General features: G+C 73.9%; 101 protein-coding genes, 2 tRNA genes and 4 pseudogenes (1 of these 107 running past the window's edge). 62 read left to right on the top strand and 45 right to left on the bottom strand.

Features of this window, described 5'->3' with window-relative positions; genetic code table 11:
• From fdxA to SM577_RS13500, 7 genes are all read left to right on the top strand, one after another.
• On the top strand, window positions 1–175 hold the 3' portion of the coding sequence (gene fdxA, locus SM577_RS13530) for a ferredoxin (RefSeq protein WP_088992046.1). It extends 152 nt beyond the left edge of the window; the window shows 175 of its 327 coding nt (coding positions 153–327); its start codon lies beyond the left edge, outside the window; the stop codon is at window positions 173–175.
• Window positions 172–1,278, top strand: coding sequence for a succinyldiaminopimelate transaminase (gene dapC / locus SM577_RS13525; protein ID WP_474587073.1), 1,107 nt, complete (start codon window positions 172–174; stop codon window positions 1,276–1,278). The genes fdxA and dapC overlap by 4 nt, the downstream gene beginning before the upstream one ends.
• A 130-nt stretch (window positions 1,279–1,408) precedes the next feature.
• Window positions 1,409–1,705 (top strand): hypothetical protein, encoded by a 297-nt coding sequence (locus SM577_RS13520; protein ID WP_474587007.1) that lies wholly within the window; start codon window positions 1,409–1,411, stop codon window positions 1,703–1,705.
• 554 nt (window positions 1,706–2,259) lie between these two features.
• Entirely contained in the window at window positions 2,260–3,648 is a 1,389-nt protein-coding gene (locus tag SM577_RS13515; protein WP_474587006.1) for an ATP-grasp domain-containing protein, read from the top strand.
• 31 nt (window positions 3,649–3,679) lie between these two features.
• Window positions 3,680–5,011, top strand: a complete 1,332-nt coding sequence (locus tag SM577_RS13510; RefSeq protein ID WP_474587005.1) for an MFS transporter — start codon at window positions 3,680–3,682, stop codon at window positions 5,009–5,011.
• Between the two features lie 122 nt (window positions 5,012–5,133).
• Window positions 5,134–6,306 carry an ATP-grasp domain-containing protein gene (locus tag SM577_RS13505; RefSeq protein WP_474587004.1) on the top strand — a complete coding sequence of 391 codons (1,173 nt, stop codon included), beginning with the start codon at window positions 5,134–5,136 and terminating at the stop codon, window positions 6,304–6,306.
• Between the two features lie 162 nt (window positions 6,307–6,468).
• Window positions 6,469–7,734: an ATP-grasp domain-containing protein gene (locus SM577_RS13500; RefSeq protein WP_474587003.1), complete on the top strand. Its 1,266-nt coding sequence runs from the start codon at window positions 6,469–6,471 to the stop codon at window positions 7,732–7,734.
• A 68-nt stretch (window positions 7,735–7,802) separates the two neighbouring features.
• Here the strand turns inward: SM577_RS13500 and SM577_RS13495 are convergent, their stop codons facing one another.
• Window positions 7,803–8,792 (bottom strand): helix-turn-helix transcriptional regulator, encoded by a 990-nt coding sequence (locus tag SM577_RS13495; protein ID WP_474587002.1) that lies wholly within the window; start codon window positions 8,790–8,792, stop codon window positions 7,803–7,805.
• A gap of 442 nt (window positions 8,793–9,234) precedes the next feature.
• On the opposite strand from SM577_RS13495, the pseudogene SM577_RS13490 reads away from it, so the two are divergent.
• From SM577_RS13490 to SM577_RS13480, 3 genes and pseudogenes are all read left to right on the top strand, one after another.
• A pseudogene (locus SM577_RS13490) lies at window positions 9,235–10,041 on the top strand (prephenate dehydrogenase); the annotation flags it as partial.
• 273 nt (window positions 10,042–10,314) lie between these two features.
• Window positions 10,315–10,953: an SIMPL domain-containing protein gene (locus SM577_RS13485; RefSeq protein WP_474587072.1), complete on the top strand. Its 639-nt coding sequence runs from the start codon at window positions 10,315–10,317 to the stop codon at window positions 10,951–10,953.
• Window positions 10,953–11,600 (top strand): nucleoside/nucleotide kinase family protein, encoded by a 648-nt coding sequence (locus SM577_RS13480; protein ID WP_302919364.1) that lies wholly within the window; start codon window positions 10,953–10,955, stop codon window positions 11,598–11,600. Before SM577_RS13485 ends, SM577_RS13480 begins: the two co-directional genes overlap by 1 nt.
• Here SM577_RS13480 and SM577_RS13475 read toward each other — a convergent pair.
• Both SM577_RS13475 and SM577_RS13470 read right to left on the bottom strand, forming a co-directional pair.
• A complete protein-coding gene (locus tag SM577_RS13475; protein ID WP_474587001.1) occupies window positions 11,577–14,255 on the bottom strand; it encodes a hypothetical protein in 2,679 nt (892 codons plus the stop codon). The two genes, SM577_RS13480 and SM577_RS13475, sit on opposite strands and share 24 nt — an antisense overlap.
• Window positions 14,256–14,324: 69 nt before the next feature.
• Window positions 14,325–14,882 carry a sugar O-acetyltransferase gene (locus tag SM577_RS13470; protein ID WP_474587000.1) on the bottom strand — a complete coding sequence of 186 codons (558 nt, stop codon included), beginning with the start codon at window positions 14,880–14,882 and terminating at the stop codon, window positions 14,325–14,327.
• Between the two features lie 139 nt (window positions 14,883–15,021).
• Here SM577_RS13470 and SM577_RS13465 point away from each other — a divergent pair, with 139 nt between their 5' ends.
• On the top strand, window positions 15,022–18,366 hold the full coding sequence (locus tag SM577_RS13465) for a S8 family serine peptidase (protein WP_302919361.1): 3,345 nt from the start codon (window positions 15,022–15,024) through the stop codon (window positions 18,364–18,366).
• A gap of 51 nt (window positions 18,367–18,417) precedes the next feature.
• Here SM577_RS13465 and dapD read toward each other — a convergent pair whose 3' ends face one another.
• Window positions 18,418–19,377 carry a 2,3,4,5-tetrahydropyridine-2,6-dicarboxylate N-succinyltransferase gene (gene dapD, locus SM577_RS13460; RefSeq protein WP_302919360.1) on the bottom strand — a complete coding sequence of 320 codons (960 nt, stop codon included), beginning with the start codon at window positions 19,375–19,377 and terminating at the stop codon, window positions 18,418–18,420.
• An 80-nt stretch (window positions 19,378–19,457) separates the two neighbouring features.
• Between dapD and dapE the strand changes: the two genes are divergently transcribed.
• Window positions 19,458–20,531, top strand: a complete 1,074-nt coding sequence (gene dapE, locus SM577_RS13455) for a succinyl-diaminopimelate desuccinylase (RefSeq protein WP_474586999.1) — start codon at window positions 19,458–19,460, stop codon at window positions 20,529–20,531.
• A 103-nt stretch (window positions 20,532–20,634) separates the two neighbouring features.
• Here dapE and SM577_RS13450 read toward each other — a convergent pair whose 3' ends face one another.
• Window positions 20,635–20,802, bottom strand: a complete 168-nt coding sequence (locus SM577_RS13450; protein ID WP_302919358.1) for a hypothetical protein — start codon at window positions 20,800–20,802, stop codon at window positions 20,635–20,637.
• Window positions 20,803–20,956: 154 nt separating this feature from the next.
• On the opposite strand from SM577_RS13450, the pseudogene SM577_RS13445 reads away from it, so the two are divergent.
• The 10 genes and pseudogenes from SM577_RS13445 to nudC form a co-directional block, all read left to right on the top strand.
• Window positions 20,957–21,790: pseudogene (locus tag SM577_RS13445) on the top strand (LOG family protein); the annotation flags it as partial.
• Between the two features lie 194 nt (window positions 21,791–21,984).
• A complete protein-coding gene (locus SM577_RS13440) occupies window positions 21,985–22,530 on the top strand; it encodes an LOG family protein (protein ID WP_474586998.1) in 546 nt (181 codons plus the stop codon).
• Window positions 22,531–22,844: 314 nt separating this feature from the next.
• A complete protein-coding gene (locus SM577_RS13435) occupies window positions 22,845–26,363 on the top strand; it encodes an ATP-dependent helicase (protein ID WP_474586997.1) in 3,519 nt (1,172 codons plus the stop codon).
• A 35-nt stretch (window positions 26,364–26,398) separates the two neighbouring features.
• Window positions 26,399–29,776: an ATP-dependent helicase gene (locus SM577_RS13430; RefSeq protein WP_474586996.1), complete on the top strand. Its 3,378-nt coding sequence runs from the start codon at window positions 26,399–26,401 to the stop codon at window positions 29,774–29,776.
• A 204-nt stretch (window positions 29,777–29,980) separates the two neighbouring features.
• Window positions 29,981–30,184: a cold-shock protein gene (locus SM577_RS13425; protein WP_007072850.1), complete on the top strand. Its 204-nt coding sequence runs from the start codon at window positions 29,981–29,983 to the stop codon at window positions 30,182–30,184.
• Between the two features lie 199 nt (window positions 30,185–30,383).
• Complete coding sequence (locus SM577_RS13420) at window positions 30,384–31,688, top strand: DEAD/DEAH box helicase (RefSeq protein ID WP_474586995.1); 1,305 nt, start codon at window positions 30,384–30,386, stop codon at window positions 31,686–31,688.
• 181 nt (window positions 31,689–31,869) lie between these two features.
• The gene (locus SM577_RS13415) at window positions 31,870–32,085 is read left to right on the top strand and encodes a hypothetical protein (RefSeq protein WP_302919353.1); all 216 of its coding nucleotides are present in this window, start codon (window positions 31,870–31,872) and stop codon (window positions 32,083–32,085) included.
• A 189-nt stretch (window positions 32,086–32,274) separates the two neighbouring features.
• A complete protein-coding gene (locus SM577_RS13410; protein ID WP_474579539.1) occupies window positions 32,275–33,585 on the top strand; it encodes a M16 family metallopeptidase in 1,311 nt (436 codons plus the stop codon).
• Window positions 33,586–33,699: 114 nt separating this feature from the next.
• Complete coding sequence (locus SM577_RS13405; RefSeq protein WP_474586994.1) at window positions 33,700–35,043, top strand: M16 family metallopeptidase; 1,344 nt, start codon at window positions 33,700–33,702, stop codon at window positions 35,041–35,043.
• A gap of 76 nt (window positions 35,044–35,119) precedes the next feature.
• Window positions 35,120–36,076, top strand: coding sequence for an NAD(+) diphosphatase (gene nudC / locus SM577_RS13400; RefSeq protein WP_302919350.1), 957 nt, complete (start codon window positions 35,120–35,122; stop codon window positions 36,074–36,076).
• 130 nt (window positions 36,077–36,206) lie between these two features.
• On the opposite strand, the gene SM577_RS13395 is transcribed toward nudC, so the two are convergent.
• From SM577_RS13395 to SM577_RS13385, 3 genes are all read right to left on the bottom strand, one after another.
• Window positions 36,207–36,476 (bottom strand): hypothetical protein, encoded by a 270-nt coding sequence (locus tag SM577_RS13395; protein WP_474586993.1) that lies wholly within the window; start codon window positions 36,474–36,476, stop codon window positions 36,207–36,209.
• Between the two features lie 216 nt (window positions 36,477–36,692).
• Window positions 36,693–36,929: a DUF397 domain-containing protein gene (locus tag SM577_RS13390; RefSeq protein WP_302919348.1), complete on the bottom strand. Its 237-nt coding sequence runs from the start codon at window positions 36,927–36,929 to the stop codon at window positions 36,693–36,695.
• Between the two features lie 73 nt (window positions 36,930–37,002).
• Complete coding sequence (locus tag SM577_RS13385) at window positions 37,003–37,980, bottom strand: helix-turn-helix domain-containing protein (RefSeq protein ID WP_302919683.1); 978 nt, start codon at window positions 37,978–37,980, stop codon at window positions 37,003–37,005.
• A gap of 45 nt (window positions 37,981–38,025) precedes the next feature.
• Between SM577_RS13385 and SM577_RS13380 the strand changes: the two genes are divergently transcribed.
• Window positions 38,026–39,510: an MFS transporter gene (locus SM577_RS13380; protein WP_474579541.1), complete on the top strand. Its 1,485-nt coding sequence runs from the start codon at window positions 38,026–38,028 to the stop codon at window positions 39,508–39,510.
• 62 nt (window positions 39,511–39,572) lie between these two features.
• Here the strand turns inward: SM577_RS13380 and SM577_RS13375 are convergent, their stop codons facing one another.
• Window positions 39,573–39,815 carry a mycoredoxin gene (locus SM577_RS13375; protein WP_302919346.1) on the bottom strand — a complete coding sequence of 81 codons (243 nt, stop codon included), beginning with the start codon at window positions 39,813–39,815 and terminating at the stop codon, window positions 39,573–39,575.
• 90 nt (window positions 39,816–39,905) lie between these two features.
• Between SM577_RS13375 and SM577_RS13370 the strand changes: the two are divergent.
• The 3 genes and pseudogenes from SM577_RS13370 to SM577_RS13360 all read left to right on the top strand — a co-directional run bounded on the left by SM577_RS13370 (window position 39,906) and on the right by SM577_RS13360 (window position 42,949).
• A pseudogene (locus SM577_RS13370) lies at window positions 39,906–42,069 on the top strand (ATP-dependent DNA helicase UvrD2).
• A gap of 124 nt (window positions 42,070–42,193) precedes the next feature.
• Window positions 42,194–42,451, top strand: a complete 258-nt coding sequence (locus SM577_RS13365) for a hypothetical protein (protein WP_302919344.1) — start codon at window positions 42,194–42,196, stop codon at window positions 42,449–42,451.
• A 132-nt stretch (window positions 42,452–42,583) separates the two neighbouring features.
• Complete coding sequence (locus tag SM577_RS13360) at window positions 42,584–42,949, top strand: WhiB family transcriptional regulator (RefSeq protein ID WP_088992065.1); 366 nt, start codon at window positions 42,584–42,586, stop codon at window positions 42,947–42,949.
• 306 nt (window positions 42,950–43,255) lie between these two features.
• Here SM577_RS13360 and SM577_RS13355 read toward each other — a convergent pair whose 3' ends face one another.
• The 3 genes from SM577_RS13355 to SM577_RS13345 all read right to left on the bottom strand — a co-directional run bounded on the left by SM577_RS13355 (window position 43,256) and on the right by SM577_RS13345 (window position 46,090).
• Window positions 43,256–44,602, bottom strand: coding sequence for an ABC1 kinase family protein (locus tag SM577_RS13355; RefSeq protein ID WP_302919343.1), 1,347 nt, complete (start codon window positions 44,600–44,602; stop codon window positions 43,256–43,258).
• Between the two features lie 56 nt (window positions 44,603–44,658).
• Window positions 44,659–45,729, bottom strand: a complete 1,071-nt coding sequence (locus SM577_RS13350; RefSeq protein ID WP_302919342.1) for a hypothetical protein — start codon at window positions 45,727–45,729, stop codon at window positions 44,659–44,661.
• 193 nt (window positions 45,730–45,922) lie between these two features.
• Window positions 45,923–46,090, bottom strand: a complete 168-nt coding sequence (locus SM577_RS13345) for a DUF5679 domain-containing protein (RefSeq protein ID WP_165945332.1) — start codon at window positions 46,088–46,090, stop codon at window positions 45,923–45,925.
• Between the two features lie 511 nt (window positions 46,091–46,601).
• Between SM577_RS13345 and SM577_RS13340 the strand changes: the two genes are divergently transcribed.
• Together SM577_RS13340 and SM577_RS13335 are read left to right on the top strand one after the other, a co-directional pair.
• The gene (locus SM577_RS13340; protein WP_088992068.1) at window positions 46,602–47,132 is read left to right on the top strand and encodes a M48 metallopeptidase family protein; all 531 of its coding nucleotides are present in this window, start codon (window positions 46,602–46,604) and stop codon (window positions 47,130–47,132) included.
• A gap of 439 nt (window positions 47,133–47,571) precedes the next feature.
• Window positions 47,572–48,177 carry a hypothetical protein gene (locus tag SM577_RS13335; protein WP_474586992.1) on the top strand — a complete coding sequence of 202 codons (606 nt, stop codon included), beginning with the start codon at window positions 47,572–47,574 and terminating at the stop codon, window positions 48,175–48,177.
• Between the two features lie 228 nt (window positions 48,178–48,405).
• Here SM577_RS13335 and SM577_RS13330 read toward each other — a convergent pair whose 3' ends face one another.
• Window positions 48,406–49,704 (bottom strand): zinc-dependent metalloprotease, encoded by a 1,299-nt coding sequence (locus SM577_RS13330; protein WP_302919339.1) that lies wholly within the window; start codon window positions 49,702–49,704, stop codon window positions 48,406–48,408.
• A 113-nt stretch (window positions 49,705–49,817) separates the two neighbouring features.
• Between SM577_RS13330 and SM577_RS13325 the strand changes: the two genes are divergently transcribed.
• From SM577_RS13325 to SM577_RS13290, 8 genes are all read left to right on the top strand, one after another.
• Window positions 49,818–50,831, top strand: coding sequence for a YlbL family protein (locus tag SM577_RS13325; RefSeq protein ID WP_302919338.1), 1,014 nt, complete (start codon window positions 49,818–49,820; stop codon window positions 50,829–50,831).
• A 202-nt stretch (window positions 50,832–51,033) separates the two neighbouring features.
• Complete coding sequence (locus SM577_RS13320) at window positions 51,034–54,033, top strand: UPF0182 family membrane protein (protein WP_302919337.1); 3,000 nt, start codon at window positions 51,034–51,036, stop codon at window positions 54,031–54,033.
• 174 nt (window positions 54,034–54,207) lie between these two features.
• Complete coding sequence (locus SM577_RS13315; protein WP_302919336.1) at window positions 54,208–54,717, top strand: RNA polymerase sigma factor; 510 nt, start codon at window positions 54,208–54,210, stop codon at window positions 54,715–54,717.
• Complete coding sequence (locus tag SM577_RS13310) at window positions 54,707–55,630, top strand: hypothetical protein (protein ID WP_474586991.1); 924 nt, start codon at window positions 54,707–54,709, stop codon at window positions 55,628–55,630. Before SM577_RS13315 ends, SM577_RS13310 begins: the two co-directional genes overlap by 11 nt.
• Window positions 55,631–55,685: 55 nt before the next feature.
• Window positions 55,686–55,759 (top strand) — tRNA-Met (locus SM577_RS13305).
• A 196-nt stretch (window positions 55,760–55,955) separates the two neighbouring features.
• Entirely contained in the window at window positions 55,956–56,921 is a 966-nt protein-coding gene (locus SM577_RS13300; RefSeq protein ID WP_474586990.1) for a LysR family transcriptional regulator, read from the top strand.
• 137 nt (window positions 56,922–57,058) lie between these two features.
• Window positions 57,059–57,132 (top strand) — tRNA-Met (locus SM577_RS13295).
• Window positions 57,133–57,254: 122 nt separating this feature from the next.
• Window positions 57,255–57,503: a hypothetical protein gene (locus tag SM577_RS13290; RefSeq protein WP_474586989.1), complete on the top strand. Its 249-nt coding sequence runs from the start codon at window positions 57,255–57,257 to the stop codon at window positions 57,501–57,503.
• Window positions 57,504–57,609: 106 nt separating this feature from the next.
• Here the strand turns inward: SM577_RS13290 and SM577_RS13285 are convergent, their stop codons facing one another.
• A complete protein-coding gene (locus SM577_RS13285) occupies window positions 57,610–58,929 on the bottom strand; it encodes an ABC transporter substrate-binding protein (RefSeq protein ID WP_474586988.1) in 1,320 nt (439 codons plus the stop codon).
• Between the two features lie 164 nt (window positions 58,930–59,093).
• Between SM577_RS13285 and SM577_RS13280 the strand changes: the two genes are divergently transcribed.
• On the top strand, window positions 59,094–59,927 hold the full coding sequence (locus tag SM577_RS13280; RefSeq protein ID WP_302919331.1) for a phosphoribosylaminoimidazolesuccinocarboxamide synthase: 834 nt from the start codon (window positions 59,094–59,096) through the stop codon (window positions 59,925–59,927).
• Between the two features lie 55 nt (window positions 59,928–59,982).
• Here the strand turns inward: SM577_RS13280 and SM577_RS13275 are convergent, their stop codons facing one another.
• Window positions 59,983–60,879 (bottom strand): hypothetical protein, encoded by an 897-nt coding sequence (locus SM577_RS13275; RefSeq protein WP_474579549.1) that lies wholly within the window; start codon window positions 60,877–60,879, stop codon window positions 59,983–59,985.
• Between the two features lie 16 nt (window positions 60,880–60,895).
• A complete protein-coding gene (locus SM577_RS13270) occupies window positions 60,896–61,189 on the bottom strand; it encodes a hypothetical protein (protein ID WP_302919329.1) in 294 nt (97 codons plus the stop codon).
• A gap of 103 nt (window positions 61,190–61,292) precedes the next feature.
• Here SM577_RS13270 and SM577_RS13265 point away from each other — a divergent pair, with 103 nt between their 5' ends.
• Complete coding sequence (locus SM577_RS13265) at window positions 61,293–61,742, top strand: hypothetical protein (protein ID WP_302919328.1); 450 nt, start codon at window positions 61,293–61,295, stop codon at window positions 61,740–61,742.
• 65 nt (window positions 61,743–61,807) lie between these two features.
• Here the strand turns inward: SM577_RS13265 and SM577_RS13260 are convergent, their stop codons facing one another.
• The 3 genes from SM577_RS13260 to glpK all read right to left on the bottom strand — a co-directional run bounded on the left by SM577_RS13260 (window position 61,808) and on the right by glpK (window position 64,292).
• Window positions 61,808–62,257: a YbaB/EbfC family nucleoid-associated protein gene (locus SM577_RS13260; protein WP_302919327.1), complete on the bottom strand. Its 450-nt coding sequence runs from the start codon at window positions 62,255–62,257 to the stop codon at window positions 61,808–61,810.
• 97 nt (window positions 62,258–62,354) lie between these two features.
• Entirely contained in the window at window positions 62,355–62,777 is a 423-nt protein-coding gene (locus tag SM577_RS13255) for a DUF3592 domain-containing protein (RefSeq protein WP_302919326.1), read from the bottom strand.
• Between the two features lie 30 nt (window positions 62,778–62,807).
• The gene (glpK, locus tag SM577_RS13250) at window positions 62,808–64,292 is read right to left on the bottom strand and encodes a glycerol kinase GlpK (RefSeq protein WP_474586987.1); all 1,485 of its coding nucleotides are present in this window, start codon (window positions 64,290–64,292) and stop codon (window positions 62,808–62,810) included.
• Window positions 64,293–64,381: 89 nt separating this feature from the next.
• Between glpK and SM577_RS13245 the strand changes: the two genes are divergently transcribed.
• Window positions 64,382–65,320 carry a ribose-phosphate diphosphokinase gene (locus tag SM577_RS13245; RefSeq protein ID WP_302919324.1) on the top strand — a complete coding sequence of 313 codons (939 nt, stop codon included), beginning with the start codon at window positions 64,382–64,384 and terminating at the stop codon, window positions 65,318–65,320.
• 127 nt (window positions 65,321–65,447) lie between these two features.
• Here SM577_RS13245 and SM577_RS13240 read toward each other — a convergent pair whose 3' ends face one another.
• Window positions 65,448–65,915: an ATP-binding protein gene (locus SM577_RS13240; RefSeq protein WP_302919682.1), complete on the bottom strand. Its 468-nt coding sequence runs from the start codon at window positions 65,913–65,915 to the stop codon at window positions 65,448–65,450.
• 121 nt (window positions 65,916–66,036) lie between these two features.
• On the opposite strand from SM577_RS13240, the gene macS reads away from it, so the two are divergent.
• Complete coding sequence (gene macS, locus SM577_RS13235) at window positions 66,037–67,164, top strand: MacS family sensor histidine kinase (protein WP_474586986.1); 1,128 nt, start codon at window positions 66,037–66,039, stop codon at window positions 67,162–67,164.
• Window positions 67,165–67,198: 34 nt separating this feature from the next.
• Window positions 67,199–67,861 carry a response regulator gene (locus SM577_RS13230; protein WP_302919681.1) on the top strand — a complete coding sequence of 221 codons (663 nt, stop codon included), beginning with the start codon at window positions 67,199–67,201 and terminating at the stop codon, window positions 67,859–67,861.
• Between the two features lies 1 nt (window position 67,862).
• Here the strand turns inward: SM577_RS13230 and SM577_RS13225 are convergent, their stop codons facing one another.
• The 3 genes from SM577_RS13225 to SM577_RS13215 all read right to left on the bottom strand — a co-directional run bounded on the left by SM577_RS13225 (window position 67,863) and on the right by SM577_RS13215 (window position 70,358).
• Entirely contained in the window at window positions 67,863–68,435 is a 573-nt protein-coding gene (locus SM577_RS13225; protein WP_302919322.1) for a DUF5709 domain-containing protein, read from the bottom strand.
• A 139-nt stretch (window positions 68,436–68,574) separates the two neighbouring features.
• A complete protein-coding gene (locus SM577_RS13220; protein ID WP_302919321.1) occupies window positions 68,575–69,300 on the bottom strand; it encodes an ATP-binding protein in 726 nt (241 codons plus the stop codon).
• A gap of 59 nt (window positions 69,301–69,359) precedes the next feature.
• Window positions 69,360–70,358, bottom strand: a complete 999-nt coding sequence (locus tag SM577_RS13215) for an SDR family oxidoreductase (RefSeq protein WP_302919320.1) — start codon at window positions 70,356–70,358, stop codon at window positions 69,360–69,362.
• Window positions 70,359–70,574: 216 nt separating this feature from the next.
• On the opposite strand from SM577_RS13215, the gene SM577_RS13210 reads away from it, so the two are divergent.
• Window positions 70,575–71,777, top strand: a complete 1,203-nt coding sequence (locus SM577_RS13210) for a glycosyltransferase (protein WP_302919319.1) — start codon at window positions 70,575–70,577, stop codon at window positions 71,775–71,777.
• Here SM577_RS13210 and SM577_RS13205 read toward each other — a convergent pair.
• The 4 genes and pseudogenes from SM577_RS13205 to aroA form a co-directional block, all read right to left on the bottom strand.
• Window positions 71,732–72,663 (bottom strand): annotated as a pseudogene (locus tag SM577_RS13205) (hypothetical protein). The gene SM577_RS13210 and the pseudogene SM577_RS13205 sit on opposite strands and share 46 nt — an antisense overlap.
• Before the next feature lie 59 nt (window positions 72,664–72,722).
• Window positions 72,723–73,541, bottom strand: coding sequence for a histidinol-phosphatase (hisN, locus tag SM577_RS13200; RefSeq protein WP_474586985.1), 819 nt, complete (start codon window positions 73,539–73,541; stop codon window positions 72,723–72,725).
• Between the two features lie 25 nt (window positions 73,542–73,566).
• Complete coding sequence (gene rsgA / locus SM577_RS13195) at window positions 73,567–74,550, bottom strand: ribosome small subunit-dependent GTPase A (RefSeq protein ID WP_474579553.1); 984 nt, start codon at window positions 74,548–74,550, stop codon at window positions 73,567–73,569.
• 120 nt (window positions 74,551–74,670) lie between these two features.
• Complete coding sequence (gene aroA / locus SM577_RS13190; protein WP_302919316.1) at window positions 74,671–75,972, bottom strand: 3-phosphoshikimate 1-carboxyvinyltransferase; 1,302 nt, start codon at window positions 75,970–75,972, stop codon at window positions 74,671–74,673.
• 102 nt (window positions 75,973–76,074) lie between these two features.
• Here aroA and SM577_RS13185 point away from each other — a divergent pair, with 102 nt between their 5' ends.
• The 5 genes from SM577_RS13185 to rsrA all read left to right on the top strand — a co-directional run bounded on the left by SM577_RS13185 (window position 76,075) and on the right by rsrA (window position 79,529).
• Entirely contained in the window at window positions 76,075–76,785 is a 711-nt protein-coding gene (locus tag SM577_RS13185) for an SOS response-associated peptidase (protein ID WP_302919315.1), read from the top strand.
• A gap of 236 nt (window positions 76,786–77,021) precedes the next feature.
• Complete coding sequence (locus tag SM577_RS13180; protein WP_088992097.1) at window positions 77,022–77,414, top strand: WhiB family transcriptional regulator; 393 nt, start codon at window positions 77,022–77,024, stop codon at window positions 77,412–77,414.
• A 154-nt stretch (window positions 77,415–77,568) separates the two neighbouring features.
• Complete coding sequence (locus SM577_RS13175) at window positions 77,569–78,183, top strand: alpha/beta hydrolase family protein (RefSeq protein WP_474587071.1); 615 nt, start codon at window positions 77,569–77,571, stop codon at window positions 78,181–78,183.
• Between the two features lie 235 nt (window positions 78,184–78,418).
• Entirely contained in the window at window positions 78,419–79,240 is an 822-nt protein-coding gene (locus tag SM577_RS13170) for a sigma-70 family RNA polymerase sigma factor (RefSeq protein WP_302919314.1), read from the top strand.
• 1 nt (window position 79,241) lies between these two features.
• A complete protein-coding gene (rsrA, locus tag SM577_RS13165; RefSeq protein ID WP_088992100.1) occupies window positions 79,242–79,529 on the top strand; it encodes a mycothiol system anti-sigma-R factor in 288 nt (95 codons plus the stop codon).
• A gap of 110 nt (window positions 79,530–79,639) precedes the next feature.
• Here the strand turns inward: rsrA and SM577_RS13160 are convergent, their stop codons facing one another.
• On the bottom strand, window positions 79,640–79,714 hold the full coding sequence (locus SM577_RS13160) for a 50S ribosomal protein bL37 (protein WP_373292824.1): 75 nt from the start codon (window positions 79,712–79,714) through the stop codon (window positions 79,640–79,642).
• A 252-nt stretch (window positions 79,715–79,966) separates the two neighbouring features.
• Here SM577_RS13160 and SM577_RS13155 point away from each other — a divergent pair, with 252 nt between their 5' ends.
• Complete coding sequence (locus SM577_RS13155) at window positions 79,967–80,182, top strand: biotin/lipoyl-binding carrier protein (protein WP_088992101.1); 216 nt, start codon at window positions 79,967–79,969, stop codon at window positions 80,180–80,182.
• On the top strand, window positions 80,179–80,691 hold the full coding sequence (locus tag SM577_RS13150) for a GNAT family N-acetyltransferase (protein ID WP_302919312.1): 513 nt from the start codon (window positions 80,179–80,181) through the stop codon (window positions 80,689–80,691). Before SM577_RS13155 ends, SM577_RS13150 begins: the two co-directional genes overlap by 4 nt.
• 43 nt (window positions 80,692–80,734) lie before the next feature.
• Here the strand turns inward: SM577_RS13150 and SM577_RS13145 are convergent, their stop codons facing one another.
• Window positions 80,735–81,316 carry a TetR/AcrR family transcriptional regulator gene (locus SM577_RS13145; RefSeq protein ID WP_474586984.1) on the bottom strand — a complete coding sequence of 194 codons (582 nt, stop codon included), beginning with the start codon at window positions 81,314–81,316 and terminating at the stop codon, window positions 80,735–80,737.
• Window positions 81,317–81,427: 111 nt separating this feature from the next.
• Here SM577_RS13145 and SM577_RS13140 point away from each other — a divergent pair, with 111 nt between their 5' ends.
• On the top strand, window positions 81,428–83,020 hold the full coding sequence (locus tag SM577_RS13140; RefSeq protein ID WP_474586983.1) for an MDR family MFS transporter: 1,593 nt from the start codon (window positions 81,428–81,430) through the stop codon (window positions 83,018–83,020).
• A 37-nt stretch (window positions 83,021–83,057) separates the two neighbouring features.
• On the opposite strand, the gene SM577_RS13135 is transcribed toward SM577_RS13140, so the two are convergent.
• Window positions 83,058–84,890 carry a tetratricopeptide repeat protein gene (locus SM577_RS13135; RefSeq protein WP_474579555.1) on the bottom strand — a complete coding sequence of 611 codons (1,833 nt, stop codon included), beginning with the start codon at window positions 84,888–84,890 and terminating at the stop codon, window positions 83,058–83,060.
• Window positions 84,891–85,078: 188 nt separating this feature from the next.
• Between SM577_RS13135 and SM577_RS13130 the strand changes: the two genes are divergently transcribed.
• Both SM577_RS13130 and SM577_RS13125 read left to right on the top strand, forming a co-directional pair.
• Complete coding sequence (locus tag SM577_RS13130; protein WP_474587070.1) at window positions 85,079–86,110, top strand: SIS domain-containing protein; 1,032 nt, start codon at window positions 85,079–85,081, stop codon at window positions 86,108–86,110.
• 25 nt (window positions 86,111–86,135) lie between these two features.
• Entirely contained in the window at window positions 86,136–87,728 is a 1,593-nt protein-coding gene (locus tag SM577_RS13125; RefSeq protein ID WP_474586982.1) for a sensor histidine kinase, read from the top strand.
• A 96-nt stretch (window positions 87,729–87,824) separates the two neighbouring features.
• Here the strand turns inward: SM577_RS13125 and SM577_RS13120 are convergent, their stop codons facing one another.
• Complete coding sequence (locus tag SM577_RS13120; protein WP_474587069.1) at window positions 87,825–89,357, bottom strand: glycosyltransferase family 39 protein; 1,533 nt, start codon at window positions 89,355–89,357, stop codon at window positions 87,825–87,827.
• A 465-nt stretch (window positions 89,358–89,822) separates the two neighbouring features.
• Between SM577_RS13120 and SM577_RS13115 the strand changes: the two genes are divergently transcribed.
• The 4 genes from SM577_RS13115 (at window position 89,823) to SM577_RS13100 (ending at window position 93,307) form a co-directional block, all read left to right on the top strand.
• Window positions 89,823–91,535, top strand: coding sequence for a nitrite/sulfite reductase (locus SM577_RS13115; RefSeq protein ID WP_302919307.1), 1,713 nt, complete (start codon window positions 89,823–89,825; stop codon window positions 91,533–91,535).
• A 76-nt stretch (window positions 91,536–91,611) separates the two neighbouring features.
• Window positions 91,612–91,773, top strand: coding sequence for a hypothetical protein (locus tag SM577_RS13110; protein WP_302919306.1), 162 nt, complete (start codon window positions 91,612–91,614; stop codon window positions 91,771–91,773).
• Complete coding sequence (locus SM577_RS13105) at window positions 91,770–92,531, top strand: phosphoadenylyl-sulfate reductase (protein ID WP_302919305.1); 762 nt, start codon at window positions 91,770–91,772, stop codon at window positions 92,529–92,531. Before SM577_RS13110 ends, SM577_RS13105 begins: the two co-directional genes overlap by 4 nt.
• Window positions 92,513–93,307: a sirohydrochlorin chelatase gene (locus SM577_RS13100; RefSeq protein WP_474586981.1), complete on the top strand. Its 795-nt coding sequence runs from the start codon at window positions 92,513–92,515 to the stop codon at window positions 93,305–93,307. Before SM577_RS13105 ends, SM577_RS13100 begins: the two co-directional genes overlap by 19 nt.
• A 133-nt stretch (window positions 93,308–93,440) precedes the next feature.
• On the opposite strand, the gene SM577_RS13095 is transcribed toward SM577_RS13100, so the two are convergent.
• Together SM577_RS13095 and SM577_RS13090 are read right to left on the bottom strand one after the other, a co-directional pair.
• Window positions 93,441–93,698: a WhiB family transcriptional regulator gene (locus SM577_RS13095; RefSeq protein WP_007072794.1), complete on the bottom strand. Its 258-nt coding sequence runs from the start codon at window positions 93,696–93,698 to the stop codon at window positions 93,441–93,443.
• 445 nt (window positions 93,699–94,143) lie between these two features.
• The gene (locus SM577_RS13090; RefSeq protein ID WP_302919303.1) at window positions 94,144–95,094 is read right to left on the bottom strand and encodes a diacylglycerol/lipid kinase family protein; all 951 of its coding nucleotides are present in this window, start codon (window positions 95,092–95,094) and stop codon (window positions 94,144–94,146) included.
• Between SM577_RS13090 and SM577_RS13085 the strand changes: the two genes are divergently transcribed.
• Window positions 95,093–95,545 (top strand): hypothetical protein, encoded by a 453-nt coding sequence (locus SM577_RS13085; RefSeq protein ID WP_474579557.1) that lies wholly within the window; start codon window positions 95,093–95,095, stop codon window positions 95,543–95,545. The two genes, SM577_RS13090 and SM577_RS13085, sit on opposite strands and share 2 nt — an antisense overlap.
• Here the strand turns inward: SM577_RS13085 and SM577_RS13080 are convergent.
• The 3 genes from SM577_RS13080 to sodN form a co-directional block, all read right to left on the bottom strand.
• Window positions 95,539–95,946: an ATP-binding protein gene (locus SM577_RS13080; protein WP_302919301.1), complete on the bottom strand. Its 408-nt coding sequence runs from the start codon at window positions 95,944–95,946 to the stop codon at window positions 95,539–95,541. The two genes, SM577_RS13085 and SM577_RS13080, sit on opposite strands and share 7 nt — an antisense overlap.
• A gap of 31 nt (window positions 95,947–95,977) precedes the next feature.
• Window positions 95,978–96,430, bottom strand: coding sequence for a GNAT family N-acetyltransferase (locus SM577_RS13075; RefSeq protein ID WP_302919677.1), 453 nt, complete (start codon window positions 96,428–96,430; stop codon window positions 95,978–95,980).
• Window positions 96,431–96,492: 62 nt separating this feature from the next.
• Window positions 96,493–96,897 carry a superoxide dismutase, Ni gene (gene sodN / locus SM577_RS13070; RefSeq protein WP_076472083.1) on the bottom strand — a complete coding sequence of 135 codons (405 nt, stop codon included), beginning with the start codon at window positions 96,895–96,897 and terminating at the stop codon, window positions 96,493–96,495.
• Between the two features lie 69 nt (window positions 96,898–96,966).
• On the opposite strand from sodN, the gene SM577_RS13065 reads away from it, so the two are divergent.
• From SM577_RS13065 to SM577_RS13055, 3 genes are all read left to right on the top strand, one after another.
• Window positions 96,967–97,332: a S26 family signal peptidase gene (locus tag SM577_RS13065; RefSeq protein ID WP_474579558.1), complete on the top strand. Its 366-nt coding sequence runs from the start codon at window positions 96,967–96,969 to the stop codon at window positions 97,330–97,332.
• A 140-nt stretch (window positions 97,333–97,472) separates the two neighbouring features.
• The gene (locus SM577_RS13060; protein ID WP_474586980.1) at window positions 97,473–98,651 is read left to right on the top strand and encodes an NAD(P)-dependent malic enzyme; all 1,179 of its coding nucleotides are present in this window, start codon (window positions 97,473–97,475) and stop codon (window positions 98,649–98,651) included.
• A 79-nt stretch (window positions 98,652–98,730) separates the two neighbouring features.
• Window positions 98,731–99,693, top strand: coding sequence for a zinc-binding dehydrogenase (locus SM577_RS13055; protein WP_474586979.1), 963 nt, complete (start codon window positions 98,731–98,733; stop codon window positions 99,691–99,693).
• 21 nt (window positions 99,694–99,714) lie between these two features.
• Here the strand turns inward: SM577_RS13055 and SM577_RS13050 are convergent, their stop codons facing one another.
• From SM577_RS13050 to SM577_RS13040, 3 genes are all read right to left on the bottom strand, one after another.
• Window positions 99,715–100,683, bottom strand: a complete 969-nt coding sequence (locus tag SM577_RS13050; RefSeq protein ID WP_474586978.1) for an alpha/beta hydrolase family protein — start codon at window positions 100,681–100,683, stop codon at window positions 99,715–99,717.
• Window positions 100,684–100,906: 223 nt separating this feature from the next.
• Window positions 100,907–101,464, bottom strand: a complete 558-nt coding sequence (locus SM577_RS13045) for a nucleotidyltransferase domain-containing protein (RefSeq protein WP_474586977.1) — start codon at window positions 101,462–101,464, stop codon at window positions 100,907–100,909.
• 222 nt (window positions 101,465–101,686) lie between these two features.
• A complete protein-coding gene (locus tag SM577_RS13040; RefSeq protein ID WP_474586976.1) occupies window positions 101,687–102,574 on the bottom strand; it encodes an alpha/beta hydrolase family protein in 888 nt (295 codons plus the stop codon).
• Between the two features lie 157 nt (window positions 102,575–102,731).
• Here SM577_RS13040 and SM577_RS13035 point away from each other — a divergent pair, with 157 nt between their 5' ends.
• Window positions 102,732–102,902 carry a hypothetical protein gene (locus SM577_RS13035; protein ID WP_302919294.1) on the top strand — a complete coding sequence of 57 codons (171 nt, stop codon included), beginning with the start codon at window positions 102,732–102,734 and terminating at the stop codon, window positions 102,900–102,902.
• A 56-nt stretch (window positions 102,903–102,958) separates the two neighbouring features.
• On the top strand, window positions 102,959–103,495 hold the full coding sequence (locus tag SM577_RS13030; RefSeq protein ID WP_474586975.1) for a hypothetical protein: 537 nt from the start codon (window positions 102,959–102,961) through the stop codon (window positions 103,493–103,495).
• 29 nt (window positions 103,496–103,524) lie between these two features.
• Here the strand turns inward: SM577_RS13030 and SM577_RS13025 are convergent, their stop codons facing one another.
• The 6 genes from SM577_RS13025 to SM577_RS13000 form a co-directional block, all read right to left on the bottom strand.
• Window positions 103,525–104,643, bottom strand: a complete 1,119-nt coding sequence (locus SM577_RS13025; RefSeq protein ID WP_302919292.1) for an acetate/propionate family kinase — start codon at window positions 104,641–104,643, stop codon at window positions 103,525–103,527.
• A 67-nt stretch (window positions 104,644–104,710) separates the two neighbouring features.
• A complete protein-coding gene (gene pta, locus SM577_RS13020) occupies window positions 104,711–106,777 on the bottom strand; it encodes a phosphate acetyltransferase (RefSeq protein WP_474579564.1) in 2,067 nt (688 codons plus the stop codon).
• Window positions 106,778–106,942: 165 nt separating this feature from the next.
• Window positions 106,943–107,122 (bottom strand): DUF6104 family protein, encoded by a 180-nt coding sequence (locus SM577_RS13015; RefSeq protein WP_088992124.1) that lies wholly within the window; start codon window positions 107,120–107,122, stop codon window positions 106,943–106,945.
• A 116-nt stretch (window positions 107,123–107,238) separates the two neighbouring features.
• The gene (locus SM577_RS13010; protein WP_302919290.1) at window positions 107,239–110,973 is read right to left on the bottom strand and encodes a multifunctional oxoglutarate decarboxylase/oxoglutarate dehydrogenase thiamine pyrophosphate-binding subunit/dihydrolipoyllysine-residue succinyltransferase subunit; all 3,735 of its coding nucleotides are present in this window, start codon (window positions 110,971–110,973) and stop codon (window positions 107,239–107,241) included.
• A 309-nt stretch (window positions 110,974–111,282) separates the two neighbouring features.
• Window positions 111,283–112,095 (bottom strand): ABC transporter permease, encoded by an 813-nt coding sequence (locus tag SM577_RS13005; protein WP_302919289.1) that lies wholly within the window; start codon window positions 112,093–112,095, stop codon window positions 111,283–111,285.
• Window positions 112,092–113,024: an ABC transporter ATP-binding protein gene (locus tag SM577_RS13000; RefSeq protein WP_302919288.1), complete on the bottom strand. Its 933-nt coding sequence runs from the start codon at window positions 113,022–113,024 to the stop codon at window positions 112,092–112,094. The genes SM577_RS13005 and SM577_RS13000 overlap by 4 nt, the downstream gene beginning before the upstream one ends.
• Window positions 113,025–113,145: the final 121 nt, after the last annotated feature.

Below are 113,145 nucleotides of genomic sequence, written 5' to 3'. Positions count from 1 at the left end.
GGTCGAGGCGATCTTCTACGAGGACGACGTGCCGGAGCAGTGGAAGGACTACACCGCTGCCAACTACGAGTTCTTCGAGGACCTGGGCTCGCCCGGCGGCGCCTCGAAGATCGGCAAGGTGGAGAAGGACGCGACCTTCGTCGCCGCCCAGCCGCCGCGCGGAGAGGGCCACTGAACGCGTTCTCGGCCGTTTCGCACCAGCTGCCCACGTTTCCCTGGGATCTGTTGGACAAGGCCAGCGAACGTGCCGCCAGTCATCCGGACGGGCTGATCAATCTCTCGGTCGGCACTCCGGTCGACCCCGTGCCGGCGGTGATCCAGCAGGCGCTCGCGGAGGCGTCCGACGCGCCAGGCTATCCGCTGACCGCCGGCACGGGGCAGCTCCGTGCTGCTATCGCATCCTGGGTGCGTCGGACGTGCGGCGCGGCCTCGGACGGGCTAGCCGTGCTGCCGACCATCGGCTCCAAGGAACTGGTTGCCTGGTTGCCGACCCTGCTCGGGCTAGGCCCTGACGACATCGTGGTGGTGCCCCCGATCAGTTATCCGACGTACTCGGTCGGGGTGCGCCTGGCTGGCGCGACGGAGGTCCGGACAGACTCCCTCACCTCCGTCGGCCCCATGTCGCGCGTACGTCTCGTTTGGGTCAACTCGCCGGGAAACCCGACCGGCCGGGTGCTGCCCGCCGCTCACCTCCGCAAGGTGGTCGACTGGGCCCGTGAGCGGGGTGCCGTGGTGGCCAGCGACGAGTGCTACCTGCCGTTCGGGTGGGACGCCGACCCGGTTTCGGTGCTCGCACCGGAGGTCTGCGGATCGTCCTACGACGGGGTCTTGGCGGTGCAGTCGCTGTCCAAACGCTCCAACCTGGCCGGCTACCGAGCCGGCTTCGTCGCAGGTGATCCGCGGCTGGTCGCCGAGCTTCTAAAGGTGCGCAAACACGCCGGCATGATCGTGCCGGCCCCGGTTCAGGCGGCGATGGTGGCCGCCCTGACCGACGACGATCACGGGGTCGTCCAACGTGCTCGCTATTTGGCGCGCCGCGAGGTGCTATACGCCGCGCTGATCGAGGCCGGGTTTGAGATCGAACACTCCGAGGCGGGGCTCTATCTGTGGGCAACCCGCCAGGAGGACTGCTGGCGAACGGTCGACTGGCTCGCCGACCGGGGAATACTCGTGGCTCCCGGCAGTTTTTACGGCCCGGCCGGACGAGAGTACGTACGAGTGGCCCTCACCGAAACAGACGAACGGGTTTCCGCCGTCGTCGATCGACTCCGCAGCTGACGGCTGCGGCGGTTCCGCAGCCTCCTTTCCCGGTTTCGACGCGGCAGGTTTAGGCTGTGGCATAAACAGTCCCATGCCAGTTCCGTGTCTGCTGTTGTGCGGTAGATGACCGGCCCGGATGCTCGGCCCCATGTATCTCGTTCATGCTGAACTCCGCCGATTGGCAGACGTCGAGTTGCCCGAGCACGCCGCCCGGCTGATTGCCGGCTGTCGCCGTCCAAGCGAGGCGGTCGAGCACGTGGTGCTGCACCCGGGCGCCGGGGAAATCCAGCTTGTGGGCCTGTTCCTCCTCGCGTCCTCGATCGAGGAGGCCGAACGTACGGCGGCGGCGGTGTGTCTGCGAGCCCTGGACACGCTCCCCGAGTTCTGCGGCTTCACCCTCCGGCGGTGCGACACGAGGCTAGCTCCATACTTCTATGATCAATGACCTCCCAAGGTCGTCGCCCGTGATGGACGGGATAGGTCAAGTCAGGATTAGGCCAGCGCAACCCTCTCGCCTTCACGGTAAGTCGCAGTTACGGTGTTTGCTGTCAGCGGCCGGAGGGTTCTGAAAACCTCGCAGGGTCGTTTTCAAAGTCGTTCCGCCGGGCGAGGGAGCGATACCATCTGCTGTAGACGGGGTAAAGTGCATGGCTAAATTCCGCAATTCAACGATTGCCTTTTTTGCTTTTCTCGCGCTGGGCTTGTCAGTGCCGCCTGCGCTGGGCACTCCGCCCGCGCCGGTTGCTGCCGTCTTGGCCGGAGAGCCGAGTGCGCCGATGTCTACCGACGATGTGACCTGGGGGCACTGAGCGCCTTCCGGAAGTCGCGGTCAACGGGTGTTGGCTTTCGTGACAGCGGTGCGTCGTCGTAGCGGCGAACGGTGGCCGGTCCAGCGATCGGCCGGAAACCGGAAATCCGCAAGCTGGGCGACGGTTAGCTGACAATCTACGTCGGCCCTTTTCGTCCCGATTCATGCGTCCAGGAACGGACACAGAGGAAGTGGAAGTGACACGTCCAGGAGTGGTCGCCCGAAAAGGCGGCGTAGACCGGCCCCGTGTTCTGGTCCTCGGCGACAGGGCGGAGGCGCTCAGCAAGGCGGCGGAGTGCGGTCTGGAGGTCGTCTACGTCCAGAAGCCCCAGGCGTACGACCCACTCGCCGCACGATACTGCGCACAGGTCCATCTCCTTGATTATCAGGACATCCCGCTGGTCACTGCCCTCGCGGAGGCGCTGCACCGCGAGGCGCCCTTCACCCGCGTGATCGCTCATGCTGAAGCGGCGCTTGTGGTGGGCGGTCACCTCACCACCCGGCTCGGATTGCCTGGCAACAACACCGAGGTGGTGCGGACACTGCACGACAAGGCAGCGCTGCGAGCTCTGCTCAACTCTGCCGGCATCGGCCCGGTGGCTGCAGAGGCCGGGTCCACACGTGAGGCCCTGCGGCGGTTTGTCCGACGGCACGGCGCGGCGGTGGTAAAACCCAGGACAGGCTCCGGGAGCCTAGGTGTGCGAAAGGTCCGCACGGTGGATGACGTGGACGCGACTTGGGCGTGGATGGCGTCGTTCGGTCTCACGGATTTCTTGATGGAGGAACTGCTGCGCGGCACGGAGGTGAGCGTCGAGACGTTCTCTGTGGCCGGCCGACACACCGCCGTGACCATTACCGGCAAGGACACCGGCGACGGGGTGATCGAGCTCGGCCATGTCGTGCCGGCAATCCTAACCCCGGCGGAGGCCGACGCTGTGGTGGCCTTCGTCGGTCGGGTGCTCGACGCGGTGGGGCTGGTGGACGGTTTGGCGCACACCGAGGTCATGCTCACACCCGACGGCCCGCGTCTCATCGAGTCGCACGACCGGCGCGGCGGTGGTCGGATCAACGAACTCGTCAAGCTGGTGTTTGGCGTCGACCTGGACACCTGGGCCTACGAGCTGGCGCTTCCGAATCCCCCGGCGCCACGGGTCGGTCCCGGTAAGGGTGCCGCAGCGGTGAGATTCCTGCGGACGGAACCGGGAACCGTGGCGCGCGTGGAGGGTGTCGACGAGGCGGCAGCCCTCGACGGCGTGGTCGAGGTCCGGGTGAGCGCGAAGCCTGGGGACGTGGTCAGGCAGCCGCACTGGTCCGAGGACCGGTGCGGCTACGTGCTGGTGTACGACAAGGACAGCGCGTCCGCCGTGGAGCTGAGCCGGCGGGCCGCAGCTGCCGTCCGCATCCACACTGTGCCGTTGGCGGAAGAACGGGTCGTGACCCTCCACGAACTTCTTGCCGAAGTGGGCGAGGTCCTTGATCCGTTTTTGGATCCGGTCGGGCGGCAAACCGGCGCCACCACCCGCCGTAAACCGGGCCAGGGCCGTGACCCGGTGGCGGTTGACCAGCCGCCACTGACGTGAGGAAGCGACACATCGACAAGTGCGGGGAGTCATGCGCGGGCGAGTAGCGGATCTCATCCGTACGCAGCTGCCGCCACCGGGCGCGGCACGCGTTCTTGTATTCAGTGGCTTCACCGGTGCGGTGGGCACCGGCCTGTTCCTGGCCGGCAGCATGCTGTTCTTCATCCGTGGCGTGGGACTGACCCCCTTCCAGGTGGCGGTCGGTCTGTCGGTGGCTGGCGTGGCCGGCATGATCACCGCCTTGCCGTTCGGAGCCGTCGCTGACCGGATCGGGCCGCGTCGAGCGATGGTGACTCTTCACCTCTGGCGGGCGCTGGCCTACAGCCTCTACGGCGTGGTGGACAGCTTCCCCTCGTTCCTGGTGCTTGTCTGCGCCACGGCGATGGCGGACAAGGCCAGCCCCGCGATCAATCAGGCAATGGTGGGCGAGCTGTTCGACAAGCAGGAACGCCTGCGGACGATGGGCTTCCTGCGAGCGGTCCAGAACGTCGGTCTCTCGGTCGGCTCTCTCCTGGCCGCTGTCGCGCTGTCGTCGGACACCCGATCCGCCTACGTGATGCTCGCCCTTGCCAACGGGGCGTCATACGTCATCATGGCGGTGCTGATCTGGCGGCTCGGTGACTCCAAGCTGGCGACAACACCACGAGTGGCGCCCTCCGTGTTGGAACTTGCCGCGTACGCGGAGCCATCGCGTGCCACTGTCGTTGACAGAAACCGGCGGCATCCGCTGCGGGAGTGGCCGTTCCTCGTTTTGAGCGGCTCCAACGGAGTGCTGGCCCTGCACGACACCGTGCTCTTCGTCGGTCTGCCACTCTGGATTTCCCAGTACACGTCGGCGCCGCTCGCGCTGGTCAGCGTGGTGCTGGTCATTAACACGGCCGTGACGGCGCTAAGTCAGGTGTGGTGGACCACGTTGGCGAACACCACCGCGAAAGCGATCCGGGGCATGGCCGGCGCCGGTGCGGTGCTCGCTGCGGCAAGCATCGCTATCGGTTTCGCGGGAAAGGCGGCGGTGGTAATCGCCTGCGTGCTAATTGTCGTCGGCTCGGTGCTCCTCACCGCCGGTGAGAATCTACATGCCGCCGCGGCCTGGGAAGTTTCCTTCGCCCTCTCGCCAAAGGAGTCACGGGCCAGACACCTGGCGGTGTTCAACCTCGGGCACTCGGTCCGGGATCTGATCGGCCCGGCCCTGGTCACCGCGCTGATCACGGCGATGGGCTCTTGGGGCTGGGCCGGGCTAGCTGCGATTTTCGTAGTAGCCGGGCTGTCCGCCAGACGGGCGGCGGTCCAAGTCGGACGCCGCCGCACGAAAACGCACGAAGCAGAGGCGGCAGCCGCCGCGGAACTGGTCGCAGCGCGATGAATGAGCAACCGGGGGCTCCCGTGGAAAGGTTGGATGTGTCGGGTCAACATCTGCTGGTCATCGGAAGCGGTGGCGATTTGCCCCAACGGGCGCGGAGCGTCTGTCCGGATCTGCGAACCAGCGTGATCTGCCGGCAGGAGGCCGTTCCCCTGTTGCGCAGCCCGGAACGGATCGAACGGCTCGTGGTCCTTCCCCGGGAGGCTCCTGTTGACGAGTGGACCGCCGCGGCGGAGTACGTGCACCGGATCGTCCCGGTGGACCGGGTCGTGAATTACAGCGACCGGGACACCGACAAGACCGTCGCTATCGGCAGAACTCTCGGACTTCCCACGCCATCCGAGTCCACGTACCACTGCATGTCGGACAAGATCGCCATGCGGGAACGGCTCGCGGCGGCCGGCGTCGATGACACTCCTGCTTCCCTGGTCGACAGCCCGGAGGACATTCTCGCGTTCGCGGCTCGGGCCGGCTTCCCGTTGATTTGCAAGCCCGTCACCGGGGTTGGTAGTCGAGGCATTACCCGCATAGTCAACGCCGACGGGGTACTGGCGGCGCTTGACCGGGCCCGTGCGTCGACAGGGGTGCTCGACTGCACGGCGATCATGGTCGAGCAGTACCACGCCGGTGTCGAGTACAGCGTCGAGGCCATCAGCGAGAAGGGGGTCCACCTCGTCGCCTGCGTCACCCGGAAGTATTCGGACCCGGCGCACTTTGTGGAGGTCGGTCACGTCCTGCCAGCGGCGTTAGACGATGAGACGGCAAAACGGATCGAAGTCCTTGTGTTGGCGGCCCTGGACGCTCTCGGCGTCACCGACGGCGTGACACACACTGAGGTGATCGTCACCAGCGACCAAGTGCGGGTCGTGGAGACCCACCTGCGACCCGCTGGCGACCAGATCCCGTACCTGCTGGCTCACGTGGCAGGGGTTGATCTGATCGACGCGCTCGCCCGGCAGAGCCTCGGGATGCCGTGCCTGCGCCTAGTCGCTGACCGGCTCGCTGTGGCCGCTGCCGCCAGCCGCTGTGCCGCCATCTGGTACGCCTGCCCAGAGGCCACCGGCGAGGTTCAGTCGGTTGACGGAGTGGAGGCCGCCCGGGCCCTGCCTGGTGTCCAGGAGGTTTCAGTGCTGATCGGTCCCGGCCAGTGGCTCGACCGTCCGAGTGCCTCGTCGTCGAGGGCGGCCTACGCCTGGACGGTCGGCCTGACAGCGGAGGAAGCCGTCCAGCGCGCGCGGTACGCCGTAGAGCAGTTGCGGTTCACCGTGTCTGCCTCCGGGCTGCGGCGTAACGAGTAGTTGTGAGCACCGCGGTTGCGGATCCCGCCACAGGCCCGAGTGGAGTAGCCCCTCTGGTCGGGTCCTCTGCCACTTCCAACGGCGACGGGTCGGGCAGCCCGCCCGCACAGCCCCGTCTCCTGCAATCACAGCGTTTTCCGCTCACCGAAAGGAGCGTAGCAAGTGCACGTCCTGCTCATAACCCCGGCGCGTAAATTGCATTCGTCAAGTCTGCTCGATGTGCCTTACGTCAACAGCCTCTCGGTTATCACCGAACCTGGTTATCGGTACGCCTATCCACCGGGGACCGACGTGCGGGTGGTGTCCGACGTTCGCGACCTTGAGCAGGTCCGGCTCGCCACCATGAGCATCCTCCGGCACCGCCGAATCGACCGGATTCTTGCTCCCTACGAACTTAGTGTTCCTGTCGCCGGATACCTGCGGGACAGGTTCGGGATTCCCGGCGACTCGTTCGCGACTGCGATCGCTTTCACCAACAAGTACGTCATGAAGTCCCGGTTCACGACGGCGCAGATTCCGACGGCGCGTTACGACGTGGCGCACGACCTGCGGGAAGTGCCGCAGAAGGCCGAGGAGATCGGATGGCCGGTGGTCGTCAAGCCGGTCTTCGGCGGTGGCGCTCTGGACGTCTTTATTTTTTCGGACCCGGCCGAGTTCGACAGCTTCCGCCATTCCAGCGCTGCGGAAATGCTCAAGAATTTCACCGACGCGCTCATCGTGGAGGAGTTCGTTGACATTCTTGCTGAATACCACTGCGATGGCGTCGTCCATGACGGCCAGGTCAACTTCGTCGCGGCCTCCAAGTATTTCGTGCCGATGTTGGGCAGCCAGGACCAGTTCACCGGATCCTATTTCCTGCCTCCCACTGAGCCGGACCGGGACCACCTGCTACGCATCCACGACGACGTGGTGCGGGCTCTGGGCATGCGATCGGGCGTGACCCACCTGGAAATCTTCAAGACAGCGACCGGATTTCTGGTAGGTGAGATCGCCTGCCGGCCGGGTGGGGCCGGCATCGCCGAGGCGTTGCGACTTCAATTCGGCGTGGACATCTGGAAGGAGTTCGCCGAGCTCGCCATAGGTCGGAAGCCTGTCCTGCGGCCGCAGCCGCGGCGGCGCACCGACATCGTGGCCAACTGCGACCTTCCGGTGCGACCCGGCCGGATTACCCGCTTGACCTCGCCCGAGGAACTCCTCTCGTTCCCCTCGATGATTAAGGTGGACATGTTGCTCGGCGAGGGTGATCTCATAACGGAACGCCTCGACTCCTCGGTCGCGACCGGTAGGGTTTACTTCTGCGCAGAGAGCGAACAGCAAATCAGAGCCCAGGTGCAGCGACTGTCCGACGCCTACGTCCTAGAGGTCGACACGGACCGCGGCGAGGCGCGGTTGCCTGATGCGCTTCGACGCATGACACCAAGTCTTTGACCGGCGCGACCGGGATGGAGCAGAGCCAACCGTGCCTCCTCTCCCGGTCGCCCCGGAAGATCGTATGTTCACTGGTCGGCGGGGAGCCAACCTCTCTGCACGGCGCGGACGCCCGCTTGAAAGCGGCTCCGGGCTCCCAGGGTCGCCATCAGTTCAGCCGCCATCCGCCGGGCCGTGCGGGCCGAGATCCCGAACCTCTTGGCGATCGCCTCGTCCGTCAGGCCGGCCGCTAGAAGACGCAACATCTCCATCTGCTGTAGTGGCAGACCTTCGGGCTTGGGTGACGGTGCGGAGCCCAGCGAAGTCGCCGTGGACCAGGTGGTCTCGAAGAGAGCGCATAAGGCGGCCACCGTGCCCTCGCCGGTCAGGATCATAGCGCCCATCCGGGCATCTGCTATGTGGACGGGGAGTACCGCCTTTCGGCCATCGAAGATGATCATGCGTACGGGTAGAGAGACGGCGGTGCGGACGGCTGCGCCACGCTCCTGGAGCCATGTGACGTGATTCAGGGTGGGTTTGTGATTGCGTACGCTGGCCAGATAGATGGTCCGTATCCGCACGCCTCGGTTCAAGAGTTCTTCATTCGGTCTCCGGCTGGCTTCCAGGTCGGCTGCTGGATGGGCGCCACCGGGCGCGAAGGTCATGACCTCGGACTCGACCTTGCTGGCGAGTTGGCTGAGTCGCGACCGGATCGCCTCTGGTCCCATCAGTCTTTCGTCGCCTGGGACGTGCGGTCGGACGCCGGAGTATTCGGCGATGAGTTGGGCTGCGGCGGCCCGGGAAGCCTCGATGCGCAACCGTTGCGCCGCAAGGTTCGCGTTCTGACGGGCCAGCAGCATCTCCATGGCCATCTCCGGCCCGAGAACTCGAAAGCCGCTCTCCTCGTGTTGGGATGGGTGAACGATGGAGAGTTCGCTCAGCTGATCCAAGCTGTCTCGCACCGCATCTTCGGACATGGCCAACCTGACAGCTAGCTGCGGGACACCTTCGAGTGGATACGCCAGCATGGCCCGGTAGACCACTTCCGCCGTAGTGCCCAGCCCCAAGGTCTCCAGCACCTTTCCTCCTCCGTTCATCAGCAGTCGACGTGCGATGGATGCGGACTGGAGAGCATAGCTTCGATCAATCCGTTGAGGGGTCCCGCGGACAGCGAGGAAATCGGTCCAGGCGGTAGTCCCCGGAGCGATCCGCAGGCAGACGGTCCCTTTCGTGCCCGCTGCGTGGCTGGGTGCTGGTTATTCGAACGGGGGTGGTCCGTTCCAGGCCCCCAGCCCTGCGCGGTCACGAATGACGTTCCCACCGCGGCGACAGGGAGGTGGGTGACGGGTGGGGGGCGACTCGTTTCGATGCGAGCTCTGCCCGGACCGCCGGTGCCGGCAGACAGGTGTCCGCACTCTGGTACCTGTCCAGTCTGACCGAAGAGAAGGCCTGAGAGGCGGTAGTGTCGGCGGCGAGCGACGTTCGGGGGCGCGATACATCGATTGAACATCGAGGTAATTGATGTTGGGTGAGGGCGGGAGCCGTGCCCGGGCGGCAGTGATCGGCATGGGGCTGATCGGTGGTTCCATCCTTCTGGCCCTGCAACGAGCCGGGGTGGACGTCTGTGGGTGGGACCCGGACAGCGGGACCCGTGACTACGCCAGCCAGCGGGAGTTGGTTTTCGCGGAGAGCCTGACGGATGCGGTCCGGGGTCGCGACGTGGTTTTCCTCTGTGCGCCCCTTCCCAGCTTGCCTGACACGCTGGTGGAGGTGATGAAAGTCGCGACGCCCGACTGCATCATTACGGACGTCGGTAGCGTGAAGTCGCCCTTGGCATCGTTCGCGAAAGAGAACGGGCTGGGAGAACGGTTCGTACCGGGGCACCCGATGGCTGGCAGCGAACGGGCCGGTTTGCCGGCTGCGATGCCCAGCCTGCTCAACGGCGCAGCTTGGGTGCTGTGCCCCACGCCCGACGGAGGGCTCGGTCGGTTCCGTGCTCTGGCCACACTGATCCTCGATGTGTTCAACGCGAGGATCGTACCGATGTCCCCGGCGATGCATGACTCCGTGGTCGCGCTGGCGTCGCACATTCCGCATTTACTGGCCCAGTCCTTGGCCGGTGCGGCGGCCCGATCATCGATCCGCGATGCGGTAATCGGCCTTGCGGCCGGAAGCTTCAGGGATGGCACCCGAGTGGCAAGCGGGCCGAGCGGTCGGACCGCTGCCATGCTGATGTACAACCGCTATTTCGTGCTGCGGCAAATGGAATCCGTTGGCACTTTCCTCGGCGACATAACAAGGGCCTTGCGAAACGGCGACACAGTAGCCGCCGCAAACTACTTTAACCAAAGCCAGGGTCTGCGCGAAGCCTTGGTAAGCCGGCCGTTGACGACCTTCACCAAACGATTCCTGCTCTCCGAACCGGGTGATGAGGAACTGCGCTTCCTGCTGGACCTGGGTGCCCGGGGTGGTTACCTGACCCGCTGCACGACGGGCCGCGACGAGGTGACCTACACGGTACACTGCCCCGATCCGGCCACATCGTTGGTCGACCTGAACGGCTCGATCCCGGCCAGTGTGGCCCGGCCAGAGAATGAGGGCATGGTGGACGGGCCGGTGGTGGCGGTACGTGGCGAGGCGTACCGGGAGGTGCCGCCGGAGATCGCCCGGTTCGCGGTGACCGCGCGGGCCCGCGACCGCGACCGCGAGGCCACCCTGGCCCGGCTGGCCGAGCGGGCCGCCGCGATCCGGGTGCTGCTCGACGGGTACGGCCCGACCATCGAGCGCCGGGAGACCGGCGAGCTGCGGGTGCGGCCGGAGACCCGGCGCGCCACCGAGCGGGTGGTGGCCTGGCACGGCAGCGTGACCACCACCGTGACGCTCAGCGACTTCACCGCGCTGGGCGATCTTATGCTCCGCCTGGCCGACCAGGACCAGGTCGAGGTGGCGGGGCCCTGGTGGTCGCTGCGCCCGGACAGCCCGGTGCACCGGGAGGCCCGGCACGCCGCGATCGCCGACGCGCTGCTGCGCGCCCGCGAGTACGCCGAGGCGCTCGGCGCCCGGGTGACCGCCCTGATCGAGCTGGCCGACGCCGGCGCGACCGAGCGGCCGATGTTCGCCCGGGCCGCGTACCAGGAGGCCGCGGGCGGCCCGCCGGAGCTGGAACTCGACCCGCAGCCGCAGCCCGTCCAGGCGACCGTGCAGGCACGGTTCGCGATCAGCGAGCCGGTACTGGGCTGATGCCGGCGGCCCGGGTGCTCCCCGTCGACGAGCTGGTGGCGCGGGCGCGAGCCCTCGCCGAGGCCGGTCCGCGGCAGCTGCTCGGCATCGCCGGCGCGCCCGGCGCGGGCAAGTCGACGCTGGCCGAGCGGATCGTCGCGGCGGTCGGCCCGGCCGCCCGGCTGGTGCCGATGGACGGCTTCCACCTCGCCCAGTCCGAGCTGCACCGGCTGGGCCGGGCCGACCGCAAGGGCGCGGTGGACACCTTCGACGCGAACGGCTACGTCTCGCTGCTGCGCCGGTTGCGCCGGCTGGAGCCGACCTCGGTGTGGGCGCCGGCGTTCCGCCGCGACCTGGAGGAGCCGATCGCCGGTGCGATCGAGGTGCCGCCGGAGGTGCGGCTGGTGGTCACCGAGGGCAACTACCTGCTGCTGCCCGACTTCCCCTGGGAGGAGGTGCGGGCGCTGCTGCACGAGGCGTGGTTCCTCGACCTGGACGCCGAGCTGCGGCTGCGCCGGCTGACCGCCCGGCACGTGGCGTACGGGCGGTCGCCGGAGCAGGCCCGGGCCTGGGCGATGGGCAGCGACGAGGCCAACGCCAGCCTGGTGGTCGGCACCGCCGACCGGGCCGACCTGGTGGTCCGGCTAGCCGAACCCCCGCCGGGGTGACGGCACCGCCCGCCGCAGCAGCCAGGCCACCCGGGACCGTTCCCGGTGGAACTCGGACGACTCCGGGTAGCCGCTGTGGTTGCGGATCGGCGGGTCGGCCACCTCGCCGGCACTCGGGTGCAGCGCCTCCGGGTCGCGGACGGCCACGTCGCGTTCCCCGGCGGTGACCGGCCAGCCGAGCGGGTCGGTGTCCCGCCAGAAGTTCGTCCAGCCGGTGCCCCCGCCCGGCCGGCGCAGCGCCTCGGCCAGCGCCGGCAACCGCTCCGGCCCGAAGTACGCCGGGAAGACCCGCCCGTAGAGCCGGGTGAGCTGGCAGCCGTAGGAGAAGAACCAGATCCGCCGTCGCCACCGGGCCGGCAACTGGAGGATCACCGCCGCGCAGAGCACGGTGCCCTGGCTGTGTCCGGAGAGGATGATCCCGTCCATCCGGCGGGGATCGTGCGGGGTCAGCGCCAGCAGCCCGGCGGTGCGGGTCTGCAGTTCCGGCACGGCCCGCTCGGCGTAGCTCGGCGGGGCCAGCGGGTGCGCGGCGCGGGGCCAGAAGGTGCCCACGTCCCAGATCACGCCGACCGTACGGCGCACCGTGTCGTTGCGATAGACCAGCAGGCCGATGGTGGCGACCAGCGCCGGCAGCCAGCCGAGCAGGGCGTCGCCCGCGTCGGCCACCGCCCGGACCACCGCCGCGCCGCCGGTCGCGGTCACCGGGTGCGGCGGGGACCGGGTGAGCACGGCGGCGCAGCCGAGCGTGACCAGCACCGTGGCGGCGACGGCGTACCCACCGACCAGCCGCAGGCCGTGCTCGCCGACGAGGCGGTGCAGCGCCCGGAAGGCGCTGACGTCCCGGCCGCGGCGCAGGTCGTGGTCGGAGAGCGCGTGCCCGGTCGGCGCCAGCGCGGCGTACTCCTGGCGGCGCAGCCGGTGGAAGAGCAGGCCGGCCACGGCCACCGTGCCGGCCAGGGCCAGCAGCGCGACGGCGAAGGCCAGCCCGGCCCACATCACCGGCACCGGCGGCACCACGGTGGGCGGGGCACCGGACGGGGCGGTGTCGAGCCGGTCGGTGACCCAGTAGAGCAGCCCGCCGCTGTAGGAGACGCAGAGCACCCAGCCGAAGCCGGCGATCACCGCCGGTGCGCGACCGCCCCAGGCCAGGTCGGTGTGCGCCGCCAGCGGCTGGGTGTCCGCGGCGGACCGGGTCCGGGGCAGCAGCAGGCCGGTGCCGGCCAGCCCGATCGCCACCAGGGCGACCAGCCAGATCTCCAGCCGCCGCGGGGCGGCCGGCAGGCCGGGCAGCCATCCGGAGATCCAGCCGGTGCCGAGGGCGAGCAGCAGGCCGGCGGCGAGCGGCACCGCCAGCGCCCGCCGGCCGGACCGGGACACCGCGCCGATGGCGATCAGCAGCAGCAGTTGGCCGGTGCCCAGCCAGGTGATGATCCAGTCGAAGCCGGGCAGCGAGCGGTCGGCGCCGCAGCCGGGTCCGGCGGCGTCCCGGGCGCAGCCGGCCGGTGGGCGCAGCGCGGCCAGCGGGGTGCCGGCGGGGCCGTCCGGCAGCAGCAGGAGCAGTACGGTGCCGGCCAGCCCGAGCCCGGTGAGCGCGATCAGGCCGCCGCTCAGCCGGCCCAGCGGGGTGTGTCCCGCGCGCCGGGTCAGCCACGGCCGGCCGAGCACCACCACGGTGGCGAGCAGCACCGCGGCGAGGCAGGCGACCGTCGCCCAGCCGAGCGCGGCGCGCGGCCCGCGCGGCGGGTCCAGGGCGAGCACCGCGCCGAGCGGCACGGCGGCCGCGACGGCGGCGCCGGTGCACAGGTGCAGCAGGCCGGCCCGGCGCAGCTGGCCCTCGCCGGACCAGAAGGTGGGGTCCTGCAACGGGTTCACCGGCCGGGTCGGGGGCGGCTCCGGCGGGGGCGCCGCCGTCTCCGGCTGCGGCACGGCGGGCGCTCCGTCGGCCGGTCCGTCCGCCGGCGCCTCGGCGGGCGTCCGGCCGGTCACCGGGGCGGTCGGGGCGGCCGGCATCTCCGCCTCGTACTGGTAGGTCCGCCAGGCCACCAGGCCCAGCACGGTGAGCAGGCCGAGCGGTACGAGCAGGCCGACGGCGAGCGACCGGGCGCCCTCGCGCCACCAGCCGTGGGCGAGGAACTCCCACGGGCCGGGGACCCGGGCCAGGCACTCCCGGTCGACGCACTGCCAGCCGATCAGGTCGACGCCCACGCCGGACAGGGTGAGCATCAGGGTGCCGGTCATGCTGAGGCAGAAGAGCCGGATCAGCCAGGCGGTGAGGCCGGCGCGGCTGCGCCAGCGCTCGGTGTCCGGGTCGGCCGGGATCTCCGGCCGGGCGTGCAGCGCGACGTTGGCCAGGGTGAACGGGAGCAGCAGCGTCCACAGGGCCCGCTCGACGTCGCGCGCGGTCCGCGCGCCCGAGGTCAACTGCCCCCAGCTGTACGCCTCGACGACCACCGGGTCGTCCGGGCCGGTGGCCGAGGAGCGGTAGAAACCGGTGACCGGGCCACCGGCGACCAGCCACGGCCGGGGCGGTTCGGCGCCCGCCTCGCCGCGCAGGCCGAGGGTCTGGTGCGGCGGGGTGTTGGACACCCCGTGCACGCGCAGTTCGAGGACGCGACCGACCATCCCCGCCTCCCGGGTGACGACGTCACCACCCACAGTGCCTGGTTCCGGGGCGGTCCGCCATCCACCGAGGGGCTGTTTGTGCAGGTAGAGACCTTGATCGCGTCAGTCGAGCTGGCGTACCGGGCGGGCTGGGTTACCGACCGCGACGACGTTGGGCGGCAGGTCGCGGGTCACCACCGCGCCGGCGCCGACCACCGTGTTCTCCCCGACGGTGACCCCGGCGAGCACGATCGCGCCGCCGCCGAGCCAGACGTTGTCGCCGATGGTGATCGGCTTGGCCGACTCCCACTTCGCCCGCCGGGGCTCCGGCTCCACCGGGTGGGTCGGGGTGAGCAGTTGCACGTTCGGTCCGACCTGGACGTCGGCGCCCACCGTGATCGGCGCGACGTCGAGGAAGACCGCGTGGTAGTTGACGAAGGTGCGCGGCCCGAGCCGGATCTGCCAGCCGTAGTCGCAGTAGAACGGTGGCCGGACCCAGGCCCCCTCGCCCACCTCGCCGAGCAGTTCGCGCAGCGCGGCGAGGCGGAGTTTCGGGTCGGCGGCGGGGCTGGTGTTGAAGCGCTCCATCAGGCGGGCGGCCCGGTCGAGGTCGGCGGCGATGGCCGGGTCGTCGGCGATGTACGGCTCGCCGGCGAGCATGCGTTCCCTCATGGACGTCACCCGCCGATCATGCCCGCCCGCCCGGTCGACGTGTTGGCAAGTCCGTCATCTTTCCGACTTCACTATGCATACCCGGTATGTAATTCTGACGGTTGTCAATGTATCTCTCAGTGGCTGAACGCTTCACGAGGAGGATCCGTTGCACCGAATCAGAAAACTGGCCGGCCTCGGCCTCGCGCTCGGTCTGGTGCTGGGCACCCCGGGCCTGGCCGTGGCGCAGACCCCGACCGCTCCCACCACGGCCGGTCCGGACGCCGCCGCCCGGCCGGGTGCGCCGACCGCCGGGCGGTCCGCCACCGTCACCCTGCTCACCGGCGACCGGGTCACCGTCACCGCGACCGGCTCCGCCAGCGTACGGCCGGGCCCGGGGCGTGACGGCGTCCGCTTCCTCACCGGTCGGGAGCGGGGGCACCTATCCGTCGTGCCGCACGACGCCCTGCCGCTGATCCGGGCCGGCCGGGTCGACCGGCGGCTCTTCGACGTCACCGAACTGGTCGCGGCCGGCTACGACGACGCCCGGCGCGGCGACCTGCCGGTGCTGATCGCCGGTGCCACGGGGACCGCCCGACGGGCCGCCGCGCCCGCCGGCGTGACGGTCACCCGCGACCTGCCCGCCATCGGCGGGGTCGCGGCCCGGGCGGCCAAGCAGCGCACCGGGGAACTCTGGGCGGCGCTCACCGGCGCCGGCGCCCGGGTCGACACGGCGGGGGGTGTCGACCGGGTCTGGCTGGACGGCCGGCGGCGGATCACGCTGGAGCACAGCGTCCCGCAGATCGGCGCCCCGGCCGCCCATCAGGCCGGCTTCACCGGCCGGGGCGTACGGGTCGCCGTGCTGGACACCGGCGTCGACGCCGGGCACCCGGACCTGGCCGGCCGGGTGGCCGAGGCGCGCAACTTCACCGAGGAGGCGGAGCCGGGCGACGTGATCGGGCACGGCACCCACGTCGCCTCGATCATCGCCGGCGGCGGCGCCGCCTCCGGCGGACGCTACCGGGGCGTGGCGCCGGACGCGACGCTGCTCTCCGGCAAGGTCTGCGAGACGGACTGGTGCACCGACTCGGCGATCCTGGCCGGCATGCAGTGGGCCGCCGTCGAGCAGCGGGCCGACGTGATCAACATGAGCCTCACCGGCGGTGACACCCCAGAGGTCGACCCGCTGGAGGCGGCGGTGCAGGCGCTGACCGCGCAGACCGGCGCGCTCTTCGTGGTCTCCGCCGGCAACGACGGCGGGTTCGCCCCGGTGGGCTCGCCGGGCACCGCCGACGCCGCCCTCGCCGTCGGCGCGGTCGACCGGGACGACGCACTCGCCCCCTTCTCCAGCCGTGGCCCCCGGGTCGGTGACGACGCCCTCAAGCCGGACCTCACCGCGCCGGGCGTGGCGATCGTCGCGGCCCGTGCCGCGGACGGGGTGATCGGTGACCCGGCGGGGGAGGGGTACGTCTCGCTCTCCGGCACCTCGATGGCCGCCCCGCACGTCGCGGGCGCGGCGGCGCTGCTCGCCCAGCGGCACGGCGACTGGACCGCCGGTCAGCTCAAGGCGACCCTGATGGCCGCGGCGAAGCCGCACCCGGAGCAGACCGCCTACGAGCAGGGCGCCGGCCGGGTCGACGTGGCGCGGGCGATCGACCAGCGGGTGACCAGCGAGCCGGCGAGCGTCTCGTTCGGCCGGGCGCTCTGGCCGCACGCCGATGACACCCCGATCAGCCGGGAGGTGACCTGGCGGAACGCCGGCCCGGGCGAGCTCACCCTGGACCTCACCGTCGAGGCCACCGGTCCGGCGGGCGCGCCCGCGCCGGCCGGCATGTTCACCCTGAGCGCGAACCGGGTCACCGTGCCGGCCGGCGGCACGGCCACCGCCACGGTCACCGCCGACACCCGGCCCGACGGCCCGGACGGCCACTACACCGGCCGGATCGTCGCCCGCGCCGGCGACACCGTCGCGATCACCCCGCTGGCCGTGAACCGGGAGGTGGAGAGCTACACCCTCACCGTCCGGCACCTGGGTCGCGACGGCGCGCCCACCGGCCAGCACAGCACCACCCTGGCCGGGCTGGACGGCTTCGTCACCCATGACCTGTACGACCCGGACGGCACCGCCGAGCTGCGGGTGCCCAAGGGGCGGTACGGCCTGTCCAGCTACCTGTTCGTGGTGGACGGCGACCAGGTGACCGAGTCGGCCCTGCTGGCCCGGCCCGAGCTGGTGCTCGACCGGGACACCACGATCACCGTCGACCTGCGACGGGCGAAGCCGGTGCGCACCACCGTGCCGCGCCGGGACGCCACCCCGGCGCTGGTCGACGTCGGGGCGAACTGGACCGCCACCGACGGCAGCTCCTACAGCTTCGGCCTGCTGGGCTTCGACTTCGCCGGGATGGCCAGCGGACAGGTCGGCCCGGCCGGCTCGGCCGAGCGCTTCGTCGGCACGGTGAGCAGCCAGTGGGCCGACCGCGAGGCGGCCAGCAGCCCGTACCTCTACGCGCTCAGCGAGGGGTTCCCCGGCCGGATGCCGACCGGCTTCGACCGGCACTACCGGGCCCGCGACCTGGCCACCGTCACCCAGCGGTTCCGCGGCGGCTACCCGGGGCTGGACGCGGAACGGATGGTCTACCCGCACCTGGAGCCGGACGTCGGCGGCTGGGCGGTGGTGCTGCCGACGGCGGTGCCGGGGCAGCGGGTCGAGCACTACAACACCCGAGGCGTGCGCTGGTCGTCGGAGCTGCTGTTCGGGGTGCGGACCGACGACGGCTGGCTCGAACCCCGGGCCGCGCTGGCGTCCGAGCCGCGGGCCCACCGGGCCGGCCGGCACCTGCGGGAGAGCTGGAACAGCGCGCCGTACGGCCCGTCCTTCCCGGCGCCGCGCTGGCCCGGGCAGGGGGTCACCCGGCAGGGTGACGTGATCGTGCTGGACGTGCCGCTGCACAGCGACGCCGAGGGGCACGCCGGCGGGTCGGTCGCCGACGCCGCCCGGACCGCGCTCTACCGCGACGGGGTGCTGGTCGGGGAGAACGCCGAACCGGGCTACGGCGAGTTCGAGGTGCCGCCGGGCGCCGCCGCCTACCGGCTGGAGACGCTGTCCCGGCGCGGCTTCACCGACCTCAGCACCGAGGTGGCCACCGCCTGGACGTTCCGATCCCGGCACGTGGCCGGCGACGACTTCGCCCGGCTGCCGGCGATGGCGATCCGGTTCGCGCCGCGGCTGGACGCCGGCAACGCCGCCCCGGCCGGCCGGCAGTTCGTGATCCCGGTCCAGGTGCGGCGGCAGCCCGGCGCGCCGGGTGGACGGGTCGCCGCGCTGACCGTCGAGGTCTCCTACGACGGTGGGGCGACCTGGCAGCGGGCCCGGGTCCGGCCGGCCGGTGACGGCTGGACGGCCGGCGTGCGGCACCCGGCCGGTGCCGGTCACGTGTCGCTGCGGGCCACCGCCCGGGACACCGCCGGCAACACGGTGACCACCCGGATCATCCAGGCGTACCGGCTGCGCTGAGGCGTACCGCCTCCGGGTCCGCGGCGCACCGCGGACCCGGAGGTGCGGCCGTCAGTCGTTGGCGTGCAGCGCCGCGTTCAGCTCGATGCCCCGGCCGGTACGCGGCCGGGCCTCCAGCGCGCCGGTGACCGAGTTGCGCCAGAAGAGCAGGCCGTCCACGCCGGAGAGTTCGCGGGCCTTGACCACCCGGCCGTCCGGCAGGGTGATCTTGGAGGCGGCGGTGATGTAGCAGCCGGCCTCGACCACGCAGTCGTCGCCGAGCGAGATGCCGACGCCGGCGTTGGCGCCGATCAGGCTCCGCTCGCCGATGCGCACCTTCTCGGTGCCGCCGCCGGAGAGCGTGCCCATGATCGAGGCGCCGCCGCCGATGTCCGAGCCGTCACCGACCAGCACGCCCTGCACGATCCGCCCCTCGACCATGGAGGTGCCGAGCGTGCCGGCGTTGAAGTTCACGAAGCCCTCGTGCATCACGGTGGTGCCGGAGGCCAGGTGGGCGCCGAGCCGGACCCGGTCGGCGTCGGCGATCCGCACGCCGGAGGGGACCACGTAGTCGGTCATCCGGGGGAACTTGTCCACCCCGTGGACGACCAGGTGGCGGCCGGCGGCCCGCTCGATCACCCGCAGCTCGTCCACCCGCTCCGGCGGGCACGGCCCGGCCGAGGTCCAGGCCACGTTGGCCAGCTTGCCGAAGATGCCGTCCAGGTTGACCTCGTTGGGCCGGACCAGGCGGTGGGAGAGCAGGTGCAGCCGGAGGTACGCGTCGGCGGCGTCCTTGATCGGGTCGTCCAGCGAGCCGATCACGGTGGTCACCTCGACCGTACGCAGACCGGGCAGTGCCCGCTCGCCGAGCGCGCCGGGCGGCAGGTCGAGCACGTCGGCCTCGTCCTCGCCGGGCACCAGCGGCAACTCGCCGAGACCCAGCTTGCCGGTCGGGTACCAGGTGTCGAGCACCTGGTCGTCGGCGGTGACGGTGGCCAGGCCGATGCCCCAGGCGGAAACTGCGGACGTCACTGATTCACCTTTCGTTCGCGGCTGCGGGGCTCGGAAGCTCACTCCTCGCGCTCACGTGAACTGACGGTACCGTGCGAACCATGGAGAACCCGCTGACCCCCGAGGTCCTCGCCGATCCGGTGGCGCTGACCCGCGCCCTCGTCGACATCGAGTCCGTCTCCCTGAACGAGAAGGCGATCGCCGACTGCGTCGAGGAGGTGTTGCGGGGGGTGGCCCACCTGACCACCTTCCGGTACGGCAACACCGTGATGGCGCGTACCGACCTCGGGCGGAGCCAGCGGGTGGTGCTCGCCGGGCACCTGGACACCGTGCCGCTGAACAACAACTTCCCGTCCACCATGCGGGGCGACCTGATGTACGGCTGCGGCACCTCGGACATGAAGTCCGGCGTCGCGTTCGCGCTGCACCTGGCGGTGACCCTGCCCGACCCCCGCTACGACGTGACGTACCTCTTCTACGAGGCCGAGGAGATCGAGTCGAAGTACAACGGGCTGGAGCTGGTCGGCGCGGCGCATCCGGAGTGGCTGGTGGCCGACTTCGCGGTGCTGCTGGAACCGACCTACGGCATCGTCGAGGCCGGCTGCCAGGGCACCATGCGGGCGATCGTCACCACGCACGGCGAGCGCGCCCACGCGGCCCGGTCCTGGCACGGGGTGAACGCCATCCACGGTGCCGGCGAGGTGCTGCGCCGGCTGACCACGTACGAGGCGCGCCGGGTGACCATCGACGGCTGCGACTACCGCGAGGGGCTCAACGCCGTGCGGATCAACGGCGGGGTGGCCGGCAACGTCGTCCCCGACCGCTGCGAGATCGAGATCAACTACCGGTACGCCCCGGACCGCGACCCGGCGGCCGCCGAGGCGCACCTGCGGGAGGTCTTCGCCGGCTTCGACCTGGCGGTGACGGACGCGGCGGCCGGCGCGCCGCCCGGGCTGGACGCGCCACCGGCGCAGGAGTTCCTGGCCGCGGTCGGCGCCCCGCCGATCGGGAAGCTGGGCTGGACCGACGTGGCCCGGTTCGCGGCCATGGGCATTCCGGCGCTGAACTTCGGCCCCGGCGACCCCAACCTGGCCCACCACCGGGACGAGCACGTCGAGATCAGCAAGATCCGCGACGGCGCGGCCACCCTGCACCGCTGGCTGGCCTCCGCGTAGGTGTCCCTCGCATGACCAGGAGGTTCGCGTCGACCGGGTCTGCCCCGGTGACGCGAACCTCCTGGTCGAGAACGGGCCCCGGCGGGCGGGCGCCGGTGGGCGGTCAGAGCGGCAGGGACGTGTCCGGGGTGGCGCGGACGTCCGTGGGGTCGCCGGCCGGGTCGGCGGCGACGGGCTCCATCTGTCGGGCGCGGCGGCGCTCGGCCACCACGTCGCGGATCCGCCGCTGCATCTGCCGGCGGATCCGGATCATCTCGCTGTTGCTGATCACGCTGACTCCTCCCCCGAAGGCGCGCGCCGGGGCATACCCGGTATGTGAATAGTAAGACGTACGAGCGAGCGAATTAGTTGCCCAAGATCGCGGAATTTTTCCGGCCTCGTCGCCCCGCGCACCCGGCCGGTACGACTCCACTACGGTTGCTCCCATGAGTCAGAGCAACGGGCGGGAGGCCGGCCGCGCACCCGGGCGGGAGCGGCACCGGGGCGCGGTCACGCTGCGCCGGCAGGCGATCCCCACCAGCACCGCCGACCAGCGCCTGCTCGACTCGCGGGCCCGCAGCGACTGGAAGACCAAGGACGCCTGGCGGGCGCTGCGGATCCTCTCCGAGTTCGTCGAGGGCTTCGACACCCTGGCCGACCTGCCCCCGGCGGTGAGCGTCTTCGGCTCCGCCCGCAGCCGGCCGGAGAGCCCGGAGTGCCAGCTGGCCGAGGCGCTGGGCGCCGCCCTGGCCCGGGCCGGCTACGCGGTGATCACCGGTGGCGGCCCGGGGGTGATGGAGGCGGCCAACCGGGGTGCCAGCGAGGCGGGCGGCCTCTCCGTCGGGCTCGGCATCGAGCTGCCGTTCGAGCAGGGCCTCAACGACTGGGTCGACCTGGCCATCGACTTCCGTTACTTCTTCGCCCGCAAGACCATGTTCGTCAAGTACGCCCAGGCGTTCGTGGTGCTGCCCGGCGGTTTCGGCACCATGGACGAGCTGTTCGAGGCGCTGACCCTGGTGCAGACCGGCAAGGTCACCCGGTTCCCGGTGGTACTGATGGGCGCGGACTACTGGAGCGGGCTGCTCGACTGGCTGCGCGACACGATGGCCGCCGACGGCAAGATCGGGCCGACCGACCTGGAGCTGATCTGCGTGACCGACGACGTCAACGCGGCGGTCCGGCACATCGTGGAGGCCGAGGCCACCCTCTCCGCGGAGCAGGAGGCGGTCCGCGAGGAGGCCGTCGCCCGGACCGCGGCCGACCAGCAGGCGGCGGGGGAGGCGACCAGCGGTGACCGGGCGGCCGGTGGTCCGTCGGCCGGCGGTCGGCCGGCGGGCGGAGCGGTGGAGCCGGTCGGCGGCGGGGCCACCGGCGAGCGCCCCGGCCGGATCACCGGTGCCGGTGGCGACCGCTCGGGCGAGCGGCCGGCCGGTCCGGCCCGCCCGGCGGGTGACGGGGAAGGGGCGGGCTGACCGTGGCCGCGATCTGCGTGTTCTGCGCGTCCTCCCGCACCCTCGACCGGCGCTGGCTGGATCTCGCGGCCGAGACCGGCGCGGAGATTGCCCGGCGGGGGCACACCCTGGTCAGCGGCGGCGGGTGCGTCGGCATGATGGGCGCGGTGGCCGACGGCGCGCGGGCGGCCGGCGGCCCCACCGTCGGGGTCATCCCGCAGGCGCTGGTCGACCTGGAGGTCGCCGACCTGTCCTCCGACGAGCTGCTGGTCACCGACTCGATGGCCAGCCGGAAGAACCTCATGATCGAGAAGTCGGACGCCTTCCTCACCCTGCCCGGCGGTCTCGGCACGCTCGACGAACTCTTCGAGGTCTGGACCACCGCCACCCTGGCCCTGCACGCCAAGCCGATGGTGCTGGTCGACACGGACGGCTTCTACCGGCCGCTGCTCGACTGGCTGGCCACACTCGCCGACGCCACCTTCCTCAAGCCCGCCGGCCTCGGCCTGCTCACCGTGGTCGACACCGTGCCCGCCGCCCTCGACGCCATCGAGTCCCGGCTCATCTGACGCACCATGCCCGCCATTCCCGGCCGGGCCCGGGCACGCGGCGCCAGGCCTGGGCACGCGGCGCCGGGCCCGGGCACGCGGGGTCCGGGCCGAGCGGGAGCGGGTGTGCCGAGCGAAGGGCCAGCAGCAGGGGGGCGGCGGCCGTGGCGGCCGGTCACCCCGTCCGTGACGCGTCGTCGGGAACCGGCGGACGTGCGGCCGCGGGGGCCGTCGCCGCTCGCCCGCTGGTCGCCGGCTCACCGGACGGGTGGGCGCTGCCGGGACGGGTGGAGTGTCGGGGAGGGGGTGTCGTACCGGCGTGGTGGGATGGGCGGATGCAGGCGTACCGGTTGGTGCGTCGGCCGGACCGGCCGACCGAGGAGCTCGGGTCGACCGGGCGGCCGACCGAGGAGCTCGTGCCGCGGCGCGACGACCCGGTGCAGGCGGAGGTCATCGGGCACACCGACGGGCCGATGCTGGTGCTCGGCGGCCCCGGCACCGGCAAGACCAGCACCCTGGTCGAGGCGGTCGCCGCCCGGGTGGCCGAGGGCGTCGATCCGGAACGCATCCTGGTGCTCACCTTCGGCCGGCGGGGCGCCACCGACCTGCGCCACCGGATCGAGGCCCGGGTCGCCCGGGGCGGGCCCCGGGTGCTCCGCGAGCCGCTGGTGCGCACCTTCCCGGCGTACGCCTTCGGCCTGCTCCGCCGGGCCGCGGCCGAGCGGGGCGAGCCGTCGCCCCGGCTGCTCACCGGCCCGGAACAGGATCTCATCATCCGTGAGCTGCTGGACGTGGTCGGCGAGGAGCCGGACGACGACCCGGTCGGCTGGCCGGAGGACCTGCGCCCGGCGCTGCGCACCCGGGCCTTCGCCGCCCAACTGCGCGACCTGCTGATGCGGGCCGCCGAGCGCGGGGTCGGGCCGGTCGAGCTGGCCCGGCTCGGCGAGAAGCTCGGCCGGGCCGACTGGCCGGCCGCCGCCCGCTTCCTGCGCGAGTACGTCGCGGTGCTCGCGCTGCGCGACGTCAGCAACCGCGGTTCCATCGCCTACGACCCGGCCGAGCTGGTCCGGGCCGCCACCGGGATGCTGCTCGACGACGAGGAGCTGCTCGCCGCCGAGCGGCGCCGGCTGGCCCACGTCTACGTCGACGAGCTGGCCGACACCGACCCGGCCCAGCTCGACCTGCTGGCGGCGGTGGCCGGGGGCGGCAAGCCGCTGGTCGCCTTCGCCGACCCGGACTCCTCCACGTACGCCTTCCGGGGCGCCGACCCGGCCGGGGTGACCACCTTCCCGCACCGGTTCCGCACCGCCTCCGGGGCGCCCGCCGCGCAGGTGGTGCTCACCACCTCCTACCGGGCCGGGCCCCGGCTGCTGTCCGCGTCCGCCCGGCTGGCCCGGCGGTTGCGCGGCCCGGCGGCGCACCGCCGGCTGCGCCCGCTGCCCGACGCGGCGCCCGGGTCGGTCGAGGTGCACACCTTCCGCTCGGCGACCAGCGAGGCGGCCTGGCTGGCCCACGCGTTGCGGGCGGCGCACCTGCTCGACGGCGTCCCCTGGTCGGAGATGGCGGTGCTGGTGCGCTCCACCGCACGGCAGTTGCCCTCGCTGCAACGGGCGCTGCACGCCGCCGGGGTGCCGACCGTGGTGCACGGCGAGGACCTGCCGCTGCACCTGCAACCGGCGGTGGCGCCGCTGCTGCTCCTGCTGCGCTGCGCGCTGGAGCCGGAGCGGCTCGACGAGGAGGCCGCGGTCGCGCTGCTGCACTCGCCGCTGGGCGGCGCCGACCCGCTGGCCGAGCGGCGGCTGCGACAGGGGCTGCGGGCGCTCGCGCTGGCCGCCGGTGACCGCCGCCCGTCCGGTGAGCTGATCGTCGAGGCGCTGCGCGACCCGGCCGAGCTGGCCGGGATCGAGCGCCGCTGGGCGGAACCGGCGCAGACCGTGGCCGGGCTGCTCGCCGTCGCCCGGGAGGCGGCCGCCCGGCCGGGAGCGACCGCCGAGGAGGTGCTCTGGGCGGTCTGGCGGGCCAGCGGGCTGGCCGAGCTCTGGTCGTCGGCGATCGGCCGGGGCGCGGCGGCGCCCGGCGAGGGCGACGTGGCGCGGCGGCGCCGGGCCGAGGCGGCCGACCGCGACCTGGACGCGGTGATGGTCCTCTTCGACGCCGCCGCGCGATTCACCGACCGGCTGCCCGGCGCGCGGACCGAGGTCTTCCTCGACCACGTGCTCGGCCAGGACCTGCCCGCCGACACCCTGGCGCCGACCGCCGACCGGGGCGAGGCCGTCCGGCTGCTCACCGCGCACGCGGCGAAGGGGCTGGAGTGGGACCTGGTCGCGGTGGCCGGGGTGCAGGAGGGGGTCTGGCCCGACCTGCGGCTGCGCGGCAGCCTGCTCGGCTCGGAACGGCTGGTCGACGTGCTCGCCGGCCGGGCGGGCGGGGGCAGCGTGGCCACCCTGGTCGGGCAGACCTCGGCGTTGCTCGACGAGGAACGCCGGCTGTTCCACGTCGCGGTCACCCGGGCCCGGCGCCGGTTGCTGGTCAGCGCGGTGGCCTCGGCCGCCGTCGGCGGCGACGACCACGAGGAGCAGCCGAGCCGTTTCCTCTACGAGCTCGGCCCCACCGACCCGCCCACCGGCGGCGACCCGCCGGACGGGCCCCCGCCGACGCCCGACCGCGGCGGTCCGGACGACGCGCCCGCGCCGGCCGGCGACGGCGCAGGCGGTGACCCGGCCGGGCCGGGCGACAGCGGGAACGGCGCGGGGCACCCGCGGCCGGGCGGTGTGGCCGGTGCGGAGCCGGACCCCGGCCGGTCGGCCGGCGAGGCCGACGAGGGCCGGCCGGGCAGCCTGCCGGTGAGCCGGCCGCCCCGGGCGCTGACCCTGCCGGCGCTGGTGGCGGAGCTGCGGACCGCGGTCAGCGACCCGGATCTGCCGTACGCCCGCCGGCGCGCCGCCGCGGCCGAGCTGGCGAGGTTGGCCGCCGCCGGGGTGTCCGGCGCGCACCCGGACGACTGGTGGGGGCTGCGCCCGCTCTCCGACGACCGCCCGCTGGTGGACGACGGGGAACCGGTCCGGGTCACCCCGTCGGCGATGGAGAGCGCCCTGCGGTGCAGCCTGCGCTGGCTGCTGGAACGGCACGGCGGCAGCGGCCCGGCCAGCGCCGCGCAGGGGGTGGGCAACCTGGTGCACGCCGCCGCCATGCTGGCCGAGGACGCCAGCGCCGACCGGGGCGCGTTGCTCGACTACGTGGCCGCCCGGTTCGACGCGATCGAGCTGGCCGCCCGCTGGATGGCCGGGCCGGAACGGGCCCGGGCCGAGGCGATGGTGGACAAGCTGCTGCGCTGGCTGGCCGCCAACCCGCGCCGGCTGCTCGCCATCGAGCACGAGTTCGCGGTCCGCCTCGACGACCCGCAGCGTCCGGTCCAGCTCACCGGCCGGGTCGACCGGCTGGAGGTGGACGCGGACGGCCGGCTGGTGGTGGTCGACCTGAAGACCGGCAAGTCCACCGCGGTGACCGCCGCCGACCTGGCCGAGCACCCGCAGTTGGGCGCGTACCAGGCGGCGGTGGAGGCGGGGGCGTTCGCCGAGTTCGGCGACGAGCCCGGCGGGGCGGCCCTGGTGCAGCTCGGCACCGGGGCGAAGGACGCGAAGGAGCAGAGCCAGCCGCCGGCCGGGGAGGGTCCGGAGGCGGGCTGGGCGACCGCGCTGGTCCGGCGTACCGCCGATACGATGGCCGCCGCCACCTTCGCCGCGGTCGCCAACTCCAAGTGCCGGGTCTGCCCGGTGCGGACGAGCTGCCCGGTCTCCGGGCAGGGGCGCCAGGTGGTCGAACCGCCCACCGTCCGTCCCTCCGAGAACCCGTGAGCGCGAGGAGTGAGCTTGCGAGCTGAGGTGGCACCGTGACCCAGCCGACGCTCTTCGGCACCGCGACCCCGGCGCCCCGGGTGGCCGACGCCGGCCCCCGGTACACCCCGGTGGAGCTGGCGAAGCTGCTGCGGCTGCCGGCCCCGACCCGGGAGCAGGCGGCCATCATCGCCGCCCCGGTGGAGCCGCTGCTGGTGGTCGCGGGCGCCGGGTCGGGCAAGACCGAGACGATGGCGGCCCGGGTGGTCTGGCTGGTGGCCAACGCGTACGTGCGGCCGGAGCAGGTGCTCGGGCTCACCTTCACCCGCAAGGCGGCCGGCGAGCTGGCGCACCGGGTGCGTACCCGGCTGGACCAGCTGGTGCGCCGGCTCGGCCGGCAGCGGCGGGACCCGCTCGACGACCCGCTGGCCGGGGAGCCGACCGTCTCCACCTACCACTCGTACGCCGGCCGGATCGTCACCGAGCACGGCCTGCGGGCCGGCTACGAGCCGTCCACCCGGCTGCTCACCGAGGCGTCCCGCTGGCAGTTGGTCGACCTGCTGGTGCGCAACTACGACGGCGACATGTCCGAGGTGGACCGGATGCCGAGCACCATCACCGACGCGGTGCTGGCGCTCGCCGGCGAGCTGGACGAGCACCTGGTCGACCCGGACGACCTGGCCGCCTGGACCGGGCGCTTCTTCGCCGAGGTGCAGGCCCGCCCCGGCCGGGTCTACGCCGACGTGCGCAAGGCGCTCGCCCTCCAGCAGACCCGGCTGAAGCTGCTCCCGCTGGTGCGCGCGTACGCCCGGCGCAAGGAGGACTTCGAGGCGATGGACTTCGCCGACCAGCTGGCCCGGGCGGCCCGGGTGGCGCGCGACCACCCCGGCGTCGGCGAGATCGAGCGGGACCGCTTCCGGGTGGTGCTGCTCGACGAGTACCAGGACACCAGCCATGCCCAGGTGGTGCTGCTCAACGCGCTCTTCGGCGGCGGGCACCCGGTGACCGCGGTCGGTGACCCGTGCCAGTCCATCTACGGCTGGCGCGGCGCCTCCGCCGGCACCCTGGACCGCTTCCCGACCGAGTTCGCCCGTGCCGACGGCACCCCGGCCGAGGTGCTCAGCCTCACCACCAGCTGGCGCAACCGCCCGGAGATCCTCGGGGTGGCCAACGCGCTGGCCACCCCGCTGCGGGCCGCCGGCGCCCGGGTGCCGGAGCTGCACGCGGCGCTGAGCGTCAAGGACCCGGTGCCGCACCGCAGCGCCCGCGGCGCCGCCGGCGGCACCGTGCACTGCGCGCTGCTGCCGACGTACGCCGACGAGGCGGAGTGGATCGCCGACAGCGTGCTCAACGCGTGGCGCGGCGCGGCCGGCGCAGCCGGCGCGCTGCCCGAGCACATCCCGGTGCCGCTGCGCCCGACGACGGCGGTGCTGGTCCGGCTGCGCAGCCAGATCCCGGCGATCGAATCGGCGCTGCGCGCCCGTGGCCTGCCGGTCGAGGTGGTCGGGCTCGGTGGCCTGCTGGACACCCCCGAGGTGCGGGACGTGGTCTGCACCCTGCGGGTGCTGGCCGATCCGACCGACGGGGCGGCCCTGCTGCGGCTGCTCACCGGGGCCCGCTGGCGGATCGGGCCGCGGGACCTGGTGGCGCTGCACCGCCGGGCGCGGGCCATCGCCGCGGCCCGCCGGCAACTGGCCGACGACGGTACGCCGGAGATCACCCCGGACGCGCTGGACGAGGCGACCCTGGTCGAGGCGCTGGCCGACCTCGGCCCGGCGCAGGCGTACTCGGCCGAGGGCTACGCGCGGCTGCGCGCGTACGCCCGGGAGCTGGGCCTGCTCCGCTACCGGATGGACCAGTCGCTGCCGGACCTGATCGCGGACATCGAACGGACCATCGGCCTGGACGTGGAGGTCGCGGTCCGGGCCGGCCGGGACGGCGCCGGCGACGCCGGGCTGGCCCGGGGGCACCTGGACGCGCTCGGCGACGTCGCCGCCCGGTTCAGCGGGGAGACCCCGGGCGCCACGTTGTCGGCCTTCCTCGCCTACCTGGCCGCCGCCGAGGACGAGGAGCGCGGCCTCACCCCGGGCGAGGTGGAGGTGGTCGAGGGGGCGGTGCAGATCCTCACCGCGCACGCCGCCAAGGGGCTGGAGTGGGACGTGGTGGCGGTGGCCGGGCTGTGCCGGGGGGTGTGGCCGGGGCCGGTGCGCAACTCCGACCACTGGCTCGGCGGGCTCGGCGTGCTCCCCTTCCCGCTGCGCGGCGACGCCGACGGGCTGCCCGAGCTGGGCCTGGCCGGGGCCGAGGACCAGCGCGGGGTGGCCCGGGCGCTGGAGGACTTCACCGACGCCTGGCGGGCCCACGACGAGCGGGAGGAACGGCGGTTGGCGTACGTGGCGGTCACCCGGCCGCGCCGGCTGCTGCTCTGCTCCGGCTACTGGTGGGGGGAGGGCACCAAGCGGCCGCGCGGCCCGTCGGTGCTGCTCCGCGAGGTGCACGACGCCTGCCTGGACGGCGGCGCGGGGCACCTGGTCGACGAGTGGGCGCCGGAACCCCCGCCGGACGCGACCAACCCGACCGCCGAGGTGGTGCTGCGGGCCGAGTGGCCGGCCGACCCGCTGGGCGCCCGCCGGCCGGCGCTGGCCGAGGCGGCGGCGCTGGTCCGCCGGTTCCTCGCCGACGGCGACGGCGACCCGGCCGACGGCGATCCGCTGGCCGACGACCCGGAGGTGGCGCGCTGGCGGCGGGAGGCCGACCTGCTGCTCGCCGAGCGGGCCGAGCTGACCCGGCAGGCCGGCGCGGTCGAGGTGGCGCTGCCCGGGCACCTCTCGGTGACCCAGCTGGTGGCGTTGCGCCGGGATCCGGCCGGGCTGGCCCGGACGCTGCGCCGCCCACTGCCCAGCGAGCCCAACCCGTACGCCCGCCGGGGCACGGCGTTCCACGCCTGGCTGGAGCAGCGGTTCGGGGCCGACCGGCTGCTCGACGTGGACGAGCTGCCCGGCGCGGCGGACGCGGACGCGGCGCCCGACGAGGCGCTCGCCGAACTCCAGGAGCGCTTCCTGGCCAGCGAGTGGGCCGACCGGGTGCCGGTCGAGGTGGAGGTGCCGTTCGCCACGGTGATCGCCGGGGTGGTGGTGCGGGGCCGGATGGACGCCGTGTTCGCCCGTCCGGGCGGGCGGTTCGACGTGGTCGACTGGAAGACCGGCGGCCAGCCCACCGGGGCCGCCGCCGAGGTCGCCGCGGTGCAGCTCGCGGTCTACCGGCTGGCCTGGGCGGAGCTGGCCGGGGTACCGGTGGAGCGGGTCGGCGCGGCGTTCCACTACGTCCGCGACGGGGTGACCGTACGCCCGGCGGACCTGCTCGACGCCGAGGGGCTGACCGCGCTGATCGCCGCCGTGCCGGAAGTTCCGCAAGACAGCGCGCGCCAACCGTGATAGGTTCGGTGAGTTGCAGTTTTGGTTACCAGAGACTCTGTGTGCGCCTGGCGGATTGTGGCCCCAGGCGCTCTTTGTTGTGTCCGGAGTTCTCCGGGCGGGGCGACCAGCAGCGACAGGCGAGCCACGCACTCCGCGTGGACCGCTCCTTTCGAGCCCGCAACAGGTGCGGGTTCGACGTTCCGTCAAGGAGACGAGACAAGCATGGCTATTGGCACCGTCAAGTGGTTCAACGCTGACAAGGGCTTCGGTTTCATCACCCCGGACGGCGGCGGCGCCGACGTCTTCGCCCACTTCTCGGCGATCCAGTCCTCCGGCTACCGGAGCCTGGACGAGAACCAGCGGGTCGAGTTCGAGATCACCCAGGGCCAGAAGGGCCCGCAGGCGGAGAACATCCGCCCGCTCTGATCTGCGGCGACACCCGTAGTTCGTGACATCCACCGCGCCCTCCGGGCGCGGTGACGGTGGCCGGCCCGCCCCACTGCGCGGCGGGCCGGCCCCGTACCCCCTCGGTTCGTGCTTGTGACCACCGCGGCCTGCCGCCGCCGGTGACAGCGCCGCCTCCGGCGCCTTCCTCGACACGTGCCGCCTCGAGGAAGGCCTCCTTTTGACCACCGTCGTACCCTCCTTCGCCGGCACCGGCCTGGCGCCGGCTCTGCTCGCCACGCTGACCGCGCAGGGCATCACCGAACCGTTCCCGATCCAGGCGGCCACCCTGCCCGACTCGCTCGCCGGCCGGGACGTGCTCGGCCGGGGCCGTACCGGCTCCGGCAAGACCCTCGCCTTCGGGCTCCCGCTGCTGCACCGCACCGCCGGCCACCGGGCCCGGCCGGGCCGCCCGCTGGCGCTGGTGCTGGTGCCGACCCGGGAACTGGCCCAGCAGGTCACCACCGCCCTGGCCCCGTACGCCCGCGCCGTCGGGCTGCGCTGCGCCACCGTGGTCGGCGGCCTGTCGCTGGGGCGCCAGGCGGACGCGCTGCGTGCCGGCGCCGAGCTGGTCGTGGCCACCCCCGGCCGGCTGCACGACCTGATCAACCGTGGTGACGTCCGGCTCGACCAGGTCGCCACCACCGTGCTCGACGAGGCCGACCAGATGGCCGACATGGGCTTCCTGCCGCAGGTCACCAAGCTGCTGGAGCAGGTCGCCCCGGACGGGCAGCGGATGCTCTTCTCCGCCACCCTGGACGGTGGCGTGGACCGCCTGGTCCGCCGCTTCCTCAGCGAGCCGGTCACCCACTCGGTCGACCCGGGCACCGCCACGGTGACCGCGATGACCCACCACCTGCTGCACGTCGACGCGGTGGACAAGCCGGCCACGCTCACCCAGATCGCCGCCCGCGAGGGCCGCACCATCCTCTTCATGGGCACCAAGCACCGCGCCGACCGGCTGGCCCGGCAGTTGCTGGCCAAGGGGGTCCGCGCCGCGGCGCTGCACGGCGGCAAGTCGCAGCCGCAGCGCACCCGGATCCTGGAGCAGTTCCGCACCGGGCAGGTGACCGCGCTGGTCGCCACCGACGTCGCGGCCCGCGGCATCCACGTCGACGGGCTGGACCTGGTGGTCAACGTGGACCCGCCGACCGAGGCGAAGGACTACCTGCACCGGGGTGGGCGTACCGCCCGGGCCGGCGAGTCCGGCACCGTGGTCACGCTGGTCCTGCCGGAGCAGCGCCGGGACGTGTCGCGCCTGATGGCGGCCGCCGGCATCCGGCCCCACTCGGCGCAGGTCCGCCCCGGCGACGCGTCGCTGGTCCGGGCGACCGGTGCCCGCGAGCCGTCCGGCGTGCCGGTGACCATCGCCGCCCCGCCGGCCCCGGCCGCCCGCGCCACCGGCGCCGCCCCGGGCACGGCCGGTCGCACTCCGCACCGCGCCTCCGGCCGACCGCGCCGCCCGCGCCGCCCCCGCGCCTCCTGACGCCGGCCGCCGCTTCGGTCACCGTCACCCCGGTCGGCGTCGGCCCGGCGCCGGTCACCCTGCTGAGTCGGCAATCAGCGCCGACCGGGTCGGGTGGCCGACTGTGCCGGTCCGGTCCGTGGTCGAGGCTGACGGCGGGGGGAACGGCCGGGCGGATCGGCTCGACACGGGAGGGGTGACCATGGCGGGCGAGACCGGCTCGACGGCACTACGCGAGTTGCTGTTCGTGGTCGCGGTCGCCGCCGCCGGGCTGCTGCTCGCCATGGTCGCGGTCTTCACGCCCTGGCACGCCACGCCGGGCGGGGCCGCCCCGGCCGCCCCGGTGGAGCTGCACAGTCCCGCCGGTGTGGTGGACGAGCCCGGCCCGGCCGGGCGGACGGACCCGACCGCCGGCTGAGCCGCGGTCGTCGTACCCCGGCCGGACCGGAGCCCGCGGAGGGGCGGGCCCGGTCGCGCGGCGCGGGGTGCGAGGTGTGGTCGGGCCGGCGGGGCACCGGCCCGGCCACGCCGACCGGCGCCACCGCCGTCCGGTCCCGGTCGGCGGAGGTCGCCGGCACGGGGGTGCCGACGCGTTAGAGTCGATCACGTGCCGACGCGGAGAGCGAGAATCCCAGTCACCAAGTACCCGGCCGAGCGGTTCACCCTCGACAACGGCCTGCGGGTGGTGCTGACCCCAGACCGCAGCGCACCGGTGATCGGGGTGGCGGTCGTCTACGACGTCGGCATCCGCTCCGAGCCGGAGGGCCGCACCGGCTTCGCCCACCTCTTCGAGCACCTGATGTTCCAGGGCTCGGAGAACCTGGAGAAGCTGGCCCACTTCCGGCACGTGCAGGGTGCCGGCGGCACCTTCAACGGCTCCACCCACCTGGACTACACCGACTACTTCGAGACCCTGCCGAGCAACGCCCTGGAGCGGGCGCTCTTCCTGGAGGCCGACCGGATGCGCGGCCCCCGGCTGACCGAGGAGAACCTGCGCAACCAGGTCGACGTGGTCAAGGAGGAGATCCGGGTCAACGTGCTCAACCGCCCGTACGGCGGGTTCCCCTGGCTGACCCTGCCACCGGTCATGTTCGACACGTTCCCGAACGCGCACGACGGCTACGGCTCCTTCGTCGACCTGGAGTCGGCCACCGTCGCCGACGCCGCCGACTTCTTCCGCCGCTACTACGCCAGCGGCAACGCGGTGCTCGCGGTGAGCGGCGACATCGACGTGGCCGAGGCGACCGAGCTGATCGGCCGGCACTTCGGGGACGTGCCGGCCCGGCCCGCGCCGGAGCGACCGGACTTCACCGAGCCGGACCTGACCGTCGAGCGGCGCACCGCGTACACCGACAAGCTGGCCCCGCTGCCGGCGGTGGCCTCGGCCTGGCGGGTGCCCGACCCGGTCGTCGACTTCGCCGGCTACCTGCCCTTCGTGGTGCTCGCCGAGGTGCTCACCGACGGCGACGCGTCCCGGCTGGTCGAGCGGCTGGTGCTGCGGGACCGGACGGTCACCAGCGTCGGTGGCTACCTCGGCTTCATGGGCGACCCGTTCGACGTGCGGGACCCGACGGCACTGCTGCTCCAGGCGCACCTGCCGCCGGGCGGCGACGTGGACAAGGTGCTGCGCACCGTGGACGAGGAGCTGGACCGGCTGGCCACCGACGGCCTGACCGACGGGGAACTGGGCCGCACCCAGGCCAGGATGGCGACCCACCTGCTGCGTGACACCGACGCGGTGCTCACCCGGGCGCTGCGGATGGCCGTACTGGAGCAGCAGCGCGGTGAGCCGGGTCTGCTCAACGAGCTGCCCCGGCTGGTCGGCGAGGTCACCGAGGAGCAGGTCCGGGCCGCCGCCGCCACCCTGCGGGCGGAGCGCCGGGCATCCGTCGAGGTCATCCCGGGAGGTGCCCGGTGAGCGCGAGGAGTGAGCCGGTTTTGCGAGCCCCGCAGTCGCGAACGAAGGTGGCGCTGTGAGCGCGAGGAGTGAGCCGGTTTTGCGAGCCCCGCAGTCGCGAACGGAGGAGGCGCAGTGACGGCGACCGTCCCCACCGGGCCGCGGGCGCTGCCGCCGCTCGGTCCGAACCGCAAGCTGAAACTGCCCCGGCAGGCGGAGCGGACGCTCGGCAACGGCCTCACCGTGATCGCGGTACGCCGGTCCGCGGTGCCCCTGGTCGAGCTGCGGCTCTGGATGCCGTTCGGCCGCGCCCACCTGGCTCGCGGCGCGATGCTCGCGCAGACCCTGCTCTCCGGTACGGAGACGATGTCCAGCGTGCAGCTCGCCGCCGAGTTGCAGAAGGTCGGCGGCGGGCTGTCCGCCGGCATCGACCCGGACCGGCTGATGCTCTCCGGCGCCAGCCTGGTCACCGGCCTGGACCGGATGCTGGAGCTGCTCGCCGAGGTGCTGACCGGGGCGAGCTACCCGACCGGCGAGGTCGCCACCGAGCGCGACCGGCTGGTCGACCGGATCCAGGTGGCGCAGAGCCAGCCGGCGCACCTGGCCCGCACGGCGCTGCTCAAGCGGATCTACGGCCGGCACCCGTACGCGGTGCAGACGCCGGAGCCGGAGCAGGTCCGGGCGGTCCGGCCGGGCGCGCTGCGGAGCCTGCACGCCCAGCGGGTGCACCCGGCCGACGCGGTGCTGGTGCTGGTCGGCGACGTGCAGCCGGAGCGGGCCCTGGACGCGGCCGAGAAGGCGCTGTCCGGGTGGAACGGGGCCGGCCACACCGCCGATCTGCCGCCCGCTCCACCGCTGGAGCCGGGTCCGCTGCTGCTGGTCGACCGGCCCGGCTCGGTGCAGTCGTCGCTGCGGGTGGCGTTGCCGGCGGTGCCGCGCACCCACCCCGACCACGCCGCGCTGCAACTGGCCAACCTGGTCTTCGGCGGCTACTTCTCGTCCCGCTGGGTGGAGAACATCCGCGAGGACAAGGGCTACACCTACGGGCCGCACTCGCTGGTCGAGCACTCGGTGGCCGGTTCCGTGCTGGTCGCCGCCGCCGAGGTGGCCACCGAGGTGACCGGGCCGGCGCTGCTGGAGACGACGTACGAGCTGGGCCGGCTGGCCGCGCTGCCGCCCAAGCCGGACGAGCTGGAGCAGGCCCGCCGGTACGCCCTCGGCACGCTCCAGCTCGGTATGGCCACCCAGGCCGGACTGGCCTCGCTGACCAGCGCGTACGCCGGCAACGGGCTGCGCCTGGAGTTCCTCGCCGAGCACGCCGCCCGGCTGGCGAAGGCGACCGTCGACGACGTGGCCGAGGCGGCGGCCCGCTACCTCGCCCCGGCCCGCGCGGTCACCGTGGTGCTCGGCGACGCCGAGCGGGTCGCGCCGGCGCTGGCCGCGCTCACCCCGGTCGAGGTCCAGCCGGTGGAGGCATGAGCGAGCGCAGCGAGCGAATCATCGAACTCGGTGCGTTGGGGCCTCGTGGCGGCACGGAGCGCAGCGGAGTGCCGGCATGAGCGGAGAGGCCGCCCCACCGCTGGCCCGCTCCACGCTGGACCGGGCGGCGCACCGGCGTACCGACCCGGACTGGCTGGCGCAGGCGTGGCAGCAGGCCCGGGTGCTGGTGCTCGACTCGACGAACGAGGGCCGGGCGCTGGTCCGTGCCGACGTGACCCCGCCGGTGCTGGTGCTGCTCGGCCCGGACGACGTGCCGCCGAGCGCCGGCGCCCCGCCGATGTTCCTCGGCGTCGAGCCGGACGGGGTGCCGGTCTTCGCGGTGGACGCCCCGCTGCCGGCCGTGCCGGGCGCCCGCGCGGCGCACCTGCGCGAGGTGGGGCACCTGCTCGGTGACCGGGACGCCGGGTTGTTCACCACCGCCCTCGCGCTGGTCAACTGGCACCTTCGGCACCGCTACTCGTCGGCCAGCGGCCAGCTCACCGAGGTGGACGAGGCGGGCTGGTCCCGGATCGACCCGGCCGGCGACCGGATCTGGCCGCGTACCGATCCGGCGATGATCGTGCTGGTGCACGACGGGGAGCCCGGCCCGGACGGCCGGTGCCTGCTGGGCAACAACGCCACCTGGCCGGGCGTGCCGGGCGAGCGGCGGTTCTCCTGTCTGGCCGGCTACGTCGAGCCGGGGGAGTCGGCCGAGGCGGCGGTGCTGCGCGAGGTGCACGAGGAGGTCGGCGTCCCGGTCGAGGGCATCGCGTACGTGGGCAGCCAGGCGTGGCCGTTCCCCGGCTCGCTGATGCTCGGCTTCCTCGCCACCGCCGACCCGGAGCACCCGGTCCGGCTCGACCCGGCGGAGATCGCGTATGCCCGGTGGTTCACCCGGCGGGAGATCGGTGCGGCGCTGGCCGGACGGACCGTGGACGTGGGCGGCGCCCGGCTGGTGCTGCCGCCGCCGTCGTCGATCGCGCTCTTCCTGATCCACCGGTGGCTGGACGGCTGGGTGGACGGCGACCGCTGACCGGGTGTCCGTGCGGTCCCGGCTCGTGGCCGCCGTTGCCGCGACGGTCACGAGCCGGGAACACGGGCCGCCGTGGTCGGCGGGGCAAGGAACACGGCGGGGGAGCCGGTCCGACCACGACGGACGTCGGTCAGCCGCCGGGGCCGGGCGGCCGGTGCGGCCGGGCCGGCGCGTCGAGCGGCAGCACCTTCACCCGTTGCTTGCCGGCGCGTACCGCGCCGACCGTCGACAGTGCCCGGGCCAGCAGCAAGGCGGCGTCCCGATCCTCGGCGTGGACGATCTGGCGGCGCGGCTCGGGCGTGGTGGTCTCGTCCCGCAGTCGGATCCCGCCGGCCCAGGCGGCGGCGATGTCCACGGCGGCGGCGGCGCGGATGTCGGTGCGAACGATCAGGAACCGCATGTCGGTCTCCGGATGTACCGCGACGGATGGGAACGGGTGGAAGTTCCACGTCACTCTGGGGGCCATGTTACGCCGCGTGGTCGAGTCAGCAACCCAAACGCGACGATCGACCCGCAGCCTCATCCGATCAGCCGATGACAGGTTGGCGCGGTCGGGCCATCGAACAGGCGACGGGGCCGCCGGCGCGTTGCCGACGGCCCCGTCCCGTTCACCGGATCAGTCCAGATCGAACTGTCCGTTCTTGGTGCCGGCGAGGAAGCCCAGCCAGCCGGCCCGGTCGAACAGCAGCACCGGGCCGCGGCGGTCCTTGCTGTCCCGCAGGGCGACCGCGGCCGGGCCGGTCCGCAGCGGGGCGACCTCGACGCAGTTGGAGGTCTGGCTGCGCGTGCTGGTACGCCACGGGGCGTCCGCCAGCTGCGCGAGGACGGACGGCGTGTTGCGGAATTCGTTCATCGTGCCACTCCTGAAATGAACCGTTGCGATGGCTCGAGTGGCGCTGCACGTCCCGACCTGGGTCCCCCGTGGATCACCGTTCGGTCAGGCGCCCGGAATGCCGGCGACGCTGGACCGGCGCCGTTGCCGGTCCGAGCGCCACTGTGGACGGGGCCGCCGTCTCGGTCAGCCGCCCCGACGCCTCGATCAGCCAGGAGAGGGTGTCCGATGCGGAGAGCGCCGCCGTGCATAACCACTCGAACACCACTTTATAGCGATTTAGGGTGTTTACCTCGGTGGACATGACGTCGGTGAACCCGCCCTCGATGGCGAGGGTCTCCGGATCCAGCGGATCGGCGAACCGGTAGAGGGAGAAAGCGGTCGGCGGGAGGTACCACTCGCCGATCGGCGTGTCCCGCGGCAGCACGTGCAGTGTGACGTTCGGCAGCATGGCCAGCTCGCAGAGCTGGATCACCTGCTCGCGCAGCACCTCCGGCGGCCCGGCCCGGCGGCCCAGCGCCGCCTCCTCCAGCACCGCCGTGTAGCGGGGCGCGTCGGTGCCGCGGGTGAGCAGCTTCTGCCGGGCCAACCGGGCCTGCACCTGCGTCTCGGTGTCCTCGGCGTCCGGGTCGCCGGCGTCCTCGCCGACCTGCCGGGCCGAGGCGATCCGCACCCGCGCGTAGCCCGGGGTCTGCAACAGCCCGGGCACCAGCACGGGGTTGTACTCGGAGATCTCCGCGCAGCCCGCCTCCAGTTCGGCGAAGCCGCGCTGCTGCGGGGTCATCGCCGGGAACGACCGCAGCCAGCCGCGCATGTCGCCGGCCTCCTGGGTGATGCCCAGCAACTCCTCGCCCAGCGCCTCGTCCGCGCCGTAGAGGTCGAGCAGGTCGCGCACGTCCTGCGGGTCGGGCCGGCTGCGCCCGTTCTCCAGCCGCGACAGCTTCGACGCGGAGGCCCAGCCGATCCGCTCGATGACCTGGTCTCCGGTGAGACCGGCGGCCTCGCGCAGCCGGCGCAACTCGGTGCCCAGCCTGCGGCGGCGCAGGATCGGGCTCGGTGAGGCAGGAGGCACGGCGTCCTCTTTCCCGTCGACCGTCACGGACGCGACGGTAACTGTATGACATTCGCCCCCCACGGTCAGTATGGACGGCGCGACCGGCGTCGGTGGTTCCCGGCGAGGGCGTGTCTTGCAGAAAAGAGGACCGTGGAGGGGTGCGGCCGGTCGGTGACCCGCCGCCGGGCCCGACCACCGCCGCCCCGACCGCGTCTCCGGGCGCGGGCCATCCCGCCGGAGGGACCCATGCGCACCGTCCTGCGCCGACCGGACTTCCGCCTGCTCTTCACCGGCCTGTTGGCCAGCATGGCGGCGGAGTCGATCCTGCTGCTGGCGCTCGCGGTCTGGGTGAAGGACCTGACCGGGTCGGACGGCCTGGCCGGCGCGACCATCTTCGCCGTCATCGCGCCGATGACCCTGGCGCCGCTGGTCGGCTGGTTCGTCGACCGGCTTCCCCGCCGGCCGTTCTTCGTGGCTGCCAACCTGGCCACGGCGGCACTGCTCACCCCGCTGTTCGCGGTCCGGGACCGGGCCGACGTGTGGATCGTCTACGCGGTCGCGGCGCTGTACGGCCTGTCGTACATCACGCTCAGCGCGGTGCTCAGCGGGCTGATCCGGCAACTGGTCCCGGCCGAACTGCTGGCCGAGGCGAACGGCGTGCTGCAGACCGTCCGGCAGGGGCTACGGCTGATCGGCCCGCTGGCGGGCGCCGGGCTCTACGCCGCCGTGGGCGGGTGGCTGCTGGCCGCGCTGGCGATGGGCGGCTTCGCAGTGGCGGCCGCCGTGGTCGGGGTGCTGCGGGTGCCCGAGGGCCCGGCGGCGACCGCGGAGCTGCGCTGGCCTGCCGAACTCGGGGCGGGGCTGCGGCACCTGGCCGGCGAGCCGGCGCTGCGCCGGGCGCTGTTCGGCTACGGGCTGGGCTCGCTGGTGATGGGCGTCAGCGAGTCACTGATCTTCGCGTACGTCGACCGGGGGCTGGGCCGGGACGCCGCGTTCGTCGGCGTGCTGGTCACCGTGCAGGGGGTCGGCGGGTTGCTCGGCGGACTGCTCTCGGCGGGCGTGGTACGCCGGGCCGGCGAGGTCGGCACGCTCGCCGCCGGGGTCGCCTTCTTCGGGCCGGCGGCGCTGGCGCTGGCGTACCCGAGCCTGTGGCTGGGCTTCGCGGCGGTGCTGCTGGCCGGGGTCTCGCTGCCGCTGACCATGGTCGGGCTGCACACGCTGATCCAGCGGCGCACCCCGGCGGGGCTGATCGGCCGGGTGGCCGCGGCGGCCGAGGCGGTGGTCAGCGGCCCCCAGGCGCTCTCCATCGGGGCCGGCGCCCTGCTCGTCGGCGTGCTGGACTACCGGCTGCTCTTCACGCTGATCGGCCTGGTCACCCTGCTGGCCGGCGGCTACCTCTGGCACCACCGCACCCTCACCCCACCCCCCGCACCCGCCCACCGTCCCCCCGCACCCGTCCCGGCCCCCCGCCGTCCCGTTGATCATCGGTTCGTCGGCGCGACACGCCGGCGACGGGAGCGGCAGTTTCATGATCAACGCGGGCGATGAGGGGCGGAGACGCGGCGGAGCGGCCGCCCGGGTGGGCGGCCGCTCCGGCGGGGTGCTGCGGGTCAGCCGGCGAGGCTGGCCAGGCGCTGCTTGACCTGGGTGATGGAGGGGTTGGTGAGGGCGCTGCCGTCGGCGAAGCGCAGCGTCGGGACGGTCTGGTTGCCGCCGTTGACGCTCATCACGAACTCCGCGGCCTTCGGGTCCTGCTCGATGTCGACCACCTCGTATCCGATGCCCTCCCGGTCGAGCTGCGACTTCAGCCGGTGGCAGTAGCCGCACCAGGGGGTGGAATACATCGTCAGCATGGTCAGATCCTCCAACAGTCGGCCACGGCTTGCCGATCAAGCCCGGGCTAACCGCTGTAACGTCCGGGCCGGCTGCGAGAATTCCGGGCTGTGGGGGTTCACTCAGCGACCGAACGGGTGCTCGCCGGACTGGATCCGGAGCAGCGGTCCGCGGTGACCGCCCCGGCCGGCCCGGTCTGCATCCTGGCCGGCGCCGGCACCGGCAAGACGCGGGCCGTCACCTCCCGGATCGCCTACCGGGCCCTCTCCGGCGAGATCCCGGCCCGGCACGTGCTGGCGGTCACCTTCACCGCCCGGGCCGCCGCCGAGATGCGCGCCCGGCTCACCGCGCTCGGGGTGGGCGGCGTCCAGGCGCGCACCTTCCACGCGGCAGCGCTGCGCCAGGTCCGCTACTTCGCGCCCCGGCTGCTGGAGGGCCGGGCCATGCCCGAACTGCTGGACAGCAAGGTCCGGCTGGTCACCCTCGCCGCCGCCAAGGTGGGCCTGCGCACCGACCGGGCGGCCGCGCGGGACCTCGCCGGTGAGATCGAGTGGGCCAAGTCGTCCCTGGTCGAGCCCGCCGAGTACGTGGTGGCGGCGGCCAAGGCGCTGCGCGACACCCCGCACGAGCCGGCGAAGGTGGCCGACGTGTTCGCCGCGTACGAACGGCTGAAGCGGGCCAACGGGGTGATCGACTTCGAGGACATGCTGCGTGCCGCGGTGTGGGGGATCGAGGAGCACGCCGACGTCGCCGAGCAGGTCCGCGGCCAGTACCGGCACTTCGTGGTCGACGAGTACCAGGACGTCAACCCGCTCCAGCAGCGGTTGTTGGAGGCCTGGCTGGGTGGCCGCGACGACCTGACAGTGGTCGGCGACGCCAGCCAGACCATCTACTCCTTCACCGGGGCCACCTCCGGCTACCTGGTCGACTTCCCCCGCCGCTACCGGGGCGCCACGGTGGTCCGGCTGGTCCGCGACTACCGCTCCACCCCGCAGGTGGTCGGGCTGGCCAACGCGGTGATCTCGCAGGCGCGCGGCGCCGAGGCGCGGCTGCGGCTGGAACTGGTCGGGCAGCGCCCACCCGGCCCGGAACCGGAGCTGCGGATCTTCACCGACGAGCCGGCCGAGGCCGCCGCGGTGGCCGCCCGCTGCCGGGCGCTGGTCGACGCCGGCACCCCGGCCCGCGAGATCGCCGTGCTGTTCCGCACCAACGCGCAGTCCGAGGCGTACGAGAAGGCGCTGACCGAGGCGAGCGTGCCGTACCAGGTGCAGGGGGCGGAGCGGTTCTTCGAGCGGGTCGAGGTGCGGCAGGCGATGGTGGCGCTGCGGGCGGCCACCCGCTCGATCCCGGGGGAGACGCCGCTGCCCGCCGCCGTGGTCGAGGCGCTCGGCGCGGTCGGCTGGGCGCCCGAGGCCGCCCCGGCCGGCGGCGCCGCCCGGGAGCGGTGGGAGGCGCTCGCCGCGATCGTCCAGCTCGCCGAGGAGTACGCGGCCACCCCCGAGGTGTTGCCGATCGGCCCGGCCGCCGCGGTGGAGCGCCCGGTCACCCTGGCCGACTTCAACGACGAGCTGGCCCGGCGAGCCACCGCCCAGCACGTGCCGACCGTGGACGGGGTGACGCTGGCCTCCCTGCACTCGGCCAAGGGGCTGGAGTGGGACGCGGTCTTCCTGGTCGGGCTCTCCGAGGGCACCCTGCCCACCACGTACGCCAAGACCGTCGAGCAGGTCGAGGAGGAGCGCCGGCTGCTCTACGTCGGCATCACCCGGGCCCGGGAGTGGCTCTGGCTGTCGTACGCCACGGCCCGCTCGCCGGGCGGGCGGGCCCGGCGGCCGACCCGGTTCCTGCCCCAGCTGGACCGCTCCGCAGGTGGCGCCGAGCGGGCCGGCGCCGGCCCGGCCCGGCGTACGGAGCGGCGCCGGACCCAGATCGTCTCCTGCCGGATCTGCGGCGCCACCCTGCTCGCCGGCCCGGACCGCAAGCTCGGCCGCTGCGCCACCTGCCCGTCCGACATCGACGAGGAGCTGCACGCTCGGCTGCACGAGTGGCGGTCGCGGGTGGCCGGCGCGCAGAAGGTCCCGGCGTACGTGGTCTTCACCGACGCCACCCTGACCGCGCTGGCCGAACGCCGGCCGGGCCGTCCCGAGGAACTCATCGCGATCGCCGGGATCGGCCCGCGCAAACTGGGCCTCTACGGGGAGTCGGTGCTGGCGCTGGTGGGCGGCGCGACGGTCGACGACGTTCTGCCCGAAGAAAACTTTTGAAATCTGGCCGTAAATCGTTTGCCCTCGCCGGGGGCCGAGGAATAGCCTCATGGCACACCTCGCGAGCGGCGCCATTCGGGCTGCTCAAGAGGCTGAGACCGTGCCGATCACGAGTGAACGTCAGGGAGGTGGCACCAATGGAGATCTTCTACACCAACGAGCGTCCGGCGGCGCTGCCCGCTGCCGTCGCTCCGCTGTCGGCTGTCCGGCTTGCCGTCGCGGCCACGCGACCGTCGGCTCCGCAGGTGCACCAGGTCGAGGCTCAGGCCGAGCTGATCCTCGCGACCGCACCGAACGGGGTCCAGGGGACCAGTGGCTTCACCGGCATGGGCATCGATGGCGCCAAGAAGCGCACGGATGTCCGCGGCGTTCCACCTCGAGGTAGACCGGTCTGACCATCAGACCACCGGCTCACCTCGAGGCCGCGGAACCCGCATACCGGGATCCGCGGCCTCAGTTTTTTGTCCCGCCGAAGTACGTCGGAAATGCGATCCATGAGATCGAAGTGAGAGAGAGGTGACCGGGCGATGAGTCTGGCGTTGGCCCCGCTCGACGTGAGCGTTGAGCTGGAGGCGAACCTGCCCTGCCGGAAGTTCGACCCCGACCTGTGGTTCTCCGACTCGCCCGCCGAGCTCGAGCTGGCCAAGTCGCTCTGCGGGGACTGCCCGCTGCGCGTCGAGTGCCTCGCGGGTGCGGTCGAGCGGTCCGAGCCCTGGGGCGTCTGGGGTGGCGAGATCTTCGAGCGTGGCGCGGTCGTTCCGCGCAAGCGGCCCCGTGGCCGTCCGCGCAAGGAGGACGTCGCCCGGGACGCCGCGCTCCGGGTCGAGGCCGAGGCGCGCCTGGCGGCCAGTGGGCTGTCCGGGGCGCGCAACGCGGTCCGGCTGGCGGCCTGACATGAACCCGATCCGTATCCACCCCGCCGGTGCCATGCCGGCAACGAGAGAGCTGACCACCATGCTGCACGTTCCGAACGGAGCTTTCGAGATGCAACTACTCCATGAAGCGTTGTCCCGGGCTCGAATGCGCCGGCCTCAGGCCGGTCGTACCACCACGAGCACTGAGGCAACCCGATCCGCCCGTACCGTCGCCATGAACAGCCGCAAGCAGTCGGCGCGCGACCTGGGCGTTCTCTGATCCACCGATGACGAGGGGCGGGTGGCCGGTTTCCCGGCCGCCCGCCCCTCGGCGTCTGCTCCGGCTCAGCCGACCGGGGCGAAACCGGGCAGCCAGCGCTCCAGGATGCCCCGGTAGGGCGCCTTCGCCTCCAGCTGGCAGAGCACGCCGATCGAGCCGAGCGTCACCCGGTGGATGAGCAGGTACGACGGCGGCAGGTTGAGCTGCCGGCTGAGCTGGTAGGCGGGGGAGCGGGGGCTGGCCAGCCGGGCCGCCTCGGCGCGCAGCCAGGCCCGGGTGAACCGGAACTCCTCGGCGGCGATGGGCTCCAGCATCGGCCGGAGGAAGTCGAGCACCGCCTGGGCGTCGATCTCCTCGGTGGAGCCGATGAAGCCCTCCGCCCGCAGGCCCGCCACCACCTCGTCGGCGTTGCCGCGCAGGGCCAGCGCGGCGATCCGGCCGATCGGCTCGGGGGTGCCCTCCGGCATCCGGGCCACCGCACCGAAGTCGATCACACCGAGCCGGCCGTCCGGCAGCAGCCGGAAATTGCCCGGGTGCGGGTCGGCGTGCAGCAGGCCGGCCCGCTGTGGCGCGGACAGGTGCAGGATGGCCATCAGCCGGCCTGCCTCGTCGCGCTGCTCCTCGCTGCCCGACCGGATGATGTCGGCCAGCGGCGTGCCCTCGACCCACTCGGTGATCAGGACCCGGGGGGCCGCGGAGACCACCGCCGGGATGTAGATCTCCGGGTCGTCGGCGTACGCGGTCGCGAAGGCGCGCTGCGACTCCGCCTCCAGTTCGTAGTCCAGTTCCTCGGTGATCCGCTCGCGCAGCTCCACCAGGAGCGGCTTGACGTCCAGTCCGGGCTGGATCGCCCGGAACATCCCGCCGAGTCGGGACAGCTGCTTGAGGTCGGCGAGCAGGGCGTCGCCGGCGCCCGGGTACTGGATCTTGACGGCCACGTCCCGGGTGTTCGGGGCGCCGGAGGGGCCGTATCCGGGCTCCCGCCAGACCGCCCGGTGCACCTGGCCGATGCTGGCCGCGGCGGCCGGGGTGTCGTTGAACTCCACGAACCGGTCCCGCCAGTCCGGCCCGAGCTGTTCGGTGAGCACCTTGTGCACGCTGGCCGCCGGCAGCGGCGGCGCGGCCTCCTGGAGCTTGGTCAGCGCCTGCCGGTAGGGGGCGGCGATCTCCTCGGGCAGCGCCGCCTCGAAGACCGACAGCGCCTGGCCGAACTTCATCGCCCCGCCCTTGAGCTGCCCCAACACGCTGAAAAGCTGCTCGGCGGTGCGCTGCTGGATCTCCGCGGAGATCACGTCGGAGGCGAGCCCGGTGACGCGCTTACCCATGCCGAGGACGGTCCGACCGGCGAAGCCGAGCGGCAGAGCGGCGAGCTTTGCGGTCCGGGACACGGCCCGGCGCGGGATGTCGGTCACCCGGCCATTGTTACCGACGCGAGGGCCCCGCTGCTGCTCTGCGCCGCCCTCGGTGCTCACCGCCGCCCTCGGGAACACCCACAGGAGGCGTGCGGGGGCCAGACCCGGCGCCGGAGCCGGCCCGGCCCGGCCACCTCCACCGCGCAGCCGAGCGTCTCCGGGGTGCCGCCGTCGAGCTGGGCCAGCGCCTCCGCGCTCGCGTGGCCACCGGCGGCCAGCAGCGTCGCGGCGGCGCACGCCGGCTCCGGGCCGTCGGCGGCGAGCTGCGCGGCGAGCGCCGGCCAGTCCGGGTCGCGGTCGGTCCGGTGCAGGTCGAGACAGTTGAGGCAGGGGCCGACCGGGGGTCGGACCAGCGGCCCGATCACCGGTACGCCCTCCCGCAGGGCGACCAGCAGGTGCGGCTGGCGCCGTTGGGCGTACCCGGCGGCGAGCAGCGCGGCCGGCCGGTCGACGCCGAGCCGGACCACCAGGTCGACCCGGCCCTGCCGGAGCGGCCCGGTGCGGGTGCCGGGGGCGGCCCGGGCGACGGCGTCGCGTACCGCCGCGGCGAGCGGACGGCCGACCTCGGCGGCCGGGATGCCGGTGCCGACCAGGTCGGCCGGTCGGACCGGACCGGCCAGGTCCGGGCACACGTGCCCGACGCCCGCCTGGGCCAGCGCCACGGTGACCGCGGCGCCGAGCGGCCCGGCCCCGCTGACCACCACCCGGGCGGCCAGCCGGCGGCGCAGCACCTGGGCGGGGGTGCCGGGCAGCCGGGCGGCGGCCAGGGCCAGCGCGCCCGCCTCGGCACCGAGCCGGGCCCGGGCCGGTCCGGCCAGCTCCCGGGGCAGCAGGGTGTGCGCGGGCACCACCAGGCCCGCCGCCCGCAGCGCGTCGAGCAGCGTACGGGCGTCGTCGGGCCGGACGTCGGCGTCGGTCGCGTACGCCAGCACACGGCGTTCGCTGCGGCTGCCGTCGAGCAGGTCGAGCAGCCGGGCCGCGCGCGGGTCGGCGACCTCCAGCAGGACGGCCCGTCCCGGATCGACCCCGAGCTGGAGGGTGTGCCGGTCGCGCCAGAGCCGGGTGATCCCGGGCAGCAGGGTGGGTCGGGGCAGCGCGGTGGGCCGGGGTGGCGGGGCAGGGGTCATGCGACGGATCGTGACCGTTCCCCTGCTGTCCGTCGATCGTTGTCCACAGGTGCGCGGCACCCTGTCCAGGGCTGTCCACAGGAAATCGCGAGATATCCACAACCAGCGGGTAACCGGTGTCGCTCACCCGACAGCCGGAACGAAAAGCGGGAGGGGTGGCCGCCGGCCACCCCTCCCGCACACCCGAATCGGGTCAGACCTTCGCCTTGCCCAGGATGCGGTTCACTGTTGTGCCGCACACCGGACACTTGCCCTTGGCCATGTTCATCCCGGTCTTGCTGACCTCGATGCGCCCCTCGAAGTCGCGCTTCTCCTTGCACTTGACGCAGTAACCGTTGTAGGTCTGGGCCTGGTCGGCCACGGTGCCCTCCTCGTCTCGTCCGCCGGTCACTGCCTACCGGCGGTTGTCCCGGCGGCGGGCCACGCGGGGCGCCGGCGCTGGGTCGTTCTCCGCGGCCACCCACGTGACCGCTGGTCGCGGACCCTACCCAGGTCTGGGCAGTTCCATGTCAGCTGTGCATCGACACTGTGAGGAAGTCGACGTCGAGAGTGTGCATGGCGAATAACGTCTGATAAGTCAGTTTGGCGGGGACACGCCGACCGAACCGCCTCGAAGGCGGTTGCGGACCCCCGAGCGGCGCCCGAACGGATGATCACCTACGGTGGAGGGGGAGCGGCGTACGCGGCCCGCCGACCGCCACGAAGGGTGACGGTGGTGCGCCGCGCGGGCCCGGCTAAGAATTTTTTTCGGGACTCCTGGCGACCAATCCCCATTTTCCGGGCGCGTGTCGAGGGGTTGACTCTTGCGTACCCCTGGTCACTACGCAGTAGCTTTCCTTCGTGGCAGGATTCCGAGGCTGCGCGGCCCGCTGATGGCAGGGGTGCGGAAGCCGGTCGTCGAGGTACGGCGCAGCCAGCGTCGGCGACGCACGGTGTCCGCCTACCGCGACGGTGAGCGGGTGGTCGTCCTCATTCCCGACCAGTTCTCCCGGGCCGAGGAGAGCGAGTGGGTCGACCGGATGCTCGCCCGGCTCGCCGCCCGGGAGGGGCGGCTGGCCCGTTCCGACGACGAGCTGCTGGTCCGGGCCACCCGGCTGATCAAGCTCTACCTGCCCGAGCACGGCGCGCAGGCCGTCCCGGCGAGCGTCCGCTGGGTCACCAACCAGAACGGCCGGTGGGGTTCCTGCACGCCGGCCGACGGCACCATCCGGCTCTCCCACCGGGTCCAGGACATGCCCGACTGGGTCATCGACTACGTGCTCCTGCACGAGCTGGCCCACCTCATCGTGCCGAGCCACAACGCCCGGTTCTGGGCGCTGGTCGGCCGGTACCCGAAGACCGAGCGGGCCCGCGGCTACCTGGAGGGCGTCGCGGCCGCCGCCGGCACGCCCCTGGCCGACTGACGCTCCCGCCCGGACGCCGCGCCGCCCGGGCAGGAGCGGATGCCGCCCGGCCGGCTGGTCGGATGCCCCGCCCCGGGACCGCGCCAGCTCGCCACGCTCGGGGTCCCTCCACACGCCACCGCCACCGCACCCCGCGATGCCGCACTGCGCCGCGACCCCGCCACCGCACCCCGCGATGCCGCCCTGCGCCGCCACGACGCTCCCGTGGATCGTGCGCTCCGACGCCGCTACGGCGACCGGGTGGCCTCGTGATCCACTCCGTTTGCCGTGCATGGCGGTATCGGGGCGTCGTTGATACCGCGACATCCGGGAAGTGGAGTGGATCAACGGTGGGAAGCCATCGCGCCGCCGCCGCCACGCGGCGGTGCGGCCGGCTTGGCGTCGACCAGGGCGGGGCGGTGGGTCGGTGGGATGTCCGGGATCCGCGTAGGGTCGGGGCGTGGCACGACGTGTGGTGGTGGCGCTGCTCGGCCCGGTGAGCTGGGCGCCGCCGGGCATCGACCGGGCGGACTGGCGGAGGGCGCTCGCCGAGGACGTGGTCGACCTGCTCGCCACGCTCAACGAGGTGCACACCGCGGTGGCGGTGACCCCGGCCGACCGCTGGCTCGCCGACGCGGTGGTCTGGCCCGGCACCGAGGTGTACGAGGTGCCCGAGCCCACACCGAACGCGGTGCTCGCCGCTGTCGACGGCTACGACCAGGCGGCCGTCATCGCCGGGGACGCGCCGGACGTGCCCGGACTGACCATCGGCAAGCTGCTCCGGCCGCTGACCAGCCGGCCGGTGGCGGTCGCGCCGGTCGAGGGCGGTCCCGGGCTGCTCGGGGTGGCGGCCCGGCTGCCCGTACCGGCCTGGCTGCCGGCGGTCGACCTGGAGCGCGGGCTGCCGGCGGCGGTCCGCACGGCGGCGCCGAGCCCCGGCGACCTGGCAGTGACTCCCGGCTGGCACCGGCTCCGCGGCCCGGGCGACCTGGCCCGGCTCGACCCGGCGGTGGAGGGCTGGGAGGCGACCCGCGCGCTGCTCTCCGGCGCCGGCCATCCGGGCTGACCCGCCTCAGGCGTGTCGGGGCTGACCCGGCCCGGGGCGTGCCGGGGCTGACTCGATCCGGGCGTGCCCGGGCTGACCCGGCCCGGGGCGTGCCGGGGCTGACTCGATCCGGGCGTGCCGGGGCTGACCCGGCCCGGGCGTGCCGGGGCTGATTCCGATTCAGGCGCGCGAGGGTGCGTGACCCGGGCCGGCGGGGTGGTGGGCCGCCGGCCGGCCCGGTCGCGGTGGTCAGCGGCGTTCGTCGTCGCCGTCGGAGTCGTCGGTGCGCCGCTCCGGGCCGCCCGGTGCCTGCTCCTCCGGGCCACCGGGGGCGGAGAAGTCGAAGTTCTCCAGCTCGCTGAGGTCGAACTCGGCCATCGCGAAGGCCACCGGGTCGGCGAAGTCGTCGTCGGAGGGGAGCAGGTCGGGGTGACCCCAGAGGGCGTCCCGGCCGGCGATCCCGCGGTGCTCGGTGAGCGCCGCCCAGAGCGCCGCCGCCTCGCGCAGCCGGCGTGGCCGCAGCTCCAGGCCGACCAGCGCGGCGAAGGTCTGCTCGGCCGGGCCGCCCGCGGCACGGCGCCGGCGGAACGCCTCGCCGAGCCGGACCACGTTCGGCAGCCGGCCGCCGGCGGCGCTGTCCACCACGTGGCAGACCCACCCCTCGACCAGGGCCAACGCGGTCTCCAGCCGGGCCAGGGACGCCTTCTGCGCGGGGCTGTCCTCCGGGGTGAAGATGCCCTCCAGGGCGATCGCCTGCATCGACTCCGGGTCGGTCGGGTCGACCCGGCCCATCGCCTCCTCGATCGCCTCCCGGTTGACCCGGATGCCGGCGGCGTACGTCTCCACCGCGCTCAGCACGTGCCCGCGCAGCCACGGGACGTGCTGGAAGAGCCGCTGGTGGGCGGCCTCGCGCAGGGCCACGTAGAGCCGGACCTCGTCCTCGGGCAGCTCCAGGCCCTCGCCGTACGCGCGGATGTTGGCCGGGATCAGCGCGGCCGTGCCGGCCGGGCCGAGCGGCAGCCCGATGTCGCCGGCGGAGAGCACCTCCGCGGCGAGCGAGCCGAGCGCCTGGCCGAGCTGGCCGCCGAAGAGCGCGCCACCGAGGGTGGCCACCATCGACTGCATCGGGCCGAGCTGGGCGCGCGCCTCCGGCGGCACCAGGTCGCCCATCGCGCCGACCATCCGGCTGGCCACCGGGTCGCAGAGCTTGCGCCAGACGTCCAGGGTCTTGTAGATCCACTCGTTGCGGTTCCAGGCCACCGAGGTCTGGATGCCCGAGGGCAGCGCGGAGGCGGGCTCGAGCCAGAGGTCGGCGAGCCGCAGCGCCTCCTCCACCGCGTTGCGCTCGTACGGCGAGACCGCCGGGTCGCCCGCGGCGGCGAGCTGGCTGGCGGCCACCTGCCGGGCCAGGTCCCAGTTGACCGGCCCGCTGCCCGACGCGGAGAGCAGGTGCTGCAACTGCGACATGAACTGCTGCATCTGCGCGGGGTCGTTGGGGTCTGGTGGTTGCCCACCCGGGAGCGCGAAACCGAACGGAATATCAGGCACGACGTCTACGGTACGCGTGCCACACCCCGGGTCGCCCCCGCTGGCGTTGCGCTGAGGGCGAAGTCGTGGTTCACCCGCCGGGGCGCCCCACCCCGGTCGGTACGCTCTGCCGCATGAGACGTCGCGGCGTGACCGTCCTGCTCGGTGCTCTGCTCACCACCCTGCTCAGCATCGGCGTGCTCGGCGCGCCCATCCCGTACGTGGTGCTCGGTCCCGGGCCGACGGTGAACACGCTGGGCAAGGAGGACGGCAAGGACGTCATCGAGGTCAGCGGCCGGGAGACCTCCACCTCCGCCGGGCAGTTGCGGCTGACCACGGTCGGCGTCCAGCCCTCGGTCAAGCTGCGGTCGGCGCTGGCCGGGTGGTTCTCCGACGACGAGGCGGTGGTGCCGCGCGAGCTGGTCTACCCGCCGGGGGAGACCCAGCAGCAGGTCGAGGAGCGCAACGCCGAGGACTTCAAGGTCTCGCAGACCAGCGCGGAGACCGCGGCCCTGCGCGAACTGGGCTTCCCGGTGCGGGTGGTGGTCAAGACGGTCGCCGCCGACGGGCCGTCGGCCGGGGTGCTCAGGCCCGGCGACGTGGTGACCTCGGTGGACGGGCAGCCGGTGCCGGTGGCGTCCCGGCTCACCGAGCTGATCCGGGCGAAGCCGGCCGGGACCGCGCTGGAGATCGGCTACACCCGGGACGGCGCGGCGGCCACCGCGTCGGTGACCAGCCGCGAGCAGGACGGCCGGCCCCGGATCGGGATCGAGATCGAGCAGCAGCAGCCGCACCCGTTCACCGTGAAGATCGACCTGGAGGACATCGGCGGCCCGAGCGCCGGGCTGATGTTCGCCCTCGGCATCGTGGACAAGCTGACCCCGGAGGACCTGACCGGCGGCAAGATCATCGCTGGCACCGGGACGATCGACGACGAGGGCCGGGTCGGCCCGATCGGCGGCATCGCGCAGAAGCTGGTCGGGGCCAGGCACGCCGGCGCGACGGCGTTCCTGGTGCCGGCGGACAACTGCGCGGAGGCCGTCCGCAACCCGCAGCCCGGCCTGCCGTTGGTGAAGGTGGGTTCGCTGGACGAGGCGCTCGCCGCCCTGGAGACGCTGCGCGCGGGCGGTCAGCCCACCCACTGCTGACCGCCGGCCGACCGGCCCGGCCCCGGCCGTTCCGCCCCGGCCGTCCCGCCCGGCACGACGGCCCGGGCGGGCCCACCGGCCGGCCGGTGACCGGCGGCGCGCGGCCGCCGCACGACCGTGCCCCGACACGTTCAGGAAGACCCCGTACTCTGGGTGCCTGGTCGGAGCCGATCACATCGAGCGTGCGGAGCCAACAGTGGTCATGCGTAGCAGCAGCCCCCTGCCGAGGATGAGCCGACGCGGACGCGTCACGATCGGCGTCCTGGTCGGGGTGTTCGTGCTCTTCACCCTGCTGGGCTGGGGTGTACAGGCGTGGACGGACTGGCTGTGGTTCGACGAGGTCCGCTACACCCAGGTCTTCACCGGCGTGCTGGCCACCCGGCTGCTGCTCTTCCTCTCCGTCGGGCTGGGCATGGCGGTGATCATCGGCGGCAACCTGTGGCTCGCCCACCGGCTGCGCCCGCGGATGCGTCCGCACTCGCCGGAGCAGGCCACCCTGGAGCGCTACCGGATGCTGCTGAGCCCCCGGCTCGGCCTGTGGATCGCGTTGGTCGCGGCCGTGATCGGCCTCTTCGCCGGGCTGAGCGCGCAGAGCCGGTGGAGCCAGTGGCTGCTCTTCCGCAACGGCGGTGACTTCGGCGTCAAGGACCCGGAGTTCGGGGTGGACGTCGGCTTCTACGTCTTCGAGCTGCCGTTCTGGCGCTACCTGCTCGGGGTCGGCTTCACCGCGGTGGTGCTCTCCCTGATCGGCGCGCTGGCCGTGCACTACATCTTCGGCGGGGTCCGGCTGCAGGGCGTGGGCGACCGGATGAGCAACGCCGCCCGGGCCCACCTGAGCACCCTGGTCGCGGTCTTCGTCCTGCTCAAGGCGGTCGCGTACGTGCTGGACCGGCGGGCCATGCTGCTGGAGTACAACGACGGGGCCAACGTCTACGGCGCCGGCTACGCCGACGTCAACGCGCTGCTGCCGGCCAAGGAGATCCTCGCCTACATCTCCGTCGTGGTGGCCATCGCGATCATCGTGTTCTCCAACGCCTGGATGCGGAACCTGGTCTGGCCGGGCATCTCGCTGGCCCTGCTCGGCGTCTCCGCGGTGGCGATCGGCGGCATCTACCCGTGGGCGGTGCAGACCTTCGAGGTGAAGCCGAGCGCCCGGGACAAGGAGGCGCCGTACATCCAGCGCAGCATCGACGCCACCCGGGCGGCCTTCGGGTTGGACGTCACGAAGACCATGCCGTACGCGGCGGCGAATCTCGTTCCACCGGCGAGCCTGGCCACCGACACCTCGGTGGTGCCGAACGTCCGGCTGCTCGACCCGCAGCTGGTCAGCGAGACCTACACCCAGCTCCAGCAGGTCCGCGGCTTCTACGACTTCGGCCCCAAGCTGGACATCGACCGGTACGGGGTGAACGGCAAGACCTCCGACTACGTGGTCGGCGTCCGGGAGATCAACTACGGCGAGCTGACCGCCCAGCAGAACAACTGGATCAACCGGCACACCGTCTACACGCACGGCTACGGGCTGGTGGCCGCGCCGGCCAACCAGGTGGTCTGCGGTGGCCAGCCGTTCTTCGTCTCCGGCTTCCTCGGCGAGAAGGCGCAGGAGGCGTGCTCCTCCCAGACCGAGCAGATCCCGGCCAGCCAGCCGCGGATCTACTACGGCGAGCGGATGGAGGCCGGCGACTACGCGATCGTCGGCAAGGCCGACCCGGACGCCAACCCGGCCGAGTTCGACCGGCCGGTCGGTGAGGGCGGCGAGGCCGGTGAGGCCTACTACACCTACACCGGTGAGGGTGGCGTCGAGATCGGCTCGTTCATGCGCCGGCTGCTCTACGCCATCAAGGAGCAGGAGTCGAACTTCCTGCTCTCCGAGGCGGTCAACGACAACTCCAAGCTGCTCTACGTGCGCAACCCGCGGGACCGGGTGGAGAAGGTCGCGCCGTTCCTCACCCTCGACGGCGACCCGTACCCGGCGGTGATCGACGGCCGGGTGCAGTGGATCGTGGACGGCTACACCACCTCGGCGACCTACCCGTACGCCGAGCGGGTCAACCTCCAGCAGGAGACCACCGACGAACTGACCGGGCGGGGCACCTTCCAGCTGGCCCGGGAGAACGTCAACTACATCCGCAACTCGGTCAAGGCCACCGTCGACGCGTACGACGGCACCGTCAAGCTCTACGAGTTCGACGAGAACGACCCGGTGCTCAAGGCGTGGAACAAGGCGTTCGGCGGCGACCTGGTGCAGCCCAAGGCGCAGATCCCGGCGGAGCTGGCCGAGCACTTCCGCTACCCGGCCGACCTGTTCAAGGTGCAGCGCAACCTGCTCACCAAGTTCCACGTGACCAACCCGGGCGACTTCTACTCGGCGCAGGACTTCTGGCAGGTGCCGAACGTGCCGGACGCCCCGGACAGTGGGCAGAAGCAGCCGCCGTACTACCTGTTCACCCAGTTCCCCGGGCAGGACACGCCGCGGTTCCAGCTCACCTCGGCGGTCACCCCGAACGGGCGGCAGAACCTGGCCGCGCTGATCTCCGGGTCGTACGTCGACGGGCAGCCGCGGCTGGAGGTGCTGGAACTGCCGGACCAGACCCGGATCTCCGGCCCGGTGCAGGTGCACCAGCAGATGACCAACAACGCCAACATCCGCCAGCAGCTGAACCTGCTCTCCTCCAACCAGGCCCAGGTGCAGTACGGCAACCTGCTCTCGCTGCCGTTCGGCGACGGAATGCTCTACGTCGAGCCGGTCTACGTCAAGAGCAACCAGCAGGACGCGTACCCGCTGCTGCAGAAGGTGCTGCTGTCGTACGGCGACGGCGGTTCCTACGTGGCGCTGGCCGACAACCTCACCGACGGCATCAAGCAGCTCGTCGAGCAGGGCAAGCGGGCCGCCCAGGGCGCCCCGCCGCCGCCCACCGGCGGCACCCCGCCGCCGACCGGGACGCCGACCACCCCGCCGGCGCTCACCGGCGAGCTGGCCGAGGCCGCGAACCGGGTCCAGGCCGCGATCACCGAGGTGCGGGCCGCCCAGGCGTCCGGCGACTTCGAGCGGTACGGCCGCGCGCTGAAGGCGCTCGACGAGGCGCTGACCGCGTTCCAGCAGGCGCAGCGGGCGGCCGGTCCGGCGGCCACCCCGGCCCCCGGCGGCACCCCGTCGGCGAGCCCGGGCGGCAGCGCGCCGCCCACCCCGAGCGGCGGCTGACCCGCGTACCACGACACAGCCCCCGGCCTCGCGGACCGACCCCGGTCCCCGGCGCCGGGGGCTGTGTCGTGCAGCCGACCGAAATCCTGGACCGGGGCCGTGCAACCTGGCGGCCCGGTGTGCCGTCCTGTCTGCAAGACAAGGCGAGGAACCGGGGGGATGCGTGGTCGGGCCATGAGGGACGCGCACAGTTTCGACGAGTTCTACCGGAGCACCTCCCGGCGGATGCTCCGGTACGGCTACGCGGTCGTGGGCGACTACACCGAGGCCCAGGACCTGGTGCAGGAGGCGTTCGCCCGGGCCTGGCGGCAGTGGGGGAAGCTGGTCACCCATCCGGCCCCCGAAGCCTGGCTGCGGCTGGTGGTGGCCCGCCTGGCGACCGACCGGTGGCGTCGCCTGCACGGCCTGCGCGGCGTGCTCAGCCGCAACGGTCCGCCCCCGCCGGTGCCCGCCCCCAGCGAGGACAGCGTGCTGCTGGTGGGCGCGCTGCGCCAGCTGCCCGCCGCCCAGCGGCAGGCCCTCGCCCTGCACTACCTCTTCGACATGTCGGTGGAGGAGATCGCCCGGGAGAGCGGGGTGCCGACCGGCACCGTGAAGTCCTGGCTCTCGCGGGGGCGGACCCGACTGGCGGCGCTGCTGCCGGACTACTCCTCCCCGGAGCTGGAGGCCAACGATGTCGCGTGAACTGTCCGATCTCTACCGTTCGCTCGCCGAGGACGCCGACCGCGGGCGGCTGGCGCTCCCCGAGGTGCTCCGGCGCCGGGCCGACCGCCGGGCCCGGGTCCGGGCCGCCGGCACCGCGCTCGCGGTGATGGTGCTGGTCGGCGGGGTGGTGACCGGGGCCCGGCTGACCCGCACCGCGGACCCGGCCCCCGCCCCCGCACCGGCCGCGACGCCGACACCGACGCCGACCGTGGCCGTCCCCACGCCGACCCCGTCGGCCACCCCGCCCGCGCCGCCGTCCGCGTCCAGCGTTCCAGGCGCCGGTCCCAGCGGCCTGCCCACGGGTGCCGCGCGCACGCCCACCTCGATTCCCGACCGGGCGTTCTTCACCCTGGCGAAGGCGAACCGCACCGGGCAGGAGACGGTCATCCGGGACTCCGCCACGCTGCCGAAGCTCTGCGACGCCCGCTACCCCAGTGACGGCGCGGTCGTGCAGAGCCGCAGCCGCAACCTCGCCTACCGGCTGGCCGGCACCCCGGAGGGGTCGGTCCCGGACGGCAGCTACGCGCAGACCATCACCATCTACCGGGCCGGCCGGGCCGACGACTTCCTGCGGGAACTGCGCCAGGCGGTGCGCGACTGCCCGGAGCAGCAGGGGCAGAGCAACGGCAATCCGGCGGCCTCCCGCCAGCGGCTGCTCCCGGACGGCGGCTACGGCGACGAGTCCGTGCTGTTCGAGATGCGGGTGGCGGCGCGGGACGTCAACGGCGATCCGACCGGCGACGACGAGGTGCGGCTGGTCCGGGCGGTCCGGGTCGGTGACGTGGTCACCGTGCTCTGGGAGCAGGGCTGGGAGAACACCTCCAGCAAGCGGTCCCAGGTCGACGCCGACAGCCGCCGCGCGGTGGCCGCCGTCCAGGACTGGCTACGGTGACCCGCGGGGTCGTTTTGCGGCACCCCCGGGTGGTGCGCTACGGTTGACGGACCGACGCGGGGTGGAGCAGCTCGGTAGCTCGCTGGGCTCATAACCCAGAGGTCGCAGGTTCAAATCCTGTCCCCGCTACTAGCGCAACCGCAGGTCGAGGGCACTCTCCCGGACACGGGAGAGTGCCCTCGGTCGTTGTGGGGGCGGTCTGGGAGCAGCCGGAGCACGAGCCCGGGTGCTCGGGTGACGGCGCCGCGCCCTGGGCTCCATCCGCCGTCGTCGTCGCCGTAAACTGCCGGCTCGCGCGATTGCGGGGTGCGAATCCGGACGCGCGGTGACGCGAGGGAGAGACGGCCGGGTGGAGCTGCGGGACATCGAGATCTTCCTGACCCTGACCGAAGAGCTCCATTTCGGGCGTACGGCGGAACGTCTCCGGGTGTCCAAGGCGCGGGTCAGTCAGTCGATCAAACAGCAGGAGCGCCGGATCGGCGGTGCCCTGTTCGAGCGGACCAGCCGCAGCGTGCGGCTCACCCCGCTCGGCGAGCGGCTGCGCGACCGGCTCGACGCGGGTTACGGCGAGATCATGGCGGGCATCGACGAGGCTGCCGCCGCCGCCCGCGGGTACGTCGGCACCCTGACCGTCGGCACCTTCGACACCCACCACCAGGAGATCGCGGGCGTCCTCGAACTGTTCCGGCAGCGGCATCCGCAGTGTGAGCTGCACATGCGCGAACTCCTCCCCTCCGACCCGTTCGGCGGGTTGCGGGCGGGTCGGATCGACGTGGGGCTGCTCTGGCTCCCGGTCCGCGAGCCCGACCTCGTCGTCGGGCCGGTGTTGTACACCGAGCAGCTGGTGCTGGCTGTCGCCGCCGACCACCCGCTGGCCAGCCGGGACCAGGTCGAGATCGAGGATCTCGGCGACCACGCGGTGGTGCACCTGGAGGGGCCCATCCCGGACTACATGTGGGAGGTGAAATGCCCGTCCGTGACCCCGGCCGGGCGGCCGATCCGGCGCGGAAGCGCCGTGGCCACCCTCGCCGAGGCGCTCACGGCGATCGGCTCCGGCAGGGTGGTGTCTCCCATCGGGTCGCTCGTGGCGGCCGGCCGGAAGCGCCGGGACATCACCTTCGTGCCCATCACCGACGGACCGACCCTGTCGTACGCGCCGGTGTGGCGCGGCGCCGGTGAGACGTCGCTGGTCCGCGCCTTCGTCCAGGCGGCCAGGGACGCGCGGAACGCCCGGGCGGCCGACGCGTCGCCGCGGACAGGATCCCGCCGGACCGGTGGACGGCCCGGATAGCGCTCACCGAGACCCCCCACAGCCGGCCGCGTCGGCGTGCCGGCCGTCGGCGAGCTGCGGCCGGTGCCGCGCGACGGCCGGGATCACGGGGGGTGGCTGATCATCCGGGCGCGGATGCGATAGAGTGGTGAGGCCGACGCGGGGTGGAGCAGCTCGGTAGCTCGCTGGGCTCATAACCCAGAGGTCGCAGGTTCAAATCCTGTCCCCGCTACTGTCCCGAAGGCCCCGGATGATCTCCGGGGCCTTCGGCGTTCTCCGGTGCCGACGCCCCCTCCGCCGGCGATTCCCGCTCTCTGGCCTGCCGGGGTTGCGGTTCTCGGCGAGGATGTGGGCATGTCTGCTTTCGGCAAGTGGTGGGGCCGGCTGAGCGCCGTCCTCGGTGCGGTGGTGCTGTCCGTCTTCGTACCTGTTGCGGCCTGGGCGTCGACCGGCACGGGTGAACTGGTGGTCGAGGCCGCCCGGCGGCGACGCGGCGGCGGCTTCGGGTTCCTCGGGCTGCTCTGCTGCCTGGTGGTCGTCGCCGTCATCGTCTACCTGGTGTTCCGGATGACCCGCAACCGGCGGGGCGGCCCGCCGCGCTGATCCGTCCGCGGGGCCGGCGACCGCCGGGCCGGCCGGCAGTCCGGATGCCGGTCCGCCCCTGGCACGGTGACGTCCGGGTCCACGGGCCTGCTCGGGATGCCGGCGGTCAGGCCAGGGCGGCGTTGGCCTGGGCCAGGAACCGGGCCGCGGCGGCCTGGCTGCCGGCCCGGCCGGTGCGGACGCTCTCGGCGGCGTCGAGCAGCAGCGCACGGACCCGGGGGTGTCCCGCCGGGGGCGGGCTCGGCGCCGGGCCCAGCCCGCCGGCCAGGGTGGCGCCGAAGGCGGCGGCCCGCTGTTCCACCGGGTCGGTGAGGACGCCCTCGGTGTAGCGGCGGACGGCCAGGCTGGCGCTGAGGCCCCGGTCGTGCCCGAGCACGGCGCCGGCCTCGCCGTTGGTGGTGAGGAAGTTGAGCACGTCCACCACCACGGCGGGGTGCCGGGTGCCGCGGAAGGCCGCCCAGTACATCGACGCCCGGGCCCACTGCGCGGCCGGCGGCCCGGGCAGGGCGGCCAACGCCAGCTCGTCCCGGGTCAGCCGTTGCAGTTCCGGGAGCTGGTGCGACCAGGCGACGGACGCGGCGGTGGCCCCGGTGCCCACGAGCTGCCGGGCCGGCTCGCCGCTGTCGGCCTGCTCCGCCAGGGCGGCGCTGGGCGTGGCCCGGCCCGCTCGGGCCCGATCCCACAGCGCGAACCACTCGACCAGCGCGTCGGTGGCGAAGCCGAGCTGCCGCCCCTGGTAGAACTCACTGCCCCGGCCCCGCAGCCAGAGCCAGAGCGCCCGGTAGTCGCCGGACGGGTCGGTGGTGCCGGCGACCCGGCCACCACCGGCCCGGGTGACCTGTTGCGCCCAGGCGACGTACTGGTCCCAGCTCATCCCGGTGCGCGGCTCCGCCACCCGCAGCCGGCGCAGCAGGTCGCGGTTGACCACCAGCGCGGCGGCGGTCTGCCCGGCCGGGACGCCGACCGTCCGTCCGGCCACCTCGCCGTACCGGGCCAGGCCCGGGGGCAGGGCGCTCAGGTCCAGCCGCCGGTCGGCGACGTACCCGCCGAGGTCGAGGACGATCTGGCGCTGCGCGTACTCGGTGAGCACGCTGTCGTCGAGCTGGAACAGGTCGGGCACGTTGCCGCCGGCGGCCTGGGTGGCCAGCCGGTCGTAGTAGCCGCCGCTGCCCTGCCAGGTGACCCGGAAGGTGACCCGGGGATTCCGCTCGGAGTAGAGCCGCAGCGCCTTCTCGGTGCGCTCGGCCCGCGCGGCGCCGCCCCACCAGAACACCGACAGCTCGACCGGCCCGTCGTCGGTGGGGGTGGCCTGCTCGCCGGTGCACCCGGCCAAGCCGAGGACCGGGGCGCCCAGCAGCGCGGCGAGCACCCGGCGCCGGCCCGGGTCCGCGCCGGGACGGTGCGGGGCGGGACGGGCGGCGGGCACGGGGCCTCCTGGGTACCGGGCGGGCGGGGGTCGGATCATTCACGCAGGCGCCGCCGGAGGGTGTCAACGGCCGTCCGGCCGACACCGGCTGCCGGGCGGAGGCGGCCCTCCGCCGGCAGCACCGGCGACCGGACGTACGCAGGTCGCGTGATGTACTAGGGCACGTGGAACTTCTGCACTCGGGCAAGGTCCGGGACGTCTACGCCGACGGCGACGACCTGATCCTGGTCGCCTCCGACCGGATCTCGATCTACGACGTGGTGCTGCCGACACCGATCCCGGACAAGGGCAAGCTGCTCACCGCGCTCTCGCTGTGGTGGTTCGAGCAGCTTTCCGACCTGGTGCCCAACCACGTCCTCTCCGCCACCGACGTGCCGGACGAGTTCGCCGGCCGGGCGATCCGCTGCCGGCGGCTGGAGATGGTCCCGGTGGAGTGCGTCGCCCGGGGCTACCTGACCGGCGGCGGCCTGCGGGAGTACCAGCGCACCGGCGCTGTCTCCGGTGTGCCGCTACCGCGCGGCCTGGTCGAGGCGTCGATCCTGCCCGAGCCGATCTTCACCCCGTCCACCAAGGCGCCGGTGGGGGAGCACGACGAACCGATCACCTTCGCCGAGGTGGTGGACAAGGTGGGCACCGAGACCGCCGAGCGACTGCGGCAGATCACCCTCGACGTCTACCGGCGGGGCGCCGAACTCGCCGCCGACCGGGGCATCCTGGTCGCCGACACCAAGATCGAGCTGGGCTGGGCGGCGGACGGCACCCTGATGCTCGGCGACGAGCTGCTCACCTCGGACTCGTCCCGGTTCTGGCCGGCCGAGTCGTACCAGCCGGGGCGGGTGCAGTTCTCCTACGACAAGCAGTACGTCCGGGACTGGGCCACCGACAGCGGCTGGGACAAGCAGGCGCCCGCTCCCGAGGTGCCGGCCGAGGTGGTCGAGGCGACCCGGGCCCGCTACGTCGACGTCTACGAGCGGCTCACCGGCAACCGCTGGGGCTGACCGCGGCGCGCCGGCCGGTGGCGGCGGGACGCCGGGCGCCGCGGGCCCGGTGGGCTCAGTGGTTCCAGACGTCCCCGCCGAAGACCCGCGACCAGACGTTGTCGACCACACCCGAGGTGCCCCAGACGGTGTCCCCGTCGGCGTCCGCGCCGGCCGGCGCAACCTGCGTCATTCCGCCGTAGACCAGGTAGCCGGGCCCGTTCGGGGAACCGGCGATGTGCCGGCCGCTGCTGTGGATGCCGTAGCCGACGAAGTCGCGCTCCCACTTGGAGAGGAAGCCGGCGGCCACGTTGTCGAGCCCGTCCACGGTGGCCTGGACCAGGTCCTTCAGCACGTCGGTGCGCCCGGTGCCCAGCTGCATCCCGACGTCGAAGGCGCCGGCCGCGGCGATCGCCGCCGCCCCGCCGGTGGCCACGGCCTCGGCCATCGCCTCGATCCCCTTCAGGAACCCGAGCGCCGAGGCGGCGAAGGAGTTCGCGGTGGCCAGCGCGGAGGCCGCGGCGGGCGATCCGACCACGGTCGCCGCGGCGGCCGCGATGAAGGTGGCGAAGGCGAAGAGGATGGTGGCGACCACCGTGTACGCCACCACCAGGCAGAGCAGGATGGCGCCGACGCAGAGCATGGTGACGCCCACCGTGACGGCCAGCACCTGGGTGCCGACGACCTGGACGTCGTACCTGCGGACGTGCACGCCGAACGCGTCCCGGTCGCGGCCGCTCCACTGGTCGGCGGTCAGCGTGCCGACGGCCGAGTCGAGGTTGTCGCGGGCGGTGCCGAGCTGATCGTAGATCGAGAGCCAGTCGCCGCCCTTTCGCATGATCGTTTCCGGGTCGCACTGGTTGAAGTAGACGATCTGGGCGACCGGCCAGGCGGCGGGGATGACCGCCGCGGCCACGGAGATCTCCACCAGCGCGGTCTTGGCGGCGATCGCGGGGTAGGTCGGGTCTGCCATGGGTTCTCCGGCGGGCTCAGCGGGTGGCGATGGTGCTGGCGGTCTCGGTGGCCTCCCAGTTGTCCGCCGTGCTGGACAACCGCGACCGGATCTCGGTGAGGTGCTCGCGCTTGCTGCGCAGCTCCTCCTCGACGAACTCGACCGCCCCGACGTAGGCGACCGCCAGGTGGGGCACCACCGAGGTGAAGTTGCTGTGGGTGATGGCGCGGGCCGAGGCCAGCAGGTCGGTGCAGGCGTCCAGGGCCGGGCCGACCTCACGCTCGATCGTCTCGCCGAGCGCCCGGATCGCCGGCGGATCCACCTTGATCACTGGCCCCCCCGTTGGCGCGATCGATGTTGGTTGCTGCCAGAGCGCGGACAGCGTACCCGATCTTGGCTGGGGGAGGGTGCCCGGCGCTGGTAGCCTCCGAGCCATGCCGTCCGGACGATCCGCCCCGACGCCGCCCGACGACTACGTGTCCCGGATGGCCCGCCGGCCGCGCTGGCAGCGGCTGCTGGTGCCGGTCGTCCTGGTCGCCGTAGCCCTGGCGCTTCCGGTCGGCCTGGGCCGCAACGCGATCGGCGCCGAGCGGGTGACCATCCGGGTCGAGTCCTGCGACCTCGACGGTCCGAAGGCGACCGAGCGGTGCCGCGGCAGCTGGCGGCTCTCCGACGGCACGGTGGTCGCCGGCCCGGTGGGCGGCGGCTCGGTACGCGAGGGCGAGCAGGTCGACGGCTGGGGTAACGACACCCGGGCCACGGTGAACCTGATGAGCTGGCTCGTCGCCCCGCTGCTGGTCGGCTCCGCACTGCTGGTGGTCCTGGTGGCGCTCGCCGTCGTGTTCCTCCGGGCGGCCGGGAAGCGGGCTCGGCCCGCCCGCTGACGCTTCCCCCGGCGGCCGCGGAGCGAGGCGGGGCGCGACCGCCGACCCCGCTCCGGGCCGTCCCGTCAGACGCCCAACTGGCGCCGCAGCCGTTCCAACATCTGGGTGCTCTCCCGCAGCGGCCCGCTGACCAGGTCGTTGAGCTGCGCCAGCTTGGCCTGCGCCGCCGCCGGGTCGTGCACCAGTGCCTCCGGCCCGGCCGGGCCGGTCAGCTCGCGCAGTGCCTCGCCGGTCTCCCGCTGAAGGTCGGCGCGAGCCTTGCGGAGCAGGTCGCCGAGCAGCTCGGCCAGCTCGGCCGCCGGCAGGCGCAGCGCGCGCGGGTCGATGTGCAACTCGTGGGCGGGATCCTCGGCGGTGCAGGTGACCCGGACCAGCCCGTCCTCGCTCTCGGCCCGCCCGGTGAGGCCGGCCAGCCGGGTGCGCAGCTCCTCGCCGCGGTTCAGTTGCTCCCGCATCCGCTCCATCAGTTGCGCCATCACGTCGCCCGTCGGCGCGCTCCCGTTCGGCCCGGTCATCGTGCCCCCATTCCGGTGTCGTCCGTCCGTGTGCGGGGCCGACCGTAGCCCCTACCGGCCACCGACCACCATGGAGGGTCGGCGGCGGTCGTCGGACCTAGCTCAGGCGTAGGAAGACCGCGACGCCGACGACCAGCACGATCACACTGACGCCGAGCAGCGTGACGAAGGGGACGACCACCGAGGAGGTGCCGCCGACGCCCGGCGCCTCGACCAGGATCCGGGTCGGGCGGGCCGGCTCGTGCACCACGGTGACCGGCCCCGGCGCCGCCGACAGCGGGGTCTGCCGCCAGCGTCCCGGCGTCGCGGTCACCTCCCGGCCGTTGGCCGTGCGGAAGCGCACCACCGGGTGGTACGTCCGGGGACCGAAGCCGAACGTGACGGGGCGCAGTTCCACCACCTGGCCCGGCACCCGGACGCCCCGGCGCAGCAGGTCGAGGTCCCGCTGAAACCGGACGACCGCACAGGTCACCCCGGACAGACCGAGCACCGTCATGATCGTCAGCACCAGGGTCGGCATCGGTCTCCCTTCGGCACCGTCGGGTCGCCGTCAGTCCACCCAGTTCAGCGTGCGCTCGACCGCCTTGCGCCAGTTGCGCAGCTCGCGCTCGCGGTGCTCCGGTGCCATCGCCGGGGTCCACTGGGCGTCCGAGCGCCACTGCTCGCGCAGGGTGGCCAGGTCCGGCCAGAAGCCGACCGCCAGGCCGGCCGCGTAGGCGGCGCCGAGGCAGGTGGTCTCGGTGATCCGGGACCGCACCACCGGCACGTCGAGCACGTCGGCGAGGAACTGCATGAGCAGCCCGTTGGCGGTCATCCCGCCGTCCACCCGCAGCCGGCGCAGCGCGACGTCGGAGTCGGCGTTCATCGCGTCGACCACCTCGCGGGTCTGCCAGGCGGACGCCTCCAGCACCGCCCGGGCCAGGTGCCCCTTGGTGATGTAGCCGGTCAGCCCGGCGATCACGCCCCGGGCGTCGCTGCGCCAGTGCGGGGCGAACAGCCCGGAGAAGGCCGGCACCACGTAGCAGCCGCCGTTGTCGGCGACGGTGCCCGCCAGCTCCTCCACCTGGGCCGCGGTGGAGATCAGGCCGAGGTTGTCGCGCAGCCACTGCACCAGCGAGCCGGTCACCGCGATCGCCCCCTCCAGGGCGTACGCGGCCGGTTGGCCGTCGATCCGGTAGGCGACGGTGGTGAGCAAGCCGTGCGCCGAGGCGACCGGGCTGGCGCCGGTGTTGAGCAGCAGGAAGCTGCCGGTGCCGTAGGTGCACTTGGCCTCGCCCGGCTGGAAGCAGGTCTGCCCGAACAGCGCGGCCTGCTGGTCGCCGAGCGCGCTGGCCACCGGCACCCCGGCGAGCACCGCGGTGGCCTCCCCGTAGACCTCGGCGGAGCTGCGGATCCGCGGCAGCATGGCGGCCGGCACGCCCATCGCGTCCAGCAGCTCCGGGCTCCAGTCGAGGGTGGACAGATCCATCAGCATGGTGCGGCTGGCGTTGGTCACGTCCGTGACGTGCCGGCCGGTCAGCTTCCAGATCAGCCAGCTGTCCATGGTGCCGAAGAGCACCTCGCCGGCCTCGGCGCGCGCCCGCAGGCCCTCGACGTGGTCGAGCAGCCAGCGCAGCTTCGGCCCGGCGAAGTAGGTGGCCAGTGGCAGGCCGGTGCGGGTGCGGAACAGCTCCTCGCCGTGCGCCTGCTCCAGTTCGCGCAGCAGCGGGCCGGTGCGGGTGTCCTGCCAGACGATCGCGTTGGCCACCGGACGGCCGGTGGCCCGGTCCCAGACCAGCGTGGTCTCGCGCTGGTTGGTGATCCCGACCGCGGCCAGCCCGGTCGCGTCGGTGCCGGCCGCGTCCAGCGCCTCCCGGACCACCCGCTCGACGTTGTCCCAGATCTCCTCGGCGTCGTGCTCCACCCAGCCCGGTTGCGGGAAGAGCTGCCGGTGCTCCCGCTGCGCCACGGCGACGATCTCCCCGGCCCGGTCGAAGACGATGCACCGGGACGAGGTGGTGCCCTGGTCGATGGCGGCGACGTACTCTCCGGTCACGGCAGCACCGTACCGGGCCGGGCGCCACCACGCCGCCCGGCGCCGGGCCCCGGCCCCGGTCCCGCCGGTGATCCGTACGATGTGCAGACGTGCGTGACATCGCCGTGTTCAGCGGAACCGCCCATCCCGAACTCGCCGCCGAGATCTGCGCCCACCTCGGGGTGCCCCTGCACCCGGTGCGGGTGTCCCGGTTCGCCAACGACTGCCTGGAGGTGCAGTTGCAGGCGAACTGCCGGGAGCGCGACGTCTTCCTGATCCAGCCGTTGGTGCCGCCGGTGCAGGAGCACCTGGTGGAGCTGCTGCTCATGATCGACGCCGCCCGGGGCGCCTCGGCCGGCCGGATCACCGTGGTGCTGCCGCACTACGCGTACGCCCGGTCGGACAAGAAGGACGCGCCCCGGATCTCCATCGGTGGCCGGCTGGTGGCCGACCTGCTCACCTCGGCCGGCGCCGACCGGGTGCTGGCGATGACCCTGCACTCCCCGCAGGTGCACGGCTTCTTCAGCGTGCCGGTGGACCACCTGCACGCCCTTCGCGAGCTGGCCGAGCACTTCAGCCGGTACGACCTGGCCAACACCGTGGTGGTCTCGCCGGACCTGGGCAACGCCAAGGAGGCGGCGGCCTTCGCCCGGCGGCTCGGCACCCCGGTGGCGGCCGGCGCGAAGCAGCGGTTCAGCGACGACCGGGTCACGATCAGCGCGGTGATCGGCGACGTGGTGGACCGGGACGTGATCGTGCTGGACGACGAGATCGCCAAGGGCAGCACGGTGATCGAGCTGATGGAGCACCTGCGCGAGCTGAAGGTCCGCTCCATCCGGCTGGCCTGCACGCACGGCCTCTTCTCCAGCGGCGCGCTCGACCGGCTCAGCGAGCAGGAGGGGGTGCTGGAGATCGTCTGCACCAACACGGTGCCGATCCCGGCCGAGAAGCGGGTGCCGAAGCTGAAGGTGCTGTCGGTGGCGCCGGCGCTGGCCGAGGCGATGCGCCGGATCCACGACGGCGAGTCGGTCAGCGCCCTCTTCGCCTGAGCCCACGGTGCCGTGCGCGGCCGGGAGGCCGGCGCGTACGGCCGCCGCGGCGGCCGCGGCCGGTGCCGGGACGCGGCGCGACCCGGGGACGGGGGCCCCACCGCCCCGCCGCGACCGGCCGCCGCGGTCAGTCGCGGCGGTGCCGGCCGATGTGCTCGCGCTCGCCGACCGCCGCGCTGATCCGAACCGTCGTGCCGGCGGCGCCGGTCTCGACCTCCATGCTGTCGCTGAGCTCGCGGGCCAGCCAGAGGCCCCAGCCGCCGGCGGTGTCCGGCGCCGGCCGGGTCCGGTCGTCCAACCGCCGGGCGCTGATCCCGGTGCCGTGGTCGGAGACCTCGCAGAGCAGGTGACCGGCCTGCCGCCACAGCCGCAGCCGGCCCCGCCCGCCGCCGTGCCGGACCGCGTTGGTGATCAGCTCGTTGACCGCGAGCACGAAGTCGTCCAGCCGCTGCCCGCTCAGTCCACAGGCATGCGCGCAGGAGGTGACCGAGTGGCGTAGCTCGGTCACCTGAGCCTGTCCGAAGGCTTCGGCGATCAGGAGGGAGGGTTCGATGGGCACAACCGTACGCGGTGCCGGGGGATCAGCGTTCGTCATGGCCCCGTCCCGCCAGCGGATCTCGGAGGTGTTCGCGGTATTTCCACCGTACGTCAGGATTCCGCCGGCCGCACCGGCCGGGGTGGCGGGCAGGCCCACGCGCTGTGGCATCGTGACCTCCGTGCCGTCCCCGCCCGGTGGTCTCGAGGTCCCGCTCTGGCGGGCCGTCGCGGTGTTCCGCGTCGCCTCCCTGGCGTACGTCTGCGTGGTGGTGCTCCGCGACGCGGACCGCTACGCCCACCCCCTCGCGGCGGGCGCGGTGGTCCTGGTGATGGCGGCCTGGACCGGGGTGACCGCGGCCGGGTACGCCCGGCCCCGCTGGCGGGGCTGGCCGCTGCTCCTGGCCGACCTCGGCGTCGTCCTGGCGATCCTGCTGGTCACCCCGTGGGTGGTCGGGCGCGCGGCGCTCGCCGCCGGGGTGACCACCCTGGCCGTGGCCTGGCTGGGCGGGCCGGTGCTGGCCTGGGCCGTCTCCGGTGGGCGGCGCCGGGGCGCGGTGGCCGCCCTGGTGCTCGGCGCCGCCGACCTGGCCACCCGGGGGATGGTCTCCCCGTCCGCGCTCAACGGCACCATCCTGTTGCTGCTCGCCGGCGTGGTGGTGGGGCACGTGGCCCGGCTCGCGGTGACCGCCGAGGAGCGGCTGCAGCGGGCGGTCGAGCTGGAGGCCGCGAACCGGGAACGGGAGCGGTTGGCCCGGGACATCCACGACTCGGTGCTCCAGGTGCTGGCGCTGGTGCAGCGGCGTGGCGCGCACCTGGACGGCGAGGCCGGCGAGCTGGCCCGGCTCGCCGGCGAGCAGGAGGCGGCGCTGCGGGCGCTGATCGCCGGGGCCGGCCCGGCCCCCGTCGGCTCCGACGACGGTCCGGTGGACCTGCGCGCCCTGCTCGGCCGGTACGCCTCGGCGACGGTGTCGCTCTCGGCGCCGGCCACCCCGGTGCCGCTGCCCGGGCCGGTGGCCCGCGAGCTGGCCGCCGCCACCGCCGCCGCCCTGGACAACGTCGAGCGGCACGCCGACGGCCGGGCCTGGGTGCTGGTCGAGGACGAGGGGGCGACGGTGACGGTGTCGGTCCGCGACTCCGGGCCCGGGTTCCCCGCCGGCCGGTTGGCCGAGGCGGCCGCGCAGGGACGGCTCGGGGTGGCCCGGTCCATCCAGGGCCGCCTCGCCGACCTCGGCGGCACCGTTTCGATCACCTCGACCCCCGGCGCGGGCACCGAGGTGGAGTTGACAGTGCCCCGGGCGCGGGCATGAGCGTGGACAGGGGGTGCGGGACGTGGCGCGGGTGATGGTGGTGGACGACCACCCGATGTGGCGCGAGGGGGTGGCCCGGGACCTGACCGAGGCCGGCCACCAGGTGGTGGCCACCAGCGGCGAGGGACGGCAGGCGGTCCGCGTCGCGGCGGCCGCCCGGCCGGACGTGGTGGTGCTCGACCTGCAACTGCCGGACATCTCCGGCGTCGAGGTGATCCGGGGGCTGCGCGCGGCGCTGCCCGAGGTGCGGGTGCTGATGCTCTCGGCCAGCGGCGAGGCGCAGGGCGTCCTGGACGCGGTGAAGGCGGGCGCCACCGGTTACCTGGTGAAGTCGGCCGCGCCGGCCGAGTTCCTGGACGCCGTGCGGCGCACCGCCGCGGGCGAGCCGGTCTTCACCCCGGGCCTGGCCGGGCTGGTGCTCGGGGAGTACCGGCGGCTGGCGGCCGAACCGGGCGGGGCCACCCCGGCGGGCACCGGCCCGCGCGGCGGCGACGGCGCGGCACCCCGGCTCACCGACCGGGAGACCGAGGTGCTGCGCCTGGTCGCCAAGGGGATGTCGTACAAGCAGATCGCCGAGCGGCTCGGGCTGTCGCACCGGACCGTGCAGAACCACGTGCAGAACACGCTGGGCAAGCTCCAGCTGCACAACCGGGTCGAGCTGACCCGGTACGCGATCGAGCGCGGGCTGGACGACTGACTCAGACCGAGTGCGGTGGGCGCGTCTCGTGGATGGCCAGCTCCTCGGCGGTGGCCCCACCGCCGGCCGAGCCCGCGTCGTAGGCGACCGAGTCGGTCTCCTGGTCGGTGTGCGCCCCCTCGTCCGGTTCGACCAGCCGCCCCACCTGCGCGTCGGCCACGCTGCCGAGCTGGCCGTGGTCGTAGATGGAGACCGGGGACTTCGGGTCCGAGGTCGGGCCCGGGTCGAGCACGTCCGCGTCGAGCTGCGCCTGGGCCGCCTGCTCCCGGCTGTCCGCCTCGGCGGCGATGTCCGGGTCGATCGGGCCGGCCAGCGGGTCGTCGACCGGGCGTTCGAAGGACTCCCGGGCCAGCTTGTAGTCGAGCGACTCGCCGTCGAGCTGTTCCTCGGCGGTGGTCCCGAACCGGTCCACCGCCACCGGGTCCCGGTCGGCCGGAATCTGCGCCGGCTCCGGGCCGTCCGCTTCGCGCCCGGTCAGGACGTCGTCGTTGGCGGTCGAGTCGTCGTCGGCGGTGTCGGGCAGGCCCTCCGCCTCGGGGTCGGACACGGGGGTCGGGTACTCGTCGTCGCGCATGACCGGTCACTACCCACTGCCGGCACCCCCGTAACCGCCACCACCGGCCACGCAGGCCGGGCAACCGGCCGATTCGGGGACACCCGGCCGCACACCGCCCGCTCCCGCCACGACGGGCCGGCCGCACCGACCCGGGCGGTCAGCCCCGGGCGGCGGCCTCGTCGTCCGGGTGCAGCACGCACCAGACGACCTTGCCGTCGGGCACCGGGCTGCTGCCCCAGCGGCGGGCCACCGTGTCGATGAGCAACAACCCCCGGCCACCGGTCGCGGTCAGCGGGGCCAGCCCGGCGTACGCCGGCTGGCGCGCGGAGTGGTCCCGGACGGCCAGGTGCAGCTCGCTGTCGCGGGGCGCCAGCCGGACCGTCATCGGGGTGTGCGCGTGGGCGACCACGTTGTTGACCATTTCGGTGACCGCGATGCAGCCCGGCTCGGCCAGCCCCGGCACCCCCCAGCGCTGGCAGCCGTCGGTGACCAGTTGCCGGGCCTCCCGCGCGGCGCCGACCGAGGGCGGCAGGTCGGCGGTGAGCACGGCGGCCATCGGCGCGGCGGCCAGCGCGGCCATCGCCCCGTCCAGGGTCGGCCAGGCGGGCACCCCGGCGACCGCGCCGGACGGGTCGTAGAGCAGCAGGTCCGCGGCGGGCCAGTCGAGCACCTCGCGGCGGACCTCGGCGAAGACGCGGCCGGCCGCCGGCTCGGCCACCCGCAACCGGGAGAGGTCCACCACGACCGGCCCGGGCCGGTCGCTGAGCCGGGTGAGCAGTGCGTCGCGCACCGGGCCGACTCCGGCCGGGTCGAGCACCCCGGTCACCCGGATCACGGCGGACGACCGGTCCGTCTCCACCAGGCAACGCACGTCGGTCGGCATGATCGCCCTATTCTGCCTGCCCGGAGCGGACCCCGCATCCGACCGGCCGGCCGGACCCATCAGCGGACCGTCCGGGTTCGTCGGGCCATCGCGGCGACCGTGCCCACCGCGGTGCCGGCGGCCGCCAGGCCGAAGGCCGCCGTCATCCGCACCAGCTGCCGCCGCCGGCCGTGCCAGCCCCCCTCGCGCCGGGCCGCGGCGTCCGCGTCGAAGACGTTTCCGGAGGTGTCCAGCCGGGGCGCCGGCCCGAACTGGGTGCGGTGGGCGTACCAGCCGAGCGTCCGCTCGGCCAGGGCCGGGGCGAGCCGCCACTGCAGGCCGATCAGTCGCGCGGCGCCGCCGGCGTACGCCTCCCGGCGCGGCCGGCGCAGCATCCGGACGATCGTCTGGGCGACCATCTCCGGCGGGTAGACCGGTGGCGGGGGCACCAGTTCCCGCCCGCTGTGGTTGGCGGCGTGCCGGAAGAACGGGGTGTCGATGGTGGCCGGCAGCACCGTGCAGATCGAGATGTTGCCCCGGCCGGTGACCCGCAACTCCTGGCGGACCGTGTCGGCCAGCCCGCGGATGCCGTGCTTGGTGGCGTTGTACGCGGACTGGTAGGGCATCGCCACCTCGGCCAGCACCGAGGCGTTGTTGACCAGCACGCCGCCGCCGGCCGCGGTCAGGTGCGGCAGCGCGGCCCGGGTGCCGTACGCGGCGCCGAGCAGGTTCACCTCCAGCACCCGGCGGAACTCCTGCACCGGGATCTCGTCGAACAGGCCCACCGCGCTGACCGCCGCGTTGTTGACCCAGCCGTCGAGCCGGCCGAACTCCTCCACCGCCCGGGCGGCCAACCGCTCCATCGCGGCCGGGTCGGTCACGTCGGTCGGCACGACCAGCGCCCGGCCACCCAGGTCGCGGCAGTTGCGGGCCACCTCGCGCAGGGCGGCCTCGCTGCGGGCGGCCAGCACCACGGCGGTGCCCCGGCGGGCGAGGGCGTACGCGGTCGCGGCGCCGATCCCGCTGGAGGCTCCGGTGATCACCACGGTGGCGTCGGCGAGGCTGCGGGTGAGCGGCATTCCTGGCCGGTACCCCGGCTGGCCGGGGGTCATGCGACCGACGCGGGTCGGATCCACGACCCCGGGAGCGGCCCGCGCGGGCGGCTCGACACTTGTCGCCGCGCAACTACCCGCCGGCCTCTTCCCGATCTGCCAGGTTTCGGCTCCCGAGCCCCGGGTTAATGGGACCCTCTGACCGGAGGACCACCGCTGGAGAAAATCGCATGGAGGTGACCCATGCGCGTCGGCCTCGTCTGCGCGCACGCCGGCCCGTCCAGCCACCCCGAGGGCCCGGCCGTCGGCACCCACCAGCACATCGCGCGGGTCGCCGAGGAACTGGCCGCACGGGGTCACGACGTCCGGGTGTACGAACGCCGGGACGACCCCGGGCAGCCGGAAACCGCCGACGTGCACGGCTACCGGCTGGAGCGCGTCCCGGTCGGGCCGGCCTCGGCGCTGCCCACCGCCGACCTGGTCCCGTACGTGGCCGAGTTCGGCCGCTGGCTGGCCGACCGCTGGTCGGGTGAGTGGACCCCGGACGTGGTGCACGGGCACTACTGGATCGGTGGGCTGGCCGCCGCGCACGCGGTCCGCGAAACGGACATCCCGGTGGTGCAGACCTTCCACTCGCTCGGCGTGGAGCAACTGCGCCACCTCGGGCAGCAGTACGGCGGCCCCGGCGAGCGGATCCCGCTGGAGCGCGCGCTGACCCGGGCGGTGGACATCGCGGTCGCCCAGTGCAACGACGAGGTCGACGAGCTGACCCGGATGGGCCTGCAACGCACCTCGGTGGCGATGGTGCCGGCCGGGGTCGACATCGAGCAGTTCCACCCCGACGGGGAGGCCGCGCCGCGCGACCAGCGGGCCCGGATCCTCTCCGTCGGCGGCCTCGCGCCCGGCCACGGCCAGGACGACCTGATCCGGGCCATGCGGCTGGTCGGCGACGCCGAACTGGTCATCGCCGGCGGTCCGCCGGCCGAGCAGCTGGCCAACCACGCCGAGGCGCGCCGGCTGCGCGAGCTGGCCGAGCAGAACGGGGTGGCCGAGCAGGTGAAGCTGGTCGGCGCGGTGCCGCACGACCAGATGGCCACCTGGTACCGCTCGGCCGACGTGGTGGCCTGCACCCCGCACTACTCCTCCGCCGGCCGGGTGTCGCTGGAGGCGATGGCCTGCGGCGTGCCGGTGGTCGGCTACGCCATGGGCGGCATCGCCGACGCGGTGGTCGACGAGGTCACCGGCCGGCTGGTGCCGCCGGGCGACGTGCGGACGCTGGGCGTGACGCTGCGCCGGCTGCTCGCCGACAACGCCGGCCGGTTCGCGTACGGGCACGCCGCGGTCGACCGGGTGCGGTGCAGCTACACCTGGGAACGGACGGCCGGCGCTTTGGAACGCCTCTACGAGCGGGTGGTCCGCCGCCGCAAACCGGTCGAAGCGGCCTGACGACGCCGTTTCCGTCCTCGGCGGCGGCGGTTCAGCCGACCCGGGCGGCCCCGACCATGGCCCGCTTCCGGTCCCCGGCGACCGCGTGGTGGTGCTGCGGCTCGGCGTACCGGGTCAGCCCGATGACGGCGGCCAGGGTGACCAGGAAACCGGCCGCGGCCAGCCACTCCCGGCCGGGCCAGATCTTGTCGTTGAGCAGCAGCAGGCCGACGATCGCCGCGGGCACCGCCCCGGCCGCGTCCATCGCCGCCACCGCCGCCGTGGTGGAGCCGCGCTGCATGGCCAGGCCGAGCAGCAGCTGGCCGACGACCGAGTGCCCGACCAGCAGGTAGAGCAGCGGGTTGCCGAGGAACGCCTCGGCGGTCGGCGCGGACGCCAGCGGCCGGGCGGCGACGGCGGCGGCGGAGAACGCCAGCCCGGCCAGCGAGCCGAGCGCCACCGAACCGGGCGCGCCGTGCAGCCGCACCGCGAAGAAGCCGAGCACCGCGATCCCGACGAGCGCCACCAGCAGGGCCACCGTGCCGGCCGTGCCGAGCTGCCGCGACGGTGCCGGCCGGGCGGCCAGCACCAGCGCCGTGATCCCGCCGAAGAGCAGCACCAGCAGCACCACCTCGGCCGCCGGTAGCCGCCACTTGAGCAGCAGCACGCCGAGCAGCGCGGTCACCCCGAGCCCGGCCGCCACGCTGGCCTGGACCAGGAACAGCGGCAGGTCGCGCCGGGCCAGGAAGGCGAGCACGAACCCGACCACCTGGCAGAGCAGCCCGACCAGGTAGGTGCGGTGCCCGGCCAGCCGCAGCAGCAGGCCGGGATCGAAGGTGTGGTGCACGGTGGTGCGGGCGGCGGCGACCGACTGGAGCAGGTTGGCGATGCCGTAGGCGACGATCATCGACGCGAGGAAGCACCAGCCGGAGGTGGACACCTGGCGAGGATAGAGGCTTGCCGGGGTCAGCGCGCGGTGGGCCGACCGAGCCGGGCGAGGATGTCGGCGTGCAGCGCGCCGTTGCTGGCCACCACGCTCTGCTCGGCGTCGCTGCCGGTGGCGGGGGCCGGTGCGCCGTGCAGGTCGGTGATGGTGCCGCCGGCCTCGGTGACGATCGGCACCAGCGCGGCGACGTCCCACAGCGACAGTTCCGGCTCCACCATCGCGTCCAGCGCGCCCTCGGCGAGCAGCACGTAGCCGTAGAAGTCGCCGTACGCCCGGCTGCGCCAACTGTCCCGCATGATCCCGAGCATCCCGTCCAGCCGCCCGTTGGCCGTCCAGCCGTCCAGCGACGAGTAGCAGAAGCTGGCGTCGGCGAGCGCGCTCACCCCGGAGACCCGGATCGGGGTCCCGCCGGCGGCGTTCGCGCCGGCGTAGGCGCCCAGGCCGCGCGCCGCCCACCAGCGGCGGCCCAGCGCCGGGGCGGAGACCAGCCCGACCACCGGCCGGCCCGCCTCCAGCAGGGCGATCAGGGTGGCCCAGATCGGCACCCCGCGGATGTAGTTCTTGGTGCCGTCGATCGGGTCGACCACCCACTGCCGGTCGTCCGGGCCGGTGGCCGGCGCGGCGCCGTACTCCTCACCGAGCAGCCCGTCGGCCGGGCGGTGCTCGGCGAGCAGCGCCCGGATCGCCCGCTCCACGGCGGTGTCCGCGTCGGAGACCGGGGTCAGGTCGGGCTTCGCCTCGACCCGCAGGTCGAGCGCGCGGAACCGGGCCGTCGACACGGCGTCGGCGGCGTCGGCGAGCAGGTGGGCGAGGGCGAGGTCGTCGGCGTACCCGGTCATGGGGGGCAACCTAGCCGATCCGGCGTCAACCGCCGGCGGGCGGCTCGCCGCGCGGCTCGGGCTCGGCCCGCGGGTCGCCCTCACCGGCCCGCGAGGCCAGCAGCCGGCGGTACGACGCCAGCCGGCGCGGGTCGGCCTTGCCGGCCGCGACCCAGGCGTCCAGCCCGCAGTCCGGCGCCTCGGCGGTGTGCGGGCAGTTGGCCGGGCAGTCGACGGTCCCCTCGACCAGGTCGGGGAAGCCGTGCAGCAGGCTGTCGGCGGAGACGTGCGCCAGCCCGAAGCTGCGCACCCCGGGGGTGTCGATGATCCAGCCCGGGTCGCCGTCGCCACCGCCCGGCGCCGGCGGCAGCCGCAGCGCCACCGCGCTGGTCGAGGTGTGCCGCCCCCGGCCGATCGCGCTGACCTCGCCGACCGCCCGGGCGGCCTCCGGCACCAACCGGTTGACCAGCGTCGACTTGCCCACCCCGGAGTGCCCCACCATGACCGAGACCCGCCCGGCGAGCAGGCTGCGCAGGGCGTCCAGCTCCGAGTCCGGCCGGATCAGCACGTACGGCAGCTCCAGCTCGGTGTAGTAGCCGAGCACCGCGTCCGGGCCGGCCAGGTCGGCCTTGGTCAGGCAGAGCAGCGGCTCGATGTCGGCGTCGTACGCGGCCACCAGGCACCGGTCGATGAACCCGGTGCGCGGCGGCGGGTCGGCCAGCGCGCTGACGATCACCAACTGGTCGGCGTTGGCCACCACCACCCGCTCCAGCCGCCCCTCGGCGGTGGTCGCGTCGTCCTCCGCGGTGCGGCGCAGCACCGAGCGCCGCTCGGCGATCCGGACGATCCGGGCCAGCGCGCCGGCCGCGCCGGAGGTGTCCCCGACCAGGCCGACCCGGTCGCCGACCACCACCGACTTGCGGCCCAGCTCGCGGGCGCGCATCGCGGTGATCGTCGGGGCGTCCGGGCCGGCGTCGGGCAGCACGCAGGTGTAGCGGCCCCGGTCGACAGCGATGACGAAGCCGTCCACCGCGTCGGCGTGCCGGGGCCGGGTGCGGGTACGCGGGCGTGAGGACTTCCCGGGCCGGACCCGTACGTCGTCCTCGTCGTACTCCCGCCGTCTGGTCGCCAGGACCGTCCCCTCTGCGCGTCAGCTCTTGCCGGTCACCATTGCTGACCATAGTGCCGGGAACTCGGGCATGGTCTTCGAGGTACACGCCACGTCGTCGAGTTCGATGCCCGGCACGGCGAGCCCGGCCACCGCGGCGGCGTGCGCCATCCGGTGGTCGGCGTAGGTGCGGAACACGCCGCCGCGCAGCGGGCGGGGGCGGATCTCCAGCCCGTCGTGGGACTCGGTGAGGTCGGCGCCGAGCGCGCTGAACTCCCGTGCCAGCGCGGCGATCCGGTCGGTCTCGTGGCCGCGGATGTGGGCCACCCCGGTGAACCGGGACGGCGAGTCGGCCAGCATGGCCAGCGCGGCCAGCGCCGGGGTCAGCTCGCTGACGTCGGAGAGGTCGGCGTCCAGGCCGTGCACGACGCCGGTGCCGCGCACCGTCAGCCCGGCGGTGGAGAGCGTCACCTCGCCCCCCATCAGCTGGAGCAGCTCGCGCAGCCGCTCCACCGGCTGCGCGCTGCTGCGCGGCCAGCCCTGCAGCGTCACCTCACCGCCGGTGACCAGGGCGGCGGCGAAGAACGGCACAGCGCCGGAGAGATCCGGCTCGATCGTCCAGCCGCGCCCGGTGAGCGGGCCCGGCTCGACCGTCCAGACGTCGGGGGTGGTGTCGTCGACCGCCGCGCCGGCGGCGCGCAGCATCTGCACGGTCATCCGCAGGTGCGGCGCGGAGGGCACCGGCGGGCCGACGTGCCGGACCACCACGCCCCGGTCGAAGCGCGGCGCGGCCAGCAGCAGCCCGGAGACCAGCTGGCTGGAGGCGGAGGCGTCGATGACCACCTCGCCGCCGGCGACCCGGCCGGCGCCGAGCACGGTCAGCGGCAGGCTGCCGGTGGCCGGGGTGTCGATCCGTACGCCGAGCGAGCGCAAGGCGCCGATCAGCGGCCCGAGCGGGCGGATCCGGGCCTGCGGGTCGCCGTCGAAGGTGATCCGCCCGTCGGCCAGCCCGGCCACCGGCGGGACGAAGCGCATCACCGTGCCGGCCAGGCCGACGTCGACGTGGGCCGGGCCGACCAGCCGGTGCGGCCGGACCAGCCAGCGGTCGTCGTCGCTGATCGACATGTGCGCGCCCATCGCCCGCAGCCCGCCGGCCATCAGCTCGGTGTCGCGGGCCCGCAGCGGCCCGGCCAGCGTCGACGGGCCGCTGGCCAGCGCGCTGAGCACCAGGGCGCGGGCGGTCATCGACTTGGAGCCGGGCAGGCGCACGCTGGCCGCGACCGGGTCGGAGGCGGTCGGTGCGGTCCACGGCTGCGGCGGCCGGGTCGCGGTCAGGTTCCCCACGGTTACATTCTGCCGTGCCCGGCGGCCGGTGGCGCCGGCCGTCCCGGGAGCTCCCGGTTGGCGGGACAGCCGAGCGGCCGTCGGCGGGATAGCGTGTGCGGCATGTGCGGGAGGTACGCGACGACCCGGAGCGCGGGCGACCTGAGCGCGCTGTTCGAGTCGTACGACGACACCGACGGCCGGCTCGCACCCGACCACAACGTGGCGCCGACCGATCCGGTGCCGCTGGTCCGGGTCACCCCCGAGGGGCACCGCGCGCTGTCCGTGGGCCGGTGGGGGCTGGTGCCGGCGTGGTCCCGCTCGCCGGCCGGCGCGGCCCGCATGATCAACGCGCGGTCCGAGACCGTCGCCACCAGCCGGGCCTACGCCGGCGCGTTCGCCCGCCGCCGCTGCCTCGTCCCGGCCGACGGCTGGTACGAGTGGGTCCGCTCGGCGGGCGGTGGCAAGCAGGCCTACTACATGACCCCGCTGGACGGCTCGGTGCTCGCCTTCGCCGGCATCTGGTCGGTCTGGGACGGGCCGGCCGGGCCGTTGCTGACCTGCAGCGTGCTGACCACCGCCGCGCTCGGCGAGCTGGCCGAGGTGCACGACCGGATGCCGCTGCTGCTGCCGCGCGAGCGGTGGTCCGGCTGGCTGGCCCCGGGCGGCGAGCCGGACGCGCTGCTCAGTCCGCCGCCGCTGGACTGGCTCGGCGGGCTGGAGATCCGGCCGGTGGGCCCGGCGGTCGGCGACGTGCGCAACGACGGCCCGGAGCTGACCGCCCGGGTGCCGCTGGCGCGGGCGGCCGAGCCGGAGGAATTGACGCTGTTCTGACGGCGTCGGAGGTCGGTCCCGCCGCCCGGCGGCGCGTGCGCATTCGCGCGCATTGTCGCCGACTGATTTGCCAGTGTTGCGGGCGAATCGTCGCCCGAATATTCCGCCGACTTTACGGCAAAGTCTTGTCCCCGCCTCCGGAAGTGCGATACAACACAGCGCCGGTGGTGGGTGTCGATCCGCACGGGGTGGACGAAACCCATCGATCTTGCCGGTCCCACGGGGGAGGTGGGTGGATGACACGGGCACGTATGCCCCGCCCGCACGAGGTGGCCGCCGCACGACGAGACCCGCGCCTGCTGCGCGCGTTGCGGGAGCGGCGCCAGGACGAGGCATGGCGGACCAGAGGAACCTGTCAGAGCGTCGACCCGGAAACGTTCTTTCCGGCGCCGAACGAGCCGGCGGACGCCGCGATCGCGCTCTGCCGCAGCTGTGACGTGCAGGGCTCCTGCCTGGCCTGGGCGCTGGAGGTGGGGGACTGCCACGGGGTGTGGGGCGGCACCACCCCGCGCGAGCGGCGGGCGATGCTGGTCGCCTGGCGCTCCGAGGTGCAGCCCGATCCGGACGCCGCCGACGAGGCCGGTCCGCCGGTGCGGGACCGCCTGCTCACCCTGGTGCCGCTGAGCTGACCGCCGACTGACCCGACCGCGACCGGCCCGTGCCGCACGGGCCGGTCGTTCGTCGTGCCGTCGAGCGGGTCGGGCGGGGAGCGTGGCGGGCACCATCGGGGTCGACCCGATCACCGCCACCGCCGCCGGGCGGACCGGGGCGCAGAATGAACCGGTGCCGACCAGCGACGACATCGCCACGCCCCGGGGTGCCGCCCGGGTGGACACCGACCTGCCCGCCGGCCCGCCGGTCGCCCTGCTGGTGCTCGGGCACGGCGCCGGCGGCGGCGTCGACGCACCGGACCTGCTGGCGGTCCGGGACGCGGCGGTGGGCGCCGGGCTGGTGGTGTCCCGGGTGACCCAGCCCTACCGGGTCGCCGGCCGCCGCGCGCCCGCCCCGGCCGGGCACCTCGACGAGGCGTGGACGGCGGTGCTGACCGTGCTGCGGAGCCGGCGTCCGGGCGTACCGCTGCTGGTGGGTGGCCGGTCCAGCGGCGCGCGGGTGGCCTGCCGCACCGCCCGGGCGGTGGCCGCCGCCGGCGTGCTGGCGCTGGCGTTTCCGCTGCACCCGCCCGGCCGGCCGGAGCGGTCCCGGGCGGCGGAGCTGGCGACCGGCCTGCCGACGCTGGTGGTCAACGGCGACCGCGACCCGTTCGGCGTGCCCGAGCCGGGGCCGGCGGTGCGCGTGGTGACCCGCCCCGGGGAGCGGCACGACCTGCGCGGCGATCCCGCCGGCACGGCGGCCGTGGTGCTCGCCTGGCTGCGCGAGCGGGGCTGGGCGCGGACCTGACCGGACCACCCCGGCACGCCGGACGGGCCGTTTCCGTCGGCGGAGCCGGGTCGTTGCACCGGTTGGTGCCGTTCGCCCGGTTCGGGCGGCGGCACCGGTCCTCCCAGGCCCTTCCTGGTCCCAGCGCCGGTCCCGACCGGGGCCGGGACCAGGAACGGGGACCGGAGCCGGAATGATCGGGCCGGCGGTTCGCGTTGCACCCCCCGGACGACATTTCTGGCGAGGGGGGTGACCGGTGCCGACCGAGACACGGGCCCGGGAACGGGACGACCGGGAAGCACGGCGGGTGCGTCGACTGCTGGACGGTCCGGACTGGCCCGCGGCGGTGCCGCCGGCCGGTGCGGTGGTGAGCACCAGCACACCCGACGGAAGTGGATCTGCCACCTCCTCCGGACGCGTATCCTCGGCGGGAAAGCATCCGACGCGAGGGGATGTGCGGTTGACCACCGAGAAGACGGACGAGCGCAGGGCCCGCTTCGAGCGGGACGCGATGCCCTTCGTCGATCAGCTCTACGCTGCCGGGCTGCGGATGACCCGCAACCCGGCGGATGCCGAGGACCTGGTCCAGGAGACCTACCTGAAGGCGTACGCCGCCTTCCACCAGTTCGAGCAGGGCACCAACCTGAAGGCCTGGCTCTACCGGATCCTGACCAACACCTACATCAACTCCTACCGCAAGCGGCAGCGCCAGCCGATCCAGGCGCCGACCGAGGAGATCACCGACTGGCAGCTCGCCGAGGCCGAGTCGCACACCTCCAGCGGGCTGCGCTCGGCCGAGACCGAGGCGCTGGACCGGCTGCCGGACAGCGACGTCAAGGAGGCCCTCCAGCAGTTGCCCGAGGAGTTCCGCCTGGCGGTCTACCTCACCGACGTCGAGGGCTTCTCCTACAAGGAGGTCGCCGACATCATGGGCACGCCGATCGGCACGGTGATGTCGCGGCTGCACCGCGGCCGTCGTAACCTGCGCAAGCTGCTCGAGCAGTACGCGGCCGAGCGGGGCTTCAGCTCCGCCTCGTCGTCGAAGGGCTCGACCGCTGCCGCCGGCCGGGAGGTGTGACGTGAGCTGTGGGAAGCCGCACGAGACGGACTGCCGCGAGGTGCTCGAGGAGGTCTACCTCTACCTCGACCTCGAGTGCGCCGAGGAGCGGCGCACGCTGATCCGCTACCACCTCGACGAGTGTGGCCCCTGCCTGCGCGAGTACGGCATCGAGCAGGAGGTCAGGGCGCTGGTCGCCCGGTGCTGCGGCAACGAGACGGCACCCGAGCAGCTGCGCGAGCGGCTCCGGGTCCGGATCTCCGAGCTGGTGGTCTTCGAGAGCAGCGAGTCGCGGGAACTGACCGACTGAGCGCGGCGTGACGACGAAAACCGGTGGCCCGGGTCGAGACCGACCCGGGCCACCGGTGTCTCCGGCATCCGCCGGTGGGGTTCGTCGCCGGACGCCGTCCGGCGGGCGCCTCAGGAGTTGGGGCGCTTGCCGTGGTTGGCGTTGCTCTTCTTGCGGGCCTTCTTCTTCCGGGCCTTCTTCGCCATGGGTGACCTCCTCGTGATGGTCGGATCCGCCTGCGCACGACCTCGGCGCCGGTGCACGCACCGGTCCGCCCGGCGCCAGGTCCGACCTGCTGATGCTAGTGCGGCGGGCACCCGCCGTCGTCGCCCGGGGCGGCAGCGGTACGCCCCGCCGCCCGCCGCCCCGCCGTCTCCCGCCCGCCGCTCCCCGCCCGCCGGTGCCCCGGCTCATGATTGGATACGTCGGCAGGTAACCCGTGAGAGGGAGGGCCGGAGATGGCCGAGGAGATCCGCGCCGAGATGGTGGCGAACGTCTGGAAGGTCGTCGCGTCCGCCGGGGACACCGTGTCCGAGGGGGACACCCTGGTGATCCTGGAGTCGATGAAGATGGAGATCCCGGTCGTGGCGGAGTCCGACGGCGTGGTGCGTCAGCTCGCCGTGAACGAGGGTGACGTGGTGCAGGACGGCGACCTGATCGCGGTGATCGATTGAGCGGCCTGCTGGTCCGCCGGGCCACCCCGGCCGACTTCCCGGCGGTGGCCCGGCTGACGGTGGCCGCGTACGAGGCGGACGGGCAGCTCAAGGGGGAGCACGGCTACGCCGCGACGCTGGCCGACGTGGCGACCCGGGCGGAGCACGGCGAGGTGCTGGTCGCCGTGGACGAGGCCACCGGCGAGACGCTCGGTTCGGTGACCTTCGTGCTGCCCGGCACCCGGTACGCCGAGCTGTCCGCCGCGGGCGAGGCGGAGTTCCGGATGCTCGCCGTGGACCCGGCCGCCCAGGGGCGGGGCGTCGGGGCGGCCCTGGTCGACGCCTGCGTGGCGCGCGCCACCGAGCTGGGCTGCTCGGCCGTGGTGATCTGCGTCCGCAGCGGCTTCGCCGCCACCGCCCACCGCCTCTACCAGCGGCGCGGCTTCGTCCGGACGCCGGAGCTGGACTGGTCGCCGGTGCCCGGCGTGGAGCTGCTCGGGCTGCGGCTCGACCTCACCCCGGCCGGCTGATCCGGGCTGACCGAGCCGCCCGCGGCCCACCTCGCCCGAGGGGCTACCGGGCCGGTTCGGCCGGCCCGCCGATGGGGGCGAGCAGCTCGTCGGCCACCTCCAGGGCGATCCGCCGCCGCTCCTCGTCGGTGATGTGCGGGGTCCGGACGGCGAACCAGCTGGAGTGCACGGCGAAGAGCGACAGCGCCGCGCGCAGCTGCGCCGACGGTGAGTCGTCACCCCGGAAGAGCGCCTCGGCCAGCTTCAGCATCCGGCCGCGCATCTGCTGCCCGGCGGCGAGGCTCTTGAGCACCGTCTGGTTCTGCTCGAAGAACCGCATCACCGAGGGCTGCTCGCTGGCGAACATCGCGTCGGCGTAGCGGGCGATCAGGGCGCGCCGGGTCTCCTGGGTGGCGGGCTGCGCCTCGGCCCAGGCGACCAGCTCGTCCATCAGCTCCAGCCGGTCCTCGACGAAGCTGCTGACGATCTCGTCCTTGCTCTTGAAGTGGTAGTAGAGCGCCGCCTTGGTCACGTTGAGCCGCTCGGCGATCTCCCGCAGCGAGGTCTTCTCGTACCCCTGCTCGGTGAAGAGCTCCAGTGCGACGGCCTTGATCCGTTCCCGTGTGCCGCCTGTGCTCTCTCTCACCCACACACCCCAATCCGCTTGACCGCTTGCCGTACCCAACTTACCGTCCGGCTAGTAAGGTAGCTAGCCGGTCGGCAAGTAAGTGTGTCACTTCTCGGGGGGAGCTTACCCATGACTCAGGCCACCCAGGCCGTGCGACGACCCAACGTACGGGTCGTGCTCTTCGGCCTGATGATCGCCATGATGCTGGCGATGCTCGACAACATGATCGTCAGCACCGCGCTGCCGCGGATCGTGGGCGAGTTCGGCGGGCTGGACCACTTCACCTGGGTGGTCACCGCGTACGTGCTGGGCACCACCGTCTCCACCCCGATCTGGGGGAAGCTCGGTGACCTCTACGGCCGCAAGTCGGTCTTCCTCACCTCCGTGGTGATCTTCCTGGTCGGTTCGGCGCTCTGCGGCATGGCCGGCTCCGAGATGTTCGGCGGTCCGGGCGACGGCATGGTCGAGCTGATCGCCTTCCGGGCCGTCCAGGGCCTCGGCGCCGGCGGCCTGATGGTCGGCGTGATGGCGATCATCGGTGACCTGGTGCCGCCCCGGGAGCGGGGCCGCTACCAGGGCATGATCGCCGGCATCATGGCGATCGCCATGGTGGCCGGCCCGCTGGTCGGCGGCTTCATCACCGACCACCTCTCCTGGCGCTGGGCGTTCTACGTCAACCTGCCGCTGGGCGGCATCGCGCTGCTGGTCCTCGCCACCACCATGCACCTGCCGAAGTACCGCACCGAGCACCGGATCGACTGGCTCGGGGCGGCCCTGCTGTCGGTCGGCATCACCGCGATCGTGCTGATCACCACCTGGGGTGGCAACGAATACGACTGGACCTCGCCGCAGATCCTCGGCCTGGCCGTGCTCGCCGTCCTGGCGCTGGTGGTCTTCGGCCTGGTCGAGCGGCGGGCCGCCGAGCCGATCCTGCCGCTGGGTCTCTTCGCCAACCGCAACTTCGCGCTGATCTCGGTGATCGGCTTCCTGCTCGGCTTCGCGATGTTCGGCGCGATGAACTTCCTGCCGCTGTACCAGCAGACCGTGCAGGGCGCCTCGGCGACCAACTCCGGGTTGCTGCTGCTCCCGCTGATGTTCGGCATGCTGGTGGTCTCGTTGCTGATCGGCCGGGCGATCACCCGGACCGGGCGCTACCGCAGCTACCCGATCATCGGTGGTGCGGTGATGGCAGCGGGCATGGCGCTGCTGACCCTGCTCGACGTGCACACCAGCAAGCTGGAGTCGTCGCTCTACATGGTCGTGCTCGGCGTCGGCATGGGCTTCCTCATGCAGACCTCGATGCTGATCGCGCAGAACAGCGTGGAGCAGAAGGACCTCGGCGCGGCCAGCGGCGCGGCCACCTTCTTCCGCTCGATCGGCGGCTCGTTCGGCATCTCGCTGTTCGGCGCGATCTTCGCCAACCGGCTGGCCGACTCCCCGGCCGGCGGCGCCGTCACCGGCGGCGGTGGCGAGGCCGGGGTCGGTATGGACCTGGCCCAGCTCAAGCAGCTGCCGGCGGAGGCCCGCGAGCTGGTGCTCGGCGGCCTCGCCGACGCCATCTCGCACGTCTTCTGGTGGGCGGTGCTGTTCACCGTGGCGGTGCCGGTGCTGGCCTGGTTCATCAAGGAGATCCCACTGCGCACCGCCAACGACGCGCCGGCACCCCAGGGCGCCGGCGACGACCAGCCCGAAACCGCCCTCGGCAAAGCCCCCGTCGCCTAACCCCCCAGCCCCGCGGGGCGGGTGGTGCCGGGTGGGGTTAGGGGTGGCGGAGGGGGGCGGTTAGGCGGCGCCAGAGGCGGCGGAGGGGGTTGCGGGGGCGGGGGAGGCCGGTGCGGGCGGTGAGCAGGGTGGTGGCGAGGGCCGCCGTGTCCCGGTCCAGCGCCGGGGTGGCCAGGGCCAGGTGGGCCAGGGAGGTGGCGATCGGCACCGGGCGCAGCCGGGCCACCGCCGCCACGTCGGCCAGCCGCTCGGCCACCACCGCTGCCACGTCCGGGCGTACCCGCGGGTCCACCCAGGCGGCGGTGACCAGGGCGAACAGCGCCGCCTCGGTGATCCAGTCCTCAACACCCCAGACCAGGTCGAGCAGCACCTGACGCCGGGTGGACTCCGGCCACGGCTCGTCGGTGCGGTGGTGCAGCAGGCCCAGGCAGGCCCACACCTGCACGCAGCGCACCCAGAGCGAAGGGTCCTGCCCGCCCAGCACCCGGCCGAGTGCGGTGGCCGGCGGCTCGGGCGGGTGCACCAGCAGGCCGAGCAGGTCGGGCAGCTCCACGGTGGCCAGGCCGACCGCCGCGTCGTAGGCCGCTGGCGGGTGCGGCCAGGCCGGGTGGGCGAGCTGGCGGAGCCGGTCCGCCGCCTCCGTCGAGGGCGCCGGCACCGCGGGCGCGGCGGTCGTGCCGTCGTAGCGCCAGAGCTGCCGGGTCTCGGCCCGGCGGGGTTCGCGCGGGTCCGGCCCGGCCACCTCGGCCACCTCGACCCGCAGCCCGGGCGCGGCCGCCGCGGCGGTACGCATGGCGCTCGGCGGCGCCGGGGTGTCCAGCCGTACGGCGCCGCCGGGGGCGTCGTGGTCGCCGGCGGCGGCCAGCCGCAGCGCGTCCACCACCGCCCCGCCGGCCGGGGTGACCTGCCCCAGCCAGGGCCGGCTCCGGCAGCACTCGGCCAGGTCGGCGTGCTCGTGCGAGTCGTCCGGGTGCTCCCGGACGAAGTCGGCGAGCGCGACCAGGTGCGCCACGTCGCCGTCGCGCTGGAACCGCAGCCGGTGCGCGGTGTGCACCGCGCAGTCGAAGGTCGGGTCCCGGGCCAGCGCCCGGTCGATCCAGTCCAGCGCCTCGTCGAGCCGGCCGTGGTCGGCCAGCGTGCCGGCGATGTCCGCGTACACGGCGAGGTCGTCGGGATCGTGCTGGACCGCGCGGCCGAGCGCCGCCAGCGCCTCCCGGGTGCGCCCGGCGCTGCGGTACGCGTACCCGAGCCACACCTCGCCGATCTTCGACGGCTGCGCGCGTACCCCTCGGGCGGCCCAGCGGATCGCCAGCGCGACCTCGTCGAGGCGCCGGGCCAGCGCGGACGCCGCGCCCAGCAGCAGGGCGTGCTCGGGGTGGACGGTGACCGCGTTGCGGGCCAGCGTCAGGTACGGCGCCAGCGCCGCCCGGCCGGCCCGCGGCACCGGGTCGGGGGCGACGGCGCAGACCTGCATCAGGATCCGGGCGATCCGCTCCGGGTCCAGCCGCTCGGCCAGTTCCGGCGCGGTCACCCAGGGCACCCCGGCCCAGTCCGTGCCCGGCACGTGCCCGGTGGCGGCGACCAGCAGGTCCAGCCCCTCGGCCGGCTGCCCGGCGGCGGCGAGCAGGTGGGCGCGGGCGACCACGGCGCCGACGAACACGCGGTGACCGAGCGGGAAGAGCTCGACGCCGCCGTCCCCGCTGGCGGCGGCGAGCCGGGCCAGCAGCTCGTGCACCTCGGGCAGGGTCGGGGTTTGGGCGAGCGCGCCGGCGAGGTGGCCGGCGGCGTGCGGCAGGTCGCCGGCCTCCAGCGCCAGCCGGGCCAGGGCCAACTCCTCCGCCGCGGGCAGCGGGCGGTCGTCCTCGGACACGGCGTCCTCTCGGTCGTTTCTGCTCGGTGAGGTCGGGCAAGCCTAGGTGATGTTGGACCGGGGTGGTGATCATCTGCGCACTACTGCTCGTTAGATTGCTCAGGCCAGATCAAACGTGCAAGACTGAGCAGGAAACGCGCGGCAATCGCGCAGTGGGAGGAGTTTCCGTGACGGGTGCAGGGGCCGGGATGGCCGCCGACATCGACGAGCAGCCGGCCGGCTACGACCGGTTGCTCTCCGCCGACCACGCCGGGGCCGTCGCCCGGGTGGCGGCCGTGATCGCCGAGCGCCGCCCTCGGCACGTGGTGTTCACCGCCCGGGGCACCTCCGACCACGCCGCGCTCTACGGTGCCTACCTGACCGAGATCCGGCTCGGCCTGCCGGCCGGACTCGCCTCGCCCAGCGCGGTCACCGTCTACGGCGCCCGGCCCGACCTCTCCGACGCGCTGGTGGTCGGGGTCAGCCAGAGCGGCGGCTCGCCCGACCTCACCGAGGTGCTCCGCACGGCCCGCGCCTCCGGCGCGCTCACCCTGGCGGTCACCAACGCCCCGGACTCCCCGCTGGCCGGTGCCGCCGAGCTGAGCGTCGACATCGCCGCCGGGCACGAGCGGGCGGTGGCCGCCACCAAGACCTACACCGCCGAGCTGCTCGCCCTGCTGATGCTGGTGGAGGGGATCCGCGCCGGCGACGGGGCGCTGCCCGCCGCCGAGCGGGAGGCGCTCGCCGCCCTGCCCGAGCTGGCCGAGCGCACCCTGGCCGACCCCACCCCGGCCCAGCTCGCCCCGCGCTACCGGTTCGCCGCCCAACTGGTCACCACCGGCCGGGGGTACGCCTACCCGACCGCCCGGGAGGCGGCGCTGAAGCTGATGGAGACCTCCTACCTGCCGGCGCTCGCCTTCTCCGGCGCCGACCTGCTGCACGGTCCGCTGGCGATGACCGACCCCGACGTGCCGGTGCTGGCCGTGGTCGGCACCGGGCCGGGCGGGCGCTCGATGGGCGAGGTGCTGCCCCGGCTCGGCGAGCGCCGCGCCGACGTGGTGGTGGTCGGCTCGGCCGAGGTGGCCGGCGCGACCCGGATGGCGGTGCCCGAGGTCGACGAGCGGTACGCGCCGCTGCTGGACATCCTGCCGCTGCAACGGCTGGCGCTGGCGCTCGCGCTGGCCCGGGGCGAGGACCCGGACGCGCCCCGCGGGCTCAAGAAGGTCACCGCGACGATGTGAGGGGCGGCGTGGCACGCTGGTCAGCGTGTCCACGCTGCGCGACCTCGCCGAGGAGCACACCCGCCTCCGCCCGGCCGACATCGACCACCTGCACCGGATCGCCGGTGACTGGCAGTTGCTGTCCGACCTGTCCTTCGCCGACCTGCTGCTCTGGGTTCCGGTGGACGGCGACGGGACGTACCTCTGCGTGGCCCAGGTCCGCCCGACGACCGCGCCCACCGCGTACCTGGACGACCAGGTGGGGCGGATCGTCGGCGGGCCGGAGGTGGCGCACCTGGAGGTGGCCTACCGGCAGGGCCGGATCTGGCGGGAGGGCGACCCGGTCTGGTACGGCGACGTGCCCGCCCGGCACGAGGCGATCCCGGTCCGGCTGCGCAGCGCCGACGGCGAGACCGGCGAGGTGGTGGCAGTGGTCGGCCGGGACACCAACCTCTCCACCGCGCGTACCCCCAGCCAGCTGGAGCTGAACTACCTCACCACCGCCGACGACCTGGCCCAGATGATCGCCGACGGCACCTTCCCGCCGCCCCGGCATCCGGGCGAGACGACCTCCGCGCCCCGGGTCGGCGACGGGCTGGTCCGGCTGGACGCCAACGGCAAGGTCACCTACGCCAGCCCGAACGCGCAGTCGGCGTACCGGCGCCTGGGCTACGCCTCGCACCTGGTGGGGGAGGACCTGGCGGCGCTGCACCGCCGGCTGGCCGGGGACCCGCTGGAGGGCACCGACGCGGCGAACGGCATCCTGGCCGCGCTGCGCGGCGAGGCGCCGCCCCGCCGGGAGATCGACGCCCGGGGCGCGACAATGCTCACCCGGGCGCTGCCGCTGATGCCGGCCGGGGTGCCGATCGGCGCCCTGGTGCTGGTCCGCGACATCACCGAGGTACGCCGCCGGGACCGGGCCCTGATGACCAAGGACGCCACCATCCGGGAGATCCACCACCGGGTGAAGAACAACCTCCAGACGGTCGCCGCGCTGCTGCGGTTGCAGGCCCGCCGGGTGGCGATGCCCGAGGCCCGGGTCGCCCTGGAGGAGTCGGTACGCCGGGTCGCCTCGATCGCCCTGGTGCACGAGACGCTCTCCATGTCCAGCGACGAGGCGGTCGAGTTCGACGGCATCGTGGACCGGGTGGCCAGCGCGGCGACCGAGGTGGCGGCGACCGAGTCGACGGTCGGCATGCGGCGCCGGGGCAGTTTCGGGGTGCTGCCCGCGGAGATCGCCACCTCGCTGGTGATGGTCCTCAACGAGCTGCTGCTCAACGCCGTCGAGCACGGCTTCCCGCCGGCCGAGGCGGCGGAGCCGGGCGGGACGGCGGAGAAGGTCGAGCAGGCCGAGGCGGCGGACGGGGCGGAGCCGCCGGGCCCGGTGGCCGCGCCGGAGGTGGTGGTCTCGGCGCACCGGTTCCGCAAGCAGCTGCACGTCTCGGTGACCGACAACGGGCGCGGGCTGCCGCCCGACTTCGACGCCGAGCAGAGTGGGCGGCTGGGGCTGCAGATCGTCCGCGCGCTGGTCACCGGCGAGCTGCGCGGCACCATCGAGCTGCGCCACGGCGCGGAGGGCGGCACCGAGGCGGTGCTGGTCGTCCCGCTGGCCCGCAGCGCCCCCCGTTCGCCGAGCTGAGCCCGGCGCTGTCCCCGAACTCAGCCGGCCGCCGTCCCCGAGGTCAGCCGGGTGCCGGCCCCGGGCGGTGCCGCGCGCCGGGACAACCGCCCCCGGTCAGCGGGTGAGCAGGGCCACGGTGAGGCCGGGGCGCGGCCAGACCCGCTCGACGGTGAAGCCGTCGCGCAGCGCCGCGCCCTTGGCGCCGGGCACGGCGGCCACCGGATCGGCCCGGCGGCCGGCGACCACCAGCCAGACCCGCTCGGCGCCGGCCAGGCACCGCGCCGGCCGGTCGCACTCGGCGGCCCAGAGGTCGCCCCGGTCGGCCTGGTCCCGCGTCACCAGCACGTCGTCGGGCCGCCGGTCGCCCAGGTGGTACGCCAGGCCGAGGTCGAGGAAGAGCCAGCTCTCCCGGGGCGAGTAGACGACCGCGTCGCCGGGGCGCTGGTGCGCCGCGACCACCCCGGCCGCCCCCCGGTAGTCCACCGGGGCGCTGCGCGGCCACTCGTGGGTGCGCCGCAGCGCTGCCTGGTCGGGCAGGCCGAGCAGCCCGGCGAGGGCCACCACGGCCAGCCCCGCGGGCAACCGCACCCCGGCCAGCGCGGCCCCGGCCAGCAGGCCGGCGAACGGCACCACGAAGACCAGGTACCGGGGCACCCACAGCGGCACGGCGAGACCGGCGGCGAAGACCAGCAGCACCGGCAGCAGCACCGCGCAGCCGGGCAGCAGGGCACGCCGCCCCAGCCGGGCGGCCCCGAGCGCGGCGAGACCGACCAGCAGGCCACCCACGACACCGCTCTGCGCCACCCCGCCGGCCAGCGCCGGCAGGTCCTCGGGCCGGGCGGCGTCCACCCAGTCCAACTGCCGGGACCGCTGGCGAGCGGCGGCCAGCACCAGCGGCGTCACCAGCAGCGCGGCCGGCACCAGGGCGAGCAGCCAGCACAGTGGACGGCGCCAGGACCCGCCGCCGCCGACCGGCTCGGCGGTGGCGGCCGCCGCCGGCAGGCCGGCCCCCTCCGGGGTACGCCGGGCCGCGAGCACCACCACGGCGTGCGCGGCGAGCAGGGTGAGGGCGATCAGGTGGGTGAGGCCGAGCGCGGCGACCGCGGCCGCGTACCCGGCCCAGCGCGCCCACCCGGGCCGGCGCAGCGCCTCGACCAGCAGCAGCGTGGCGAGCACCGCGAGGAACGTGGCGAGCGCGTACGGGCGGGCCTCCTGGCCGTACCGGGAGGTGCCGGGGAGCACCGCGAAGAGCAGCCCGCCGAGCAGCCCGGCGCGGGCGTCGCCGAGACGCTGCCCGAGGAGCGCGACGAGCCCGGCCGCCGCCGCCATGGCCAGTACGGCGGGCAGCCGCAGCGCGGTCACCGAGTCGCCGAAGACCGCCACCCAGCCGTGCATGAGCAGGTAGTACGGTCCGGTCGCGGCGTCGATGGTGCCGGTCAGCCGGACCAGGTCGCCCACCGACCGGGTGGCCGCGCTCCAGGTCGCCAGCTCGTCGCGCCACAGTTGGGCACTGTCGAGCCCGGCCCCGGTCACCAGCAGCGTCAGCAGCGCCGGCCACGGCCAGACCGGCAGGGACCGAGCGGTCCGCGCCGGCCCCTGGTCGCCGCGCTCCGCGCCGGCCCCGCGGGATCGCCACTTTTCGGACAACCTGCCCACGCGCCGAGCCTTCCACACCCCGACCCGGCCCGTCCGTTCCCGCCGCGGATCGTGCGGCGGCGTCTCGGTGACGGTCCGCCCGGCTCGGGTACTGGCGGTCACCGCCGGGGGTGCCGGCCGGCGGCCACCACGTCCAGCGGGGTCGGCTCGGCCCCGGGCCGCGACGGTCGCCCGTGATGTGGGATCCGGCACGCGGTCATTGGTCGGCCCGCCCGGGGTGTGGCAGCATGAGCCCCATGACCGCCGCTGTCGTCCGCCGCTTCGTGGCCCGCCGCCACGTCGACTACGGCCGCGTGCGCAGCGCGATCTGTCCGGCCCACTGACGACGCCCGACCCATCCGTCTCGGGCGCGCTTCCGCGCCGGCCTCCACGACAACGCCGTCCACGGCCCGTATGCCACGGGCCGGCCGTCGCGTCCCGCGCTCCCCACCCTCGCAGACAACGGAGGACGCCGCGATGGCGGTCAGCAGCATCCCGGCCCGGCCGGGGGACCCGACGGCGCGACCCGCCCGGGCCCCGCGCCGCCAGCGGGGCGAGGGCCAGTGGGCGCTCGGCCACCGCGAACCGCTCAACGCCAACGAGCGGATCAAGAAGGACGACGACCCGCTGAACGTGCGGGCCCGGATCGAGAACATCTACGCCCACCGGGGCTTCGCCTCCATCGACCCGGCCGATTTGCGCGGCCGGTTCCGCTGGTGGGGGCTCTACACCCAGCGCAAGGCCGGCATCGACGGCGGGCGCACCGCCGTGCTGGAGCCGCACGAGCTGGAGGACGAGTACTTCATGCTCCGGGTCCGGGTCGACGGCGGCCAGCTCGACCTGGCCCAGCTGCGCACCGTCGCCGGGATCTCCCGGGAGTTCGCCCGGGACACCGCCGACATCACCGACCGGCAGAACATCCAGTTCCACTGGATCCGGGTCGAGGACGTGCCGGAGATCTGGCGCCGGCTGGAGGCGGTCGGTCTGCAGACCACCGAGGCGTGCGGGGACTGCCCGCGGATCGTGCTCGGCAGCCCGGTCGCCGGCGTGGCCGAGACCGAGCTGGTCGACCCCACCCCGGCGATCGACGAGATCGTCCGCCGGTACGTCGGCAACCCGGAGTTCTCCAACCTGCCGCGCAAGTTCAAGACCTCGATCTCCTGGCTGGTGGACACCCCGTACGAGGCGAACGACGTCGCCTTCCTCGGCGTCGACCACCCGGACCACGGCCCCGGCTTCGACGTCTGGGTCGGCGGCGGCCTCTCCACCAACCCGATGCTGGCCAAGCGGCTCGGGGTCTGGGTGCCGCTGGCCGAGGTGGCGGACGTCTGGGCCGGCGTGGTGGGCATCTTCCGCGACTACGGCTACCGCCGGCTGCGCAACCGGGCCCGGCTGAAGTTCCTGGTCGCCGACTGGGGCGTGGAGAAGTTCCGCGAGGTGCTGGAGAAGGAGTACCTGGGGCGCGCCCTGCTCGACGGTCCCGCCCCGGAGCTGCCGGAGAAGCCGGTCGACCACATCGGTGTGCACCGCCAGCGCGACGGCCGCCACTACGTCGGGGCCACCCCGGTGGTGGGGCGGGTCTCCGGCGGGCAGTTGGCCCGGCTCGCCGACGTGGTCGAGGCGCACGGCAGCGGCCGGATCCGGCTCACCCCGTACCAGAAGCTGCTGGTGCTGGACGTGCCGGCGGAGCGGACGGAGTCGCTGGTCGGCGCGCTGCGGGAGATCGGCCTGGAGGCCCGGCCGTCGGCCTGGCGGCGCGGCACCATGGCCTGCACCGGCATCGAGTACTGCAAGCTCGCCATCGTGGAGACCAAGGCCCGCGGCGAGGAGCTGGTGGCCCGGCTGGAGGAGCGGCTGCGCGACTTCGACGCGGACATCTCCATCCACCTCAACGGCTGCCCGAACGCCTGCGCCCGCACCCAGGTCGCCGACATCGGGCTGAAGGGGCAGCTGGTGGTCGGCCCGGACGGCCGGCAGGTGGAGGGCTTCCAGGTGCACCTCGGCGGCGGCCTGGGCATGGCCGAGGGGCAGACCGCCGGCTTCGGCCGCAAGCTGCGCGGCCTCAAGACCACCGCCGACGAGCTTCCGGCGTACGTGGAACGGCTGGCCCGCCGCTACCTGGCCGGCCGGCACGCGGGCGAGGCGTTCGCCCAGTGGGTGATCAGAGTCGACGAGGAGGAACTGCGATGAGCGAGCGGAGCGAGCGAATCATCAGGCTCAGCGCCAAGGTGCCTCATGACGACACGGAGCGAAGCGGAGTGCCGGCATGAGCAGCGAGTACCGAGCGGCACCCCTGTACTGCCCGTACTGCGGCGAGGAGGACCTGCGGCCGAGCGAGGAGGGCCACGGCGCCTGGGAGTGCCACGGCTGCGCCCGGGTGTTCACGGTCCGGTTCACCGGCCTGCTGTCCCGGGCGGTGAACCGATGAGCCTGGTGTCCGCGGCGAACCTCGGACTGGTCGGCGTCGGCGGGCCCCGCCCGGCCGACCCGGCCCGGCGCGACCCCGACGAACTGCGCGCGCTGGCCGAGCGGGCCGGCCGGGAGCTGGAGGGCGCGCCCGCCCAGGAGATCGCCCGGTGGGCGGCGGAGACCTTCGGCGACCGGTTCTGCGTGACCAGTTCGATGGCCGACGCCGTGCTGGCCCACCTGGTGTCCCGGGTGGCGCCCGGGGTGGACGTGGTCTTCCTCGACACCGGGCTGCACTTCCCCGAGACGCTGCGGGTCCGCGACGAGGTGGCCCGGACGCTGCCGGTGAACGTGCGGTCGATCCGCCCCCGGCTGACCGTCGGCCAGCAGGACGGCGAGTACGGCCCGCGGCTGTTCAACCGGTCCCCGGACGAGTGCTGCCAGCTGCGCAAGGTGGAGCCGCTGGAGCGGGCCCTGGCCGGCTACGACGCCTGGGCCGCCGGCCTGCGCCGGGACGAGTCGCCGACCCGGGCGAACACGCCGGTGGTGGCCTTCGACGCGCGGCGCGGCAAGGTCAAGGTGAACCCGATCGCGGCCTGGACCCAGGCCGACGTGGACTCCTACATCGCCCGCTGGAACATCCCGGTCAACGAGCTGTTCAAGCAGGGCTACGGCTCGATCGGCTGCTGGCCCTGCACCCGGCGGACCAAGGCGGGGGAGGACCCGCGGGCCGGCCGCTGGGCGATGTTCGAGAAGACCGAGTGCGGGCTGCACGTCTGACCGGGTCGGGCGCCGACCCGGTGGTCCTGGTCGCGCACGGCAGCCGTGATCCGCGGGCTGCCGCGGCGACCCGGGCGCTGGTCCGGGCGGTGTCGGCCGTCCGGCCGGGCACCCCGGTGCTGGCCAGTTGGCTGGACCACACCCGGCCCGGGCCGGCCGAGGTGCTCCGGGCGCTCGCGTCCGCCGGGCATCCCCGGGCGGTGCTGGTGCCGCTGCTGCTCACCGCCGCGTACCACCGGCGGGTGGACATCCCGGCGGCGGTCGCCGCGGCCCGGCGGACCGGCCCACCGATGGCGGTACGCGTCACCGACGTGCTCGGGCCGACCGGCGGCACGGTGGACGGCGGTCTGCTGGCCGCCCTGGACCGCCGGTTGGGCGAGGCCGGGCCGGGACACTACGACGCGCTGGTGCTGGCGGCGGCGGGCACCCGGGACCCGGCGGCCCGCTGCTCGGTGGGCCGGGTGGCCGCCGCGCTCGGCGACCGGCTCGGCCTGCCGATCCGGGTCTCGTACGCCTCGGCGGCCCCGCCGGACACCGCGACGGCGGTGGCCCGGCTGCGGGCCGGGGGCGCCCACCGGGTCGGGGTGTCGGCGTACTTCCTGGCGCCCGGGCTGTTCCACGACGCGGTCGCGGCGGCGGCCCGGGACGCCGGGGCGGTGGCGGTGGCCGATCCGCTGACCGACGCCCCGGAACTGGCCGACCTGGTGCTGCGGCGGGTCGACGCCGCCACGGCGACGGTCACCTGGCGTGACGATGCCGGCGGCCACGCGGCGTGACCGCTCCGGGGACGATCCGGTCCTGCCGTGCGTCCTGATCGCGGCGTGGTGGAATTCGACGGCCGACAATGCCCCGGACAGCAGAACGCCCCGGCGGGTCGACCCGGCCGGGGCGTGAAGCTTGGTGCGTGGATCAGGCGGAGTGAGCGCGCAGCACCCGGAGGCCACCGCGACGCTTGACGGCGCGCCGCTCCTCCTCGCTCATCCCGCCCCAGACGCCGGCGTCCTGACCGGACTCGAGCGCCCACTGCAGGCACTGGTCGGTCACGGAGCAGCGCCGGCAGACGGCCTTGGCCTGCTCGACCTGCAGGAGAGCCGGGCCGGACGTCCCGATCGGGAAGAACAGCTCCGGGTCCTCGTCGCGGCAGACAGCATGGTGACGCCAGTCCATGGCGGCAACACTCCTCATTCTGGATGGGTGGCAGATATTGCTGTGGTGCTTTTCCTATATGCATCCGCAGTGCCGACGGTGACGGTTCGCGTCCGGCTATTCGGCACTGCGTGAGCAGGCTGCTGGCCCCGAGGACCTGCTGGAACCGCTCAAACCCGCCGAGCATATCCAGGCAATGTCCCGGTAACTCAAGTTCGCTTGTGAATACTTTCACGAACTCTCGCGATGTCAAGGGTGCCACTCGGAAAAACTCCGCGCGGTGAGCAAGCCCACAACCCATTTGTCCGGGTTCCAGAGGGCTCTGGTTACCCGGCGTACCACAGTCGAGGATCAATATAGTACAGTCCGCGTGACATTGCTGACATTTCCGGCACCAGCCTCCCGGTGTGGCGGCGCCGCTCGATGCGGTGCCGTGACCGCGTCGACCTAGGGCAGTACCCGAGACCTAGCAGATTACTCTCAGTGCCGCGGGAATGGATGTGAATCTGACTTTCTCCCGCTCGCCGAGGTAGTCGCCGTCCAGCTGGAACGCCTGCGGACGCTCGGCGAGCAGGGTGAACTCGGCCAGGTCGTGCAGCCGGAGCACCTGCCTGCCGCGCGGGTCCGGGTGCCGGGAGAAGAACTGCGTCACCGTCCGTGTGGTGCTGGCGACCCGCAGCCGCCGCAGGGCCAGCACGTCCAGCCCCAGGTCGAACGACGCCTCCGGGTTGGGGTTGATCTCCCGGTCGCCGAGGTAGGTCCACGGGGCGGTGTTCTGGATGATGACCGTGGCCAGTTCGCTCTCGGCCGGCTCGCCGGGGCGCTCCAGGCTGATCGCCGGATGCCGCCGGTCCGAGGCCAGGAAGTACTGGCTCACCGTGGACCGCAGGTAGAGCCCGGGTGTGGAGACCCGGCCCCGCCGCCGGGCCCGCTCCACCCGATGGATCACGGCGGCGTCGATGCCGAACCCCGCGCAGAAGGTGAAGTAGCGGTCGTCGGCCCGGCCCAGCCCGATCGTGCGGTGCCGGCCCAGCCGGAGCCCCTCCAGGATCATGCTGGTGCCCTCCGGCCACTCCCGGGGCAGGCCCAGCGCCCGGGCGAACACGTTGGTCGACCCGCCCGGGACGGTGGCCAGCGCCGGCAGCCGCTCGGCCGGCGTGGCGGCCGGGTCGACGGTCGGCGGGTTCGCCGTCATCAGGCCGTTGACCACCTCGTTGACGGTGCCGTCGCCACCGAGGGTGACCACCACGTCGACGCCCTCCTCGGCGGCCTCCCGGGCGAGCGCGGTCGCGTGCCCCCGCCGCCGGGTGTACCGAACGGAGAGGTCGACTTCGCTGCGCAGCGCCCGGACCAGCACGTCCCGGCTGCGCTCGCTGGTGGTGGTGGCCTTCGGATTGACCACCAGGACGGCCCGCATGGGCGGCACTGTACCCCGGAGTAGCACAGGTATCGTGGCGCGCGTGACGCTCGACTCCGACCCGATTCCCGTCACGCTCCGCTGGGCGGTCCGGCTGCTCCGGGGCGAGGCGGTAGCGGTCGGCCTGATCGCCGTGTGGCTGGTCTGGGCCGACCTCACCGCCGACAGCACCGACCGGTTGTCGGCGTGGCTGGTGACCGCGTTCGCTGTCGGCGCCGCCGCCGCGCTCTGGGCACTGGGCGGCGCGCTGGAGCGGCGCCGGGCCGGCGCGCGGGCGCCGGCGATCGTGCTCCAGTTGATGCTGCTGCCGATCGGGTGGTTCATGGTCCAGGGCGGGATGGGCTGGCTCGGCGTGCCACTGATGGCCCTCGGGATCGGGGTCAGCTGGCTGCTGGTCAGCCCGCCGACCAGCCGGGCGCTCGGCTTCGGGGCGCCCGAGGGCGGTCAGTAGCCCGAGGCGCGCCGGGTCAGCAGCGAGATGGTGGCCCGGCCGTCGGCCACGTTCGCCGAGGCCGAGGTGGTCAACGCGGTGAGCACCTTCCAGGCGAAGGAGGACTCGGCGGGCAGCCCGGCGCCGCGGACGGTGGGCACTGTCACCTCGACGGTCAACGCGTCCTCGGTCACCGCGAACCGGCAGTCGAGTTCGGCGTCGCGGGTGGCGATGGCGAGCAGCATGGCGCAGGCCTCGTCGACCGCGATGCGCAGGTCCTCGATCTCGTCGAGGGCGAACTGGAGCCGCGCCGCGAGCCCCGCCGTGGCGGTGCGCAGCACGCCGAGGTAGCCGCCGTCGGCGGGCACGGTGAGGTGCACGACGTCGTCGTCGGTCGTCGGCTGGCCGGTCAGTTGAGTCACCACTCATCCCCCCGGCCGGGACTCTACCCGTTCAGGAGGCCGGCCGTGTGGGGGTGGTCACCTGCGCCGCGAGACCGGCCAGGGCGGCGCCGTCGAGCCGGTAGGGGATCCACTCGGTCAACTGCTCGGCGCCGATGGCGGCGTAGAAGCCGGCGGCCGGGTTCCAGTCGAGCATCGCCCACTCCAGCCGTTGGTAGCCGCGCCGTACGCAGATGTCGGCGAGGGTGGCCAGCAGCAGCCGCCCGGCCCCGGTGCCCCGGGCGGCCGGCCGGACGTAGAGGTCCTCCAGGTGGATGCCGTGCACGCCGGCCCAGGTGGAGAAGGTGAGGAACCAGAGCGCGAAGCCGACCGGGGCGTCCCGGTCGTCCACCGCGACGTGGCCGTACAGCGCCGGATCGGGGCCGAAGAGCGCGGCGTGCAGCTGCTCCGAGGTGAGGTGGCACTGGTCGGCCGCGCGCTCGTACTCGGCCAGTTCGTGCACCATGGCGACGACGGCCGGCACGTCCGCGGGACGTGCCGGCCGGATCGTCGGCGGGACCGCGCGGGTCACGCCTTCTTGGTCTCCCAGAAGATCTTGGCGATCTCGTCGATCTTCTGCAGCAGCTGGTCGGCGGTGGCCGGGTCGAGGCTGCCCTTCACGCCGCCCGAGCCGGCGAGCTTGGTGGCCTCGTTGAACAGCTGGTGCAGCTGGGGGTACTTCTCGAAGTGGGTCGCCTTGAAGTAGTCGGTCCAGAGCACCCACAGGTGGTGCTTGACCAACTCGGCGCGCTGCTCCTTGATGATGACGGCCCGCGTGCGGAACTCCGGGTCGGTGTTCGCCTGGTACTTCTCGCAGATCATTTTGACCGACTCGGCCTCGATCCGGGCCTGCGCCGGGTCGTACACGCCGCAGGGCAGGTCGCAGTGGGCGCTGGCGGTCACGCGGGGCGTAAGGATGCGTGGAAGTCGCATCGGGTTCCTCCATGGGAAGTTTGCGATGATCCAAGCCGACATTACTCCTGGAGGGGCTCCCCCAAGCCGGTGGAGGTGAAACCGATGACCGCCGACCGTCCGGCCGCCGCGCGGCGGCTGCGCTGGCCACTGACGGCCGTGCTGGTCAGCGGTCCGTCCATGGCACCCACGCTGCGTCACGGGGACGCCGTGCTGGTCCGCCGGGGCGGTCGGCCGGTCCGCCCCGGCGACGTCGTGGTGGCGGTCTTCCGCAGCCGCCCTGACCTGCTGGTCGTCAAGCGCGCGGTGCGCGCCCAGGACGGCGGCTGGTGGCTGTACGGGGACAACGAGTTCGTCGCCGACGACTCCCGGGCGTACGGGGTGGCCGACGTGCACGGCCGGGTGGTGGCCCGCTACTGGCCCCGGCCCGGGCGGGTGCCCCCGCGTCCGTTATGACCCTGCTCACATCGGCCGGGCCCCCACGACACTATGCTCGGAAAGTGCCCGGGTGACCCCCCGCACCGCGCGCCGCCGCTCGTCGCCTCACCACGCGTACCGACCGGCTGGTCCAGCTGCTAACAGATCCTGGAGTCACCATGTCACCGTCCACCGTGGACCCCGCTGATCCCGTCTTCCGACTGCACCGGGGCGGCAAGATGGCCGTCACCTCGACGGTCCCGCTGACCAGCCGGGAAGACCTCTCCCTCGCGTACACCCCCGGCGTGGCCCGGGTGTGCGAGGCGATCGCCGCCGACGAGACCCTGGCCGACGACTACACCTGGGTGTCGCACACCGTCGCGGTGGTCACCGACGGCTCGGCCGTGCTCGGCCTCGGCAACATCGGCCCGCGCGCGGCGCTGCCGGTGATGGAGGGCAAGGCGGTGCTGTTCAAGCAGTTCGCCGGCGTGGACGCGGTACCGGTCTGCCTGGACACCCAGGACGTGGACGAGATCGTGGCGGTGGTGCGGGCGCTGGCGCCGTCGTTCGGTGGCATCAACCTGGAGGACATCAGCGCGCCGCGTTGCTTCGAGGTCGAACGCCGGCTGGACGAGGCCCTGGACATCCCGGTCTTCCACGACGACCAGCACGGCACCGCGATCGTCGTGCTGGCCGCCCTGCGCAACGCCGCCGCGCTGCTCAACCGCAAGCTGGGCGACCTGCGGGTGGCGGTCAGCGGAGCCGGCGCGGCCGGCGTGGCGGTGACGAAGATGCTGCTCGCCGGGGGAGTGGACCCGGCCCGGGTGGTGGTCTGCGACTCGAAGGGGATCCTCGGCCGGCACCGCACCGGGCTCACCGACACCAAGGCGGAACTGGCCGCCGTCACCAACCCCGACGGCCGGCAGGGCGACATCACCGAGGCGCTGCGCGACGCGGACGTGCTGATCGGCGTCTCCGGCGGGCAGATCCCGGAGGCCGCGGTGGCCGGGATGGCTCCGGGCGGGATCGTCTTCGCGCTGGCCAACCCGAACCCGGAGGTGCACCCCGAGGTGGCCGCCCGGCACGTCGCGGTGGTCGCCACCGGGCGCAGCGACCACCCCAACCAGATCAACAACGTGCTGGCCTTCCCCGGCGTGTTCCGGGGCGCGCTGGACGCCCGGGCCACCCGGATCACCGAGGGCATGAAGGTCGCCGCCGCCGACGCCATCGCGCAGGTGGTGGCCGAGACGCTCACCCCGGAGGCGATCGTCCCGTCCCCGCTCGACCCGCGGGTCGCCCCCGCGGTGGCCGAGGCGGTGGTCGAGGCGGCCCGCCGCGACGGCGTCGCCCGGGCCTGACCCGGGGGCGCCGAGGGCCCCGTCCTGTCGTACGTCGCACAGCGCGGGGCCCTTCTTCCGGCCCGTCCCGCTTGTTACCGTGCCGACCATGCGTGCCGCCTTCGCCTCCCGCTTCGACGACGCCGACCCGCTCGCCGCGCTCACCGTCGGCGAGCGGCCCGAGCCGACCCACCCGGACGACGACTGGGTCACCGTGCAGGTCCGGGCCAGTTCGCTCAACCACCACGACCTGTGGTCGCTGCGCGGGGTGGGGCTCACCGGCGACCAACTGCCGATGATCCTCGGCTGCGACGCGGTCGGCGTCGACCCGGACGGCACCGAGGTGGTCGTCTACCCGGTGGTCGCCACCCCGGGTGACCCGCGCGGCGTCTCCATCCTCTCCGAGCACTTCCCGGGCACCCTCGCCGAGCGGGTGGCCGTACCCCGGTCGAACCTGGTGCCGCTGCCGGCCGGGCTGGCCGTCACCGACGCGGCGTGCCTGCCGACCGCGTGGCTCACCGCCTGGCGGATGCTCACCACCAAGGGCCGGGTCGCCGACGGCGACGCGGTGCTGGTCCAGGGCGCCGGGGGCGGCGTCGCCACGGCCGCCGTCGCGCTCGCCGCCGCGATGGGCAAGCGGGTCTACGCGACCAGCCGGGACGCCGCCAAGCGGGAGCGGATCGCCGAGCTGGGCGCGACCGCCGTCGAGCCGGGCGCCCGGCTGCCGGAACGGGTCGACGTGGTGATCGAGACGGTCGGCGCGGCCACCTTCGACCACTCGCTGAAGTCCGCCGCGCCGATGGCCCGGATCGTCGTCTCCGGCGCCACGGCCGGGCACGAGCCCAAGGTCAACCTGCGCCGGGTCTTCGCCATGCAGCTGGAGATCCTGGGCACCTCGATGGGCACCCCGGACGAGCTGGCGGACCTGCTCGCGTTCTGCGCCGAGCACCAGGTGCGGCCGGTGGTGGACAGCGTGGTCCCGTTCAGCCGGGTGGAGGAGGCGTTCGCCCGGCTGCACTCCGGTGACGTCTTCGGCAAGGTGGTCGTCGACCACACCGCCTGACCCGGCGCCCGGGCGGGCGGGTCAGAGGCGGTTGTCGAGGGTGGCGATGTCGCCGCGGGCGGCGCCGGTCGGGATGCGCCGCTTGGCGGCCTCGTCGCCGTAGAGGGTCCAGCGCAGGAACTCGACGGTCGTGTCCGAGACCACCCGCAGCGCGGCCCCGTCGCTGAGCAGCGCCCGCCCGTGGTCGCCGTTGGGCAGGCTCAGCATCGCCTTCGGCCAGGGCACCCGGTCGTACGCCTCCTTGCCGGCGGCGTACTGGACCACCTCGTCGGCCTCGCCGTGCACGAACAACTGCGGCGCGGCGGCGCCGGCGAACGCGGTGCCCACCCCGAGCGCGGTGCCGGCGAACACCACCCCGGCGTCGAGGCGCTCGTCCCGGCCGGCGGTGAACAGGCCGATGGTGGTCACCCCGCCGGCCGAGTGCCCGGCCGCGGCCACCCGGTCGGCGGCCAGCCGGCCGCGCAGCGGATCACCGGCCCGGCCGTCCAGGGCGAGCACCTGGGTCAGCGCGTACGACACGTCGGCGGGCTGGTTGAGCACGTCCAGCACGTTGCCGTCGGCGCCCCGGGAGGTGTGCGGGAAGGTCGGCGCGGCCACCACGAAGCCGGCCGCCGCCCACCGGGTGAGCAGCGTCGCGTAGTCGGCCGGGCGCCCGCCCAGCCCGTGGCTGAACATCACCACCGGGAACCGGCCGTCGGCGGCCCGCGCGGACCGCTCGGGCTCGCCCCCGGCCTTCCCGGCCGCCGGGTACCAGACGGTCACCGGCAGCGGGCGGTCGCCGTCGCGGTTCAGCTTCAGCTGCCGTACGCCGACGGCGAAGGCCCGCTCCGGCGCGGTGCCGGCGGGCACCCGCGGCGCGGGGGTGGTCGCGGCCGGGGCCGGCGTCGGGACGGTCCGCGGGCCGGCCGGCCGGGTGTCCCCGGAGCAGCCGGCCAGGCCGGCCGTGAGCAGGGCGCAGGCGAGCAGGGCAGGGGTGCGGCGACGCGGCATGGCTCCGATTGTGCCTCGCGCGCCGGGGCCGCCCGCCGGACATCGACGCACCGTGCCGGGCCGACCGCCGGAGCGTGGTGCCCGGCGCCGGCGCTGGTGCTGGTGCCGGCGGTGGCAGTGCCGGCGGTGGCGGTGGTGCCCGGTCGACGGTGGGTGGCGGTGGCGGTGGTGCCGGTCGACGGTGCCGGCGGTGGCCGTGCTGCCCGTTGCGGTCGCGTCCGCGCTACGCCCCGGGCGAGGTCGCCTCCCGATGCTCCGGCGGGGCGGCGCCGAGCCGGGCCAGGTCGGCGGCGTCCTTGGCGCGGCGGGGGCGCTCCGGCATCCAGACCGGGTACATCCGCTTGAACTCGACCTGCGCGGCGACCGCGATGACCGGGACGGTCAGCGGGCCGATCCGCCCGGGTGGGCCGTCCAGCATCCCCGCCGGCAGCGGCGTGCCGGCCCACGGCCCGCCGCCGACCGTGATCCGCCCCACGGCGTCCCGCGCCAGGTACGCGAAGCTCACCTCGACGTCGCTGCGGAAAAGGTCGAGCTGCACCTCGACCGGCAGCCGCGGGTCGGGCCGCCAGCCGCGCCCGTGCAGCAGGGCGGCCAGCCGCCGCGCGTCGGCGCGCCAGCAGTACCAGTCGACGTCCACGTGCGGCCGGGTCACCTCGCCGAGGTGGAAGTCGACCGCCCAGCCGCCGCGCAGCCACACCTGGACGCCGGCGGCGCCGGCCACCTCGACCACCTCGGCGATGCTGGCCAACTGCCGCCCCGCGAGCCCCTCCACGCCCACCACCCGCCGACCGTAACGGCGGACCCGGCTCCCCGCACCGCCGTTTCCGGCCCACGCCGCGCCCCGGCGGTTGCTCCTGGCCCGGACGTCGCTCGTGTCGCGCTCGTCGTTGGTGTCGTGCTGGCCGCTCCTGTCGCGCCCGCCGCTCCTGCCCGGCCGCTCACGTCCGGCAGTTCGTGTCCGGCACCGCGTGTGCCCGGCCTCTCGTGCTCGGCCCGGCCGCGGTCAGGGGGCGGGGCGGGTCTCGTAGCGGGTGAGGGCGGGGGCGCTGGCCCCGGCGGGCAGGCGGCGGGCGGCGTCCGGGTCGCCGTAGAGCGTCCAGCGGAGGAAGTCGGTGGTGGTGGCCAGGACCTGGGCGAAGCCGGGCCGGCCCGGGGTGAGGTATTCGCCGTGGCCCTGCCCGAGCACGCTCAGGAAGGCGGCCGGGCCGCCGGCGCGCCGGTAGGCCGCCCGGCCGACCGCCAGCGGCACCACCGGGTCGGCGGTGCCGTGCACGAAGAGCACCGGCGCGGCCGGCGCGGCGAAGCTCCCGGCCATCCCGCCGCCGGCGATCACGATGCCCGCCCGCACGCGCGGCGACCGTCCCGAGGCGAACATGCCGGCGGTGGTGAAGCCGCCCGCCGAGTGGCCGGCGGCGGCGAACCGGGTGACGTCGAGGTGCCCGGCGAGCGGGTCACCGGGCCGGGCGTCGAGCCGGACCAGGTGCCGGATCACCCGCCAGGCGTCGGCCGGCTGGTGCCGCACGTCGGCCCGGTCGAACCGGCGCGCGCCACGCCGGGTGTGCGGGTACGCCGGCGCGGCCACCACGAAGCCGGCGGCGGCCCACCGGGTGGTCAACCCGGCGTGCAGGTGGGGCAGGCTGTCCAGCCCGTGGCTGTAGACCACCACCGGGAACCGCCCCGCGGCCACCGCGTTCCCGTCCGCCGGATACCAGAGGGTGACCGGCAGCGGACGCGCGGAGGCCGCGTCGACGGTGAGCGTACGCACGCCGACGGCGTACGCCCCCGCGGGCGCCCGGCGGGCCGGTTGCGGCGTGCCGGGCGCGGCGGTGGCCGTCCCGCAGCCGGCCAGCAGCGCCGTCAGCAGCGCGGCGACCAGCCGCTTGACCCCCACGGTTCCACGGTAGGTGCCGGGTGCCCCGAGCGGTCCCGCCGTCCGGACCGGCTCCGTTCACCACCCGGCCGGAGCCGCTCCACCGGCCGGCCCGACCTGGCCCGGGCCGGCGCGCGCGGGGCGGTGCGCCGGGACCGGCTTGGCTAGGGTCACCGGCATGGCTGAGAACTACACCGACCCGAGCGGCAACACCGAGGCGTTCCGCGCCTTCGCCAACACCCCCGAGGCCGAGGCGCCGGCCGCGGCGTCCCGGGTCCCGCTGCTGGCCGGCGCGGCCGTGGTGGTGGTCGTCCTGGTCGCCGTGGTCGCCTGGCTGGCGCTGAGCTGAGCGGATCCCCGCCCGCCCCGCCGGGGATCCGGTCCCGGCTGCGCGGTGCGCGGCCGGTGCCGGCCGTGCTCGGCCTGCTCGTGCTCCTCGCCGGCCTCGGGTACGCGTCCGGGGTGGCCGGCTACAAGTGGCACCTGCACGCCAAGGCGGAGCGGCTGCACGCCGAGGGCGTGCCGGTGCGGGCCACCGTCACCGGCCGGCGGGACACCGTCGGGCGCGGCGGCGGAACCGACACCGTCCGGGTGTCGTACGAGTACGCCGGCGTGCCGTACACCGAGCGGATCCTGTGCGGCTCGGCCGGCGGGTGCGCCGAGGAGCCGCCGGCCGGGATGACGCTCTGGGTGGATCCGGAACGCCCGGCGGAGTTCGTGGCCGAGAACGGCAACACCGACGACTCGGTGTTCGTGCTGAACGCCTGGGGCGGGCTGCCGTTCGGCCTGGTGGTCGCCGCCTTCGGCGGGTTGTTGCTGGTGACGGCCGTGCTGCCGGACCGGGCACCGGCGCCGCGGCGGGACACCCGCCGTCCCGGCCGGGACCGGATCCGGCGCAGCGGCAGCGCCCGGCGCCGCCGGGGCCGCACCGCCCGCCGCTGAGCCGGCGGCAGCGGCGCCGGCGCGAGCGGTCAGCGCGCCGCGGCGGCCAGGTCGCGGGCGGTACGGGCGATCTCGCGCTCCTCGTCGGTGCCGATAACGCAGACGGCCACCTCGGCGCCCGGCGGCGAGATGACCCGGTCGCCGCTGCCGGCGTTGCGCTCCGGGTCCACCGCGATGCCGAGCCGGTCCAGGCCGGCCAGCGCCGCCGCGCGGACCGGGGCGGCGTGCTCGCCCACCCCGGCGGTGAAGGTGACCGCGTCCACCCGGCCGAGCAGCGCGTAGTACGCGCCGACGTACCCGGTGATCCGGCGGCAGTACACGTCGAAGGCGAGCGCGGCGGCCGGATCGCCGTCCGCCCGCCGCCGGAGCACCTCGCGCATGTCGTTCGCGCCGGCCAGGCCGAGCAGCCCGCTGCGGTGGTTGAGCAGGTCGTCGATCTGGTCGACGGAGAGCCCACCCTCGCGGCGCAGGTGGAAGATCACCGCCGGGTCCAGGTCGCCGCTGCGGGTGCCCATCACCAGCCCCTGCAACGGCGACATCCCCATCGAGGTGGCCACGCTGCGCCCGCCGGCCACCGCGCAGGCGCTGGCCCCGTTGCCCAGGTGCAGGGTGATCGTGTTCAGCTCGTGGTACGGGCGGTCCAGCAGCTCGGCGGTGCGCCGGGAGACGTACGCGTGCGAGGTGCCGTGGAAGCCGTAGCGCCGGATGCCGTACCGCTGCGCGGTGTCCCGGTCGATCGCGTAGACCTCGGCGGACTCCGGCATGGTGTGGTGGAACGCGGTGTCGAAGACGGCGACCTGCGGGACGTCCGGCAGCGCGGCCCGGGCGACCTCGATGCCGGCCAGGTTCGCCGGGTTGTGCAGCGGGGCGAGCGGGACCAGCTCGCGGATGGCGGCCAGCACCGCGTCGTCGATCAGGACCGGTTCGGTGAACCGCCGGCCGCCGTGCACCACCCGGTGCCCCACGGCCACCAGCCCGGCCAGGTCGAGCCGGCCGAGGATGTCGCGCACGGCCGTCTCGTGGTCGGCCGGCCCGCCGCCGGGCTCGCCGATCCGCTCCACGGTGCCCTTGTCGCGCACCTCGTCACCGTCGTAGAGCCGGTACTTGACCGACGACGACCCGCAGTTGAGGACGAGGACCCGGCTCATGCCGGCACCCCACCGGGTCGGGTGCCGTCCCGGGGCGCCGTCGCGCCCAGTCCGATGATCCGCTCGCTCACGCGACCTCCGCGCTGGCCTGGATGGCGGTGATCGCCACCGTGTTGACGATGTCCGGCACGGTCGCGCCGCGGGACAGGTCGTTGACCGGCCGGCGCAGGCCCTGCATCACCGGCCCGACGGCCACCGCGCCGGCCGAGCGCTGCACCGCCTTGTACGTGTTGTTGCCGGTGTTCAGGTCCGGGAAGATGAAGACCGTGGCCCGGCCGGCGACCTCGCTGCCCGGCAGCTTCGTCGCGGCCACCGCCGGGTCGATCGCCGCGTCGTACTGGATCGGCCCCTCCACCAGCAGGTCCGGCCGGCGTTCGCGGACCAGCTTGGTGGCCGCCGCGACCTTCTCCACGTCCTCACCCGCGCCGGAGGTGCCGGTGGAGTAGGAGAGCATGGCGACTCGGGGCTCGATGCCGAACCGGGCCGCGGTGTCGGCCGACGAGATCGCGATGTCGGCGAGCTGGCCGGCGTCCGGGTCGCGGTTGACCGCGCAGTCGCCGTAGACCAGCACCCGGTCGGCGAGCAGCATGAAGAAGACACTGGACGCGACCGAGACGCCCGGCACGGTCCGGATGATCTCGAACGCCGGTCGGATGGTGGCGGCGGTGGTGTGCGTCGCCCCGGAGACCATGCCGTCGGCGTGCCCGGTCTGCACCATCAGCGTGCCGAAGTAGTTCGGCTGGGCCACGATGTCGTGCGCCAGCTCGGCGGTGACCCCCCGGTGGGCGCGCAGCTTCGCGTACTCGGCGGCGAACTCGTCGCGCCACTCGCTGGTCACCGGGTCGACCACCCGCGCCCCGCCGATGTCGATGCCCAGCTCCCGGGTGCGCCGGGCGATGTCGTCCGGGCGGCCGAGCAGGGTCAGGTCGGCGACGTTGCGGCGCAGCAGGATCTCCGCGGCGCGCAGGATGCGCTCCTCCGCCCCCTCCGGCAGCACCACGTGCCGGCGCTGCGTCCGGGCCCGGTCGATCAGGTCGTACTCGAACATCAGCGGGGTGACCCGGGCGGACCGGCTGACCCGCAGCCGGCGGGACAGGTCGTCGGTGTCCACGTAGCGCTCGAAGGCGCCGAGCGCGGCCTCCACCTTGCGCGGGTTGCCGGCGCTGGGCCGGCCCTCGATCCGGCTGGACGCGGACACCGTGTCGTAGCTGTCACTGGTCACCGAGAGCACGGCGAGCCCGGTGTTCAGCCCCTCGAACAGCCGCATGGCCCGCGGGTCGGGCTGCTCGCCGAGGGTGAGCACCAGCCCGGCCACCGACACCTGCCCGGCCACGTGCGCGGCGCTGGCGGCGACCAGCAGGTCGTCCCGGTCCCCGGGGGTGATCACCAGGGCGCCGTCGGTCAGGTGGTCCAGCAGGGTCGGCACGTGCGCCGCGCCCACCACGTAGTCGAGCACGTCCCGGCCGAGGGCGGCGTCGTCCCCGGCGAGCAGGGTGGCGCCGAGCGCCGCCGCCACCTCGGCCACCGTCGGCGCCGACACGCTCGGCACCTCCGGGATGGCGTACGCGGGAACCGGCAGCTCGGGCAGGGGCATCGGCTCGGGCACCCGGTTGGCGATCACCGCCAGCACGGTGGCGCCCAGGTCCGCCAGGTCGTGGTACGCCCCGCGCACGGCGGCCGCGATGGCCGCCGGCTCCTGCCCGAAGCCGTCCACCACCGGCACCACGACGCTGCCGAACTCGGTGGCCAGCCGGGCGTTGAAGGCCAGCTCGCGGGGGCCGGCGGCGTCGCCGCCGTCGGCGAAGTCGCTGCCCACCACGACCACCGCCGGGCACCGCCGCTCCACCGACCGGTAGCGCTCGACGATCCGGGAGATCAGTTCCTCCCGCCGCCCGTCGGCGACCAGCGCGGTCGCCTCGGCGTAGGTGGCGCCGGCCAGGTCGGGTAGCGGCGGCTCGATCCGGTAGCGCTCGCTGAGCAGCGCGAGGATCGGATCCGGGCCGGTGCCGCCGACCAGCGGCCGGAACGCGCCGATCCGCTCGACCTGCCGGGACAACAGCTCCGCCAGTCCGAGGGCGATGGTCGACTTGCCTCCGCCGGAACCCACGCTGGTGACGTACACACTCCGGGCCACGCCCACCACCCTAGAAGATCACGCCACCGCCCACCCGGGTCCTTCGTCCCACCCACCCCCACCCAGCCGTCCCAGCGCGTTGATCATGGAGTTGTTGTCGGCCGCACCGGCGTGTCGCGGCAACAACTTCATGCTCGACCGGGTGGGTGGGGTGCGAGGTGGGGTCTACTCGTCGTCGGGATCGTCGAGGCGGGCCAGGTAGGTGGCGAGGCGCTCGATCGGGGTCTCGAACTCCGGGTTCAGGTCGACGAAGTCGCGCAGCCGCTCGCCGAGCCACTCCATGCTGACCTGCTCGTCACCCCGGCGCTCGACCAGTTCCTCGATGCCGCGGTCGGTGAAGTACATGTTCGTCCTCGGATGTCGTCCGGCCGGCGGCCGGTGGGGTTCGGGAGGCCGACGCGAGGCGGGGCAGAGCCGTCGTGGTGACGGGCTCTGCCCCGGTGCTCGGCGGTGCGGTCAGGTCACGGGCGAGGCAGCGCCGCCTCGAGCAGGGCGTTCTGCTCCACCTCGTGCATCTTGGCGGAGCCGACGGCCGGCGCGGCGGCGGCCGGGCGGGAGATCCGGCGCAGCCGGACGTCCGCCAGGTGCTCCAGCAGGTTGAGCGCGACGAAGGACCAGGCGCCCTGGTTGGCCGGCTCCTCCTGCACCCAGGCGAAGTCCTCCGCGTTCGGGTACTCCGCCAGGGCGGCGCGGATCTCCTCCACCGGCATCGGGTAGAGCTGCTCCAGCCGGATGATCGCGGTGTCGGTGATGCCGCGCTCCTGCCGGGCCTGGAGCAGGTCGTAGTAGACCTTGCCGGAGCAGAGCAGCACCCGCTTCACGCCCTGCGGCGCCGGGGCGGCCGAGTCCCGCAGCACCGGCTGGAAGGTGCCGGTGGTGAAGTCCTCGACCGAGGAGACGCAGAGCTTGTGCCGCAGCAGCGACTTCGGCGTGAACACCACCAGCGGCTTCCGCTTCGGCGAGAGGGCCTGGCGTCGCAGCAGGTGGAAGTAGTTCGCCGGGGTGGTCGGGATGGCCACCCGCATGTTGTCCTCGGCGCACATCTGCAGGAACCGCTCCGGCCGGCCGGAGGTGTGGTCCGGGCCCTGGCCCTCGTGGCCGTGCGGCAGCAGCAGGGTGACCGCGGAGCGCTGGCCCCACTTCACCTCGCCGGAGGAGACGAACTCGTCGATCACCGACTGGGCGCCGTTGACGAAGTCGCCGAACTGGGCCTCCCAGCAGACCAGCGCGTTGACGTTCTCCACCGAGTAGCCGTACTCGAAGCCCATCGCGGCGTACTCGCTGAGCAGCGAGTCGTGCACGAAGAACCGGGAGCGCTCGCCGTCGCCGGTCAGCGACTGGAGCGGGAGGTAGTCCTGGCCGGTCCGCGCGTCCACGATCGAGGCGTGCCGCTGGACGAAGGTGCCCCGGCGGGAGTCCTGCCCGGCGAGCCGGACGGTGACCCCGTCGTGCAGCAGCGCGCCGAACGCGATGATCTCGCCGAAGCCCCAGTCGATGTTGCCCTCGACGGACATCTTGGCCCGCCGGTCGAGCAGCTGCTGGATCCGCTTGTGCGGGGTGAAGCCCTCCGGCAGGTTGACGTGCGCCTCGCCGATCGCCTTGACCACGGCGGCGTCGGTGGCGGTGTCCACCTGCGGCTCCGGCTCCTCCTCGCGCTTGGGGCGGCCGAGCTGGCGGGGCGTGGTGGCCGCGTCGCGGGTGGCCTTGAAGACCCGCTCCAGCTGCGCCTGGTAGTCGCGCAGCAGCTCCTCCGCGTCCTCGACGGTGATGTCGCCGCGGCCGATCAGCTCCTCGGTGTAGAGCTTGCGGACCGAGCGCTTCGAGTCGATGATCTTGTACATCTGCGGGTTGGACATCGACGGGTCGTCGCCCTCGTTGTGCCCGCGCCGCCGGTAGCAGACCATGTCGATCACGACGTCCTTGTTGAACGCCTGGCGGTACTCGAAGGCCAGCCGGGCCACCCGGACCACGGCCTCCGGGTCGTCGCCGTTGACGTGGAAGATCGGCGCCTGGATCATCCGGGCCACGTCGGTGCTGTAGAGGCTGGACCGGCTGTACTCCGGGGCGGTGGTGAAGCCGACCTGGTTGTTGACCACCACGTGCACGGTGCCGCCGGTGCGGTAGCCGCGCAGCTGGGACAGGTTGAGCGTCTCGGCCACCACGCCCTGGCCGGCGAAGGCGGCGTCACCGTGCACCGCCAGCGGCAGCACGGTGTAGCCCTCCAGCTTGAGGTCTATCCGGTCCTGCTTGGCCCGGACGATGCCCTCCAGCACCGGGTCGACGGCCTCCAGGTGCGACGGGTTCGCCACCACCGAGACCTTGACCGAATGCTCGCCGTCCGGGGTGGTGAACTTGCCGTTCTGGCCGAGGTGGTACTTCACGTCGCCCGAGCCCTGGGTGGAGCGCGGGTCGAGGTGCCCCTCGAACTCGGAGAAGATCTTCTCGTACGGCTTGCCGACGATGTTGGCCAGCACGTTGAGCCGGCCGCGGTGGGCCATGCCGATGACGACCTCGTCCAACCCGTCCTCGGCGGACGCCTCCAGCACCTCGCCCAGCAGCGGGATCAGCGACTCGCCGCCCTCCAGCGAGAAGCGCTTCTGGCCGACGTACTTGGTCTGCAGGAAGGTCTCGAACGCCTCGGCGGCGTTGAGCCGGTTGAGCACGTGCTTCTGCTCGTCCGGGGACGGCTTCTCGTACTTGCGCTCGACCCGCTCCTGGATCCAGCGCCGCTCCTCCGGGTCCTGGATGTGCATGTACTCGATGCCGACCCGGCGGCAGTACGAGTCGCGCAGCACGCCGAGGATCTCCCGCAGCTTCATCCGCTGCTTGCCGGCGAAGCCGTTGACCGGGAAGGTCCGGTCCAGGTCCCACAGGGTCAGCCCGTGCTGGAGGACGTCCAGGTCGGGGTGCTTGCGGATCTTGAACTCGAGCGGGTCCGTGTCGGCCATCAGGTGGCCGCGCACCCGGTAGGCGTGGATCAGCTCGTGCACCCGGGCGGTCTTGTTGATCTGGCCCTCGCTGTCGACCGCGACGTCGCGCATCCAGCGCACCGGCTCGTACGGGATGCGCAGCGAGGTGAAGATCTCGTCGTAGAAGCCGTGCTCGCCCAGGATCAGCTCGTGCATGGCCTTGAGGAACTCGCCGGACTGCGCGCCCTGGATGATCCGGTGGTCGTACGTGCTGGTCAGCGTGATGACCTTGCTGACCGCCAGCTCGGCCAGGGTGGCCTCGCTCATGCCCTGGTACGGCGCCGGGTACTCCATCGCGCCGACGCCGATGATCGCGCTCTGCCCCTGCATCAGCCGCGGCATCGAGTGCACGGTGCCGATGCCGCCCGGGTTGGTCAGCGAGATCGTGGTGCCGGCGTAGTCCTCCATGGTCAGCTCGTTGCGGCGGGCCCGCCGGACCACGTCCTCGTACGCCTGCCAGAACTGCCGGAAGTCCATCTGCTCGCAGGCCTTGATGGACGGCACCACCAGGTTGCGGCTGCCGTCCGGCTTGACCAGGTCGATGGCGATACCGAGGTTGACGTGCTCGGGCCGGACCATCGCCGGCTTGCCGTCGGCCTCGGCGAAGGAGTTGTTCATCTCCGGGTGCTGGGCCAGCGCCCGGACCAGCGCGTAGCCGATCAGGTGGGTGAAGCTGACCTTGCCACCGCGCCCCCGGGCGAGGTGGTTGTTGATCACGATGCGGTTGTCGACCAGGAGCTTGGCCGGGACGGCGCGCACGCTGGTGGCGGTGGGGACGGTCAGCGAGGCGTCCATGTTCTGCACGATCCGCGCCGCGACGCCCCGCAGCGGGGTGGTCTGCGCGCCGGTGGCGGCCGGCTGGGCCGCCTTGGCCGGCGCCGCCTTGGGCTGGGCCGGCTTGGCCGGGGCGGCCTTGGCCGCGGCCGGCTTCGGTGCGGCCGGCTTGGCGGCCGGCTTCGGCTCCGCCGGCTTGGTCGGCGCCTGGGCGACCTCGGCCGTCGCCTCCGGCTGGCCGTCGGGCTCGGGACGGGCGGCGGGGGCGGTCGGCTGGCCCTCACGCGGGGTGGCGGCGCCCGGCCCGGGCCGGTAGTCGGCGAAGAAGTCGTGCCAGGCCGAGTCGACGCTCTTGGGGTCCGCGAGGTACCGCTGGTACATCTCCTCGACGATCCACTCGTTCGGGCCGAAACCCGCCAGTGGGTTCTCCTGCGAAGTCTGCTGGGTCGACACGGCCGGTAATCGCCTCTTTCACGCGGGTTTGTGTGTCACGCGGTGCCCGGCGACGCCCACCCTTCGGGGCGCGCACGAGACGGCTCCCAGGCTACGCCGTACGGATGCCGCAGGCATTTCCGCCTCCGCTGCGTGGTCCGTTTCACAGAAGATGCCAGAAGTTCGGTAAACGCTGCGTGTTCCGACAACTGCTGGTAAGGCGCGGGGTGTCGGAGACGCCCCCTTTCCCGTCCGCCACGTGGTGGCCGCACCCGGACGCGGAGCGGGGGTGGCGCCGACCGGCACCACCCCCGCCCGGACCGCTCGCGGTCAGGAGATGTCCCGCCGCCGGGTCATCAGGACGCCGAAGGTTCCGGTGACCACCGCGTAGCCGATCAGCACCAGGGCGCCGACCCACCACGCGGGGGTGAACTCCGACTGGCCCTCGGAGATCATCACCGTGGACGCCACCGCCGGCCAGATCACCTGCCACTTCACCACCGCCGGGTTGTCCAGCGCGTTGGACAGCAGCAGGAACAGCAGACCGATCACCTGGGTGCCGACCAGGTAGAGCACCGCGGAGGTGATCACCGCGCCGAGCTGGTTGGTGATCAGCGTGCCGATGCCGACCCCGAGGATCGTCCAGATCGCGTACGCCAGCAGGTTGAACAGCAGCGCCCGCTGCACCGCCCACTCGCCGAGCTGGGTGCCCTGGTCCTGGGCGGTCAGGAAGATCGCGCCGGCGGCCAGGTCGATCAGCGTGGTGACCAGCCAGAACAGGAAGCCCAGCAGGCTGGCCGCGACCAGCTTGCTGGCGATCACCGAGGTGCGCCGCGGGGTGGCCAGGAAGGTGGTGGTCGCCGTCTGGTGGAAGAACTCGTTGGTGACCATCAGGATGCCGATCAGCATCACGAACATCAGGCCGAGGTACTGGCCGGAGGTGTAGATGTTCGCCGCCTGCGCCGGGACGGTCGCCTGGTCCCCGCTGAAGCCCAGGGTCTCGCCGTTGCCCTTGAACACCTCGCTGGCGGCCCAGGCGTTGAAGGCGAAGGCCATCGCGATGGCCAGGAACGCCCCGATCGCCAGCCACCACCACGTGCTGGTGGTACGGATCTTGAGCAGCTCGGATCGGACGAGGTTCATCGGATGTCCGCCTTTCCGGCCGTCAGCTCCAGGAACACCCGTTCCAGGTCGGGTCGTTCCGTGGTGAGTTCGTGCAGCTCCACGCCGGCGGCCAGGGCGACCCGGCCGACCGTCGGGGCGTCCACCCCGCCGACCAGCAGGGCGCCGTGCTCGTCGAGGTCGACCGTGGCCGCCTCCGCCTTCAACGCCGCGGTCAGCGCGTCGGCCTGCGGGGTGCGGACCCGCACCCGGACGCCCTGCGCCATCGAGCCGATCACCTGGTCCACCGGGCCCTGCCGGACCAGCTGGCCGGCGGCGATGATCACCACGTCGTCGGCGAGCAGCTGCATCTCCGACAGCAGGTGGCTGGAGACCAGCACGGTGCGGCCCTGCTGGGCCAGGCCCTTGAGGAACCCGCGCATCCAGCGGATGCCCTCCGGGTCCAGACCGTTGGCCGGCTCGTCGAGGATCAGCACCCGCGGGTCACCGAGCATCGCGGCGGCGATGCCCAGGCGCTGCTTCATGCCCAGCGAGTAGCCCTTGAACTTGCGCTTCGCCGCCGGGGTCAGCCCGACCAGGGCCAGCGCCTCGTCGGCCCGCTGCTTCGGCAGCCCGGCCGCCGCGCAGATCACCCGGAGGTGGTTGATGCCGGTCCGGCCCTTGTGCGCGCTGGACGCCTCCAGCACCGCCCCGACGTGCCGCAGCGGGTCGGTCAGGTCGGCGTACCGCCGGCCGCCGATGGTCGCCACGCCGGCGGTGGGGGTGACCAGGTTCAGCAGCATGCGCAGGGTGGTGGTCTTGCCGGCCCCGTTCGGGCCGAGGAAGCCGGTCACCCGCCCCGGCTCGACGGTGAACGACAGGTCGTTGACCGCCCTCACGTTCTTGTACTGCTTCGTCAGGCCGGACACCACGATCTGACCGTCGGTGGGGCTTCGCTGCCCGTCAGTCATTACTCTCCCTCCGTGCGATGGCGTCGGGGTACGCCGTTGCACAGCGTGACGGCCGCGCGCAACAAGGTCAATCAGGCGCGGTCCGTAGTTTCCTCTCCACCCCGGGCAGGAGGGGGGTCAT

This window comes from Micromonospora desertarenae (assembly GCF_056150265.1).
This window is presented reverse-complemented; position numbering and strand designations above follow the sequence as displayed.

What these genes read in the sequence shown, in the direction of transcription:
- SM577_RS13005 (WP_302919289.1), bottom strand. Translation starts at nt 112,095, where the DNA reads ATGAACCTCGTCCGATCCGAGCTGCTCAAGATCCGTACCACCAGCACG.
- SM577_RS13105 (WP_302919305.1), top strand. Translation starts at nt 91,770, where the DNA reads ATGAGCCTGGTGTCCGCGGCGAACCTCGGACTGGTCGGCGTCGGCGGG.
- SM577_RS13520 (WP_474587007.1), top strand. Translation starts at nt 1,409, where the DNA reads ATGTATCTCGTTCATGCTGAACTCCGCCGATTGGCAGACGTCGAGTTG.
- SM577_RS13015 (WP_088992124.1), bottom strand. Translation starts at nt 107,122, where the DNA reads ATGTACTTCACCGACCGCGGCATCGAGGAACTGGTCGAGCGCCGGGGT.
- SM577_RS13415 (WP_302919353.1), top strand. Translation starts at nt 31,870, where the DNA reads ATGGCGGGCGAGACCGGCTCGACGGCACTACGCGAGTTGCTGTTCGTG.
- hisN (WP_474586985.1), bottom strand. Translation starts at nt 73,541, where the DNA reads ATGACCGGGTACGCCGACGACCTCGCCCTCGCCCACCTGCTCGCCGAC.
- SM577_RS13155 (WP_088992101.1), top strand. Translation starts at nt 79,967, where the DNA reads ATGGCCGAGGAGATCCGCGCCGAGATGGTGGCGAACGTCTGGAAGGTC.
- SM577_RS13220 (WP_302919321.1), bottom strand. Translation starts at nt 69,300, where the DNA reads ATGCCGACCGACGTGCGTTGCCTGGTGGAGACGGACCGGTCGTCCGCC.
- SM577_RS13480 (WP_302919364.1), top strand. Translation starts at nt 10,953, where the DNA reads ATGCCGGCGGCCCGGGTGCTCCCCGTCGACGAGCTGGTGGCGCGGGCG.
- SM577_RS13095 (WP_007072794.1), bottom strand. Translation starts at nt 93,698, where the DNA reads ATGGACTGGCGTCACCATGCTGTCTGCCGCGACGAGGACCCGGAGCTG.
- SM577_RS13310 (WP_474586991.1), top strand. Translation starts at nt 54,707, where the DNA reads ATGTCGCGTGAACTGTCCGATCTCTACCGTTCGCTCGCCGAGGACGCC.
- SM577_RS13325 (WP_302919338.1), top strand. Translation starts at nt 49,818, where the DNA reads ATGAGACGTCGCGGCGTGACCGTCCTGCTCGGTGCTCTGCTCACCACC.
- SM577_RS13290 (WP_474586989.1), top strand. Translation starts at nt 57,255, where the DNA reads ATGTCTGCTTTCGGCAAGTGGTGGGGCCGGCTGAGCGCCGTCCTCGGT.
- SM577_RS13350 (WP_302919342.1), bottom strand. Translation starts at nt 45,729, where the DNA reads ATGACCCCTGCCCCGCCACCCCGGCCCACCGCGCTGCCCCGACCCACC.
- SM577_RS13140 (WP_474586983.1), top strand. Translation starts at nt 81,428, where the DNA reads ATGACTCAGGCCACCCAGGCCGTGCGACGACCCAACGTACGGGTCGTG.
- SM577_RS13255 (WP_302919326.1), bottom strand. Translation starts at nt 62,777, where the DNA reads ATGCCGACCCTGGTGCTGACGATCATGACGGTGCTCGGTCTGTCCGGG.
- SM577_RS13035 (WP_302919294.1), top strand. Translation starts at nt 102,732, where the DNA reads ATGGCTGAGAACTACACCGACCCGAGCGGCAACACCGAGGCGTTCCGC.
- sodN (WP_076472083.1), bottom strand. Translation starts at nt 96,897, where the DNA reads ATGCGACTTCCACGCATCCTTACGCCCCGCGTGACCGCCAGCGCCCAC.
- SM577_RS13380 (WP_474579541.1), top strand. Translation starts at nt 38,026, where the DNA reads ATGACATTCGCCCCCCACGGTCAGTATGGACGGCGCGACCGGCGTCGG.
- dapE (WP_474586999.1), top strand. Translation starts at nt 19,458, where the DNA reads ATGGAGAACCCGCTGACCCCCGAGGTCCTCGCCGATCCGGTGGCGCTG.
- SM577_RS13180 (WP_088992097.1), top strand. Translation starts at nt 77,022, where the DNA reads ATGACACGGGCACGTATGCCCCGCCCGCACGAGGTGGCCGCCGCACGA.
- SM577_RS13425 (WP_007072850.1), top strand. Translation starts at nt 29,981, where the DNA reads ATGGCTATTGGCACCGTCAAGTGGTTCAACGCTGACAAGGGCTTCGGT.
- SM577_RS13210 (WP_302919319.1), top strand. Translation starts at nt 70,575, where the DNA reads ATGCGCGTCGGCCTCGTCTGCGCGCACGCCGGCCCGTCCAGCCACCCC.
- SM577_RS13360 (WP_088992065.1), top strand. Translation starts at nt 42,584, where the DNA reads ATGAGTCTGGCGTTGGCCCCGCTCGACGTGAGCGTTGAGCTGGAGGCG.
- SM577_RS13025 (WP_302919292.1), bottom strand. Translation starts at nt 104,643, where the DNA reads ATGAGCCGGGTCCTCGTCCTCAACTGCGGGTCGTCGTCGGTCAAGTAC.
- SM577_RS13315 (WP_302919336.1), top strand. Translation starts at nt 54,208, where the DNA reads ATGAGGGACGCGCACAGTTTCGACGAGTTCTACCGGAGCACCTCCCGG.
- SM577_RS13090 (WP_302919303.1), bottom strand. Translation starts at nt 95,094, where the DNA reads ATGCGGGCCGTCCTGGTGGTCAATCCGAAGGCCACCACCACCAGCGAG.
- SM577_RS13435 (WP_474586997.1), top strand. Translation starts at nt 22,845, where the DNA reads ATGCAGGCGTACCGGTTGGTGCGTCGGCCGGACCGGCCGACCGAGGAG.
- SM577_RS13110 (WP_302919306.1), top strand. Translation starts at nt 91,612, where the DNA reads ATGAGCAGCGAGTACCGAGCGGCACCCCTGTACTGCCCGTACTGCGGC.
- SM577_RS13275 (WP_474579549.1), bottom strand. Translation starts at nt 60,879, where the DNA reads ATGGCAGACCCGACCTACCCCGCGATCGCCGCCAAGACCGCGCTGGTG.
- SM577_RS13365 (WP_302919344.1), top strand. Translation starts at nt 42,194, where the DNA reads ATGGAGATCTTCTACACCAACGAGCGTCCGGCGGCGCTGCCCGCTGCC.
- SM577_RS13185 (WP_302919315.1), top strand. Translation starts at nt 76,075, where the DNA reads ATGTGCGGGAGGTACGCGACGACCCGGAGCGCGGGCGACCTGAGCGCG.
- SM577_RS13510 (WP_474587005.1), top strand. Translation starts at nt 3,680, where the DNA reads ATGCGCGGGCGAGTAGCGGATCTCATCCGTACGCAGCTGCCGCCACCG.
- SM577_RS13390 (WP_302919348.1), bottom strand. Translation starts at nt 36,929, where the DNA reads ATGAACGAATTCCGCAACACGCCGTCCGTCCTCGCGCAGCTGGCGGAC.
- SM577_RS13115 (WP_302919307.1), top strand. Translation starts at nt 89,823, where the DNA reads ATGGCGGTCAGCAGCATCCCGGCCCGGCCGGGGGACCCGACGGCGCGA.
- SM577_RS13225 (WP_302919322.1), bottom strand. Translation starts at nt 68,435, where the DNA reads ATGCGCGACGACGAGTACCCGACCCCCGTGTCCGACCCCGAGGCGGAG.
- SM577_RS13485 (WP_474587072.1), top strand. Translation starts at nt 10,315, where the DNA reads ATGGTGGACGGGCCGGTGGTGGCGGTACGTGGCGAGGCGTACCGGGAG.
- SM577_RS13060 (WP_474586980.1), top strand. Translation starts at nt 97,473, where the DNA reads ATGTCACCGTCCACCGTGGACCCCGCTGATCCCGTCTTCCGACTGCAC.
- SM577_RS13395 (WP_474586993.1), bottom strand. Translation starts at nt 36,476, where the DNA reads ATGCGGTTCCTGATCGTTCGCACCGACATCCGCGCCGCCGCCGCCGTG.
- SM577_RS13000 (WP_302919288.1), bottom strand. Translation starts at nt 113,024, where the DNA reads ATGACTGACGGGCAGCGAAGCCCCACCGACGGTCAGATCGTGGTGTCC.
- SM577_RS13340 (WP_088992068.1), top strand. Translation starts at nt 46,602, where the DNA reads ATGGCAGGGGTGCGGAAGCCGGTCGTCGAGGTACGGCGCAGCCAGCGT.
- SM577_RS13075 (WP_302919677.1), bottom strand. Translation starts at nt 96,430, where the DNA reads ATGGTGCACGAACTGGCCGAGTACGAGCGCGCGGCCGACCAGTGCCAC.
- SM577_RS13215 (WP_302919320.1), bottom strand. Translation starts at nt 70,358, where the DNA reads ATGCCGCTCACCCGCAGCCTCGCCGACGCCACCGTGGTGATCACCGGA.
- SM577_RS13375 (WP_302919346.1), bottom strand. Translation starts at nt 39,815, where the DNA reads ATGCTGACGATGTATTCCACCCCCTGGTGCGGCTACTGCCACCGGCTG.
- SM577_RS13320 (WP_302919337.1), top strand. Translation starts at nt 51,034, where the DNA reads ATGCGTAGCAGCAGCCCCCTGCCGAGGATGAGCCGACGCGGACGCGTC.
- nudC (WP_302919350.1), top strand. Translation starts at nt 35,120, where the DNA reads ATGAGCGGAGAGGCCGCCCCACCGCTGGCCCGCTCCACGCTGGACCGG.
- SM577_RS13260 (WP_302919327.1), bottom strand. Translation starts at nt 62,257, where the DNA reads ATGACCGGGCCGAACGGGAGCGCGCCGACGGGCGACGTGATGGCGCAA.
- SM577_RS13085 (WP_474579557.1), top strand. Translation starts at nt 95,093, where the DNA reads ATGGGCGGCACTGTACCCCGGAGTAGCACAGGTATCGTGGCGCGCGTG.
- SM577_RS13130 (WP_474587070.1), top strand. Translation starts at nt 85,079, where the DNA reads ATGGCCGCCGACATCGACGAGCAGCCGGCCGGCTACGACCGGTTGCTC.
- SM577_RS13265 (WP_302919328.1), top strand. Translation starts at nt 61,293, where the DNA reads ATGCCGTCCGGACGATCCGCCCCGACGCCGCCCGACGACTACGTGTCC.
- SM577_RS13240 (WP_302919682.1), bottom strand. Translation starts at nt 65,915, where the DNA reads ATGACGAACGCTGATCCCCCGGCACCGCGTACGGTTGTGCCCATCGAA.
- SM577_RS13050 (WP_474586978.1), bottom strand. Translation starts at nt 100,683, where the DNA reads ATGCCGCGTCGCCGCACCCCTGCCCTGCTCGCCTGCGCCCTGCTCACG.
- SM577_RS13230 (WP_302919681.1), top strand. Translation starts at nt 67,199, where the DNA reads ATGGTGGTGGACGACCACCCGATGTGGCGCGAGGGGGTGGCCCGGGAC.